General features: G+C 57.1%; 79 protein-coding genes and 6 tRNA genes. 26 read left to right on the forward strand and 59 right to left on the reverse strand.

All coding sequences use genetic code 11. The features are described 5' to 3' along the window. The coding region (locus tag WFO70_RS21160; protein ID WP_337019093.1) for a hypothetical protein at nucleotides 1-186 on the forward strand (186 nt) is incomplete at its 5' end. Here the strand turns inward: WFO70_RS21160 and hemG are convergent. Genes hemG through pepQ form a run of 4 tightly spaced genes read right to left on the reverse strand, consistent with a single transcriptional unit; the run spans nucleotide 163 to nucleotide 4,155 of the window. Continuing rightward, nucleotides 163-705 carry a menaquinone-dependent protoporphyrinogen IX dehydrogenase gene (hemG, locus tag WFO70_RS21165; RefSeq protein WP_337019095.1) on the reverse strand — a complete coding sequence of 181 codons (543 nt, stop codon included), beginning with the start codon at nucleotides 703-705 and terminating at the stop codon, nucleotides 163-165. The two genes, WFO70_RS21160 and hemG, sit on opposite strands and share 24 nt — an antisense overlap. A gap of 12 nt (nucleotides 706-717) precedes the next feature. After that, nucleotides 718-2,169: a Trk system potassium transporter TrkH gene (gene trkH, locus WFO70_RS21170; protein ID WP_337019097.1), complete on the reverse strand. Its 1,452-nt coding sequence runs from the start codon at nucleotides 2,167-2,169 to the stop codon at nucleotides 718-720. A 40-nt stretch (nucleotides 2,170-2,209) separates the two neighbouring features. After that, the gene (locus WFO70_RS21175) at nucleotides 2,210-2,824 is read right to left on the reverse strand and encodes an IMPACT family protein (protein ID WP_337019099.1); all 615 of its coding nucleotides are present in this window, start codon (nucleotides 2,822-2,824) and stop codon (nucleotides 2,210-2,212) included. Then, nucleotides 2,824-4,155 carry a Xaa-Pro dipeptidase gene (gene pepQ / locus WFO70_RS21180; RefSeq protein WP_337019216.1) on the reverse strand — a complete coding sequence of 444 codons (1,332 nt, stop codon included), beginning with the start codon at nucleotides 4,153-4,155 and terminating at the stop codon, nucleotides 2,824-2,826. The genes WFO70_RS21175 and pepQ overlap by 1 nt, the downstream gene beginning before the upstream one ends. A 187-nt stretch (nucleotides 4,156-4,342) precedes the next feature. Here pepQ and fadB point away from each other — a divergent pair, with 187 nt between their 5' ends. Next, the gene (gene fadB, locus WFO70_RS21185) at nucleotides 4,343-6,532 is read left to right on the forward strand and encodes a fatty acid oxidation complex subunit alpha FadB (RefSeq protein WP_337019218.1); all 2,190 of its coding nucleotides are present in this window, start codon (nucleotides 4,343-4,345) and stop codon (nucleotides 6,530-6,532) included. A gap of 9 nt (nucleotides 6,533-6,541) precedes the next feature. Then, nucleotides 6,542-7,705: an acetyl-CoA C-acyltransferase FadA gene (fadA, locus tag WFO70_RS21190; RefSeq protein WP_337019101.1), complete on the forward strand. Its 1,164-nt coding sequence runs from the start codon at nucleotides 6,542-6,544 to the stop codon at nucleotides 7,703-7,705. Nucleotides 7,706-7,888: 183 nt separating this feature from the next. On the opposite strand, the gene fre is transcribed toward fadA, so the two are convergent. Next, nucleotides 7,889-8,590, reverse strand: coding sequence for an NAD(P)H-flavin reductase (gene fre, locus WFO70_RS21195; RefSeq protein ID WP_262660751.1), 702 nt, complete (start codon nucleotides 8,588-8,590; stop codon nucleotides 7,889-7,891). 42 nt (nucleotides 8,591-8,632) lie between these two features. Beyond that, nucleotides 8,633-10,117, reverse strand: coding sequence for a 4-hydroxy-3-polyprenylbenzoate decarboxylase (ubiD, locus tag WFO70_RS21200; protein ID WP_337019104.1), 1,485 nt, complete (start codon nucleotides 10,115-10,117; stop codon nucleotides 8,633-8,635). 183 nt (nucleotides 10,118-10,300) lie between these two features. Here ubiD and rfaH point away from each other — a divergent pair, with 183 nt between their 5' ends. Beyond that, on the forward strand, nucleotides 10,301-10,792 hold the full coding sequence (gene rfaH, locus WFO70_RS21205; protein ID WP_333854917.1) for a transcription/translation regulatory transformer protein RfaH: 492 nt from the start codon (nucleotides 10,301-10,303) through the stop codon (nucleotides 10,790-10,792). Here rfaH and tatD read toward each other — a convergent pair. The 9 genes from tatD to udp all read right to left on the reverse strand — a co-directional run bounded on the left by tatD (nucleotide 10,789) and on the right by udp (nucleotide 18,666). Next, nucleotides 10,789-11,571 carry a 3'-5' ssDNA/RNA exonuclease TatD gene (gene tatD / locus WFO70_RS21210; RefSeq protein WP_337019107.1) on the reverse strand — a complete coding sequence of 261 codons (783 nt, stop codon included), beginning with the start codon at nucleotides 11,569-11,571 and terminating at the stop codon, nucleotides 10,789-10,791. The genes rfaH and tatD overlap by 4 nt on opposite strands. A 41-nt stretch (nucleotides 11,572-11,612) precedes the next feature. Then, nucleotides 11,613-12,374, reverse strand: a complete 762-nt coding sequence (gene tatC / locus WFO70_RS21215) for a Sec-independent protein translocase subunit TatC (protein WP_337019109.1) — start codon at nucleotides 12,372-12,374, stop codon at nucleotides 11,613-11,615. Between the two features lie 2 nt (nucleotides 12,375-12,376). Beyond that, a complete protein-coding gene (gene tatB / locus WFO70_RS21220) occupies nucleotides 12,377-12,904 on the reverse strand; it encodes a Sec-independent protein translocase protein TatB (RefSeq protein WP_337019111.1) in 528 nt (175 codons plus the stop codon). A gap of 3 nt (nucleotides 12,905-12,907) precedes the next feature. Beyond that, a complete protein-coding gene (gene tatA / locus WFO70_RS21225) occupies nucleotides 12,908-13,162 on the reverse strand; it encodes a Sec-independent protein translocase subunit TatA (RefSeq protein ID WP_032615095.1) in 255 nt (84 codons plus the stop codon). Between the two features lie 76 nt (nucleotides 13,163-13,238). Continuing rightward, nucleotides 13,239-14,879: a ubiquinone biosynthesis regulatory protein kinase UbiB gene (ubiB, locus tag WFO70_RS21230; protein ID WP_337019113.1), complete on the reverse strand. Its 1,641-nt coding sequence runs from the start codon at nucleotides 14,877-14,879 to the stop codon at nucleotides 13,239-13,241. Next, complete coding sequence (ubiJ, locus tag WFO70_RS21235) at nucleotides 14,876-15,481, reverse strand: ubiquinone biosynthesis protein UbiJ (RefSeq protein WP_337019114.1); 606 nt, start codon at nucleotides 15,479-15,481, stop codon at nucleotides 14,876-14,878. The genes ubiB and ubiJ overlap by 4 nt, the downstream gene beginning before the upstream one ends. Before the next feature lie 13 nt (nucleotides 15,482-15,494). Continuing rightward, nucleotides 15,495-16,250, reverse strand: a complete 756-nt coding sequence (ubiE, locus tag WFO70_RS21240) for a bifunctional demethylmenaquinone methyltransferase/2-methoxy-6-polyprenyl-1,4-benzoquinol methylase UbiE (RefSeq protein WP_032615102.1) — start codon at nucleotides 16,248-16,250, stop codon at nucleotides 15,495-15,497. 66 nt (nucleotides 16,251-16,316) lie between these two features. Next, nucleotides 16,317-17,765 carry a DNA recombination protein RmuC gene (rmuC, locus tag WFO70_RS21245; protein WP_337019116.1) on the reverse strand — a complete coding sequence of 483 codons (1,449 nt, stop codon included), beginning with the start codon at nucleotides 17,763-17,765 and terminating at the stop codon, nucleotides 16,317-16,319. Between the two features lie 139 nt (nucleotides 17,766-17,904). Next, nucleotides 17,905-18,666: a uridine phosphorylase gene (udp, locus tag WFO70_RS21250; protein ID WP_045417628.1), complete on the reverse strand. Its 762-nt coding sequence runs from the start codon at nucleotides 18,664-18,666 to the stop codon at nucleotides 17,905-17,907. Nucleotides 18,667-18,917: 251 nt separating this feature from the next. Here udp and WFO70_RS21255 point away from each other — a divergent pair, with 251 nt between their 5' ends. The 4 genes from WFO70_RS21255 (at nucleotide 18,918) to WFO70_RS21270 (ending at nucleotide 24,039) form a co-directional block, all read left to right on the forward strand. Then, a complete protein-coding gene (locus WFO70_RS21255; RefSeq protein ID WP_337019118.1) occupies nucleotides 18,918-19,724 on the forward strand; it encodes a dienelactone hydrolase family protein in 807 nt (268 codons plus the stop codon). Between the two features lie 180 nt (nucleotides 19,725-19,904). Continuing rightward, complete coding sequence (locus tag WFO70_RS21260; RefSeq protein ID WP_337019120.1) at nucleotides 19,905-21,716, forward strand: beta-glucoside-specific PTS transporter subunit IIABC; 1,812 nt, start codon at nucleotides 19,905-19,907, stop codon at nucleotides 21,714-21,716. After that, nucleotides 21,716-23,179, forward strand: a complete 1,464-nt coding sequence (locus tag WFO70_RS21265; RefSeq protein ID WP_337019122.1) for a glycoside hydrolase family 1 protein — start codon at nucleotides 21,716-21,718, stop codon at nucleotides 23,177-23,179. Before WFO70_RS21260 ends, WFO70_RS21265 begins: the two co-directional genes overlap by 1 nt. A gap of 23 nt (nucleotides 23,180-23,202) precedes the next feature. After that, nucleotides 23,203-24,039 (forward strand): PRD domain-containing protein, encoded by an 837-nt coding sequence (locus WFO70_RS21270; protein WP_337019124.1) that lies wholly within the window; start codon nucleotides 23,203-23,205, stop codon nucleotides 24,037-24,039. Between the two features lie 41 nt (nucleotides 24,040-24,080). Here WFO70_RS21270 and metE read toward each other — a convergent pair whose 3' ends face one another. Beyond that, nucleotides 24,081-26,342, reverse strand: coding sequence for a 5-methyltetrahydropteroyltriglutamate--homocysteine S-methyltransferase (gene metE / locus WFO70_RS21275; RefSeq protein WP_337019126.1), 2,262 nt, complete (start codon nucleotides 26,340-26,342; stop codon nucleotides 24,081-24,083). A 115-nt stretch (nucleotides 26,343-26,457) separates the two neighbouring features. On the opposite strand from metE, the gene metR reads away from it, so the two are divergent. Further along, a complete protein-coding gene (gene metR / locus WFO70_RS21280) occupies nucleotides 26,458-27,411 on the forward strand; it encodes an HTH-type transcriptional regulator MetR (RefSeq protein WP_337019128.1) in 954 nt (317 codons plus the stop codon). On the opposite strand, the gene WFO70_RS21285 is transcribed toward metR, so the two are convergent. The 3 genes from WFO70_RS21285 to pldB all read right to left on the reverse strand — a co-directional run bounded on the left by WFO70_RS21285 (nucleotide 27,299) and on the right by pldB (nucleotide 30,102). Further along, on the reverse strand, nucleotides 27,299-28,198 hold the full coding sequence (locus tag WFO70_RS21285; protein ID WP_337019130.1) for a carboxylate/amino acid/amine transporter: 900 nt from the start codon (nucleotides 28,196-28,198) through the stop codon (nucleotides 27,299-27,301). The genes metR and WFO70_RS21285 overlap by 113 nt on opposite strands. A gap of 82 nt (nucleotides 28,199-28,280) precedes the next feature. Continuing rightward, complete coding sequence (gene yigL, locus WFO70_RS21290) at nucleotides 28,281-29,081, reverse strand: sugar/pyridoxal phosphate phosphatase YigL (protein WP_337019132.1); 801 nt, start codon at nucleotides 29,079-29,081, stop codon at nucleotides 28,281-28,283. A 25-nt stretch (nucleotides 29,082-29,106) separates the two neighbouring features. Further along, nucleotides 29,107-30,102 carry a lysophospholipase L2 gene (gene pldB, locus WFO70_RS21295; protein WP_337019134.1) on the reverse strand — a complete coding sequence of 332 codons (996 nt, stop codon included), beginning with the start codon at nucleotides 30,100-30,102 and terminating at the stop codon, nucleotides 29,107-29,109. A 109-nt stretch (nucleotides 30,103-30,211) separates the two neighbouring features. On the opposite strand from pldB, the gene rhtB reads away from it, so the two are divergent. Beyond that, nucleotides 30,212-30,832, forward strand: a complete 621-nt coding sequence (gene rhtB, locus WFO70_RS21300; protein ID WP_337019136.1) for a homoserine/homoserine lactone efflux protein — start codon at nucleotides 30,212-30,214, stop codon at nucleotides 30,830-30,832. Here the strand turns inward: rhtB and rhtC are convergent. The 3 genes from rhtC to pldA all read right to left on the reverse strand — a co-directional run bounded on the left by rhtC (nucleotide 30,829) and on the right by pldA (nucleotide 34,291). Beyond that, nucleotides 30,829-31,449 (reverse strand): threonine export protein RhtC, encoded by a 621-nt coding sequence (gene rhtC, locus WFO70_RS21305; protein ID WP_337019138.1) that lies wholly within the window; start codon nucleotides 31,447-31,449, stop codon nucleotides 30,829-30,831. The two genes, rhtB and rhtC, sit on opposite strands and share 4 nt — an antisense overlap. Nucleotides 31,450-31,510: 61 nt before the next feature. Beyond that, nucleotides 31,511-33,340: an ATP-dependent DNA helicase RecQ gene (gene recQ / locus WFO70_RS21310; protein WP_337019140.1), complete on the reverse strand. Its 1,830-nt coding sequence runs from the start codon at nucleotides 33,338-33,340 to the stop codon at nucleotides 31,511-31,513. 90 nt (nucleotides 33,341-33,430) lie between these two features. Next, entirely contained in the window at nucleotides 33,431-34,291 is an 861-nt protein-coding gene (pldA, locus tag WFO70_RS21315; RefSeq protein WP_337019142.1) for a phospholipase A, read from the reverse strand. A 159-nt stretch (nucleotides 34,292-34,450) separates the two neighbouring features. Here pldA and yigI point away from each other — a divergent pair, with 159 nt between their 5' ends. Together yigI and rarD are read left to right on the forward strand one after the other, a co-directional pair. Next, nucleotides 34,451-34,918, forward strand: coding sequence for an acyl-CoA thioesterase YigI (yigI, locus tag WFO70_RS21320; RefSeq protein WP_337019144.1), 468 nt, complete (start codon nucleotides 34,451-34,453; stop codon nucleotides 34,916-34,918). 51 nt (nucleotides 34,919-34,969) lie between these two features. Then, complete coding sequence (gene rarD, locus WFO70_RS21325; RefSeq protein ID WP_337019146.1) at nucleotides 34,970-35,866, forward strand: EamA family transporter RarD; 897 nt, start codon at nucleotides 34,970-34,972, stop codon at nucleotides 35,864-35,866. A 69-nt stretch (nucleotides 35,867-35,935) separates the two neighbouring features. Here the strand turns inward: rarD and corA are convergent, their stop codons facing one another. Together corA and ysgD are read right to left on the reverse strand one after the other, a co-directional pair. Beyond that, entirely contained in the window at nucleotides 35,936-36,886 is a 951-nt protein-coding gene (gene corA, locus WFO70_RS21330) for a magnesium/cobalt transporter CorA (protein ID WP_337019147.1), read from the reverse strand. Nucleotides 36,887-37,033: 147 nt separating this feature from the next. Next, complete coding sequence (gene ysgD / locus WFO70_RS22555) at nucleotides 37,034-37,123, reverse strand: YsgD/CorL family protein (protein WP_442913411.1); 90 nt, start codon at nucleotides 37,121-37,123, stop codon at nucleotides 37,034-37,036. Between the two features lie 227 nt (nucleotides 37,124-37,350). Between ysgD and WFO70_RS21335 the strand changes: the two genes are divergently transcribed. Continuing rightward, complete coding sequence (locus WFO70_RS21335; protein WP_337019149.1) at nucleotides 37,351-37,650, forward strand: hypothetical protein; 300 nt, start codon at nucleotides 37,351-37,353, stop codon at nucleotides 37,648-37,650. A 28-nt stretch (nucleotides 37,651-37,678) separates the two neighbouring features. On the opposite strand, the gene uvrD is transcribed toward WFO70_RS21335, so the two are convergent. The 6 genes from uvrD to lptM form a co-directional block, all read right to left on the reverse strand. After that, the gene (uvrD, locus tag WFO70_RS21340) at nucleotides 37,679-39,841 is read right to left on the reverse strand and encodes a DNA helicase II (RefSeq protein WP_337019151.1); all 2,163 of its coding nucleotides are present in this window, start codon (nucleotides 39,839-39,841) and stop codon (nucleotides 37,679-37,681) included. A gap of 78 nt (nucleotides 39,842-39,919) precedes the next feature. Further along, on the reverse strand, nucleotides 39,920-40,636 hold the full coding sequence (gene yigB / locus WFO70_RS21345; RefSeq protein ID WP_337019153.1) for a 5-amino-6-(5-phospho-D-ribitylamino)uracil phosphatase YigB: 717 nt from the start codon (nucleotides 40,634-40,636) through the stop codon (nucleotides 39,920-39,922). Then, nucleotides 40,636-41,538 (reverse strand): tyrosine recombinase XerC, encoded by a 903-nt coding sequence (gene xerC, locus WFO70_RS21350; RefSeq protein ID WP_337019155.1) that lies wholly within the window; start codon nucleotides 41,536-41,538, stop codon nucleotides 40,636-40,638. Before xerC ends, yigB begins: the two co-directional genes overlap by 1 nt. Continuing rightward, a complete protein-coding gene (locus WFO70_RS21355; RefSeq protein WP_337019157.1) occupies nucleotides 41,535-42,242 on the reverse strand; it encodes a DUF484 domain-containing protein in 708 nt (235 codons plus the stop codon). The genes xerC and WFO70_RS21355 overlap by 4 nt, the downstream gene beginning before the upstream one ends. Then, nucleotides 42,239-43,063, reverse strand: a complete 825-nt coding sequence (gene dapF, locus WFO70_RS21360) for a diaminopimelate epimerase (RefSeq protein WP_337019159.1) — start codon at nucleotides 43,061-43,063, stop codon at nucleotides 42,239-42,241. Before dapF ends, WFO70_RS21355 begins: the two co-directional genes overlap by 4 nt. A 32-nt stretch (nucleotides 43,064-43,095) precedes the next feature. After that, nucleotides 43,096-43,299 carry an LPS translocon maturation chaperone LptM gene (gene lptM / locus WFO70_RS21365; protein WP_337019161.1) on the reverse strand — a complete coding sequence of 68 codons (204 nt, stop codon included), beginning with the start codon at nucleotides 43,297-43,299 and terminating at the stop codon, nucleotides 43,096-43,098. A 139-nt stretch (nucleotides 43,300-43,438) separates the two neighbouring features. Here lptM and cyaY point away from each other — a divergent pair, with 139 nt between their 5' ends. Further along, nucleotides 43,439-43,759 carry an iron donor protein CyaY gene (gene cyaY, locus WFO70_RS21370; RefSeq protein ID WP_337019163.1) on the forward strand — a complete coding sequence of 107 codons (321 nt, stop codon included), beginning with the start codon at nucleotides 43,439-43,441 and terminating at the stop codon, nucleotides 43,757-43,759. 45 nt (nucleotides 43,760-43,804) lie between these two features. On the opposite strand, the gene cyaA is transcribed toward cyaY, so the two are convergent. Further along, a complete protein-coding gene (cyaA, locus tag WFO70_RS21375) occupies nucleotides 43,805-46,348 on the reverse strand; it encodes a class I adenylate cyclase (protein ID WP_337019165.1) in 2,544 nt (847 codons plus the stop codon). 343 nt (nucleotides 46,349-46,691) lie between these two features. Here cyaA and hemC point away from each other — a divergent pair, with 343 nt between their 5' ends. The 5 genes from hemC to WFO70_RS21400 all read left to right on the forward strand — a co-directional run bounded on the left by hemC (nucleotide 46,692) and on the right by WFO70_RS21400 (nucleotide 52,131). Beyond that, on the forward strand, nucleotides 46,692-47,633 hold the full coding sequence (gene hemC / locus WFO70_RS21380) for a hydroxymethylbilane synthase (protein WP_337019166.1): 942 nt from the start codon (nucleotides 46,692-46,694) through the stop codon (nucleotides 47,631-47,633). After that, nucleotides 47,630-48,370, forward strand: a complete 741-nt coding sequence (gene hemD / locus WFO70_RS21385; protein WP_337019168.1) for a uroporphyrinogen-III synthase — start codon at nucleotides 47,630-47,632, stop codon at nucleotides 48,368-48,370. The genes hemC and hemD overlap by 4 nt, the downstream gene beginning before the upstream one ends. Nucleotides 48,371-48,391: 21 nt before the next feature. Then, on the forward strand, nucleotides 48,392-49,564 hold the full coding sequence (gene hemX, locus WFO70_RS21390) for a uroporphyrinogen-III C-methyltransferase (RefSeq protein WP_337019170.1): 1,173 nt from the start codon (nucleotides 48,392-48,394) through the stop codon (nucleotides 49,562-49,564). A gap of 2 nt (nucleotides 49,565-49,566) precedes the next feature. Continuing rightward, nucleotides 49,567-50,766, forward strand: a complete 1,200-nt coding sequence (hemY, locus tag WFO70_RS21395) for a protoheme IX biogenesis protein HemY (protein WP_337019172.1) — start codon at nucleotides 49,567-49,569, stop codon at nucleotides 50,764-50,766. 159 nt (nucleotides 50,767-50,925) lie between these two features. Then, nucleotides 50,926-52,131, forward strand: a complete 1,206-nt coding sequence (locus WFO70_RS21400) for an MFS transporter (RefSeq protein ID WP_337019174.1) — start codon at nucleotides 50,926-50,928, stop codon at nucleotides 52,129-52,131. 502 nt (nucleotides 52,132-52,633) lie between these two features. Here the strand turns inward: WFO70_RS21400 and WFO70_RS21405 are convergent. The 17 genes from WFO70_RS21405 to trxA form a co-directional block, all read right to left on the reverse strand. Further along, a tRNA-Pro gene (locus tag WFO70_RS21405) sits at nucleotides 52,634-52,710 on the reverse strand. Nucleotides 52,711-52,753: 43 nt separating this feature from the next. Continuing rightward, a tRNA-Leu gene (locus WFO70_RS21410) sits at nucleotides 52,754-52,839 on the reverse strand. A gap of 21 nt (nucleotides 52,840-52,860) precedes the next feature. Then, nucleotides 52,861-52,936, reverse strand: a tRNA-His gene (locus tag WFO70_RS21415). A gap of 72 nt (nucleotides 52,937-53,008) precedes the next feature. Beyond that, nucleotides 53,009-53,085, reverse strand: a tRNA-Arg gene (locus tag WFO70_RS21420). 105 nt (nucleotides 53,086-53,190) lie between these two features. Next, the gene (thrP, locus tag WFO70_RS21425; RefSeq protein WP_337019176.1) at nucleotides 53,191-54,573 is read right to left on the reverse strand and encodes a bifunctional threonine/serine APC transporter ThrP; all 1,383 of its coding nucleotides are present in this window, start codon (nucleotides 54,571-54,573) and stop codon (nucleotides 53,191-53,193) included. Nucleotides 54,574-54,840: 267 nt separating this feature from the next. After that, nucleotides 54,841-55,581: a lipopolysaccharide N-acetylmannosaminouronosyltransferase gene (gene wecG, locus WFO70_RS21430; protein ID WP_337019178.1), complete on the reverse strand. Its 741-nt coding sequence runs from the start codon at nucleotides 55,579-55,581 to the stop codon at nucleotides 54,841-54,843. Nucleotides 55,582-55,593: 12 nt separating this feature from the next. Further along, the gene (gene wzyE / locus WFO70_RS21435; RefSeq protein WP_337019180.1) at nucleotides 55,594-56,946 is read right to left on the reverse strand and encodes an ECA oligosaccharide polymerase; all 1,353 of its coding nucleotides are present in this window, start codon (nucleotides 56,944-56,946) and stop codon (nucleotides 55,594-55,596) included. Continuing rightward, the gene (locus WFO70_RS21440) at nucleotides 56,943-58,022 is read right to left on the reverse strand and encodes a TDP-N-acetylfucosamine:lipid II N-acetylfucosaminyltransferase (RefSeq protein WP_337019182.1); all 1,080 of its coding nucleotides are present in this window, start codon (nucleotides 58,020-58,022) and stop codon (nucleotides 56,943-56,945) included. The genes wzyE and WFO70_RS21440 overlap by 4 nt, the downstream gene beginning before the upstream one ends. Next, nucleotides 58,019-59,269, reverse strand: a complete 1,251-nt coding sequence (gene wzxE / locus WFO70_RS21445) for a lipid III flippase WzxE (protein ID WP_337019183.1) — start codon at nucleotides 59,267-59,269, stop codon at nucleotides 58,019-58,021. The genes WFO70_RS21440 and wzxE overlap by 4 nt, the downstream gene beginning before the upstream one ends. A gap of 1 nt (nucleotide 59,270) precedes the next feature. After that, nucleotides 59,271-60,401 carry a dTDP-4-amino-4,6-dideoxygalactose transaminase gene (gene rffA, locus WFO70_RS21450; RefSeq protein WP_337019185.1) on the reverse strand — a complete coding sequence of 377 codons (1,131 nt, stop codon included), beginning with the start codon at nucleotides 60,399-60,401 and terminating at the stop codon, nucleotides 59,271-59,273. Nucleotides 60,402-60,405: 4 nt separating this feature from the next. Beyond that, nucleotides 60,406-61,083, reverse strand: coding sequence for a dTDP-4-amino-4,6-dideoxy-D-galactose acyltransferase (gene rffC / locus WFO70_RS21455; protein WP_337019187.1), 678 nt, complete (start codon nucleotides 61,081-61,083; stop codon nucleotides 60,406-60,408). Then, nucleotides 61,080-62,342, reverse strand: coding sequence for a UDP-N-acetyl-D-mannosamine dehydrogenase (wecC, locus tag WFO70_RS21460; protein ID WP_337019189.1), 1,263 nt, complete (start codon nucleotides 62,340-62,342; stop codon nucleotides 61,080-61,082). The genes rffC and wecC overlap by 4 nt, the downstream gene beginning before the upstream one ends. Further along, nucleotides 62,339-63,469: a non-hydrolyzing UDP-N-acetylglucosamine 2-epimerase gene (gene wecB / locus WFO70_RS21465; RefSeq protein WP_337019191.1), complete on the reverse strand. Its 1,131-nt coding sequence runs from the start codon at nucleotides 63,467-63,469 to the stop codon at nucleotides 62,339-62,341. Before wecB ends, wecC begins: the two co-directional genes overlap by 4 nt. A gap of 57 nt (nucleotides 63,470-63,526) precedes the next feature. Then, a complete protein-coding gene (gene wzzE, locus WFO70_RS21470; protein ID WP_337019193.1) occupies nucleotides 63,527-64,573 on the reverse strand; it encodes an ECA polysaccharide chain length modulation protein in 1,047 nt (348 codons plus the stop codon). 12 nt (nucleotides 64,574-64,585) lie between these two features. Further along, complete coding sequence (gene wecA, locus WFO70_RS21475; RefSeq protein ID WP_337019194.1) at nucleotides 64,586-65,689, reverse strand: UDP-N-acetylglucosamine--undecaprenyl-phosphate N-acetylglucosaminephosphotransferase; 1,104 nt, start codon at nucleotides 65,687-65,689, stop codon at nucleotides 64,586-64,588. Between the two features lie 240 nt (nucleotides 65,690-65,929). Beyond that, nucleotides 65,930-67,189 (reverse strand): transcription termination factor Rho, encoded by a 1,260-nt coding sequence (rho, locus tag WFO70_RS21480; RefSeq protein WP_001054528.1) that lies wholly within the window; start codon nucleotides 67,187-67,189, stop codon nucleotides 65,930-65,932. A 339-nt stretch (nucleotides 67,190-67,528) separates the two neighbouring features. Beyond that, nucleotides 67,529-67,858 carry a thioredoxin TrxA gene (trxA, locus tag WFO70_RS21485; RefSeq protein WP_004386384.1) on the reverse strand — a complete coding sequence of 110 codons (330 nt, stop codon included), beginning with the start codon at nucleotides 67,856-67,858 and terminating at the stop codon, nucleotides 67,529-67,531. Between the two features lie 144 nt (nucleotides 67,859-68,002). On the opposite strand from trxA, the gene rhlB reads away from it, so the two are divergent. After that, on the forward strand, nucleotides 68,003-69,268 hold the full coding sequence (gene rhlB / locus WFO70_RS21490) for an ATP-dependent RNA helicase RhlB (protein ID WP_337019196.1): 1,266 nt from the start codon (nucleotides 68,003-68,005) through the stop codon (nucleotides 69,266-69,268). A 6-nt stretch (nucleotides 69,269-69,274) separates the two neighbouring features. Continuing rightward, nucleotides 69,275-70,759, forward strand: a complete 1,485-nt coding sequence (gene gppA / locus WFO70_RS21495) for a guanosine-5'-triphosphate,3'-diphosphate diphosphatase (protein ID WP_337019199.1) — start codon at nucleotides 69,275-69,277, stop codon at nucleotides 70,757-70,759. 44 nt (nucleotides 70,760-70,803) lie between these two features. Here gppA and rep read toward each other — a convergent pair whose 3' ends face one another. After that, nucleotides 70,804-72,825: a DNA helicase Rep gene (gene rep / locus WFO70_RS21500; RefSeq protein ID WP_337019201.1), complete on the reverse strand. Its 2,022-nt coding sequence runs from the start codon at nucleotides 72,823-72,825 to the stop codon at nucleotides 70,804-70,806. 113 nt (nucleotides 72,826-72,938) lie between these two features. On the opposite strand from rep, the gene ppiC (WFO70_RS21505) reads away from it, so the two are divergent. Continuing rightward, complete coding sequence (gene ppiC, locus WFO70_RS21505; RefSeq protein ID WP_106995953.1) at nucleotides 72,939-73,220, forward strand: peptidylprolyl isomerase PpiC; 282 nt, start codon at nucleotides 72,939-72,941, stop codon at nucleotides 73,218-73,220. Nucleotides 73,221-73,269: 49 nt separating this feature from the next. Continuing rightward, nucleotides 73,270-73,551, forward strand: a complete 282-nt coding sequence (gene ppiC, locus WFO70_RS21510; RefSeq protein WP_032615193.1) for a peptidylprolyl isomerase PpiC — start codon at nucleotides 73,270-73,272, stop codon at nucleotides 73,549-73,551. A gap of 90 nt (nucleotides 73,552-73,641) precedes the next feature. Here ppiC (WFO70_RS21510) and ilvC read toward each other — a convergent pair whose 3' ends face one another. After that, nucleotides 73,642-75,117, reverse strand: coding sequence for a ketol-acid reductoisomerase (gene ilvC, locus WFO70_RS21515; protein ID WP_337019204.1), 1,476 nt, complete (start codon nucleotides 75,115-75,117; stop codon nucleotides 73,642-73,644). 154 nt (nucleotides 75,118-75,271) lie between these two features. On the opposite strand from ilvC, the gene ilvY reads away from it, so the two are divergent. Then, on the forward strand, nucleotides 75,272-76,162 hold the full coding sequence (gene ilvY / locus WFO70_RS21520) for an HTH-type transcriptional activator IlvY (protein WP_337019206.1): 891 nt from the start codon (nucleotides 75,272-75,274) through the stop codon (nucleotides 76,160-76,162). A 38-nt stretch (nucleotides 76,163-76,200) separates the two neighbouring features. Here the strand turns inward: ilvY and ilvA are convergent, their stop codons facing one another. The 6 genes from ilvA to ilvL all read right to left on the reverse strand — a co-directional run bounded on the left by ilvA (nucleotide 76,201) and on the right by ilvL (nucleotide 82,757). Continuing rightward, nucleotides 76,201-77,745: a threonine ammonia-lyase, biosynthetic gene (gene ilvA, locus WFO70_RS21525; protein WP_337019220.1), complete on the reverse strand. Its 1,545-nt coding sequence runs from the start codon at nucleotides 77,743-77,745 to the stop codon at nucleotides 76,201-76,203. Nucleotides 77,746-77,747: 2 nt separating this feature from the next. Further along, nucleotides 77,748-79,598 carry a dihydroxy-acid dehydratase gene (ilvD, locus tag WFO70_RS21530; protein WP_337019208.1) on the reverse strand — a complete coding sequence of 617 codons (1,851 nt, stop codon included), beginning with the start codon at nucleotides 79,596-79,598 and terminating at the stop codon, nucleotides 77,748-77,750. Nucleotides 79,599-79,658: 60 nt separating this feature from the next. Further along, on the reverse strand, nucleotides 79,659-80,588 hold the full coding sequence (ilvE, locus tag WFO70_RS21535) for a branched-chain-amino-acid transaminase (protein WP_142487539.1): 930 nt from the start codon (nucleotides 80,586-80,588) through the stop codon (nucleotides 79,659-79,661). A gap of 17 nt (nucleotides 80,589-80,605) precedes the next feature. After that, on the reverse strand, nucleotides 80,606-80,875 hold the full coding sequence (gene ilvM / locus WFO70_RS21540; protein ID WP_032615208.1) for an acetolactate synthase 2 small subunit: 270 nt from the start codon (nucleotides 80,873-80,875) through the stop codon (nucleotides 80,606-80,608). Further along, nucleotides 80,872-82,518, reverse strand: a complete 1,647-nt coding sequence (gene ilvG, locus WFO70_RS21545) for an acetolactate synthase 2 catalytic subunit (protein ID WP_337019210.1) — start codon at nucleotides 82,516-82,518, stop codon at nucleotides 80,872-80,874. The genes ilvM and ilvG overlap by 4 nt, the downstream gene beginning before the upstream one ends. Nucleotides 82,519-82,658: 140 nt before the next feature. Beyond that, the gene (ilvL, locus tag WFO70_RS21550; RefSeq protein ID WP_001311244.1) at nucleotides 82,659-82,757 is read right to left on the reverse strand and encodes an ilv operon leader peptide; all 99 of its coding nucleotides are present in this window, start codon (nucleotides 82,755-82,757) and stop codon (nucleotides 82,659-82,661) included. Nucleotides 82,758-83,100: 343 nt separating this feature from the next. Here ilvL and WFO70_RS21555 point away from each other — a divergent pair, with 343 nt between their 5' ends. Next, the gene (locus WFO70_RS21555) at nucleotides 83,101-84,621 is read left to right on the forward strand and encodes a YifB family Mg chelatase-like AAA ATPase (RefSeq protein ID WP_337019212.1); all 1,521 of its coding nucleotides are present in this window, start codon (nucleotides 83,101-83,103) and stop codon (nucleotides 84,619-84,621) included. Nucleotides 84,622-84,646: 25 nt separating this feature from the next. Here the strand turns inward: WFO70_RS21555 and WFO70_RS21560 are convergent, their stop codons facing one another. Continuing rightward, complete coding sequence (locus WFO70_RS21560) at nucleotides 84,647-84,985, reverse strand: DUF413 domain-containing protein (RefSeq protein WP_142487543.1); 339 nt, start codon at nucleotides 84,983-84,985, stop codon at nucleotides 84,647-84,649. 118 nt (nucleotides 84,986-85,103) lie between these two features. On the opposite strand from WFO70_RS21560, the gene hdfR reads away from it, so the two are divergent. Beyond that, nucleotides 85,104-85,925: an HTH-type transcriptional regulator HdfR gene (hdfR, locus tag WFO70_RS21565; RefSeq protein ID WP_337019215.1), complete on the forward strand. Its 822-nt coding sequence runs from the start codon at nucleotides 85,104-85,106 to the stop codon at nucleotides 85,923-85,925. Nucleotides 85,926-86,027: 102 nt separating this feature from the next. Here hdfR and WFO70_RS21570 read toward each other — a convergent pair. Next, nucleotides 86,028-86,103 (reverse strand) — tRNA-Trp (locus WFO70_RS21570). Between the two features lie 50 nt (nucleotides 86,104-86,153). Continuing rightward, nucleotides 86,154-86,230: transfer RNA gene (locus WFO70_RS21575), tRNA-Asp, on the reverse strand. Nucleotides 86,231-86,258 lie beyond the last annotated feature (28 nt).

Consider the following 86,258-nt stretch of genomic DNA (forward strand, 5'->3'; position numbering starts at 1 on the left):
TTTCAGAGTCAAGCGATTATTTCGCGCTTTTCCCTGCTGACCCGGCGGCTTGTTTGCCGTTGTTCCGTGTCAGTGGAGGCGCATTATAGGGAGTTCTTCGGCGGTGACAAGCATAAATCTCAAAAAGTTTTTCGTTCGCTTACTTTTCAAGCTTTACGTTTATTAAAGCCGCGAATTGCGGGTTAATTGCGCGATTTCCCGGGCGAAACTGGAGACCTGGGGCCAGTCGGTGTAGACCACTTCTTTACGTGTATCCGTTTCACCGCCGGTCATCTTCATAATAAGACGAATCATAAAGCGATCGTACCAACGATAGCGCGGGTAACGCAGGGCACCGGCAAAGACGGCACAGGCCACTGGCTTCCAGGGCGAGTTCAGCAAAAACTTACGCGTGTAGCTGTTAGTCTGCGGGGTACGCTTTTCCGCTTTACGCGCCACCAGGTTCACGGAGAAGAAAGCGCCCGGCAGGCTGTTCAGCATTGCCGTGTGCTTTTTCACAAAACGATCCACCGCCGGATGGAAATGGCCGTAGCGAATCGATGCGCCGATCACTACACGGTCATACTCCTGCCATGCAATCTCTTCGGTGCGGTTCAGGTTGATGACGTCGGCATAGATGCCCTGCTCTTTTAACTCAGACGCCAGAAAAGCGGCAATCTCGCGCGTTTGCCCGTCGCGCGTTGAAAATAGAATTAATGTTTTCACAAATGGCTCCCTTTATTCGCGCCAGAATGTTGGGGTAAAGAGGACCAACAGCGTAAAGACCTCAAGACGCCCGAACAGCATGTTGGCAATCAGGATCCACTTCGCGGTCGGATTCATGCTGGCAAAGTTATCTGCGACCACGCCAAGGCCGGGTCCCAGGTTATTCAGTGTGGCGACAACAGAAGCGAACGCCGAGAAGTCATCCACGCCCGTGGCGATAATCGCCAGCATGCTGACGATAAAGACCAGCGCGTAGGCGGAGAAGAACCCCCACACCGCTTCGAGAATACGTTCCGGTAGCGCGCGGTTACCCAGCTTGATGCTGTAGACCGCATTCGGGTGCACCAGACGTTTAAGCTCGCGGTTACCCTGTTTAAACAGCAGCAGAATACGGATCACTTTCAAGCCGCCCCCCGTCGACCCGGCACAGCCGCCGATAAAGGCCGAACAGAGCAGCAGGACCGGCAGGAAGAGCGGCCAGCGCGCAATGCTGTCGGTGGTAAAACCTGCGGTCGTCGCCATCGACACCACCTGGAAGAAGGCCTGGTTCAGCGTAGTCACCGCCGAGGCATAGACATCGTGTAACCACAGCACCAGGGTGCAGATCGCCACCAGCGTCAGCTGCACGCCGATAAACATGCGGAATTCCGGATCGCGCCAGTAAACCTTCAGGTTACGGCCACTGAGTAAAGAGAAGTGCAGACCGTAGTTACAGCCGGAGATCAGAAGGAATACCGCAATGATGGTGTTGATCGTCGGGCTGTCAAAATAGCCGATGCTGGCATCATGGGTTGAGAACCCCCCGATCGCGATGGTGGCAAAGCTATGGCCGATAGCATCAAAGGCCGGCATCCCGGCAAACCACAGCGCCAGCGCACAGGCGACGGTCAGCAGTACATAGATGAGCCACAGGGTTTTAGCCGTCTCGGCGATACGCGGCCGCATCTTGTTATCTTTCAGCGGCCCCGGCATCTCGGCCCGGTAGAGCTGCATCCCCCCGACACCCAGTATCGGCAGAATAGCGACAGCTAAGACGATGATCCCCATCCCGCCAAACCACTGCAGCATCTGCCGGTAGAAAAGGATGGCATGAGGAAGCGAGTCCAGCCCCACCAGCGTGGTGGCCCCGGTAGTCGTCAGCCCGGAAAAGGATTCAAAGAACGCATCGGTGATCGTCAGGTTGGGCTGTTCAGAGAAGATGAAGGGCAATGCCCCCACGCTGCCCAGCACGGTCCAGAACAGCACCACGATAAGGAAGCCTTCGCGGGATTTCAGCTCCCCTTTCTCACGGCGGTTAGGCCACCACAGCAGGGAGCCAATCATCAGCGCGACGAAAAAGGTCTGTGTAAAGGCCCGGCCCGCACCATCCCGATAAATAAGCGCCACCAGTCCGGGGAGGATCATCGTCCCGGAGAAGAGTATGACCAGCAATCCAACGATTCGGGTTATGGCACGAAAATGCATCTCTGCCGCTTCCTTAGGTATTCAATAAGTAAGGTGGGGATTATTCTTCAATCGGCCGTAATTGCAACGAACCACGACTAAAATCAGCCAGTTTTGCTGAGAATACCGGAAGCGACGCTTGGGGTAGCGCCACACGCAATTGCACCGTCGCCTGGTAATCACTGTGCACAATCAGGCCCTGATACTGCTTCAGCAACGCTTCGATGCCGGATAACTGGGCGTAATCGCACAATAAAGTATATTCGGTAAGTGGCGTTTTGCGGATCGTTGTCAGGTGATTCAGCGCCTGCTGGACGCCGCCGCCATAGGCCTTAACCAGCCCGCCTGTTCCGAGTAATACGCCGCCGTAGTAACGCACCACGACGGCGGTGATTTCGCCAATGCCGCTGCCCATTAACTGAGAGAGCATCGGTTTGCCCGCCGTGCCCGCCGGTTCACCATCATCCGAGAACCCGAGCTTTTGTGAATCATCAGGCGGCCCGGCCACCCATGCCACACAGTGGTGGCGGGCGTCAGGATGTTCTGCCCGTACTGACTCAACAAAAGCTTTTGCCGCCTCCACGCCGTCGGTATGGGCCAACAGCGTGATGAAACGGCTCTTTTTGATCTCTTCCGTAAAGGTGACCGGCGCTGCCGGTATGAGCCAGCTTTCCATTACGCCAGCTTCAGGTCTCGCGTCATGTTTTCCGTACCGTTTTCGTGGATCACCACGTTATCTTCGATACGGATGCCACCAAACGGCTTCAGCGCCTCAATTTTCTGCCAGTTGAAGTGCTTGCTGAACTGCCCTTCGCGCCACGGCGCCAGCAGAGACTCAATAAAGTAGATGCCCGGCTCGATGGTCAACACCATGCGCGGCTGCAGGATGCGGGTGCAGCGCAGGTAAGGATATTTGGACGGTGCCGCCAGATGGGTACCGGTGTCATCCTGCATAAAGCCAGCGGTGTCGTGCACCTGCAGACCCAGCGGATGGCCGATACCGTGCGGCATAAACGGTCCGGTCAGGTCGTTTTCCACCATCGCCTCTTCGCTCATATCGCTGACGATCTGATGCTTACGCAGCAGCTTCGCAATACGCTGATGGAACTGAACGTGGTAATCCACGTAGCTCACGCCGGCCTTCATGGTAGCGATCAGAGCCAGCTGCTCTTCATTGACGTCTTTGATCAGCTGGGCGAACTCGGTATCGCTGTTGCCGGCCCAGGTGCGGGTCAGGTCAGCGGCATAGCCGTTGTACTCCGCACCGGCATCCAGCAGGAAGCTGCGCATTTCAGACGGCGCGCGGTGATCGAGTTTGGTGTAGTGCAGCACTGCCGCATGCTCATTCAGCGCCACGATGTTGCTGTACGGCACGTCGGTATCACGATGGCCGGTGGCGGTCAGGTAGGCCTGGTTAATGTCGAACTCGCTCATGCCGGACAGGAAGGCTTCGTGCGCCGCACGGTGGCCGTTGACCGCGGTTTTTTGCGCTTCGCGCATGCATGCCAGCTCATAGTCGGTCTTATAGGAGCGATAGTAGTGCAGATAGTCGATAACGCCTTTCGGGTTGATGTTATCCGCAGCGATCTCCAGACTGCGCGCACGTTCCGGTACCGGGCCAATATAGGCCATGTTGCCGCGGGCGGTTGGTAACTGGCTGCCAATGCCGTCAGCTTTCGGCAGGGCAATCACCTCAATTTCTTCCGTCCAGAAGGAGGTCGGCAGCGGTTCCACGTTGTGCCAGTAATCCACCGGCAGGTAGAACCACAGTTTTGGCTTGTTCACGCCATCCACCAGCAACCAGCAATTGGGAACCTGGGTTACCGGCACCCAGGCTTTAAATTGCGGGTTAACCTTGAAGGGATAGGCGTGATCGTCGAGAAAGACATTAAACAGCTCGCCGGAGTGGATGAGTAAGGCATCCAGCTTAAAGCGGGCCAGTACGTCGCGGGTACGTTCCTGTAACGTAACAATGTGATTTTTATACAGCGCGGCCAGTGAGTCCATCATTCTTCCTTTTGTTTTGACCTCAAGTCACCGCATCTTAGCACACCTCAGAAAAGCTGCGTGATCTCCGCCGAGCGTGATCAGACCTACAATTATTTAATGACTAATTTGCATTTCATTAACACAAAACCCACACTCCGAATCATCTGGTATGACCAGATCCAATTGCTGGATTCAGGAGACCGACATGCTCTACAAAGGCGACACCCTGTACGTAGACTGGCTGGAAGGTGGCATTGCCGAACTGGTGTTCGACGCCCCCGGCTCAGTGAATAAACTGGACACCGCAACCGTGGCCAGCCTTGGACATGCGCTGGACGTGCTTGAAAAACAAGCCGATTTAAAAGGTCTGCTGCTGCGTTCCGAAAAAGCGGCATTTATCGTCGGCGCAGACATCACCGAATTCCTCTCCCTGTTCCTGGTGCCCCAGGAGCAGCTGAGCCAGTGGCTGCATTTTGCCAACAGCGTCTTTAACCGCCTGGAAGATCTGCCGGTCCCGACGATCGCTGCGGTCAACGGCTATGCCCTCGGCGGCGGCTGCGAATGCGTGCTGGCGACTGATTACCGTCTGGCCACGCCGGATCTGCGCATTGGTCTGCCGGAAACCAAGCTGGGCATTATGCCGGGCTTTGGCGGCTCGGTCCGACTGCCGCGCCTGCTGGGTGCTGACAGCGCCCTGGAGATCATTGCGGCCGGTAAAGACGTGGGTGCCGATCAGGCGTTAAAACTCGGTCTGGTGGATGGCGTGGTCAAGCCTGAAAAACTGCAGGAAGGGGCGCTGACTATTCTGCGTCAGGCGATCAACGGCGACCTCGACTGGAAAGCGAAACGTCAGCCGAAGCTGGAGCCGCTGCACTTAAGTAAAATTGAAGCCACCATGAGTTTCACCATCGCCAAAGGCATGGTGATGCAGACGGCGGGTAAACACTATCCGGCGCCGATCACCGCGGTGAAAACCATCGAAGCTGCCGCGCGTCTGAGCCGTGACGAAGCACTGCAATTAGAAAACCAAAGTTTTGTCCCGCTGGCTCACACCAACGAAGCCCGCGCGCTGGTCGGTATTTTCCTCAACGATCAGTTCGTGAAGGGTAAAGCGAAGCAGCTCACCAAAAATGTCGAGACGCCAAAACAGGCGGCGGTACTGGGCGCAGGCATCATGGGCGGCGGCATCGCCTACCAGTCGGCGTGGAAAGGCGTGCCGGTGGTGATGAAAGACATCAACGAGAAATCGCTGAACCTGGGCATGACCGAAGCGGCCAAGCTGCTGAACAAACAGCTGGAACGCGGCAAGATTGATGGCCTGAAGCTCTCCGGCGTCATCTCCACCATCCATCCGACGCTGGAATACAGCGGGTTCGATCGCGTGGATGTGGTCGTCGAAGCGGTGGTCGAAAACCCGAAAGTGAAAAAAGCGGTGCTGGCGGAGACAGAAGACAAGGTACGCCCGGATACGGTGCTGGCCTCCAACACCTCTACTATTCCAATCAGCGAACTGGCGAGCGTCCTTAAGCGTCCGGAAAACTTCTGCGGTATGCACTTCTTTAACCCGGTGCACCGTATGCCGCTGGTTGAAGTGATCCGCGGGGAGAAAACCTCTGACGAAACCCTCGCCAAAGTGGTGGCCTGGGCCAGCAAGATGGGCAAAACCCCGATTGTGGTTAACGACTGCCCGGGCTTCTTCGTCAACCGCGTGCTGTTCCCGTACTTCGCCGGTTTCAGCCAGCTGCTGCGTGACGGGGCGGATTTCCGCAAGATCGACAAAGTGATGGAAAAACAGTTCGGCTGGCCGATGGGCCCGGCCTATCTGCTGGATGTGGTCGGGATTGATACCGCCCACCACGCCCAGGCGGTGATGGCGGCAGGTTTCCCGCAGCGGATGCAAAAAGATTACCGCGATGCTATCGATGCCCTGTTCGAATCGAACCGCTACGGTCAGAAAAACGGCCTCGGCTTCTGGCGTTATAAAGAAGACAGCAAAGGCAAGCCGAAGAAAGAGGAAGACGCCGCCGTGGATAGCCTGCTGGCAGAGGTCAGCCACGCGAAGCGCGATTTCAGCGACGAAGAGATTATCGCCCGCATGATGATCCCGATGGTCAACGAAGTGGTGCGTTGTCTTGAAGAGGGCATTATCGCCAGCCCTGCGGAAGCGGATATGGCGCTGGTCTACGGCCTGGGCTTCCCTCCGTTCCACGGCGGCGCGTTCCGCTGGCTGGATACGCTGGGCAGCGCCCGCTATCTGGATATGACGCAGCAGTATGAGCATCTCGGCGCGCTGTATCAGGCTCCGGAAGGACTGCGTACCAAAGCGCGTAATAATGAAGCGTACTATCCCCCGGTTGAGCCTGCCCGTCCGGTTGGCGCACTGAAAACGGCTTAAGGAGTCACAATGGAACAGGTTGTCATTGTCGATGCAATTCGCACCCCGATGGGCCGTTCGAAGGGCGGCGCATTTCGTAACGTGCGCGCGGAAGATCTCTCCGCGCATTTAATGCGTAGCCTGCTGGCGCGCAACCCGGCGCTGGACGCTACCGCGCTGGACGATATCTACTGGGGCTGCGTGCAGCAGACGCTGGAGCAGGGCTTTAACATCGCCCGTAACGCGGCGCTGCTGGCGGAAATCCCGCATTCGGTACCGGCAGTCACCGTCAACCGCCTGTGCGGTTCATCGATGCAGGCCCTGCACGATGCGGCACGGATGATCATGACCGGCGATGCGCAGGTGTGCATGATTGGCGGCGTGGAGCACATGGGCCATGTGCCGATGAACCACGGCGTCGATTTCCACCCAGGCATGAGCCGCACCGTGGCGAAAGCCGCGGGCATGATGGGGCTGACCGCAGAAATGCTCTCCCGCCTGCACGGCATCAGCCGCGAAATGCAGGACAGCTTTGCCGCCCGCTCCCACGCCCGTGCCTGGGCTGCGACGCAGTCCGGTGCGTTCAAAAATGAAATTCTGCCGACCGGCGGTCACGACGCCGACGGCGTGCTGAAGCAGTTCTACTTCGACGAAGTGATCCGTCCGGAAACCACCGTTGAAGCGCTCTCGACGCTGAAACCGGCCTTTGATCCGGTGACCGGTACCGTGACGGCGGGCAGCTCTTCTGCTCTGTCCGATGGTGCAGCGGCGATGCTGGTGATGAGCGAAAGTCGCGCCCGCGAGCTGGGCCTGACGCCGCGCGCCCGTATCCGCTCGATGGCGGTGGTGGGTTGCGATCCGTCCATCATGGGTTACGGCCCGGTTCCGGCCTCAAAGCTGGCGCTGAAAAAAGCCGGACTCGCCACCAGCGATATCGACCTCTTCGAGATGAACGAAGCCTTCGCCGCGCAGATCCTGCCGTGCATTAAGGATCTGGGACTGATGGATCAGATCGACGAGAAGATTAACCTCAACGGCGGTGCCATCGCGCTGGGTCACCCGCTGGGTTGTTCCGGGGCACGTATCAGCACCACGCTGATCAACCTGATGGAACGCAAAGATGCTCAGTTTGGTCTGGCGACCATGTGTATCGGCCTGGGTCAGGGGATCGCGACGGTATTTGAGAGAGTGTAATCGAAGAATATTCCCCTAAATCATTCGCGTTGCATCGCGGCGGCAACTGCGCGAATCCCCGGGAGCATAGTTAACTATGTGACCGGGGTGAGCAAAGGCAGCCAACAAAGAGGCAGCGTGAATGATGACGGGGAAAGGTTTAGTTGCCGTTTTCCCGCCTGTCAGGGGCGGGTTTTTTTCGTCTCAGATAAATGCAAATGCGTCGCCGAACAGGCGATCTTCACGGGCGTTACGTTCATTGCAGAACAGGTCCCGGGCAATTTTCGCCATCTCAAACCGGCCGGCAATATAGATATCGTGATTCACCAGCGTACCGTGATCCTGCAGTACCGCCGTTAACACCGTGCCGCTGCGACCGCGCCATCCCTCTTCCGGCTGCTCAACCACCGGCTCAACGCGCAGGTTCGGATGGGTCACGCTCAGCGCTTCCAGCTCAGACAGATCGTAAAGATGCTTCGCCTCGCGGCCACCCCAGTAGATGGTGATGTCGCGGTCCGGGTTACGCGCCAGCGCCGTCAGCAGAATGGAGCGCACGTAGGAGAAGCCGGTACCGCCCGCAATCAGGATCAGCGGACGCTCTTCGTCATCGCGCAGCCAGGCTTCGCCGTGAGGAATATCAATTTCGATCTCGTTCTCTTTCAGGATGCGATCCATCACCGCCATCGCATACAGGTTGAGCTCAGACGCCCCAATGTGCAGCTCGATAAACTCTTGCTCGTCCGGCGTCGAGGCCATTGAGAAAGGACGCTTATCCCGCTCATCCATCACCACCATTAAATACTGGCCAGCGCGGAAGGAGAACGCCGATTCAGGTACTAAACGGACGCGATATACGGTGTCGGTGATAGCGTCTACCGAAGTCACTTTACAGCTTAAGGTTGTCATTCGCTCTCTCTGTCGGGAAGTCTAAAGGGCATAACGGCGCATTCAGGCGTCTTTACCGTTATTCATTATGGCCAGTTCATCCCAGATCGCGTCAATTCGCGCAGTCACCTCAGGATCCTTTTTGATCGGACGACCCCATTCACGTTGGGTTTCGCCGGGCCATTTATTGGTGGCATCCAGTCCCATTTTTGAGCCAAGACCGGAAACCGGCGAGGCAAAATCCAGGTAATCTATCGGCGTGTTTTCAACTAACACGGTATCGCGTGCCGGATCCATACGGGTGGTAATGGCCCAGATCACGTCATTCCAGTCACGGGCGTTGACGTCATCATCGCAAACGATCACAAACTTGGTATACATAAACTGGCGCAGGAAAGACCATACGCCCATCATCACCCGTTTAGCGTGACCCGCATACTGCTTCTTAATGGTTACCACCGCCAGGCGATAGGAGCAACCTTCCGGCGGCAGATAGAAATCAACGATTTCCGGGAACTGCTTTTGCAGGATCGGCACGAAGACTTCGTTCAGCGCCACGCCAAGCACCGCGGGTTCATCCGGCGGACGGCCCGTGTAGGTGGAGTGGTAAATGGCATCTTCACGCTGGGTAATGTGCGTCACGGTAAACACCGGGAAGCTGTCAATTTCGTTGTAATAGCCGGTGTGGTCGCCATAGGGTCCTTCCGGTGCCATCTCGCCCGCCTCGATGTAGCCTTCGAGCACGATTTCGGCGCTGGCAGGCACTTCCAGATCGTTCGACACGCACTTCACCACTTCGGTTTTAGTGCCGCGTAGCAGCCCGGCAAAGGCGTATTCCGACAGGGTGTCCGGCACCGGCGTAACGGCACCGAGAATGGTGGCCGGATCGGCACCCAGCGCCACGGCGACCGGGAAGCGTTCGCCCGGATGGGCCGCGCACCACTCCTGGAAATCAAGCGCGCCGCCGCGATGCGACAGCCAGCGCATAATCAATTTATTCTTACCAATCAGCTGCTGACGATAGATCCCGAGGTTCTGGCGCTCTTTATGCGGACCGCGGGTTACGGTCAGACCCCAGGTGATCAGCGGGGCGGCGTCTTCTGGCCAGCACTGCATGATCGGGATACGCGTCAGATCGACCGCATCGCCTTCCAGGATTTTCTGCTGGCAGGGGGCGCCGCGCAGACGTTTGGTCGGCATATTCAGGACTTGCTTAAACTGCGGCAGCTTATCGAAGAGATCGCGAAACCCTTTTGGCGGCTCTGGCTCTTTTAAAAAGGCCAGCAACTTACCCACTTCACGCAACGCGCTGACATTCTCCTGCCCCATTCCCATCGCCACCCGTTTGGGTGTGCCAAACAGGTTGCACAGGACCGGCATGGTGTAGCCTTTCGGGTTTTCAAACAGGAGCGCTGGCCCACCGGCGCGAAGCGTGCGGTCGGCAATCTCTGTCATCTCCAGATAAGGATCGACAGGAAGGGTGATGCGTTTAAGTTCGCCCTGCTTTTCCAGCAGTTCCAGGAAGTCGCGTAGATCGTTGTATTTCATGCAGTTAGTCAAGCTCTCTCTTTAAGCGTTTCATTATACGGCGTAAGACTGCCTGATGCTGTATTTTTGTTAAATAAGCGTGAAGATTCACGTCTTCTTCTGCGTACGGCCAGTATAATCAGCTTAGCGATCCCGCCAGGGTTTTGATATGCTTGCCGGCATAACAAGCGGAAAAGAGTCATTATGCAGGCCTGGTATTTACTGTATTGCAAGCGTGGGCAACTTCAGCGTGCTCAGGAACATCTGGAACGCCAGGCGGTGAACTGTCTGACGCCTGTGATCACGCTGGAAAAAATGGTTCGTGGTAAACGCACCACCGTCAGTGAGCCGCTGTTCCCTAACTACCTGTTTGTTGAATTCGACCCGGAAGTGATCCACACCACCACCATCAATGCGACGCGCGGTGTCAGCCACTTTGTGCGCTTCGGCGCGCATCCGGCCACGGTGCCCTCATCCGTGATCCACCAGCTCTCGGTCTACAAACAGCCTGAAGGCATTACCGATCCCGATACCCCCTTCTCCGGCGACGATGTGGTGATCACCGAAGGGGCCTTTGAAGGGCTGGTGGCCATTTTCGCGGAGCCGGACGGTGAAGCCCGCTCCATGCTGCTGCTGAACTTGCTGAATAAAGAAGTGAAGCAGAGCGTGAAAAATACCAGCTTCCGCAAAGTTTAAAAGTCGACACCAAACAGACGACGCACGTTGTTATCCGTCTGCGCAGCCAGCCACTGCGCCTCTTCGCCGCGCCAGTGGGCGATCCGCTCCATGATATGCCCCAGATAAGCCGGTTCATTGCGTCCCGATGCCGGTTTAGGACGGAGATCGCGCGGCAGCAGATAAGGTGCGTCGGTCTCCACTAACAGACGATCGGCAGGAATGACCGGCAGCAGCTCGCGCAGCTCCAGCCCGCGCCGTTCATCGCAGACCCAGCCGGTGATCCCCAGATACAGCCCACGTTCCAGACACTCTATCGCCTCCTGCCGCGTGCCGGTAAAACAGTGCAGCACCGCACCGGGCAGCTTATCCAGCCAGGGTTCCAGCAGTGCCAGAAAGCGTTCGTGCGCGTCCCGGCAGTGCATAAACACCGGCATGCCCAGCTCCGCGGCTAACGCCAGCTGGGCGCTAAAGGCATGCTCCTGTTCGGCGGGAGTCGAGAAGTTGCGGTTAAAGTCGAGACCACACTCGCCGATAGCCACCACTTCAGGCGCGGCGGCTAAGGCCCGGAGCCTGTCGGCGCTTTCCGCGGTCCACTGGCTGCTGTCGTGCGGATGGACGCCCGCCGTTGACCAGCAGCGATCGTAGCGCTGCGCCAGCTGCTGCGCCTGTTCGCTTTCGTGCAGACTGGTGCCCGTCAGCAGTAAGCCGTTAACCCCGGCGGCGACGGCTCTGGCCACCACCTCATCGCGATCCCGGGCAAACTGCGGGCTGGTCAGGTTCAGACCGATATCAAACATACAGGCTCCCATATGACAACCGCCCTGGCGGGCGGTTGGTGTTATTCTTCTGTTCCTTCGGACTCTTCGTCGTGATCTTCACGTCGCTTACCGGTATAGAAGCGCGAGAAGAAGACACCCACCTCAAACAGGCAATACATCGGGATCGCCAGCAGGGTTTGCGAGAAGACGTCAGGCGGCGTGAGCAGCATGCCCACAACAAAGGCACCCACCAGAATATAAGGCCGCTTTTTGCGTAATTCATCCGGAGTGGTGATCCCCATCCAGCAGAGCAGCACGATGGCCACCGGCACCTCAAACGCCACGCCGAAGGCCATGAACAGCGCCATCACAAAGCTCAGATAGCTGGCAATGTCCGTCGAGACCTGGACCCCTACCGGTGCGGTATTGGCCAGGAAGCCAAACGCCAGCGGGAAGACCACGAAGTAGGCGAAGGCCATGCCGATATAAAACAGCAGCGAGCTGGAGACCAGCAGCGGGATCACCAGGCGGCGTTCATGCTTATACAGCGCAGGGGCAATAAAGGCCCAGACCTGATAGAGGATCACCGGCGCAGAGGCAATCAGCGACACCCAGAAGGTCAGCTTAATCGGCGTGAAGAAAGGGGATGCCACGTCGGTGGCGATCATCGTTGCCCCGAGCGGCATCTGCTTAATCAGCGGCGCAGAGACCACCTGATAGATGTCGTTGGCAAAATAGACCAGGCATAAAAAAATGAGGCAAACTGCAATAATGCAGTTCAGCAGGCGTTTACGCAGCTCGATAAGATGCGCAATCAGCGGTTGAGTTTCATCTACTGCCATGTTTACGCTTTATCACTCGACGAGGGGGACGCGTCAGCAGCGGGTGCAGGCTTTTTCTCTGCGGATGCTGGCGTCGGTTCTTGTTTCGGGGTCACCGGCTCGGCTGGCACCTGTTCGGGCGCAGTGGCCTGATGCTCAGCAGTGGCAGGCGTCACGCCTTCATGCTGCGCTTCGTTATCTTTGACCAGCGGGTTGCGAATGGTATTGGCTTCGTCGCTCGCTTTTTCCGGATCGTTAATGCTGTAGGAGCGCTTCATGGATTCCGCCGCTTCGCGCAGTTCGTCCATCGAGGCTTTCAGTTCCGGCGTCAGGTTTTCCATGCTCGCCTTTTCAACCTTTTTCAGGCTGTCCTGAAACTCCTGCAGCTTGAGCTCCTGGGCCAGCTCATTTTGCACCGTGGTCGCCAGCGATCGCAGCGCACGCACCCAGCCTGCCACCGTTTTCACCGCCACAGGCAGACGTTGCGGCCCCAGGACAATAAGGCCAATCACAAAGACCAGCAGCAGTTCACTAAAACCGATATCGAACACGAATTACACCTGCTCGTTATCGTGGCGTTTAGCATTTTCCTTTTTGGCATCGTCTTGTTTGTCGGCGATAGATTTAGCAGTGAAATCCGCATCCTGGCTGGATTTGTCCTGCTTCTCGTCATCATCTTTGATCGCTTTCTTGAAGCCTTTGATGGACGCGCCGAGATCGGACCCGATAGAACCGAGTTTTTTGGTCCCGAACAGCAGCACGACGATGACGGCAATGATCAACAATTGCCAGATACTGATACCACCCATACATCTTCCCCAGTTGTAGATGATTAATTAATCAGGCCGCATTATACGTTACGCGGCCCTGCTATAGCGACGCAATTCAGCGCGTTTTGCGCCATCCGGCTAGCCAGACAACCACGCCACCCGCCATCAACCAGGCAGGCATGAGCTCCCACTCAGGACGATTGATCAACAGCAGCGTGCCGCTTAACATCAGTATCGCCCCAATGCCAAACAGATACCGGGACTGCCCCTGACGCACATGATTGGTTTGCAACTCGCGGGCAATTTTATCCACGCTGTGCTGCAAGTTTTTGCTCTGACGCAAACTGTCATACACCAGTTCAGGAATTTCAGGCATTTTTTCAATCCAGAACGGCGCTTTCTCTTTCAGGGAGCGCACCAGCGCTGGCAGACCCACCTGATCCTTGATCCAGGATTCAAGGAAGGGTTTTGCCGTTTTCCATAAGTCTAACTGAGGATAGAGCTGCCGCCCCACCCCTTCAACGTAAAGTAATGTTTTCTGGAGTAAAACTAACTGGGGCTGCACTTCCATATTAAAGCGGCGGGCGGTATTGAACAGGTTCAGCAGCACATGGCCGAATGAGATCTCCGCCAGCGGCTTCTCGAAGATAGGCTCACAGACCGTACGAATGGCGAACTCAAACTCTTCAACGTTGGTATCCGGCGGAACCCAGCCGGAATCGACGTGCAGCTCGGCCACTTTGCGGTAATCGCGGTTGAAGAAGGCGATAAAGTTCTCGGCCAGATAGCGCTTATCTTCTTTGTTCAGCGAGCCGACGATACCGCAGTCGATGCCGATATACTGCGGATCTTCAGGGTGCTCGTAGCTGACGAAGATGTTGCCTGGGTGCATGTCGGCGTGGAAGAAGCTGTCGCGGAACACCTGGGTGAAGAAGACCTGTACGCCACGCTCGGCCAGCAGCTTCATGTTGGTGCCCTGCTTTTCCAGGGTCGCGACGTCCGAGACCGGGATCCCGTAAATACGCTCCATCACCATCATGTCCTGGCTGCAATAGTCGGAATAGACCTCCGGCACATACAGCATCGGGCTGTTTTCAAAGTTGCGGCGCAGCTGAATGGCGTTCGCCGATTCACGCAGCAGGTTCAGCTCATCAATCAGCGTCTTTTCATATTCGCGCACCACTTCCATCGGGCGCAGACGGCGGCCATCCGGCAGCAGACGCGGCACCCAGCGGGCCAGGCGGTAGATGAGCTTCATGTCGGCTCTGATGATCGGCAGAATGTCCGGGCGGATCACCTTAATGACCACCTCTTTGCCATTCTCTTTCAGCCGCGCGGTATGAACCTGCGCAATGGAGGCCGAAGCCAGCGGCTGAATGTCGAAGTCATCAAACCAGGTTTCAACCGGGATATCGCCCATCGCTTTTTCGATCTGCTGCTTAGCCAGCTTGCCATCGAAGGGGGCAACTTTATCCTGCAACATCGCCAGCTGATCGGCGATCATCGGCGGGAACAGATCACGACGGGTAGAGAGCATCTGGCCAAATTTGATCCAGACAGGCCCCAGCTCCTGAAGCGCCAGACGCAGCCGTTCACCCAGCAGTTTGTCCTGATGGCGATTGGGCATCCAGAATAGCGTTCGCCGCCAGAGACGCAGCGGCAGTGTGATGCGCATTCGGGGGATTAGCTCGTCGAGCCCGTAACTCAAAAAGGTGCGGATGATAAAGTAGAGGCGCCGAATTTCACCAGGCGTCATTTGCCCTCCAGTTTTTCAAGCCGTTTTGTCAGTGCATCAACCGCACGCTCAACCGCGGCAGTCTCTTCTGCAAACCATGCCGCTTCCAGCGGCCCCGGCGCCATGCGCCATTCCTCGGTTAACACTTCCGCGGCATAGCGCTGCTGGCGCTGAAAACCTTTCTTCAGCAACGAGGCGCCGCCACGCAGCACTTTACCGATCCCCTCAGCGGCAATATCGCCGGTCCAGGGAGCCAGCAGTTCTGCCGGGTCGAACTCGGCCAGATCGGCCAGCGCGACAAAGTTTTGCACTACCTGGATATCGCCTTCAACTTCCAGCTCGCCGCTGCGGATCAGGGCGGTAAGCTGCTGGCGATCGCGCAGTTTGGGCAGCGTGTTCAGATGAGTGATGACGGAGCAGTCGGCCTCGCCTTCCCATTCGCCGAGCACGTCGAGCTGACGCTCGCTGAATACCAGCACCAGCGGCGTCGAAAACTCTTTTAATACCACCCGCAGCACTTTGCCGTTCAGACGCTGACGCGCCGTTTTCAGCGCGGGAGACCGGTACAGAAAGGTATTCAGTACGTTTTCCACACCGGCTGTGATCAAGGGTTTAAACGGCATTTGCCACCTCCACTCAGAACTTATAACCGCGATGCAGCGCGACAACGCCTGCCGTCATGTTGAAGTAGTCAACATTGTCGAAGCCCGCATCCTGCATCATGGCTTTTAGGGTGTCCTGATTAGGGTGCATACGGATGGATTCGGCCAGGTAGCGGTAGCTGTCTGCGTCATTGGCCACCATTTCGCCAATACGCGGCAGAATGTGGAACGAATAGGCATCGTAGGCTTTGCTCAGCGGCTCAATAATCGGTTTGGAGAACTCCAGCACCAGCAGGCGTCCACCTGGTTTCAGCACGCGGTACATGGAGCGCAGCGCTTTCTCTTTATCGGTGACGTTACGCAGACCGAAAGAGATGGTGATGCAGTCAAAGGTGTTATCCGGGAAAGGCAGCGCTTCCGCGTTCGCCTGGACATATTCAACGTTGCCAACCACGCCAATATTGCGCAGCTTTTCACGCCCCATTTTCAGCATGGAGTCGTTGATATCAGCCAGCACAACGCGGCCCGTTTCGCCCACCAGACGCGAGAATTTCGCCGTCAGGTCGCCGGTGCCGCCGGCCAGATCCAGCACGGTTTGTCCACGACGCACGCCGCTACAGTCAATAGTGAAGCGCTTCCACAAGCGATGAATGCCGAATGACATCAGGTCATTCATTACATCGTACTTCGCCGCCACGGAATGGAATACGTGGGCCACCATGTCAGCTTTCTGCGCTTTAGCGACAGTCTGAAAGCCAAAGTGCGTTGTGTCTTGTGAATCTTCAACCATCTCAGAGCCTGCTTATCAGTCAAATGTTCGAGAAGTGTAACAGATTGGGCGCATTTGCCCTACGATTCAACCACCCCGGGAATAACGCTCCAGGGGGTCTGCCGACGCCTGCGCGCCTGCTAAGGTGTTGTTTGTATTTTGAACTGGCCCGTCACTGCGCAGCCGGTACTCCTCATCCTGCGATGTGGCCTGCTCAACCAATTCCGGATTAATCTCGCGTTTAACGTCCACGCCAAGGCTGCGGAACGATTCAGCCTGAGCCAGCAGGTTACCGCGCCCGGAGGCCAGCTTTTTCATCGCCTGGCGGTAGTTGTCCTGAGCGCGATCCAGGCTCTGCCCGACCGACGACATATCGTCGACGAACAGACGCATTTTGTCGTACAGGCGGCTGGCTCGATCGGCAATCTGCTGGGCATTGCGGCTCTGGTGCTCATAGCGCCACAGATTGGCAATGGTGCGCAGCGCCACCAGCAGCGTGGTAGGGCTGACCAGCATAATGTTGTTTTTTAGCGCCTCGGAGATCAGCTCCGGCTGGCGGTCCAGCGCCAGTAAGAAGGCCGGTTCAACCGGGATAAACATTAGCACATAGTCAAGCGAACGCAGGCCGGGCAGCTGCTGATAGTCTTTACGCCCCAGCAGGCGAATATGGTTACGCACCGAGGCGATATGCTCCTGCAGCGCCGACTCGCGGGTGTAGTCATCTTCGGCGTTAAAGTAGCGCTCATAGGCCACCAGGGTCATTTTGGCGTCGATGACCACGTCCTTCTCCTGGGGCAGACGGACAATGACGTCGGGCTGCATCCGCGCGCGGCTCTCGGTTTCAATGCTGACCTGGGTTTGATATTCGTGGCCCTCGCGCAGGCCGGAGGCTTCCAGCACGCGGGTCAAAACCACCTCCCCCCAGTTGCCCTGGGTTTTATTGTCGCCTTTCAGCGCCCGGGTGAGGTTGATGGCCTCCTGCGCCATCTGGGCATTCAGCTGCTGGAGGTTGCGGATTTCATGGGCCAGCGTGTGGCGTTCACGCGCCTCCTGACCAAAGCTGTCCTGCACCTGGCGACGAAAGCCGTCCAGCTGTTCGCGCAGGGGCGACAGCAGGCCGTTCAGGCTCTGGCGGTTTTGTTCCTCGACGCGGCGGTTACTCTGCTCAAAGATGCGGTTGGCAAGGTTTTCGAACTGCTCGCTCAGGCGCTGCTCGCTATTGATCATCTGGCGGATTTTGTCTTCCGCATGCAGCTGGGTGGACTCCAGCCGGGTGGTGACTTCACGCAGGTCGGCTTCCAGCGAGGTGTTGATATCCCGCAGATTGCGCAGCTCGTTGTTGAGCAGCTCGCATTCGTCACGCCAGTGCCCGCTCTGGGCGATGTTCTGTCGCAATGCACTGAGATCGGCCACCATCTCTTCACGTTCGGCAAGCTGATCGGCCTTCTGTTGCGCATGCTGATAGCTGGCGAGCAACCAGCCCACACCGACGCTGACCAGCGCAATAACGGCATAAAAAAGGATGGAAATATCCACGACGCCCCCTGCATCAAGGTATGACCCGCACAAAATAGAATTGTGCTGTATAAACGTCCAGTTTGAAAAGGGTTTTCTGCGAGGCGCTACGCAAAGAAAAAGGCCGAACAGGTCGGCCTTTGGCAAAGAAAAGGGGAAATTACAGCAGGCGGCGGGCCGCTTCCACCACGATTTTCACCGCGTGGCTTTCGGTCTGCTTCATGGTCTCGGCGTTCGGGATCTCTTGCTGGGTACGGTTAACAATCACACCCGCAACCATACCGGCACGCAGACCCTGGCTTGCGCACATGGTCAGCAGGGTGGCAGATTCCATTTCGTAGTTCATCACGCCCATAGACTGCCACTCTTCCATCGAACCCTTGAAACGGCTGACTACGCGACCGGAGAAGGTGTCGTAGCGCTCCTGGCCCGGGTAGAAGGTATCAGAGGAGGCGGTCACGCCAACGTGAGTGGTCGCACCGACGGATTTCGCGGCTTCCACCAGCGCGGTGGTGCACTCGAAATCGGCCACTGCCGGGAACTCCATTGGCGCAAAGTGCAGGCTCGCGCCGTCCAGACGCACGGATGCGGTAGTGACCAGGACGTCGCCAACGTTGATGTGCGGCTGGATCGCACCGGTGGTACCGATACGCAGGAAAGTACGGATGCCCAGCTGTGCCAGCTCTTCAACGGCAATAGAGGTAGACGGGCCACCGATACCGGTAGAGCACACGATCACCGCTTTGCCATCCAGCTCTGCCCGCCAGGTCGTGAATTCGCGATGGGCTGCCAGCTTAACCGGCTTATCCATCAGCGCGGCGATCTTTTCCACACGCTCAGGATCGCCAGGGACGATAGCGAGCGTAGCCCCTTGTAAATCGTTTTTAGTGAGGCCGAGATGAAAAACATCAGACTTAGACATAGAAAACTCCTCTGTGGGTCAGTTTGTCAGCAGAAGCAAAGCGGTACTTTACCGAAGGAACCGGCTTAGTTTCGTGACAGACATCACCATGAATAAAATTGATTGCAGTTAATTACCATGAAATAGTGATTAACATCACATTAACGAGTTATATCGTTATCTGTTGCACAAAAGATAGCCTGTTTCGGGCACTGTGGATTGTTAACCTGCGGACTATATTTACTTTTGCGCTAATTGGTACGGAGAATGCCATGACTGGAACATCTGGATTTGCCCCTGCTGCTGATCTGCAAGCCGCAACCGTTGTCACTACCCCCGACGAGGCGATTACCGCCGGGGAGACCTCCATTCCGACTCAGGGCGATAATATGCCCGCTTACCATGCCCGGCCCAAAAATGCGCAAGGGGCATTGCCGATCGTCATCGTGATTCAGGAAATTTTCGGCGTACATGAGCATATTCGCGATCTCTGTCGCCGCCTGGCGCTGGAAGGCTATCTGGCCGTCGCGCCTGAACTCTATTTCCGTCAGGGCGATCCGAATGATTACAGCGATATTCCCACCCTGTTCAGCAATCTGGTGAGTAAAGTACCGGATGCCCAGGTGCTGGCAGATCTTGACCACGTCGCCAACTGGGCGGCGCGCAACGGGGGCGATCCCCATCGTCTGCTGGCAACCGGCTTCTGCTGGGGCGGGCGAATCAGCTGGCTGTATGCCGCGCACAACCCGCAATTGAAAGCCGCCGTAGCGTGGTATGGCAAGCTGGTGGGCGAAAAGACGCTGAATTCACCGAAACATCCGGTGGATATTGCGACCGATTTGAACGCGCCCGTCCTCGGACTCTATGGCGCAGAAGATACCGGGATCCCGCTGGACACGGTAGAGACCATGCGCCATGCGCTACGTGCAGCGAACGCAACGGCGGAGATTGTGGTTTACCCGGGAGCCGGGCACGCCTTCAACGCCGATTATCGTCCAAGCTATCATGCGGAATCAGCCAAAGATGGCTGGCAGCGGATGCTGGCCTGGTTCCAGCAGTACGGCGCTAAAAAAGGTTAAGCGGCTCACACTTCGCTACGCAAAGTGAGGTGACTGTTTGACTTTTAAACACAATCTGGACGATATAAAAAGCACAGGCGTGTAACTACGATCCGTAGGCAAGACCTGAACCCCCTCTCCGTTTTCGAGCGGAGAGGGGGTTCAGGTCTTTTTTTTTGCTCTGGAGACAGGGGCCAGAACATGAACCACTTGCAAACAGCGCTGGAGATCATCGCCCAGGTCGGCGGTGCTGAGAATATCGAACATATCGAACACTGCTCCACCCGCTTGCGGCTGAGCCTGTACGACAATGGCAGGGTCAACGAAGCGGCGCTGGCAAAGGTCGACGGCGTGCTGGGCGTGCGCGTGAACGTGCAGTGCCAGGTGATTATTGGTCACGAGGTGGTGCAGGTCTTTGAGGCGGTGCGCTCGCTGGTGGGCTCCCCTCAGGCGGGCGGGCAACATACGCCTGCCAGAATCAGCCGTGGCGCGCAGGTTATCGATTTCGTCATCAGCGTTTTTCAGCCGCTGGTGCCTGCCATTGCCGGTGGCGGGGTTCTGAAATCGCTGCTGCTGTTGCTGGACGTGATGGGCTGGCTCAGCCGGGACAGTTCGACCTACAAGGTGCTGGATAATATCGGCTCCGCGCCGCTCTACTTCCTGCCGATCCTGGTGGCGATCACCACGGCAATGAAGCTGAAGGTGAACGTGCTGGTTGCCGTCTCGGCGGTCTCCGTGATGGTGCTACCCGCGATGACCAAACAGCTGGCCGACGGGACGGCGTTCATGTCTTTCGATCTGCGCAACGTGGCCTACGCCTCGCAGGTCTTTCCCGCCATTCTGTGCGTGCTCTTTTACGCCCAGACGGAGAAGCTGTTCAACCGCTACTCCCCCGGCGCGCTGCGTATTTTCCTCTCACCGATGCTCTCTCTGCTGGTGACGGTCCCGGTCACGCTGCTGATCCTCGGGCCGCTGGGTTACGAGCTGGGCGCCGGGCTGGCAACGGTAATTTTATGGCTCTATGGCAAACTCGGTTTTGTGGCAACGGGGCTGCTGGCCGCCGCCCTGCCCTTTATGGTGGCCGCCGGGATGCATAAACCGATGCTGCCCTACGCCGTAGCCTCCATGAGCCAGTTCGGGCGTGAGATGCTCTACCTGCCCGCGTCGCTGGCGCACAATATTGCCGAGTCCGGCGCATGTCTGGCGATTGCCCTCAAAAGCAAAGATAAGGTACTGAAATCCACCGCCTTCTCCGCCGGGATCTCCGCCCTGTTCGGCATTACCGAACCGGCGCTGTATGGCGTCACCCTGCTGAACAAAAAAGCGCTCTACAGTGTGATCCTCGGCAGCATTGTCGGCGGGGCCTTTATCGGCTGGATGGCGATTGAGGCCTTTGCCCTCGTCGGCCCGGGTCTTGCCAGCATCTCGATGTTTGTCTCCCCGGATAACCCGATGAACATCGTCTGGGCCTTTGCCGGGGCGGGATTATCCTTTGCCGTGGCCTTTATCAGCGCCCTGCTGCTGTGGCGTGATAAAGCGGCGGAAAACAGCGACGCGCTGAGCTTCACCCGCCCGGTGGAGGGACAGATTATCCCACTCGAGAAGGTTAACGATGACGTTTTCTCCCGCAAAATCATGGGCGACGGCATCGCGATTATCCCTTCCCAGGGCGTGCTGCGGGCCCCGGCGGATGGAACCATAGTCAATGTGTTTGACAGCGGCCATGCGCTGAGCCTGCTCACCGACGCGGGCGTCGAGCTGATTTTCCATATCGGCATAGACACCATCCGACTGCAGGGCGAAGGCTTCTCCCCGCGGGTGGTGGAGGGCCAGCATGTTAAAAGCGGTGACACGCTAATTGAATTTTCACTCGACACCATTACCGCCGCCGGGCTCGATCCGGTGGTGATGATGGTGGTCACTAACGGCGAACGCTTTTCGCTGACACCAGGTAATACCGACGATAAAAATCCAGACCCGCATATCATCATGACGCTTAAGGAGTCCGTGTAATGGAGAAATCCCTCCCGTTTCCGCAAGGTTTTTTATGGGGCGGCGCCATAGCCGCCAATCAGGCCGAAGGGGCATGGAATGTGGATGGCAAAGGGCCGTCCGTCGCAGACGCTATCACCTGGAAGCCCAACCTGTCCGTGAAGGATTACAGCGGCCATATGGCGCTGACGGACGAAAACATCCGCGACGCGTTTGAAGGTAAAAATGACGCGCTCTACCCGAAACGCCGCGGCATCGATTTTTATCACCATTATAAGGACGATATCGCCCTGTTTGCTGAGATGGGCTACACCGTGCTGCGGGTGTCCATCGCCTGGTCGCGTATCTTCCCGACCGGTGAGGACGCCGCGCCAAACGAGGCGGGACTGCAGTTTTATGAGGATATGTTCCGCGAGCTGCGCCGCCATAATATCGAGCCGCTGGTGACCCTCTCTCACTACGAAATGCCGCTGGCCCTGAGCGAAAAATATAACGGCTGGGTGCACCGCAACGTGGTGGACGCTTTTGTGCGCTTCAGCAATGTCTGTTTTGACCGCTACAAAGATCTGGTCCGCTACTGGCTGACGTTTAATGAGATCGACAGCATCCACCGTCACCCGTTTACCACGGCGGGCATCCGGGAAGAGAAAAGTCTGCCCGGCAAAGCGCAGCAGGACATTTATCAGGGGCTGCATCACCAGTTTGTCGCCTCGGCGCTGGTGACCCGCGACTGCCACGCCAAAATCCCGGGCAGCCAGGTCGGATGCATGCTGACCAAGCTCACCACCTATCCGCACAGCTGCCGTCCGGAAGATGTGGAAGCGACGCTGAAGAAGAATCTGGAGAACTACTTCTACGCCGATGTGCAGGTGTTTGGCGAATATCCGCCGCTGATCCTGCGCGATCTGGCGCGTCGGGACATCCAGATCGAAATGCAGGCCGAGGATCGGCACATTTTAAAAGATCATACCGTCGACTTCGTCTCCTTTAGCTACTACATGTCGATGACCGAATCGACTCAGCCGGACGTGGAGCGCATCCCGGGAAATACCGTTCTCGGCGTGAAAAACCCGTACCTGCCGACGTCCGAATGGGGCTGGCAGATCGATCCTGTCGGGCTGAAAATCTCCCTGCTGGAGCTGTACGACCGCTACCAGAAGCCGCTGTTTATCGTGGAGAACGGCCTCGGTGCGAAGGATGTGGTGGAAAACGGCGCGATCCACGACAGCTACCGCATTGACTACTTCCGCGCCCACTTCGAGCAAACTTTGGCAGCTATAAATGAAGGGGTAGATGTGATGGGATTTACCACCTGGGGATGCATCGACATTATCAGTGCGGGCACCTCGCAGATGTCCAAGCGCTACGGCTTTATCTATGTCGATCAGGACGATGAAGGCAACGGCACGCTGAAACGGCTGAAGAAAGACTCCTTCTGGTGGTACAAAAAAGTGATCGCCAGCAATGGCGCAGACATGAGCTAACCGGCCATGCCGCAGGAATAACCGTGATAACGATAAAAAAGTCGCTTAATAACAGCATGCTGCTGGTCGACAACGACCAGCGGGAGATGATTTTGTTCGGCAAGGGGATCGGCTTTGGTGCGAAACCCGGTACGAATATTGACCTTGCGCAGGTGGAAAAAGTGTTCCTGCCGCTGAGCGATCTTAAATCCCGCCATTTTTTATCCCTGACGGACACCATTCCTGCGGCGTTCTTCGACATTAGCCATGAAATTCTTATCCTCGCGCGCCGCCTGTGCGGGGATAAGCTCAATTCCGTGTTGCTTTTTACCCTTGCGGAGCATCTGCACTTTGCGGTGGAGCGCAGCCGCAGCGGGCAGAGGATCCTCAATAAGCTGAGCTGGGAAGTGAAGCGCTACTACCCCCAGGAGTACAGCGTGGGGTTGCAGGCTCGCGCCCAGGTTAATGAGAAGTTTGAGGTTGAGCTACCCGAAGAAGAGGCGGTAAACATCGCCTTTCACCTGATCAACGCCAGCAGCCAGGACAACGACAGCACCGCTCACCAGCAGGTTGAGCTGGTCAACCGCATCGCCGATATCGTGCGCTATAAGCTGGGCAGAACTATCGACACGCAGTCGGTTAACTACATGCGCTTTATCACCCATCTGCGTTATTTTGCCGAGCGGGTACTGGCCGGGAAAATCGCCCTCAGTGAGACCGAAGATTTTTATCAGGAGCTGATGCGCCACCGCCCGGACGCCATGACCGTGGCCTGGGCGATCCGCGACTACGTCCAGGATAAATATCAGCTCACCCTGCCGAAAGATGAGCTGACGTGGTTGAGCATCCATATTAGCCGGTTGATGGATGGGCAGGCATAAATTGCCCGGTGGCGGCTACGCCTTACCGGGCCTACAGGACATCATGCCTGACGCAAATTCTGCGCTGCCTTAACCATGTTCGCCAGCGCGGCGCGGGTCTCCGGCCAGCCGCGGGTTTTCAGGCCGCAGTCCGGGTTTACCCACAGGCGCTCGGCGGGGATACGCAGGGCCGCTTTTTTCAGCAGGGCTTCAATCCACTCCACACTCGGCACGTTCGGGGAGTGAATGTCGTATACGCCCGGCCCGATCTCGTTCGGGTAGTCGAACTCCTCAAACGACTCCAGCAGCTCCATATCTGAACGCGAGGTCTCGATGGTGATGACATCGGCGTCCAGCGCGGCAATTGAATCCATGATGTCGTTAAATTCGCAGTAACACATGTGGGTGTGGATCTGGGTGTCGTCCTTTGCGACCGCGGCGTTGATGCGGAAGGCTTCCACGCCCCACTGTAAATACGCATCCCAGTCGCTGCGGCGCAGCGGCAGGCCTTCGCGCAGAGCCGGTTCGTCAATCTGGATAATGCCGATCCCGGCAGCTTCGAGATCCGCCACTTCGTCACGCAATGCCAGCGCAATTTGCTTCGCGATGGTTTCACGGGTCACGTCTTCGCGCGGGAACGACCAGCAAAGAATCGTTACCGGACCGGTGAGCATCCCTTTCACCGGCTTGTCGGTCAGGGACTGGGCGTACTTCGCCCACTCGACGGTGATCGCTTCCGGGCGGCTGACGTCACCAATCACCACCGGTGGCTTCACGCAGCGGGAGCCGTAGCTTTGCACCCAGCCGTTCTGGGTAAAGACAAACCCGTCCAGGTGTTCACCAAAGTACTCCACCATGTCGTTACGCTCGGCTTCACCGTGTACCAGCACGTCGAGGCCTAAACGCTCCTGCTCCACAATCGCCTGCTTGATATGTTCGGCGATGCCGGTGCGGTAGTTGCCCGCATCCAGATTGCCCTTTTTGAAATCCAGACGCAGGCCGCGGATCTCGGTGGTCTGCGGGAAGGAACCAATGGTGGTGGTCGGCCACGCAGGCAGATTGAAGCGGGCGCGCTGGGCTTCGGCGCGCACCTCATACGGGCTCTGACGCTGGCTGTCCCGGGCGGTAATGGCGGCCAGACGTTTTTCCACCGCCGGATTATGGACGCGAGCCGAGTGACGACGGGCCTGAATCGGGGCGCTCCATTCGGCGATCGCCGCCGTGTCGCCGGTGTTCAGGGCATCGCGCAGCAGAGCCAGCTCTTCACATTTTTGCAGAGCAAAGGCAAACCAGCTTTTCACCTCCGCATCCAGCCGGGTTTCAACGCTCAAGTCGATCGGGCTGTGCAGCAGAGAGCAGGATGAGGCCACCCATAGCTCGCGAAGGCCGACGATATCTTTAATCTGTGCATATTTCTCGGTGAGATCGGCGCGCCAGACGTTACGCCCGTTCACCAGCCCGGCAGAGAGCAGCCAGCCTGACGGCAGGCGCTGGTGCAGCTCAGCCACGTCATCTTTACCGTGAACCAGATCCACGTGCAGGCCCTGAACCGGCAGCGCGGTAATGGTCTTCAGGTTCGGCGTCACGCCTTCGAAATAGGTGGTCAGCAACAGCTTCACCTGGCCCGCGAGGGCGTCATATGCCGGTTTGAAGGCATCCAGCCACGCCTGTGACAGCTCCAGCACCAGCGCCGGTTCGTCGATCTGCACCCACTCAACGCCGCGTTTTGCCAGTTCGCCCAACACCTGTTGGTACACCGGCAGGATGTCGTTAAGCAGGCTCAGGCGGTCAAACTGCTCGCCCTTCACTTTGCCCAGCCACAGGTAAGTGACCGGGCCCAGCAGAACGGGTTTGATCTTGTGCCCCATCGCCAGCGCTTCGTCCACCTCATCCAGCAGTTGGGTCCAGCTCAGTTTGAACTGCTGACCCTTTACGAACTCCGGCACCATGTAGTGGTAGTTAGTGTTGAACCATTTCGTCATTTCAGCCGCTGCCGCAGGCTCACCGGTGGGTGCACGGCCACGGCCAATGCGGAACAGGGTGTCGATATCCACCGATCCATCTTTGTTCTGATGACGAGCCGGCACGTTGCCAAGCAGCAGGCTGGTGGTCAGAACATGGTCGTACCAGGCGAAATCGCCCACCGGGAGCAGATCAATGCCTGCCTGCTTCTGCTGATCCCAGTGACGGGCGCGCAGTTCGCGACCTACCGCCAGCAGTTCGTCACGAGTGGTGTTACCCGCCCAGTAGCTCTCTTGTGCTTTTTTCAGTTCGCGACGAAGGCCGACGCGCGGGAAACCGAGGGTGTGGTTAATGATTGTCATGGTATGCCCCTTGTGAAATTCGTTATTTAGCCGTCCAGATGTTTACACATCTATAATTGGCAGGTACTGTATATTCCTCAAGCGCATAATGTTCATGGCGAAGTGAAGGACTTTCATGATCGAGATAAAACACCTGAAAACGCTCCAGGCGTTGCGAAATAGCGGTTCGCTTGCGGCGGCGGCGGCCACGCTGCACCAGACGCAATCCGCCCTTTCTCACCAGTTCAGCGATCTGGAACAACGCCTTGGCTTCCGTCTGTTCGTGCGTAAGAGCCAGCCGCTGCGCTTTACGCCGCAGGGGGAGATCCTGCTACAGCTGGCCAATCAGGTGCTGCCGCAGATCGCCAGCGCATTGCAGGCCTGCCATGAGCCGCAGCAGACCAGACTGCGTATCGCCATTGAGTGTCACAGCTGTATTCAGTGGTTGACCCCAGCGCTTGAGAATTTCCGCCAGAAGTGGCCGCAGGTGGAGATGGACTTTAAATCCGGTGTGACCTTTGATCCGCAGCCGTCCCTGGTGCAGGGCGAGCTGGACCTGGTGATGACCTCAGACATTCTGCCGCGTAGCGGTCTGCACTATTCGCCGATGTTTGATTTCGAAGTGCGGCTGGTGCTGGCACCGGATCATCCCCTGGCCGCGAAAACGCGCATCACGCCGGAAGATCTGGCAACCGAAACGCTGCTGATCTACCCGGTGCAGCGCAGTCGTCTGGATATCTGGCGTCACTTCCTGCAGCCGGCAGGCATCAGCCCGCAGCTGAAAAGCGTGGATAACACCCTGCTGTTGATTCAGATGGTGGCGGCCAGAATGGGCATCGCAGCCCTGCCGCACTGGGTGGTGGAGAGTTTTGAACGCCAGGGTCTGGTAGTGACCAAAACCCTGGGCGATGGACTGTGGAGCCGGTTGTACTCTGCCGTGCGCGATGGCGAGCAGCGTCAACCGGTTACCGAGGCCTTTATTCGCTCAGCGCGGAATCACGCTTGCGATCATCTGCCGTTTGTCCGGAGCGCGGAGCGACCCAACGGCGATGTACCCACAGTGAAGCCAGGATCACCGTTCCCCCAATAATGAAGCTCGGCCAGTGCGGTTGCTCCTGCCAGATGGCGAGGTTCACCAGCAGGCCCGCAGGGACGTGGACGTTGTTCATGATCCCCAGCGTCCCGGCGTCCACCTGCGTGGCGCCGTAGTTCCACATGAAGTAGCCCAGCCCGGATGCCACTACCCCCAGCCAGATCAGCACGCCCCATTGCAGCGTGGTGGTCGGCAGCTTCTGCGGATTACCCAGCATAAACCACGCCGCTACGGCAACGATCGCCGCCCCCATATAGAACCAGGCAAAGGCGTTGTGCTGCGGCATCGGGCGAGTTTCCATCAGGCGTTTATAGCCCACCATGCCGATCGCAAAGCTGATATTGGCGAGCTGAACGAACATCAGCCCGGTCCAGAAGTGATCGCTCACTTTGTCGTAGCGAATGATCGCCGCGCCCACCACCGCCAGCGCGGCGCTCAGCAGATAGCCCCAGCGCAAACGGCGTTTGCTCAGCAGATCGTAAATCAGCGTGATATAGAGCGGCGTCAGTACGGTAAACAGCAGGAATTCCGATACCGACAGATAGACGTAAGCCCGGAAGCTGAACAGGTACATGATGCCAAGCTGCATCGCGCCCACCAGCATATAGAGCAGAATGGTTTTCAGCGTTTGCCCGCGCGTGCGCAGGAACGGCAGGAACACCAGCGCCGCCAGCCCGACGCGCATCAGCACCGAGAAGTAGCTGTCGACGTGTCCGGCAAGGTATTCACCGATCAGGCTAAAGGAGAAGGCCCACAGGATAGTGGTGATGATGAGTAGCGCCACAATGCTTGTCTCTTTGAAAGATGGACAAGCATTGTAGCGAACTCCTCGGTTGACAACTGAACGTTAAACAACCAAATGAAGATTATTCAAGGAACAGCTTACGCAGGTATTTTGGCACCGCGTTGTCGCCGTTGGTGCCAATCACTTCCAGCTCCGGGTGCAGGTCTTTCAGGCGTTGGTGGGCGTTTTCCATGATGCAGCCTTTACCCGCCATGGAGAGCATTTCGGCATCGTTCATGCCGTCACCAAAGGCGATGCAGTCCTGCAGATTAAAGCCCAGACGTTTGGCCACTGCCTCCAGGGCATGGCCCTTGGAGACGCCGCCCGCCATCACTTCCAGACAGGTGAGCGTGGAGAAGCTGACGTTCACCCGGTCGCCCCAGCGGGCATTAATCGCCTGCTCCAGCGGCAGCAGCGCTTCGTGACTGTCGGTGGTGAAGAACACCTTGCTGATGCCTTCCGGCTCCAGCAGGCCCGGTTCATACAGGGAGTAGTTAAAGACCGCCTCTTTAAAGAAGCGCATCTCGTCCGGGCGGTGACGGTTCATAAACCATTCATCATCGCGATAGACGTTGGTGATGATATCGGGGTTGTTATGCATGATACCGAACAGATCGGTGGCGATGTCGCGATCGAGGTTGTGGGTGAAGATCAGATTCCCGTCCAGATCGTGCACCCGGGCACCGTTGGAGGTGATCATGTAGGATTTGATCTCCAGATTATCGCGGATCTGCCCCACATCAACGTGGTGGCGGCCGGTGGCGAAGACAAAATTTACGCCACGGGTAGTCAGGAGTTTTAAGGTCTCTTTCGCGTAAGGCGATAAAGTGTGGTCGGGAGAGAGCAGCGTGCCATCTAAATCAGACGCGACAACCTGGTACATAGGAAAATTTAACCTCTGGTGAATATCAGTTATGCCTGTCGAAAAAGTCGACGATGGCGTTGAGTGCGACTGAGCGCATGGCGTCCTTTTCGAAAAGGATCTCATGGTACGCGCCGTTTATGACCAGCGGTTTATCCCCTTCACAAGGGTGACCGGCTGCGGCTCGCAGTTCACAGAAGCGGTCGTGCATGCGGTTATCCACTACCCGCTCCTCTTCTGCCTGAAGGATAAGCGTGGGGGTATCGTCCTTGCTGGCGCCTGCCAGGGCTTCTTCACCTGCCAGGATACCTTCACGCACCCAATGGTAGGTAGGCCCGCCGACGCGTAAACGCGGTTCATCAGCATAAAAGCGCAAATTACGGCGATAACGCTGCCGACTGTGGGTTAACACGTTAATGGCAAACGGCAGGGCGCGCCAGCGCCCGGTGCCGATGGCATAGCCTTCGCGAATGCGCTGATGGCCCTCAGCCCAGTCGAGAATATGACGTACCATCCAGTCCGGGAAACGCATGACGATGCCAAACATCGGGGCGCTTAGGGCAATGGCATCACACTGGTGTTGCGGGTGGCGCTGTAAAAACAGCGTGGCGATTGCGCCGCCCATCGAGTGCCCCAGAATAAACCGTTTTCGCCACCGACCGGGCTGCACTTCCTGCTGCCAGAAGGTGGCAAAATCATCGACGTAATCGCTGAACTGGCTCACATGGCCGCGGTGGGTGTCGGACAACATCCGCCCGGAGCGGCCCTGCCCACGATGGTCGATAATCAGCACGTCATAACCCAGCCGGAAGAGATCGTAGGCCAGCTCGGCATACTTAACGTAACTTTCGATCCGACCAGGGCAGATGACGATTACCGAATCATGAGCTTCGGCCTGGAAACGCACAAAGCGGACAGGAACATCATCGACGCCTGTGAACCCGCCTTCCTCGCGCTGGCGCCAGAAATCGGTCAACGGCCCCATGGAGAAAGCAGCAAAAGCCTTTTCTCGCGTTTCCCAGTCCCTATTCTGCTGAAACATCGGGTTTACACCCCTGTAAGCCAAGGAATATCGTTTTTTTGTGACGGGTCGTAAAATGACGCAACATTAGCGTATTGTGGCATAAAAATAGACGATTCGGGAGCTTCAAATGACCTTCGAGTGGTGGTTCGCTTACCTGCTGACATCCATCATCCTCAGCCTTTCACCGGGATCCGGGGCCATTAACACCATGACCACCGCCATGAACCACGGCTATCGCGGCGCGGCGGCATCGATTGCCGGATTGCAGACCGGGCTGGTTATTCACATCGTACTGGTCGGCATTGGGCTGGGCACGCTCTTCTCCCGCTCGGTGCTGGCCTTTGAAGTGCTGAAGTGGGCCGGTGCGGCCTATCTTATCTGGCTGGGGATCCAGCAGTGGCGCGCTGCGGGTGCACTGGATCTGAATACGCTCGCCCAGACCCAGAGCCGGGGTCGCCTGTTTAAGCGCGCGGTCTTTGTGAACCTCACCAACCCGAAAAGCATCGTCTTTCTGGCCGCCCTGTTTCCGCAGTTTATCGTGCCGCATCAGCCCCAGATCATGCAGTACGTGGTGCTCGGGGTGACCACCATTGTGGTGGATATTATTGTGATGATTGGCTATGCGACGCTGGCAACGCGGATTGCGACATGGATTAAAGGGCCTCGTCAGATGAAGGCCCTGAATAAAGTGTTCGGTTCGCTGTTTATGCTGGTGGGTGCGCTGCTGGCGTCAGCAAGGCACGCTTAACGCGACAGGATCAGATGGATGCCGAAGCCGGCGAATAACGCGCCGGCCACGCCATCAATCCACTTGGCCAGACGCTGATAGCCACGACGCATCGACGGAAGCGCAAACAGGCTCGCCACCACCGTGAACCAGGCGAAAGTTTCCACCACGATCAGCAGGAAAATGCCCCAGCGCGCCCCGGCCCCGACCTCTTCACCGACGAACAGTGAAAATACCGAGCCGAAATAGATAATCGCTTTCGGATTGGCGAGGTTGGTCAGCAGCCCTTTAATAAAGCTACGCCCGCTGGCCGCCAGCTCCATTTTTGGCTCAGGCGCCTCGCGGTCCTCTTTCTTAAACGCCCCACGCAGCATCTGATAGCCCATCCAGCACAGATACAGACCGCCGCCGACCATAATGATGTTGTGCAGCCACGCCATTTTTTCGAGGATCAGATTCAGGCCCAGCAGCGCTACCGCAGCCCACACCATAACGCCAAGGGTAATACCCAGCACGCCCATCATCGCCTCTTTGCGGGAGCGGCTCACCGCCGTTTGGGAGACGAAGAAAAAGTCAGGGCCAGGGCTCATCAGCGCCACAATATGCACCAGCGCCACGGTCAGAAACAGGGTTAACATAATTAACTCGCGGGGGAATAGTTCAGGGAGTCATCATCCTGGCACTTTTTTGCCGGGCTGACTACTCCTCATCATCACCATCGGTATGGGAACGAATCAGCGCCATAAACTCTTTACCAAAACGCTCCAGCTTACGCGTGCCGACGCCGTTAACGCTGAGCATTTCGCTGGCGCTGAGCGGCATCTGTTCAGCCATTTCAATCAGCGTCGCATCGTTAAACACCACGTACGGCGGGATATTCTCCTCATCCGCGATGGCTTTGCGCAGCTTACGCAGCTTGGCGAAGAGTTTGCGATCGTAGTTGCCGCCGTAGGATTTCTGCATTACCCGCGGCTTCAGCGCCACCACGCGCGGCACGGCGAGCTTCAGCTCAACGTCACCACGCAGCACCGGGCGTGCCGCTTCGGTGAGCTGCAGCGCGGAGTGCTGGGCAATGTTCTGGGTCGCAAAGCCAAGGTGGATCAGCTGACGGATAACGCTGACCCAGTGCTCATGGCTCTGATCGCGACCAATGCCGTAGACCGGCAGCTTGTCATGGCCCATCTCGCGGATACGCTGATTGTTGGCCCCGCGCAGCACTTCCACCACATAACCCATACCGAAGCGCTGGTTGACGCGACCAATGGTGGAGAGCGCCTTACGGGCGTCCATCAGCCCGTCATACTGCTTCGGCGGATCGAGGCAGATATCGCAGTTACCGCACGACTCCTGGCGACCTTCGCCAAAATAGTTAAGCAGCACCAGACGGCGGCAGGTTTGCGCTTCGGCGAAGGCCCCCATCGCGTTGAGCTTGTGGCGTTCGATATCCTGCAACGGGCCCTGGGGTTTCTCTTCAAGGCAGCGACGCAGCCAGGCCATATCGGCCGGATCGTAAAACAGCATCGCCTCGGCGGGAAGGCCATCACGCCCGGCGCGACCGGTTTCCTGATAGTAGGATTCGATATTGCGCGGAATGTCGAAGTGCACCACAAAGCGCACGTTCGGTTTGTTGATGCCCATACCAAAGGCGACGGTTGCCACCACGATTTGCAGGTCGTCGCGCTGGAATTTCTCCTGCACCTCGGCACGAATGTGGTTTTCCAGCCCGGCATGATAGGCCGCGGCGCTAAAGCCCCGGCTCTGCAGACGTGCAGCGGTGTCTTCCACCTTCGCCCGGCTGTTGCAGTAGATGATGCCCGACTTGCCGCGTTGCTCCTGGACATAGCGCAGCAGCTGATCCAGCGGCTTGAATTTCTCCATCAGCATGTAGCGGATATTCGGGCGGTCGAAGCTGCTGACCTGGATCAGCGGATCGTTCAGCCCCAGCAGACGCACAATGTCCTGACGGGTAGTGTCGTCGGCGGTCGCGGTGAGCGCCATAAACGGCAGCTCGGGGAAACGCTGGCGCAGCTGGCCGAGGGCAGCATACTCCGGACGGAAATCATGGCCCCACTGGGAGATACAGTGCGCTTCATCCACCGCCAGCAGCACCGGGTTCCAGTGCGCCAGATGCTCAAGGAAGTTATCCAGCATCAGGCGTTCCGGGGCGATATACAGCAGACGCACCTGCCCGGTGCGGCACCCGGCCATCACCTCCTGCTGCTGCTCGCGGGTTTGGGTGGAGTTGATACAGGCCGCCGCCACGCCGTTCGCCAGCAGCTGGTCGACCTGATCTTTCATCAGCGAGATCAGCGGGGAGACCACCACCGTCAGGCCATTCATCACCAGCGCGGGAACCTGATAGCACAGCGATTTCCCGCCGCCGGTGGGCATGACCACCAGACAGTCACGCCCCGTAAGGGCGGTGTTAATGATGGTTTCCTGGCCCGGGCGGAACTGCTGGTAGCCAAAGGTTTCATGCAAAACCTGTTTAGCCAGCAACTCCTGATTTACGACTTCCGCCTGCACCACATCAACCCCATTTGCTGAAATAAAAACAGGCGCTATTTTCAGCGCCTGCGAGAGAAACTTCAACGTTTAAGACAAAAACATTCGAGGAGGCTAGAAAAGATCGTTCAGCATCACGCCCACGCCGACGCGGGTCTGGTTGAAGTTGTAGTCGATCAGCGATTCGCCGTAGCCGCTGTAGACCTGGGTATAGAGACGAACATGTTTGGTCAACGGATAGCTGACGCCCATCTCCGCGCCGCCATAGCCGGTGTTCCAGTTGTACTGCCCCTTCACACTCAGCACCGCTTCGCCCAGCTGATAGCCCACCCGCAGCTGGTAGTAACCCATGTATTTAGTGATATCCGGGTTATCGTCGGTGTTGCCGACCACGTACCAGGGTTTCACCTCCACCAGCCAGTTGCCGTTCTGCGCCATCAGGCGGCTATAGAGGCGGTTCCAGCTGCGTGACGTCGGGTCGGAGCGACCGTTAGATTGATGGTTATAGCCAAACTCCACGTCCCGCAGCGTCCAGCCCGCCAGCGAGTAATCGGTGGCAAAGCCGAGGAACAGCTGCGGCTCATAGTTGGTCTCGCGGAAGGGTGAAGATTCATCGCTGTTCGACAGCTGCCACCACGACTTCTGCGTGTAAGAGCCACCCAGAATCGAATTCGGCCCCAGAATACCGCGCCATAACGGGAAGGCGAGGCTCAGCTGGAACTTCACCTCATCCTTTTGCGAATCGTCGGCCCAGTCATAGGTACGGATCGCCTCTTTATTGAGGTCGCTGGTGACGGTGTAAATGAGGTAGTTGCTGTCATAGGGATAGAGCGTAAAAGGATTATCGTGCTCTTCTAAAAGGTTAGCGATAATGCTGCCGCGCACGGCAGGCACCTCCTGTGTTGCCGCGTCCTGCGCAAATGCCACAGAGGGCAGCGTAACCGCCGCCAGGAACCCGGCCTGATATATCCGCATCGCTGATGCTCTCCTGCGAAATTGTTTTGATGAATAGTTATGGTTTATTCATTTTACAGAATTAATGATTAACTGCTTATATCCGGGCTCCGAAAGTAGAAATTCACATTAATGAGGCATAAAATCAACAGCCTTTTAACACTAAGGATGTGACGCGCTATGTCTGCCACGCTTACTGCCGACGAAGCCCTGAAGCTTGTCGGTGAGATCTTCGTCTACCATATGCCGTTCAACCGTGCGCTGGGGCTCGAGCTGGAGCGTTACGAGAAAGATTTTGCCCAGCTGAGTTTTAACAACCAGCCGATGATGGTGGGTAACTGGGCACAAAGTATTCTCCACGGCGGGGTGATCGCCTCTGCCCTCGACGTTGCCGCCGGTCTGGTCTGCGTCGGCAGCACCCTGACCCGCCACGACACCATCAACGAAGACGAGCTGCGCCAGCGCCTGTCGCGGATGGGCACCATCGATCTGCGCGTCGATTATCTGCGCCCCGGTCGCGGGAACCGCTTTACCGCCAGCAGCAGCCTGCTGCGGGCCGGTAATAAGGTTGCGGTCGCGCGCGTTGAGCTGCACAACGAAGATCAGGTTTACATCGCCAGCGCAACCGCCACTTATATGGTGGGTTGAGAAGGTAAAATCGGGTAAAATTGCGTTACTTTTTTGTAACGGATTTTCCTGATGGATGCTAAACAGACGCGGCAGGGCGTTTTACTTGCGCTCGCCGCTTATTTTATTTGGGGTATCGCGCCCGCGTACTTCAAGCTGATTCACTACGTTCCCGCCGACGAAATTCTTACCCACCGCGTGATCTGGTCGTTTTTCTTTATGGTGGCGCTGATGAGCGTAAGCCGTCAGTGGTCAGGGGTAAAAACGCTCCTGCAAACGCCGAAGAAGATATTCCTGCTGGCGCTGTCGGCCGTGTTGATTGGCGGCAACTGGCTGCTGTTTATCTGGGCGGTGAACAACCAGCATATGCTGGAGGCGAGCCTGGGCTACTTCATTAACCCGCTGGTAAATATCGTGCTGGGGATGCTGTTCCTCGGCGAACGCTTCCGCCGGATGCAGTGGCTGGCGGTGTTCCTCGCCCTTTGCGGCGTTCTGGTTCAGCTGTGGACCTTCGGCTCGCTGCCGGTGATCGCCCTGGGGCTGGCGTTCAGCTTCGCCTTCTATGGCCTGGTGCGTAAGAAAATCGCCGTGGAAGCACAAACCGGGATGCTGTTTGAAACCCTGTGGCTGCTGCCCGTGGCCGCGATTTACCTGTTCGGCATTGCCGACAGCAGCACCAGCCATATGGACAGTAACCCCTGGACGCTGAACGTGATGCTGATGGCGGCCGGTGTGGTCACCACTATCCCTCTGCTGTGCTTTACCGGTGCGGCGACGCGCCTGCGCCTGTCGACGCTGGGCTTCTTCCAGTACATCGGCCCGACGCTGATGTTCCTGCTGGCGGTGCTGTTTTACGGCGAAGTGCCGGGCGCGGATAAGATGGTGACCTTCGCCTTTATCTGGGTGGCGCTGGCGGTGTTTGTAGCGGATGCGATTTATACCCAGCGCAGGACGCGCAAGGGGTTGTGATGTTGCCCTCTCCCACAGGAGAGGGAATGTGATCGTAGGGCGGGTAGCGCAGCGCCACCCGCCAGATTTTTACAGCCAGTTCCTGCGCTTGAAATAGAGATAGGGCGCGAGACCGGCGAGCACCATAAAGACAATCGCTCCCGGATAACCAAAGCTCCATTTCAGCTCCGGCATAAACTCAAAGTTCATCCCGTAGCTTGAAGCCACCAGCGTAGGCGGCAGGAACACCACCGAGACCACCGAGAAGATCTTGATGATGCGGTTCTGCTCGATGTTGATAAAGCCCATCGCCGCCTGCATCAGGAAGTTGACCTTCTGGAACAGGGATTCGTTGTGCGGCAGCAGGGATTCGATATCGCGCAGGATCTCCCGCGCCTGCTCAAGCTGACCGCCCGGCAGACGCGCCTTGCGTACCAGGAAGTTCAGCGCGCGCTGGGTATCCATCAGACACAGACGCACCTTCCAGCCGATATCTTCCAGCTCTGCCAGGGTCGAGAGCGCTTCGTCGTACTCATCGCCCTGATGGCCTTCCATGATCACCCGGCTCAGCTCTTCCAGATCGCTGTAGATGTTTTCAATCTCGTCCGCCAGCTGTTCAATTTTGGTTTCAAACAGGTCGAGCAGCAGCTCATAGGCATTGCCGTCCACCATCGACTGGCTACGGGCACGCATACGGTACAGGCGGAAGGCGGGCAGTTCACGCTCACGCAGGGTAAACAGGCGACCATCGCGGATGGTGAAAGCGACGGTGGAGTTACCGGCGTGATCTTCCGCATCTTCGAAGAAGAAAAAGGAGTGAATGTGCAGACCGTCTTCGTCTTCGAAGAAACGGGCCGACGCCTCGATGTCTTCCAGTTCCGGGCGGGTGGCCAGGCTTTGTCCGAGTTCCGATTGTACGCGCAGACGTTCGTCGTCGTCCGGTTCGACCAGATCCACCCATACGGCATCAATGAGGGGCTGTGACTCTTCGGCTTCAAGCCGAATCAGTCGGTTTTTTTCCAGTTGAAATGCGCTCAGCATGACCGGGACTCCAATGCAAAAAATATCGGACAGTTCGGTGGGCACACAGAAACAAATTGGGTTTCAGACCATTAAACAGCCTGACTCAGCGCGACGGGAATAACTGCCGCTGACAACCACTAAGGGCATCAGCGTGAGGAGATAGCCTTAGGAGTGGTTCCTGGATGACAGGGAATTGAGCCAGTATCTACTGGGTGTGTCCAAGGCGAATGTCCTCAAGCGTAATCGTGCGCGCATGTTACGCCAGCAGTAACTGTGGCGTCAACCCATGTTCATCGTGTTGAAAACCGAACTAAAGCAGCTACAGCATAGATGATGAATTCGCTTATTGGATTCAGATTAGCGACCCATTTCCCCGTTAATCTTTATAAATTCTGATTTATTCCGCTCACTCTGTATGGTTTTTGCGTTATTTATTACCATCTTTTAGGACATTTCTGTCAACTCAAAGGAAGGAATTGAAAATGAGGAAGATTTTTCTGACGTCCGCACTCTGTTTTACCCTGGCGGGATGCGCAACCGGCGCGCCTGATATGATGATCCTGCAGCAGGCCACGTCCAACGAATTAGGCCTGGCCTCAACCGATGAAGTGACCATTTCGAATGTGGTAAAAGGTAAGCCAAGCGCGCTTGGCGGTAGCACCGTAACGTACGACGCTGTCACTGCGAAAGGGCGTCAATTTACGTGCAACACCATGATGATGCCCAATCTCAATCCGCTGGAAAAGCCGACCTACACCAGCTTTAAGTGCCAGCCGAAATAATCTGTTTGCGCCGTTACGGCGCAAACCTTCACACCGTCTCCAGCCTCGCGTAAGCAGCCACCAGCCATTTGATCCCCTGCCCCTGGAACGCCACCTGCAGGCGACTGTGTTCTCCGCTGCCTTCCAGGTTCACAATAGTGCCTTCGCCGAATTTGGCGTGACGCACACGCTGGCCGAGTTTGAATCCGCTGTCGTTTTCCGAGATCGGCGCACCCAGGCGCTGATGGCTCACCGGACGGCTGATGCTGGCCCGCAAACGCACCTCTTCCACGCACTCTTCCGGCAGTTCGCCAATAAAACGCGACGGCCGGTGGTAAACCTCTTTCCCGTACAGACGGCGGGTTTCCGCATAGGTCAGGGTGAGTTTCTGCATCGCGCGGGTCACGCCGACGTAGGCCAGACGACGCTCCTCTTCCAGACGGCCACCCTCATCCAGCGACATCTGGCTCGGGAACATCCCCTCCTCCATGCCGACGATAAACACCTGCGGGAACTCCAGCCCTTTGGCCGAGTGCAGGGTCATCAGCTGGACGGCGTCCTGCCAGGTGTCAGCCTGCCCTTCGCCCGCCTCCAGCGCGGCATGGGACAGGAATGCCTGCAGCGGCATCAGGTCTTCGTCTTCGTCGTTGTAGCTGAACTGGCGCGTTGCCGTCACCAGCTCCTCTAAGTTCTCGATACGGGTCTGGCCCTTCTCGCCCTTCTCCTGCTCGTACATCATGCGCAGGCCGGAGTCTTTGATGACCCGATCAGTCTGCACGTGCAGCGGCATGTCGGCGGTTTCCTGCGCCAGGGCTTCGATCAGCTCCAGGAAACGCTGTAAGGCGCTGGCCGCACGACCGGCGAGGGCTTTTTCCTGCAGCAGCTCGCGGCACGCCTGCCACAAGGTCAGCTGGCGATCCCGGGAGGTCTGGCGCACCACGTCGAGGGTGCGATCGCCGATGCCGCGCGTAGGCGTATTCACCACGCGCTCAAAGGCCGCGTCGTCGTTACGGTTGGCAATCAGGCGCAGATAGGAGAGCGCGTCTTTGATTTCCTGGCGTTCGAAGAAGCGCATCCCGCCATAGATGCGGTACGGCATACTGGCCTGCAGCAGCGCCTCTTCCAGCACGCGCGACTGGGCGTTGCTGCGGTAGAGAATGGCGCACTTCTCCAGCGCGCCGCCGTTGTCCTGCCAGGTTTTGATCCGGTTGACCACGAAGCGGGCTTCGTCCAGCTCGTTAAAGGCGCAGTAGAGCGAGATCGGCTCACCGTCGATGCCCTCGGTCCACAGCTTTTTACCCAGACGCCCGTTGTTGTTTTCAATCAGGGCGTTGGCCGCGCTCAGAATGTTGTTGGTGGAGCGGTAGTTCTGCTCAAGGCGGATGGTCTCGGCACCCGGGAAGTCCTTCAGGAAACGCTGGATGTTTTCTACCTGGGCGCCGCGCCAGCCGTAGATCGACTGATCGTCATCGCCGACAATCATCACCTTGCTGGAGTCGCCCGCCAGCAGGCGGATCCACGCGTACTGAATGTTGTTGGTATCCTGGAATTCGTCCACGAGGATGTTGGTAAAGCGTTCGCGGTAGTGCTGCAGGATATGCGGCTTGTTAAGCCACAGCTCATGGGCACGCAGCAGCAGCTCGGCGAAATCCACCAGCCCGGCGCGATCGCAGGCCTCCTGATAGGCCTGATAGACCTTCTGCCAGGTCTGCTCAATCGGGTTGCCAAAGCTCTGGATATGGTGCGGGCGCAGCCCTTCGTCTTTCTGGCTGTTGATGTACCACATGGCCTGACGCGGCGGCCACTGCTTCTCGTCGAGGTTCATGGCCTTGATCAGGCGCTTCAGCAGACGCAGCTGGTCTTCGCTGTCGAGGATCTGGAAATCTTGTGGCAGCCCGGCATCCAGATGGTGCGCACGCAGCAGGCGGTGCGCCAGCCCGTGAAAGGTGCCAACCCACATGCCGCCCTGGCTGGTGCCCATCAGCTGGGCGATACGGTGGCGCATCTCGGCCGCCGCTTTGTTGGTGAAGGTCACCGCCATAATCGAGTACGGCGAGCAGTTCTCCACGCTTTGCAGCCAGGCGATGCGGTGTACCAGCACGCGTGTCTTACCACTGCCCGCCCCTGCCAGCACCAGCATATTGGTGCGCGTCGCGGCAACCGCGTCACGCTGTTTGTCATTAAGGCTGTCGAGCAGGTAAGAAACGTCCATTGGGCACCGCCACAAAGAGGTCATCCGGCGGCCATTAGCCGCCGGATACACTGTTAATTTATACAGAACTACTGGTGATTATATCAGCGTGGTGAGGGATGCCAACCGTGAAATTTCGATGTGCGGCAGCAGGCGGCTGTCGGCGGTCTGCATCAGATCGGCCTTTTCCGGCTTGATCCAGCAGGCCTGCATCCCGCAGCGGATCGCGCCAGCGACGTCGGTGGTCAGGTCATCGCCCACGTGCAGGATCTCACCCAGCGGCAGGTCGAGCTTCTCCGCCGCCAGATGGTACATATCGTTGAACGGCTTGGAGCGCCCGTGCGGGCCTGCGCGCAGCACAAACTCGAAGTAGTCGCCCAGGCCAAACAGCTCCGGCTGGGCATTGCCGTTGGTGATGGCCACCAGCGGCCACTTTTCACCCAGTTTCGCCAGCGTGTCGTGGGTCTCCTGGGGTACGTCGATGCGGCTGCGCCATTGGGCGAAGTGCGCCATCGAGGCTTCTGCGCCAAGGGCGGCTTCGGCAGCGGTCAGGCCGGCATTAAGCATCGCCTGCTCAACGGCACGGCGACGCCACTCGGTGACGTCATGATAGATTTCCGGCTCGGTTTGCCGTAACGCCTGGCGCAGGCGGTGAAACTCTTTATTCTCCAGCGTCTTTAACGCCGGATGGTAGTTTTGCACAAACGCCAGCGCTTCCTGCTCGGTTCGCAGGATCACTTCGCGGTTGTCATAAAGGGTGTCATCAAGGTCGAACGTCAGTGCTGAGATGTGGCCTAATGGACGATAAAAACGCATTATTTCCCCCGTTTGGCGCGTGGATGCGCCGCGTCGTACACCGAGGCAAGGTGTTGAAAATCAAGATGGGTATAGATCTGGGTGGTGGACAAATTGGCGTGGCCCAGCAGCTCCTGCACGCCGCGCAGATCGCCGCTGGACTCCAGCATGTGCGTGGCGAAGGAGTGGCGCAGTTTATGCGGATGAACATGGCTGTTCAGCCCCTGCTTGATCCCCCATTCGGCAAAACGTTTTTGCACGTTACGCGCCGAGATCCGCTTCCCGAGCTTCGAGAGGAACAGCGCATCCTCTTCAGTGCCGAACAGGCCGCGCAGATCGAGCCAGTGTTCAATCCACGCCACGGCGTTGCGGCCAATGGGCAGGCGGCGCTCTTTGCTGCCTTTGCCCATCACCCATACTTCGCCGGTGTCGAGATCGAGGTGTTTGATATCGAGGTTCACCAGCTCGGAAAGACGCAGTCCCGCCCCATACATCACCTCCAGCATCGCCCGATCCCGTACCGCCAGCGGATCGTTGAGATCGATATCCAGCAGGCGGTTAACGTCATCGACATCGATATTTTTGGGCAGGTAGCGCGGCGCTTTCGGCGCGGCGATCCCTTTCGCCGGGTTGGCGTTGAGTTCGCCCTGGCTAACCAGCCAGTCAAAGAAGCTGCGCAGCGCGGAAAGACGCAGCGCGAGGCTGGCAGGACCCAGCCCTTTCCGGCGGCTGCGCACGGCAAAGGTTCGCACCGTGGCGGCATCACATTGCTGCCAGCTCGTCAGGCCGATCTCTCCGGCAAGCTGCATGATGGCATCAAGCTGACGCTGGTAGTTGAGCAGGGTGATCGGGCTGAGCTGGCGCTCAACGCCCAGATAGCGCAGAAAACGCGTGACGGCAGGTGCCAGCAGAGCATCCGTCATACGCGTTCAATCCAGCGTTCCAGCAGCTCGGGCAGCATCTGCGCGATCTCCTGGATCAGCTGCGTTCCTTGTCCCTGCTGATAGTGTTGCGGATCGCGGCTGGTGAACAGTATCACCCCGAGATCGCCGTCGCGTCCCATCAGCGACATTGCCACTGAACCTATGGCTTTGGCCTCCGGCAGAACCACCAGCAGCTCCGGGCCATGCAGCGGCCCAAGATAGTGGTTCTCGCATCCCATGCGCTGAATGCGCAGTGGCTCAAACGCCTGCCGCGATAGCGCCAGATGGGTAAAGCTGGAGGGCGCGCCAATGCGCCAGCGGTCCGGGAACAGGCGCAGGGTTGCCCCGGCCAGACCCAGCTCCCGCGCCCAGCGATGCAGACGCAGCAGAAATTCGTCCAGGCTGCTGGCCGAGGCCAGCCGCGACTGCAGGTGCAGCAGACGATAGAACAGACCTTCATTACTGGTGGCCTGCTCCATCAGCAGCGAGATGTTCTCTTCCAGATGGTTGATATGGTTACGCGCGCGCGCCATATGCCATTCGACCAGCGAGACCGTTCCGCGGATCGGATGCGGCACGCGCATCGCTTCAACCACGCGGGCATTGCGAATGAAAAACTCAGGATGGCGCAGCAGATAATCAACAACCGCCCGGTCGTCCATCTCCGTCAGCGTTTCCTGCAGTTCTTCTCCTGGTTGTTTCATAGATGGATAAACCCGTCGTAGACTTGTGTCGCCGGGCCCGTCATATACAGAGGCTGACCCGGGCCTTTCCAGGCGATATCAAGACGGCCGCCTGGTAAATCCACGCGAACCTCTTCCGCCAGTAAACCCTGTGCAATTCCCACCGCGACGGCTGCGCAGGCACCGCTGCCGCACGCCTGTGTTTCACCTGCTCCGCGTTCATAGACGCGCAGACGGATGTGATCGCGAGTGATGACCTGCATAAATCCAATATTGGCGCGCTCAGGGAAACGTTCATGACTTTCCAGCACCGGACCGAGCGTCTCAACGGGCGCGGTCGCGACGTCATCAACCTGAATCACGCAGTGCGGGTTCCCCATAGAGACCACGCCGCACAAGACTGTCTGTTCCGCGACGCGCATGATATAGGTCTTTTCCGCTTTGTTAGCGCGAAACGGCACCTGCGACGGCTCGAAGTTCGGCTCGCCCATGTTGACCCGCACCAGCTCGTCGTCGGTGACGCTCAGCACCATCCGCCCATTGGCGGTGCTGACGCGAATATCGCGCTTGTTGGTCAGCCCCTTCAGACGAACAAAGCGGGCAAAGCAGCGCGCGCCGTTGCCACACTGGGAGACTTCGCTGCCATCGGCATTAAAGATGCGGTAGTGAAAATCGAGATCCGGATCGTAAGGCGGCTCAACCACCAGCAGCTGATCAAAGCCGACCCCGAGGTGCCGATCGGCCAGACGGCGGATCAGCTCCGGAGAAAAGAAGACATTCTGCGTTACCGCGTCGACGACCATAAAATCATTGCCAAGGCCATGCATTTTAGAGAACTGCATTATTTACTCCATTGCGCGGTTCGCAACGCGCGTCAGTAATTCACCTGGCTTGGGCCGCCATTATCGCCGCGGTCGTTACGATCTGGCAGGGTGGTTTGCACCGGGCTTTGCACTTTTTTGGTTGGTGGCGGCGCGGTTTTATCTGCCGGTGGGAAATAGAGCGGCCCTTTCAGACCACAGCCACTCAGGCTGAACAGTGCGAGGAGAACGGCAAGCGTTCCAAAAACGTTTTTCATTATCAGGTTGCCTGTAAGTTCATGCTTTCTGTTTTCTATCATCGCAGGAGAAGGCACAAAAGCAAGAGTTTGCCGCTAACCTGCAACCGGAATTATTTAGCGTTATACTGCCGCCATCACGAAAAACAGGAACAGAACCATGAATGACAGTGAATTCCATCGCCTCGCCGATAACCTGTGGCAAACCATCGAAGAGCGCCTTGACGACTGGGATGGCGACAGCGACATCGATTGTGAAATCAACGGCGGTGTGCTGACCATCAGCTTTGAAAACGGCAGCAAGATCATTATTAACCGCCAGGAACCGCTTCACCAGGTGTGGCTGGCCACCAAACAGGGCGGCTACCATTTCGACCTCAAGGGCGATGAGTGGATTTGCGATCGCAGCGGTGAAAGGTTCTGGGATCTGCTGGAACAGGCCGCGACCGCCCAGGCGGGTGAAGAGGTGAAATTCAGTTGAGGTTTATTGCCCGGTGACGCTTGCGCTTACCGGGCCTACAACGGCTCAGGAGAAATACTGCTGCAACAGCGGGGTACTGGCGTCCTGGTTAGCCGGTGCGGCGGCAATCACCTGGGTGCGGAACGGGATCACCTGCGCACGGCCATCGACCTTCACAATCTGGTAGAACTGCGGCAGGTTGAAGTTGATAAAACTGGAACCATAAGTGAAGCGGTCGTGTGAGGACGAGTAGAAGCGGCTGACGTCGCGCACCAGCTCCTCTTTGCTGCCTTCACAGTGGTGATACACCTCGGCGCGGTTGGTTTCATCAAGGATATAGATATTGAAACCGGCATCGTCCCCCGACTCTTCAAAGAAGAACTGAATAATCCCTTCGCTGGCAAAACCATCCACCACCTGCGGCAGTTTGACGTGGTTGGTTTCCACCTGCACCGAGAGACCGTGCAGTTTGTTGTGTGAGATGGCACCGTAGAACTCAATGGCGTTTTCCAGCTTCTGCACCGACACGTTCAGACGCTCAAAGAACAGGCCCCAGGTCTGCCCGGAGACGCGCAGCGCTTTGAAGCGCCCGGTTTCCTGACGGGTGCTGGAGAGGCGCAGATCGATACACTCGGAGACCAGCTGCTGCACGCGGGTACGGATCAGGCCACGCAGATGCTGGCTGTAGCAGAAGACCTCGACGCTGTCCGGCGGAGCAGCATCCTGGTGCATCTTGCCGAGAATAGTTTTCAGCGCTTCGATCATCGCCTGTTCGCCGTTGAAGTGCAGAGTACGCACTTCGTTCCACGAGTTGCGGTAGAGCAGATCGACGCTGCCCACCAGGCAGTTTTGCTGCTCGCCAAAGCTGAACACATCCAGCTTACGGAAATCGAAATGCACCACCTGATTGCGGAACGCCGCCGTCGGGTCATATTCCAGGTTAACGATAATCGCCAGATGGCGAATTTCACACGGGCTGTAGAGCGCTTTCGGCGTAGGAGCCGGCAGACGCAGCGGGAAGTGGTGCGAGACATCCGCCACCATCTCCTGCAGTTTGGCGAGATCGACGATCTCGTTGCCCTTAATAAACAGACGGGTACGTGACGTGAGCAGTCCGTTAAACCAGGCCCAGGCCACCAGCTTGTTCAGATAGCGGTTATATTCCAGCGGCTGATGGCTGATGATCGAGTCCATGCTCGGCGCACGGTTGTACAGATACCACCCGGTGCGGTTGGCGCGACCCGGCGGCACATAGATAAAGGTCAGGTTCGGTTCAGACAGGTCCGGCGAAATCTGTGGGTTTACCAGGGTCACTTTACCCGGCAGCGCTTCAAACGCGGCGTACAGCTTACGGGTCAGCACCCCGATATCCTGCGGGCTGGCGGAAACGCTGAGGTTGTTACGACGGGCAAAGCGGATCAGGTTACGGTAGCTCTGCATCATGGCATCGAGCAGCTCGTTGTGCGCTTCACGCACCTGATCGATCTTCCAGTTGGCGCGATTATCGAGCATCGACAGACGCTCTTCGTCCCATCCCCACTCTTTGACTAACTGACTGAGCACTTCACGACGCCAGCCGACGCATGCGCGTTCGCGGCTGAGCTTCTCACAGACTTTGAGATAGAAACATCGACGGACCAGGTCGAGACGGGTCGGATCGTCGATGGCTTTCAGGTATTCGGTGACGCGCTCGAGCATCATGCAGTAGGCATCAAGACCGAAAGAGACGATCTCGCCATCATGCAGACGCTGTTTAATGTCTTTCGCCAGCAGACGCGGCGTTGGGTATTCCCACGAGTAGGCTTCAAGCAGCAGGGTTTTGAGCACCGCTTTGTACGGGGAATCAATACTTTTATACAGCTGCCACAGGCTTGCGCCGAAATACTCTTCGGCGGAGAGGGAGCTCAAGCCACCCAGATCCAGCCACTCGTTTGGCGTCAGGACCCCCTGGGCGTAGAGCTTCATGACGTAATCGTCGTAATGCTCTTCTTCATCGCACGGCACCATACTCCAGAGAATACGCTTCCCGGCCAGGCGCACGGCGGTACGGTAAAACTCATCCAGCAATAAGATGTGCTGCGTCGAGCCGCAGTCTTCACCACCCAGACTGCCGCTTTCATTATGGCGGAAACGGTTTTCATCAATCAGGAAGAAACTCACTTCCACGCCGAGCGAGGCGGCCCAGCTCTCCAGCAGGCTGCATTTACGCTGCAGCAGCTGACGCTCGTCGTTATCGAGCCACGACTGATGGCAGACCCAGATATCCAGGTCCGAAGAACAGCTTTGCCCAACCGAAGAGGTACTGCCCATGGTGTAGACGCCGGTGATCGGCAGTTCGCCTTTCGGGGATACCTGCGGCGGCATGCCACGGTAGAGCTCCAGCTCTTTCAGGTAGTGTTCTTGGGTTTCATCAGGCGTGTAAAGGCAGATGCCCTTGGGAACGTTACCGTCGAGGTAACCCGGCATCAGTGGGTGGTGATAGTGCAACAATGTCGGCAGAAGACTGTAAACCTGCTGGAATGCAGGGCCCATCGCCGCAAGCGCGCGATCGACACGCAGTTGGTTGATGGCATCCAGTCTCTGTTTCAGAGTCTCAATATAGAGGTACAAGACGTATCGCCTGATGTTCAGAAGGCATTAATCCTCACCAGGACCGAGGATTACGCGTTCACAGTATTTCGAAAGTAACCGTCGCCCTTTTTCGCCCTTATCTTTCTGGTCTCGGAGACGAAAAAATGGTCTAAAACGTGATCAATTTAACACCTTGCCGTTTGACCGTAAAGAAAGATGCGCTACATACAAGTGTAGCACCGTTCTGTACGTGTAAATTCCTGAATACGGCAGCAGGCAACCTCTATCCCTGCCCTGTCCTGACCCCTCAACGTCCGTAAACCTGACACTCCCAGGACAACAATGTTAGGATGGTCAGTAGATGATTAAGACGGTAACAAGCATGTTAGACAATGTTTTAAGAATTGCCACACGCCAAAGCCCTCTCGCGCTCTGGCAGGCACATTACGTTAAGCAGCGCCTCGAAGCCTGCCATGAAGGCTTGCGTGTTGAGCTGGTACCGATGGTAACGCGTGGCGATGTCATTCTTGATACACCGCTGGCGAAAGTGGGCGGCAAAGGCCTGTTCGTGAAAGAGCTGGAGCTGGCACTGCTTGAGGATCGCGCCGATATCGCGGTCCACTCCATGAAGGACGTCCCGGTTGATTTCCCCGAGGGGCTGGGCCTGGTCACCATTTGCGAGCGCGAAGATCCGCGTGACGCCTTTGTTTCAAACCGCTACGACTCGCTGGATGACCTGCCGCAGGGCAGTATCGTTGGCACGTCAAGTTTACGCCGCCAGTGTCAGCTGGCCGAGTCCCGCCCGGATCTGGTTATCCGCTCCCTGCGCGGTAACGTCGGTACCCGTCTCGGCAAGCTCGATAACGGCGAGTACGACGCCATCATTCTGGCGGTAGCCGGTCTGAAACGCCTGGGCCTGGAGTCGCGCATTAAGGTGGCGTTGCCACCGGAGCAGTCGCTGCCGGCCGTCGGTCAGGGCGCGGTGGGCATTGAGTGCCGACTCAACGATAGCCGCACCCATGCGCTGCTGGCACCGCTCAATCACGACGAGACGGTCATTCGCGTCAAGGCGGAGCGCGCCATGAACACCCGCCTTGAAGGGGGATGTCAGGTACCGATTGGCAGCTATGCTGAATTAATTGCTGGCGAACTGTGGCTGCGTGCGCTGGTTGGCGCGCCGGACGGTTCGCAGATGGTGCGCGGCGAACGCCGTGGTAACCCTCAGGATGCAGAACAGCTGGGTATTTCGCTGGCAGAAGAGCTGCTCGACAACGGTGCCCGTGAAATTCTCGCGGAAGTCTATAATGGAGAACCCCCGGCATGAGTATTCTCGTCACCCGCCCTTCTCCCGCTGGAGATGAGTTAGTGAGCCGTCTGCGCACACTCGGGCAGGTGGCGTGGAGCTTTCCGCTGATTGAGTTCTCCCCGGGCCGGGAACTTCCCCTGCTCGCTGGCCATCTTGCTGCGTTGCAGGCCGATGACATGCTGTTCGCTCTGTCACAACACGCCGTGGAGTTTGCCCACGCCCGGCTGCAACAGGACGGCCAGCGCTGGCCGGATGCACCGCACTATTTCGCCATCGGCAGAACCACCGCCCTGGCGCTGCATACCGAAAGCGGCAAAGACATTCGCTATCCGCTGGATCGGGAAACCAGCGAAGTGTTGCTACAATTACCTGAATTACAAACTGTTGCGGGCAAGCGCATTCTGATTTTGCGCGGCAACGGTGGGCGAGAGCTGCTGGGCAATACGCTGCGTGAGCGCGGAGCAGAAGTGACATTTTGTGAATGTTATCAACGTTGTAATAAACATTATGACGGTGCAGAAGAGGCGATGCGCTGGCAGTCTCGCGGCGTTACCACTCTGGTAGTGACCAGCGGCGAAATGCTACAACAGCTCTGGTCGCTGATCCCGCAATGGTATCGTGATAACTGGTTACTCCGCTGTCGGCTTCTGGTCGTCAGTGAGCGTCTGGCGAACCTCGCCCGGGAACTGGGCTGGCAAGATATTCGGATCGCTGATAACGCCGACAACGATGCGCTGCTGCGCGCATTACAATAACTCTCATAATGGGAAGCCATAATGACGGAACAAGAAAAATCCTCCGCCGTGGTTGAAGAGACCAGGGAGACTGTGGACACCACGCCACAGCCAGAAACGACAGAGAAAAAGCATGGCAGCAATAAAACCAGTCTGGCGTTAAGCGCGATTGCCATCGCCATCGCGCTGGCTGCAGGTATCGGCCTGTACGGTCTGGTGAAGAAACAAGCCACCAATCAGACCGCCACCAGCGACGCGCTGGTGACTCAGGTCACCGCCCTGCAACAGGCCCAGCAGGCGCAGAAAACCGAGCTGGAAGGGGTGATCAAACAGCAGGCGGCCCAGCTGGCCGACGCGAACCGTCAGCAGGCCGAGCTGGCGAAACAGCTGGATGAAATGCAGCAAAAAGTGGCGGCCATTTCCGGCACCGACGCCAAAACCTGGCTGCTGGCGCAGGCAGATTTCCTGGTCAAACTGGCCGGACGTAAGCTGTGGAGCGATCAGGATGTCACCACTGCCGCCGCGCTGCTGAAAAGCGCCGACGCCAGCCTGGGCGATATGAACGACCCGAGCCTCATCACTGCCCGTCGTGCCCTCACCGAAGATATCGCCAGCCTGGCGACCGTCTCGCAGGTGGATTACGACGGCATCATTCTGAAAGTGAATCAGCTGTCGAACCAGATCGATAACCTGCGTCTGGCAGACAATAACGACGACGACTCCCCGATGGACTCCGACAGCAGCGAACTCTCCAGCTCACTGAGCGAGTGGCGCATCAACCTGCAGAAAAGCTGGCAGAACTTTATGGACAGCTTTATTACCGTGCGCCGCCGCGATGAAACCACCGTGCCGCTGTTAGCCCCCAATCAGGACGTCTACCTGCGCGAAAACCTGCGCTCACGCCTGCTGGTGGCCGCGCAGGCGGTTCCTCGCCATCAGGAAGAGACCTATAAGCAGGCGCTGGACAACGTCTCGACCTGGGTGCGTGCTTACTACGATACCGACGATGCCACCACCACGGCCTTCCTCGACGATGTGGACAAGCTGAGCCAACAGAACATCACCATGAACGTCCCGGATAAGCTGGCGAGCCAGCCGATTCTGGAGAAGCTGATGCAGACGCGCGTGCGCAACCTGCTGGCACAGCCGGGCGTGGCCGCAGAGCAGGCTCCCGCTGCTGCTCCGGCCCCTGACAGCGCGCCGCAAGGAGAGTAATCATGTTGAAAGTCCTGTTACTCTTCGCACTGCTGCTCGCCGGGATCGTGCTGGGTCCTATGCTGGCGGGTCATCAGGGTTACGTGCTGATCCAGACCGATAACTACAATATTGAAACCAGCGTCACCGGGTTGGTGATCATTCTGATCCTGGTGATGGTGGCGTTTCTGGCGATCGAATGGATCCTGCGCCGCATCTTCCGTACCGGGGCCCATACCCGCAGCTGGTTTGTTGGCCGCAAGCGCCGCCGTGCCCGCAAGCAGACCGAACAGGCGTTGCTGAAGCTGGCGGAAGGCGACTATCAGCAGGTTGAGAAGCTGATGTCGAAGAACGCCGATCACGCGGAACAACCGGTGGTGAACTATCTGCTGGCCGCCGAAGCCGCCCAGCAGCGCGGCGATGAAGTGCGCGCCAATCAGCATCTGGAGCGCGCTTCCGAGCTGGCCGAAAACGATCCGATCCCGGTGGAGATCACCCGGGTGCGTCTGCAGCTGGCACGGAACGAAAACCATGCCGCCCGTCACGGCGTCGATCGCCTGCTGGAGATCGCCCCGCGTCATCCGGAGGTGCTGCGTCTGGCAGAGCAGGCCTATATCCGCACCGGTGCCTGGGGCTCGCTGCTGGACATCATCCCGTCGATGGCAAAAGCTGACGTGGGTGACGATGAGCAGCGCGATAACCTGCAACGTCAGGCGTGGATTGGTCTCATGGACCAGGCGCGTGCCGATCAGGGCAGCGATGGTCTGAAAGAGTGGTGGAAGAATCAGAGCCGCAAAACGCGCCAGCAGGTACCCCTGCAGGTGGCGATGGCGGAGCACCTGATTGAGTGTGACGATCATGATACCGCCCAGAGCATCATTCTTGATGGCCTGAAGCGTCAGTATGACGATCGTCTGGTGATGGTGATCCCGCGTCTGAAAACCAATAACCCGGAGCAGATCGAGAAAATGCTTCGCCAGCAGATCAAAACCGTGGGCGATCGGCCGCTGCTGTGGAGCACCCTCGGTCAGTCGCTGGCCAGACATGGTGAATGGAAAGAGGCCAGCCTCGCCTTCCGCGCCGCGTTAAAACAGCGTCCGGATGCGTTTGACTACGCCTGGCTGGCGGACACCCTGGACAAGCTGCATCTGCCAGAGGAAGCCGCCGCAATGCGTCGCGATGGTCTGCTGCTGACGTTGCAGAACAATCCCCCGCAGCAATAATTGCAAAGGAGGCCTGACGGCCTCCTTTTTTATTTGCTACATTCTTTGCATCATCTTCATGAGACCGCCTCCGCCAATGTAACGACCTCCTTTCATTAAACATTTTTCCTGCACACGCCCTGGCGGTGTGGACTATCTCGTTTTTGAAAGGATCGTTTCATGAACACGCTTTTATACGCGCTTTTTTGCGCGCTCCGCAGCCATCGCTGGCTGCGTCTGCTGGCCTGCGCTTTTCTGTTTACCTCTGTAGGGAATGGCTTAACCCAGGTGATGGTCTTTGGCCTGCTGCTGGACTGGCAGGCCCCCGCCTCTTTGCTGACCCTGGCATATCTGTTTGCCACGCTGCCGGGGTTTCTGGGCAGCCTCGTCGGGGAGAAGCTCTGTATGCGCTTTTCGCCCATCCGCCTGCTGATCCTGACCGAGTGGCTGGGTCTGCTCGCCCTGCTGTTTCCCCTGCTGGGCATTCAGTATCACAGCATGGTGGCCCTGCTGGCGGTGCAGTCCACCGAGGCCTTTCTGGCGGGCATGAGCTGGCCCGCACTGACCCTGCTCTTCCGACGGGGATTATCCGAAGCCGAGCTGCCCGCGGCCACATGCCTGGAGACGATGATTTTTGCTTCGCAGGTGCTGCTGGGTACCGGGCTGGGTATGGTGCTGTTCCATCATCTGCCTGCCCTGGCCCTGCTGGGGATCGACGCGCTCACTTTTGTCGGCTCTTTGCTGATGCTGCTCCTCGCCGGCAGCGCGTTGCCTTCCCTGGCGCCTGAGCAGGCAGCGGACACTGAAAAACCGGTGCCGGTGCGCTGGCAGGCGCTGGCCCCGTTGCAAAAACGCAGCCTGTTACTGCTCCCCGCCCTCGCCGCCGTGGGATCGCCTGCCATGGCGCTGCTGCCTGCGCTGGCGCAGCAGATCGAACCGGATAATGCCGCCGGACTGGCCCTGCCCTTGCTCTTTGCCCGTAGCATGGGGCAGCTGTGCGGCCCGCTGCTGCTGAACAGAGAGAGTCTGCCTCGCTACGCCGGGCACAACCGCCTTCTGCTGACCTGTCTCGGACTCTTTTTATTTGCCTATGGGACGATCCCGCTGCTATCGGGGACCCAGGCGCTGGGGGTGGTATTTATCGCCCATCTGGCTTCGAATGTCGTTTTTGCGGTGGGCACGTTTAGCCTGTTGAGCAGCTTTCAGACCGGCCAGGTCTCCTCTGCCAGCGGCAAGGCATGGCGATGGCAAACCGCCAGTGCGTCGCTCTTTACCTGCCTGACGGCAATGGTGGCTGACGTGCTGGGGCCGTTACAGGCGCTGTATGGCGTTTCCGGCTGCGCCTTGCTGATGGTGGTGGGGATCCTGACGCGCTACTGCAGATAAGGCATAAAAAAACGCCTGCTAAAAAGCAGGCGTTAAACAGGTCTGTTCGACAACTTGTGGTGCTTCACTCAACGTTATGCCCATGGTGTTTGATGAGGCCGAAGCGACATCTGTCTGTGGACGATAAGCACCGTAAATGGCTCTGCATCATTCCGGTGTTTATGAGGCACTAAGGCGAACATAAGAGATGGAATGAGCATCTACACGTATATTATTGCACGCAACATGCCAGGTTTGCACAGAGAAGTTGTCTGATATCCAACTTTTTAAGATAAAAGGAAATTATGTCATTCAGGCAGGTATCAGGCGGCAAAATGCCTCTGAATGGCGGGCAAAGTGTCTCCGGAAAACGACACCAGGGCACAGAAAGGAATATATTGTTATTTTTCAGTAAATTAGATGTCACTTATTCACGACAGGCCTGAATATCGCTGTCGGCAATCAGCAACAAAGGGAAGTAATGACAGAAAACAAAAAACCCCGCCGAAGCGGGGTTCAAAATTGGTCGGCGAGAGAGGATTCGAACCTCCGACCCACTGGTCCCAAACCAGTTGCGCTACCAAGCTGCGCTACTCGCCGTTGTACTGCTTTTTGAATTTTTAGTTCAATTCATTAAAAGTCGTGGTGCGAGGGGGGGGACTCGAACCCCCACATCCTAAGGACACTAACACCTGAAGCTAGCGCGTCTACCAATTCCGCCACCTTCGCAATTCACAACTCTTTAAATAATGGGGTGGCTAATGGGATTCGAACCCACGACAACTGGAATCACAATCCAGGGCTCTACCAACTGAGCTATAGCCACCACTACTTGATTCTTTACTTCCACGCGGTTCTGCCTACTTAACAGACCACCGCAGCTCCAGCACCGGGTAAATGGTGCGCCCGACAGGATTCGAACCTGAGACCTCTGCCTCCGGAGGGCAGCGCTCTATCCAGCTGAGCTACGGGCGCTTAGCGCCGTTGCGGGGCTGGATATTACGGAGGTCTCGGTCTGCTGTCTAGTGCTTTTTTAAAATAAATGCGCGTTTGATTACAGTTTGCGCACTTTGCCGCATATTACTGCGTTTTTGTCCTTTCGACATGTCGTCCAAGGCCAAAAAGCTTATATCCGACACTCACGGCAGCGATAAATATCATCCCGACATACAGTGACATGCGGGTATCTTCATTGAAGTACATGCCGATCAGCACGCAGATCAGGAAGGCCATGGTGAGATAGTTCGCCCACGGGAACAGAATGGAGCGGAATGGATGGCTGGCGATCGCTTTTTTATGTGCCTGACGGAAACGCAGCTGGCTAATCAGGATCACAAACCACGGCACCATCCCCGGCAGAACGCTGGCGCTGTACACGTAGACAAAGACACGCTGCGGGTTCGGGATGATGTAGTTCAGGCATGACCCCACCAGCAGAATAACAATCGAGATAGCAACCCCTGCCACCGGCACCCCTGCCCGGGAAACTTTGCCCACCGCCGCCGGAAGCTGGCGGTTTTTCGCCAGGGCATAGAGCATACGCCCGCAGCTGTACATGCCGCTGTTACAGCCGGACAGCGCTGCCGTCAGCACCACAAAGTTGATAATACCTGCCGCCGCGGTAATACCGATTTTGGCAAAGGTCAGCACGAACGGGCTGCCGTTACTGCCAATCTCATTCCACGGGAAGATGGTGACGATGACGAAAATCGCCCCCACGTAGAAGATCAGGATACGCCACAGCACTTTACCCACCGCGCTGCGCAGGGTCACCTGTGGGTTTTTGGCTTCACCGGCAGTAATACCGATAAGCTCAACGCCCTGGTAGGAGGCCACCACGATACAAAGCGCGGTCAGGAAGCCCTTCCAGCCCCCGGCAAAGAAGCCGCCGTGCTCGGTCAGATTGCTAAAGCCAATCGCCTGCCCGCCGTTGCCAAAGCCGAAGAAGATCACCCCTACGCCAATAACAATCATCACGATGATGGTGGTGACTTTGATCATCGCAAACCAGAACTCAATCTCACCGTACAGACGCACGGCCGCGAGGTTAGCCAGCGCCACCAGCCCCACGGCGATCAGCGCGGGTATCCACTGCGCCATCTCCGGGAACCAGAACTGCACGTAGACCCCGATGGCGGTGATCTCTGATATTCCGACCGCCATCCACATAAACCAGTAGGACCACGCGGTGAGGTAGCCAAAGAACGGGCTCATGTAGCGGTGAGCGTAGACGGCGAACGAACCGGCAACCGGCTCAAGGAACAGCATTTCGCCCATCGAACGCATGATAAAGAAGACGAACAGCCCGGCGATGATATACGCCAGCAGGACCGACGGCCCGGCCCATTTCAGGGTGCTGGCGGAGCCCATAAACAGGCCGACGCCAATCGTCCCACCCAGGGCGATAAGTTCTATATGACGAGCTTCCAGCCCACGCTGTAGCTCCGGTTTTTTCTCTGCCATAAATCCTCGGTTGTGCTTGCGACTCTCCCGGCCTGAGCCGGTTATTGTTATAGGTACAGATGTGCTATCGCAGGCTGTGCGACATGGACCCTTTATGTTAAGGGTTGATGCAAAAACAGCCTGGTACGGTAATGCGGGGAGGAATGGTTTCTTAAATTTTGTGAAATGGCAAATAATGCGTTAAAAAAATGAATGTATTGCACAGAAAAGCAGCAGGTTTGCAGGCAGGTTGCAGCGCGAACAGCAGATCGCGCTGCAAATAACAGATTAAAGCCGACCGGAGTAGTGCCAGCCGAGATAACGCAGCAGACGCAGCTGGCGGGTGATGCGGCTCGGCTGGGATAACAGGCGATACAGCCACTCCAGCCCCAGGTTCTGCCAGACCTTTGGCGCACGCTTCACATGGCCGGTGAAGACGTCATAGGTGCCGCCCACGCCCATATAGAGCGCGTCGGGGTAGACCTGACGGCAGTCGCGCATCAGGATCTCCTGACGCGGGGAACCCATCGCCACGGTGACAATCTTCGCCCCGCTGTCACGGATGCGGGCAAAGAGTGCCTGCTGCTGATCGGCACTGAAGTAACCGTCCTGGCTACCGACGATATTCACCTGCCATTGGGCACGCAGCTTCTGCTCAGTTTGCGCCAGAATCTCCGGTTTACCGCCGATGAGGAACACCGGCGTGCCGTCTGCGCTCGCCCGGGCCATCAGCGCTTCCCAGAGGTCGGCACCCGCCACACGGGAGATGTTCGCATCCGGGTATTTCTTACGCACCGAGCGCACCACGCTTATCCCATCAGCGTATTTAAATTCTGCCGCCTCAATCAGATCCCGCACCTGGGCGTTATCCTCAATGGTAAGCATTTTTTCTGCATTGATGGCCACCAGCGTACCGGTTCTTACTCCGTTCCCGGCGCAGAGGTAGTCCAGCGCATGTTGCATATCACGCCAGCCGATCAGCTTCAGGCCACGCAGGTCATACTGCGGCGCAGAGATATTGTCAGTCATTATTATCCTTACTCAGACTCGCGAAAGCGTCCTGCCGCTGGCCGGCTCGCGCTTATGCACCAGCCCGGCGCTGTCGAACAACCAGTACAGCAGCTTCGCCATCAGCAGACAGGCGCCAAAAACCATCATGAAAAAGACCACCCGCGAGACGAACGAATCCAGTCCCTCTCGCGCCAGCACGATCATATTGAAAATGGCACCGAAACAGAAACTATGCAAAATCGCTGCCTTATAGCGATTGGTCTCCTGATTGCCCAGCGTATAGAGCCAGTCGAACCATTTGATAATCAGCCCTACGGCGATCGCCCCCGGCAGGATAAACCAGCCGCCGCCCATCACCACCAGCGAGCCGATCAGCGTCGGTGAAATCGCCAGCCCGGAGTGGTTGTTTAACACTTCCCAGGTAAAGTAGTTGGCGGTGTTCAGGACCACGCCCGGCCTGTCCGGCCACAGCCAGGTGGGGATAAAGACATAAAAATCGCGCACGATGGGCGCCAGCCCCTGGAAGTCGATTTTGTCGTAGTTCTGCAACAGCAGGGCCAGGTTCTCCCACGGCGAGAAGGTATCGCGGGTGAGGTACAGGAAGGTGTAAAACGCCTCATCGCCGCTGACGTCCATGCCATAGCGTTTCAGCGCCAGCCAGAACATGCCGACAATCCCCATCACGCCTGCGGCAGCCAGCATCCACAGCGAGATCCAGCCGCGAATGATGCCAATAAACAGGAAGATGGCGAAGGCGATGATGATGTTGGCGCGCGTGCCGCCGACAATCATGTAGGTCAGCAGGCCAAACGCCACGGTGCTGACGAGGAAAAACAGCCACGCCCGGGCGTCCTGGCGCAGAAAATAGACCACCAGCATCGCCGGAATGAAGAAGTAGAAGAAGCGCTTGAGTGCCACCCCGGAGACTTCGCTGGAGAAAATCTGGCTGTAGGAGTGCAGCTTAAACAGCAAAAAGCCGTTGTGCATGAAGAAGATACCGACGGTAATCAGCGCGATCCCCATCAGCATCACCCAAGTCAGGTGGGTCTCGACCCGGTTCATGGTAAACAGTGGTCGTCGCGCAGCGCCAGAACTGGCGGGCTTCAGCCGCGTCTTATAGGCGACGTAGTAGACCCCGTAGAAGCAGGTGGCCGACAGCAGCGCCTGCATCAGTATCTCCGGCGGTACGACGGCCACGTCGAAGCGGAACACCAGTACGCTGGTCAGCGGGAAGCCAAAGTAGAAGGTCAGCAGAAACAGCAGCGAGAAAAAGACGTTGAAGTTAAAACGCACCCGCCGGAACTCGAACCAGGTCAGGGTGGCGATAAACAGCGAGCTCAGGAGCCAGATGATCAACAGGCCGCTAAATTGCAACTGGCTCATGCTTTCTCCCCTGAGGCGATCCGCAGCGCCTGATGCCACGGCGTGAGGTAGTTCGGGCTGAAGAAGTCGATGGCATTTTTATCCACCTGCGTCAGCTGCCGCTGCGCTTCACGTACGACCTCTTCGTTCAGGTCATCCGTGGTGAACAGCACCGGAATGTGCTGCTCCGCCATGTCCTGCCAGAACGGGTTGTCGCGGTTGAGCACGCAGGGCACGCCCGCCTGAATCAACAGACACAGCGTACCAATCCCCTGCTGGCGCGCGAAGATGAAGTAGCCAAGATCGCACTGGCGCAGCAAAGCGAGGTAGTCGTCAAAGGCCAGCTTATCGCTGAGGATCTGCAGATTCTCCGGGCTGAACAGCGCCAGCCCGCTCTGGCGGACTTCCTCGATGTACGCCGCATTATTAGCAGGATAGCCCATGGGCACGATCACGTTGACCGTATCGCCAAACTGCTGATGCACCGCCTTGAGGGCCGCAATATGTTCGTTACTGCGATCCCCGGAATTACCCACCAGAATCGTCAGCTTGCCCTCGCGCTTCACGTCGCTGGCTAACCCGTTCAGAGCGGGATCCATGCGGGTCGGGAAATAGAGCAGCTCGCCGCGGACGTTCGGATGACGTTGGGCGAAATAGTTCAGATCGCCGCGGGTAGCAAAGATACAGCCCACCCGCCCCTGCGCCATGCGGCGCAGGGGATAGAAGAGACGGAATTTCCAGCCCTGGGAGACTTCATACAGATCCGCCCCCCAGATATGCCAGTTAAACTGCGCGGGCCTGATGCCCCCGCTCAGTAGCGCCAGCCACAGGCCGGTATTGAACTGCCCGTGGAAAAAGAAACGCTGCTGACGATTGGCTTTGGCTCTGGCAATCACCGCTTTGGCAAGCGACGCTTTGTCCGGCCAGAAGGTCAGCTGTAGTGCCGGGCAGGAGGCGCTCAGGCCGGTATCTTTCCCCACCACCATAAATTCGCGCGCGAGCGCGCTGCCGGGTGCCAGCTCATCGTTAAAGAACCGCAGTACAGTCTGGTTATGATGTGGGATATCCGATCCCAGGACGTGAATCAGTGCAGTCATGCGCGTTTATGCCAAAGTAAAAAGACGCCGCAACAGGCAGCAAAATAGACAATGTAGGTGGCCATATAGGCCTGGGCTGCACCCAGCGCGCCGTGCGTGGGGATCAGCCAGTGCGAGAACGCCGTCAGCAAGGTGAACTGGCTGATTTCCGCCAGAATATAGAGCCGCAACGAGGCTTTGGCGATCACCAGATAGCCAAAGACGTAAGCGCCTACTTTCAGCACATCGCCCACCAGCTGCCAGGCAAACAGATCGCGCATCGCGATAAATTTGTCGGAGAACAGCAGCCAGATGGCGACGTCGCGCAGCAGCCAGACGGTAAAACTGGCGACAGCCACCGCCGGTAAGACGAAGCGCAGAGAACGGAGTATTTCGCGGGTGATCTCCTGACGCCCGGTCAGACGCGACAGGGTTGGCAGCAGGTAGACGCTAAAGGAGGCGGTAATAAACTGCAGGTAGGCATCCGAGATGCTGCTGACCCCTTGCCAGATCCCCACCTCATCCCAGCTGTAGTGCGCCGCCAGCAGGTTTCGCATCATCACATAGGCCACCGGCAGAGTGACAGAAGTGATAAGCGCCATCAGGGTAAATTTGCCCAGCTGTCCCGCGAGGAGGCTATCCCATTTCGGCCTGAGATAGTGCAGCGGGATCGTGCCTCTGCGCATTAGCATAATTGCCGCCGGGATCACTACCAGCGCGGGGACCAGTGCCAGGCCCAGCAGCGCGCCTTCATACCCGCCGAGGCGATAGCAGGCGTAATAGGCAATCACCCCAATCACGCTGCCGACGATCAGCGCCAGCGCATTGCCGGCAGCATCGCGGAAGCCCTTCATCAGTGCCAGCAGCAGGTTAGCCCAGGCGATACCCATCTGCACCAGCGCCACCAGCCGCACCAGGCCCTGATAGCCCGTGTGGCCAAACAGCCCCTGGCTGATGGGCGCGGCCGCCAGTAAAAAAATCACCGCCAGCAGGGTGGAAAAACCCAGCACCATCGCGGAGGAGGTCCCGACTACCGTGCGTAATTGCGCCTTATCATCATGATATTGCGCCACGTACTTGGTTACGCCGTTGAAGATACCCGCCCCGGCCAGAACGCCCAGGACGGTCACCAGCTGGCGGAAGTTACCCGCCTGCCCGACGCCCGCCGGACCAAATGAGACCGCCAGCAGTTTAACGACCAGCAGTCCCGCGCCGATCTTGACGAGTGTGGACGCGGCGGTCCACACCGATGCTTTTGCCAGAGACATATCAGCCGAAATAACTCAGCAGGGTATTAATGACCGTGCGCTGGTTGACTGCAGCGAGGTTGTAGAACAGCGGCAAGCGGAGTAACCGCTCACTTTCTTTGGTGGTGAAGCGATCTTCACCCACGAACTGACCAAAGGCTTCCCCTGCCGGGCTGGAGTGCAGCGGGATGTAGTGGAACACCGCCAGGATCTCCGCCTCTTTCAGGTACGCGATCAGCTCGCTGCGATCGTCATTATCCCGCAGCTTGATGTAGAACATGTGCGCGTTATGCACGCAGTCTGCCGGGATGGTCGGCAGTTCGATACGACCTTTGCGCGCCAGCGGGGCCAGCGCATCGTAATAGGTCTGCCACAGCGCCAGGCGCTGCTGGTTGATGCGGTCAGCCGCCTCCAGCTGGGCCCACAGGTACGCGGCCTGGAGATCCGCCATCAGGTAGCTGGAGCCGATATCGCGCCAGGTGTATTTGTCCACCTGCCCGCGGAAGAACTGGCTGCGGTTGGTGCCTTTCTCGCGGATGATCTCCGCCCGCTCCACCAGGGCGCGATCGTTAATCAGGGTCGCGCCGCCTTCACCGCCTGCGGTGTAGTTTTTGGTTTCGTGGAAGCTAAAGCAGCCAATATGACCGATAGTGCCCAGCGCGCGGCCTTTGTAGGTGGACATCACCCCCTGCGCGGCATCTTCCACCACATACAGGTTGTGCTTTTTAGCGAGCGCCATGATGGTGTCCATCTCGCACGCCACACCGGCATAGTGTACCGGCACGATGGCGCGGGTCTTGTCGGTGATCGCCGCTTCAATCAGCGTCTCGTCGATGTTCATGGTATCCGGGCGGATATCCACAAAGACGATTTTTGCCCCGCGCAGCACGAAAGCGTTGGCGGTCGATACGAAGGTATAGCTCGGCATAATCACTTCATCGCCAGGACCGATGTCCAGCAGCAGGGCTGCCATCTCCAGCGAGGCGGTGCAGGACGGGGTCAGCAGGACTTTAGCACTCTGAAAACGCTGCTCCATCCACTGCTGGCAACGGCGCGTATAGCCGCCATCGCCACAGAGTTTGCCGCTGCCCATTGCAGACTGCATGTAATCGAGTTCGGTGCCCACCACGGGAGGCGCATTAAATGGGATCATCTTGTCACCTGTATAGCCAGTAAGCGGTCGTTTCGATGTTGCCGCCGCTTGCGATATAACGTTTAAGCGCGGCGGTGTTGCCCATCTGGGTCGCCACCCGCAAAGTAGAAAGCTGTTGCTGCTGAGCCCAGGCCAGCGCCGCCTGCATTAACTGCTCGCCCATACCGCGCCCGGCCAGCAGGCCGACGCGCGCCTCGGTGTCATTCAGTTTACGCAGGGAGACAAAGCCCTGGATGGTGCCACCCGGCGCGCGGAACACCAGGCAGAGATGGTCGAAAGTGCCTTTTACCGCATTTTCAATCCACTGAGCGTAGAAGCGACCGCTGTCGTCCGGGGCGTACCACGGCGCGCGAAAGCGGCTCAGGGCAAAGGCCTGCGCGGCCAGCTGGCGCAGCGCCGGGATATCTTTCCCGGTGGCGATCTCCGCCCCCGGGCTGGCGTGCTGCGTCACCCCGATCGCGAGATCGGCTTCGCCTTCAACCAGCCTGAACCCCTGCTGCTGGAGCGCATCCAGCCAGTCAGTGCGGGTGGCCGGAATTTTGGCCTGCACCCGCTGCCAGGCGGCGAAATCTTCAGCCGCCAGCAGTGGGCCGTCATCAGACAGGCGCACAATGGCCGTGGGCAGGGCAAAGAACTGACTTTCCCACTCCAGCGGCTGTAACGCGCCACGCAGCTGATTCAACGCCAGACACCTTTGGTATCAACGATAAATTCCTGGCGCACGGCATCGCCCGGGATCGCTTTGAACTCATTATGATCTACCAGCAGTACCAGCACATCGGCGGTTGCCAGCGCATCCTCCACGCGTGTCAGAGTGCAGTGACCGGCCAGTTTTTTCGGCAGCTCATGGATATTGGGTTCAACCACCTGCGTTTTACCGCTGTGCCAGTCGGCAATCATCTCAGCAATTTCCATCGCCGGGCTTTCACGCAGATCGTCAATGTTCGGTTTAAAGGCGAGACCGAAACAGGCGATGGTCACCTCGTTTGCCCGCTTGCCGCTCTGCGTCAGGTAGTCCGCCACCGTGGCTTTAACCTGATTCAGTACCCAGTGCGGTTTACTGTCGTTTACTTCACGGGCCGTACGGATCAGACGCGCCTGCTGCGGGTTCTGCGCCACGATAAACCACGGGTCGACCGCGATACAGTGGCCGCCTACGCCCGGGCCGGGTTGCAGGATATTGACGCGCGGGTGGCGGTTCGCCAGACGAATCAGTTCCCAGACGTTAATCCCCTGATCGGCGCAAATCAGCGACAGTTCATTAGCAAAGGCAATATTGACGTCGCGGAAGCTGTTTTCCGTCAACTTGCACATCTCGGCGGTACGGGAGTTGGTTACAACGCACTCGCCTTCCAGGAAGATGTTATACAGCTCGCTGGCGCGGGCGGAACAGACCGGCGTCATGCCGCCAATCACGCGATCGTTTTTAATCAGTTCAACCATCACCTGCCCCGGCAGCACGCGCTCCGGGCAGTAGGCGACGTTGATATCAGCCTGCTCGCCCGCCTGCTGCGGGAAGGTCAGATCCGGGCGCGCCTCGGCCAGCCACTGGGCCATCTGCTCGGTGGCCCCCACCGGGGAGGTCGACTCGAGGATCACCAGGTCGCCTTTTTTCAGCACCGGGGCGATGGATTTCGCGGCCGCTTCGACATACACCATATCCGGCTCATGCTCGCCTTTGAATGGCGTTGGCACGGCAATCAGGTAGGCATCGGCGGCCACCGGCGTGGTGCTGGCCTTCAGATATCCTCCCTCAACGGCTGTCTTCACTACCTTGTCGAGATCCGGCTCGACAATGTGAATTTCACCTTTGTTGATGGTCGCAACCGCATGCTGGTTGATGTCCACACCCACAACCTGTTTTTGACGGGAGGCAAATGCCGCCGCCGTTGGTAGCCCAATGTAGCCAAGCCCAATGACAGAAATGGTCGTAAAACTCATAGCGATACCCGATTGTGTTTAAGTGCATGCAAAATACGGTCACAGGCCTGTCCGTCACCATACGGATTATGGGCCCGGCTCATGGCCTGATACTCTTTTTCGTCGTGCAGCAGGCGCGTCACCTCTTCCACGATCAGTCGTGAATCGGTGCCCACCAGCCGCACCGTTCCGGCTTTGACCGCTTCCGGGCGCTCGGTGGTTTCACGCATCACCAGCACCGGTTTGCCCAGTGAAGGCGCCTCTTCCTGAATACCGCCAGAGTCGGTCAGGATCAGCCAGGCATGGTTCATCAGCCAGACGAAAGGCAGATAGTCCTGCGGCTCAATAAGGATAATGTTTTTGACGTGCCCCAGAATGCGGTTGACCGGCTCACTGACGTTGGGATTGAGGTGCACCGGATAGACAATCTGCACATCTTCATTAAGTGCTGCGATTTCTGCCAGCGCATGACAGATTTGCTCGAAGCCCTGACCAAAGCTTTCCCGACGGTGTCCGGTGACCAGAATCATCTTTTTGCCATTCGCCAGGAACGGATACCGCTCGGCCAGCTCTCCGCGCAGGGTGTCGCTCGCCAGCACCCGGTCACGCACCCAGATCAGAGCGTCGATCACCGTGTTGCCGGTGACAAAGATATGCTGGTCCTTGACGTTCTCGCGCAGCAGGTTCTGACGGGAGTTCTCCGTCGGCGCGAAGTGATACATCGCCAGATGTCCGGTCAGGGTGCGGTTCGCCTCTTCAGGCCAGGGAGAGGAGAGATCGCCGGTACGCAATCCGGCTTCCACATGCCCCACCGGGATACGCTGGTAAAACGCCGCCAGGCTGGTGGCGATAGTGGTTGTCGTATCGCCGTGCACCAGCACGACATCAGGCTTAAACGACTCCAGAATGGGTTTTAACCCTTCCAGAATACGGCAGGTAATTTCGGTTAATCCTTGTCCCGGCTTCATAATATTGAGGTCGTAATCGGGAACAATAGAAAAGAGGTTAAGGACCTGATCCAGCATCTCCCGATGCTGCGCGGTAACGCAAACTTTCGCCTCAAAATAAGGGTCGCTTGCAAGCGCATGAACCAGAGGCGCCATCTTGATGGCTTCCGGCCTCGTACCAAAGACAGTGAGTACTTTCACATCGATTCTCTTCGATTAAGCGATGAAGGCCATCAGCCTTCATCGTAGATGGCGTTCTTAAATTTTGCGACGACGGGTTAAGGCCACGCCAGCGCCAATTAAAGCACCCACAATCCCCCACATAATCATCAGGAATGCACGACGTGGACTATCGCGTTTTACAGGTTCTTCAGGTGTTCGCAAATAACGATAGGTCTGAAAACGTGGGTCCAGTGTCGGACCTACGTTGAGGGTTGTGAGCATGGCGCGGTTTTGGTCGTAGTCGAGGTCAACATCCGGGCCTACGGCCTGCAGATTTTCCAGGCGCGCCTGCAGCATCGGGCGGCCCAGCAGGAACATTTCAGAATCTGGCAGTTCGTCGGCCGGTACGTCGGTTTCGCTGCGGGAGATGTTGCTCTTCTCCGCAATCTTCAGCGCCTGTTCAATGTTATGAACCCGGCGAGTAAAGATCGCTTTCGCCACCTCTTCCTGACGTTTGACCTGCGCTTTCATCTGCACGGTACGCGCCGCCCAGGCCCCTTTCAGCTCATCATTCAGATGGCTGGCCGCTCGCTGGCTGGCGAAAGCAACGTACTGACGCAGCAGGTTGTTGGCATCCGGCGCGGTTTCTGCAATCAGCTTGACGCTGTCGTTGATGTTGCGCAGCGGGTCGCCCGCCATGAACTGAATATTGTTGATCAGCTCATCCAGCAGGGCAGCATCCGCCTTGCTGTTGCCCACCATCCGCTGTTTGAAATAGTCAGTCTGGTTCCAGAAATCACGACGCGTATCCCAGGAGGCGAGCTGCATGATGAACTCTTTGTAAGACTCGTCCATGACCGAGGGTTGCTCAGCAGAGGTTGGATTCGCTTTTACATCCAGGTTACGCAGAAACTGTTGCTGAGAGTAGAAGCCCCCGAGCATGTTCACCGTCGGACGATCGGTAATCGCCGTCGCGCTCCACTCCTGTCTGGCGAAAAAGGTATAGGCCAGAGCGATAAGTGCAAAGCCCAGCGCCATACCTGCAATCCAAAACTTGCCCGCCCACAACACGCGGAACAAGCCACGAACATCCAGCTCATTCTCAGTTACCACTGATTTTGCTCCCGCCAACGGTTGAGTCATTACAGTCCCGATTTACTTGGTTAAAGGTGGATTATTGCCGTTATTTCGACGCATCCGGCGTTTCACACGTTTAATAAATCGCGCCACTTTCCATGCGCGCTTAATGCAATAACCGTACAGGAAGAAAGCTAGCAAGAATAATACCAACATTACCCATTCAGGGATGAAATGGGCATATTCTGCGGCAACGCCGATACCGGCCAGCAGCGCAGCGGCCAGAGTAATTAAGACAAATGCCTGACGGGAGGTGAAACCGGCGCGCATAATGAGGTGGTGAATATGTTGACGGTCTGGTGAGAACGGGCTCATTCCTTTACGCAAACGGCGGTACATGATCGCCACCATATCCATCAGCGGAATGGCAATAATCCACAGGGCTGTCACCGGGCTAATCGGGTGAGTATTACCTTGAGTGGTTTCCAGCAGGATCCAGATAACGGTAAAACCAATCAGCGTACTCCCTGCATCGCCCATAAAGACTTTGTAGCGACGGCCCAGCACGCCGAGGTTGAGGAGGATATAAGGCAGAATGGCGGCAATCATCGCAAAGCACCACATCGACAGGCTGTATTGGCCGTCGAACCACAGGATGATGCCGATTGCGGCGAACGAGACGCTGGAAAGACCACCCAGCAGGCCGTCGATGCCGTCCACCATGTTAAAGGCGTTAATCGCCGCCCATACGGCAAACAGCGTCAGGAAGTAGCCGAACGGCCCCAGCACCATCTCCCAGGTCCCGAAGATGTAGCCCAGGCTGCTAAGATAGAGTTTCCCGACCACCATCATGATGACGCCGATGGCTGCCTGAACCGCCGCGCGGAATTTCACGCTGATATCGAATCTGTCGTCCAGCGCCCCGACCAGCACCAGCACACCGGCACAGGAAAGATAGAGCGCCGCATGCGGGATATAGTAATCCGCAATACTGAAGGTGAAGCAGATACCCGCATAAACAGAAATTCCGCCAACCAGCGGAATCAAGCCTTGATGGCGTTTACGATAATTGGGCTTATCCACCAAACCGACTCTTTTCGCCGCCTTGCGGGCGAGAAATAAAAAGCAGGTGGTGAAAAGAAAAATACTGATTAGCTCAGTCACCGCGGTGAGTAGATTCACTATGGATACTCTCAACAAATGTTAATCCCGGAAGTATAACCTTGAAGGCTCGGCTCCAGAAGGAAAAAGCAGGCCTCACCCAAGTCCCTTTGCTTATTTTTCATACAATTACTTTTCTACTTTGACGAACATTCCGATTTTCGCCATCTGCAGAATAATTCTACAGCGCACTTTAACAGCGTATAAGTCAGAAAAGAAAAACGCCACGTAAAAACGTGGCGTTTCGGCGCTTTATTTACTTTACGAGCGCTTCATCATATCGAAGAAATCGTCGTTAGTTTTGGTCATCGCCAGTTTGTTAATGAGGAACTCCATTGCGTCGATTTCACCCATTGGATGGATAATTTTGCGCAGGATCCACATTTTCTGCAGCTCTTCCTGAGTGGTGAGCAGCTCTTCCTTACGGGTACCGGAACGGTTGTAGTCGATAGCCGGGAAGACGCGTTTTTCAGCGATTTTACGCGAGAGGTGCAGTTCCATGTTGCCTGTACCTTTAAACTCTTCGTAAATAACTTCATCCATCTTCGAACCGGTGTCGATCAGCGCGGTGGCGATGATGGTCAGGCTACCGCCCTCTTCCACGTTACGCGCAGCACCGAAGAAACGCTTCGGACGGTGCAGGGCGTTGGCATCCACACCACCGGTCAGTACTTTACCGGAAGCCGGCACCACGGTGTTGTAGGCACGCGCCAGACGGGTGATGGAGTCGAGCAGAATGATAACGTCTTTTTTATGCTCAACCAGACGCTTCGCCTTCTCGATAACCATTTCCGCAACCTGAACGTGACGGGATGCTGGTTCGTCGAAGGTCGAGGCGACAACTTCACCTTTAACCAGACGCTGCATCTCGGTCACTTCTTCCGGACGCTCGTCAATCAACAGCACCATCAGCACGCAGTCTGGGTGGTTGTAAGCGATGCTCTGAGCGATGTTCTGCAGCAGCATGGTTTTACCCGCTTTTGGCGGTGCCACAATCAGACCACGCTGGCCACGACCAATCGGAGACGCCAGATCCAGAACGCGAGCGGTTAAATCTTCGGTAGACCCGTTACCACGCTCCATACGCAGGCGAGAGTTCGCGTGCAGCGGCGTTAAGTTTTCAAACAGGATCTTATTGCGCGAGTTTTCTGGTTTGTCGTAGTTAACTTCGTTAACTTTCAACAGCGCAAAGTAGCGTTCACCCTCTTTAGGAGGACGAATCTTACCTGAAATGGTGTCACCAGTGCGGAGGTTGAAACGGCGGATTTGGCTGGGGGAAACGTAGATATCATCAGGACCGGCGAGGTAGGAGCTGTCTGCAGAACGGAGGAAACCAAATCCGTCCTGCAATATCTCCAGCACACCGTCGCCAAAGATATCTTCGCCACTCTTTGCGTGCTGCTTCAGGATGGCAAAAATGATGTCCTGCTTGCGCATACGAGCCTGGTTTTCCAGTCCCATATTTTCGCCGAGAGTGATCAGCTCAGAAACCGGCGTATTCTTTAATTCGGTAAGATTCATAATGGTGTGGGTTCTTAAACTCGGGGTGATACTCGAACTTAATTTGTGAATGGTATGGCAGGGTCATCCATGCCTGTTTAGCGGCCATCAACTCATGTCTGTTCGCTGTCTGGTCACAGGGAAAGCACAGAACTGAAACGACAAGACGGATTGAGTGACAAGCCCGGAATCTATCCACTTCACGCACTGTTTAAAAGGAAACAACGGGAAGTATCGGGTAAAACAAGATTCAAACAACAAGGTATGTTTAAAACGAAGTCATAGGTAACTTAGCACGACTCAAGCCGGGCGTCCAGAGATCCAAACAATTTAGAAACCCTGGACGCACAGACGAGAACCTTACGCCAGGTTGGCGTCCAGGAACTCTTTCAGTTGACCTTTGGACAGTGCGCCCACTTTGGTCGCTGCAACTTCACCGTTTTTGAACAGCAGCAGGGTTGGGATACCACGGATGCCATACTTAGGCGCGGTGCCTGGGTTCTGGTCAATGTTCAGTTTCGCTACGGTCAGTTTGCCCTGATATTCGTCAGCGATCTCATCCAGAATCGGGGCGATCATTTTGCAAGGACCACACCATTCAGCCCAGAAATCGACGAGGGTCAGCCCGTCAGCTTTAAGTACGTCCGTGTCAAAACTGTCGTCAGTCAGGTGAATAATTTTATCGCTCATATATAACTCCACAGGAATAAGCCTGGTGCGTTGATCTCGCTTCCATCAACGACCTGTTGATGTAGCATTAACCAACTAAAGGTTGACTTTATTTCACCGGATACGCTTTCGTAAAGCAATAGATAGCTGATATTCTACCACACTATGAGCAAAACACATTTAACAGAACAGAAGTTTTCCGACTTCGCCCTGCACCCAAAAGTGATCGAAGCCCTTGAAAATAAAGGGTTTCATAACTGCACGCCCATTCAGGCTCTCGCCCTCCCGCTAACGCTGGCAGGTCGCGATGTTGCAGGGCAGGCGCAAACCGGTACCGGCAAAACGATGGCGTTTTTAACGTCAACGTTCCATTATTTACTTTCTCATCCGGCAATTGCTGACCGCAAAGTTAACCAGCCGCGCGCGCTGATCATGGCCCCGACGCGAGAACTGGCGGTACAGATCCACGCTGACGCAGAACCGCTGGCGCAAACCACCGGCCTGAAGCTCGGCCTGGCTTACGGCGGTGACGGTTACGACAAACAGCTGAAAGTGCTGGAAAGCGGCGTTGATATTCTGATCGGCACCACGGGTCGCCTGATCGATTACGCCAAACAGAACCACATTAACCTCGGCGCGATCCAGGTTGTGGTGCTGGATGAAGCCGATCGTATGTACGATCTGGGCTTTATTAAAGATATCCGCTGGCTGTTCCGTCGTATGCCTGCTGCTAACCAGCGTCTGAACATGCTGTTCTCGGCTACGCTGTCTTACCGCGTCCGTGAGCTGGCGTTCGAACAGATGAACAACGCCGAATACGTTGAAGTGGAACCGGAACAGAAAACCGGCCACCGTATTAAAGAAGAGCTCTTCTACCCGTCGAACGAAGAAAAAATGCGTTTACTGCAAACGCTGATCGAAGAAGAGTGGCCAGATCGCGCCATCGTTTTCGCCAACACCAAACACCGCTGTGAAGATATCTGGGGCCATCTGGCTGCGGATGGACACCGTGTGGGTCTGTTGACCGGCGACGTGGCACAGAAAAAACGTCTGCGCATTCTTGAAGATTTCACCCGTGGCGACCTGGATATTCTGGTGGCAACGGACGTTGCCGCGCGTGGTCTGCATATTCCGGCGGTGACGCATGTCTTCAACTACGACCTGCCGGATGATTGCGAAGATTACGTTCACCGTATCGGCCGTACCGGTCGTGCAGGTGCCAGCGGTCACTCTATCAGCCTCGCCTGCGAAGAGTATGCGCTGAACCTGCCGGCGATCGAGGCCTATATCGGGCACTCAATTCCGCAGAGTAAATACAACCCGGAAGCGCTGCTAAGCGAACTGCCGCCTGCGAAGCGCCTGACCCGCGCCCGTTCCGGCAATGGCCCGCGCCGTAACAGCGCACCGCGTAATCGTCGTCGTTCAGGCTAAAACACTATGCTCCGGTCCACCTCGCTCTATGCAGCTATTGATTTAGGTTCGAATAGTTTTCATATGCTGGTTGTACGCGAGGTGGCGGGAAGTATACAGACGCTGACGCGTATTAAGCGCAAGGTCCGTCTCGCGGCGGGCCTGAGTGCGGATAATCATCTCTCCCCTGAAGCCATGGAGCGCGGCTGGCAATGCCTGCGGCTCTTTGCTGAACGCCTGCAGGATATTCCCCCCCAGCAAATCCGTGTTGTCGCCACCGCAACCCTGCGTCTGGCGGTGAATGCCGGGGAGTTTATTGCCACCGCGCAGGAAATACTCGGCTGCCCGGTGCAGGTGATCAGCGGTGAAGAAGAAGCCCGCCTGATTTATCAGGGCGTGGCGCACACCACGGGCGGCGATGAGCGTCGTCTGGTGGTGGATATTGGCGGCGCAAGCACCGAACTGGTCACCGGGATCGGTGCGCAGGCAACCTCCCTTAACAGCCTGTCGATGGGCTGTGTCACCTGGCTTGAACGCTACTTTACCGATCGCAATCTGGCGCAAGAGAACTTCGATGATGCGGAAAAAGCCGCCCGCGAAGTACTGCGTCCGGTGGCGGATGAGCTGCGCTATCACGGCTGGAAGGTCTGCGTTGGCGCGTCCGGCACCGTCCAGGCGCTGCAGGAAATTATGATGGCGCAGGGGATGGATGAGCGCATTACGCTGGCAAAACTGCAGCAGTTAAAGCAGCGCGCAATCCTTTGTGGTCGTCTGGAAGAGCTGGAAATTGAAGGGCTGACTCTGGAGCGCGCGCTGGTGTTCCCCAGCGGTCTGGCGATCCTGATTGCCATTTTCACCGAACTGAATATTCAGTGCATGACCCTTGCGGGCGGTGCGTTGCGGGAAGGTCTGGTCTACGGCATGCTGCATCTGGCGGTCGATCAGGACATTCGTAACCATACGCTGCGCAATATTCAGCGTCGCTTTATGGTGGATATCGACCAGGCGCATCGGGTCGCGAATCTGGCGGTCAGTTTCCTCGATCAGGTCGAAAACGAGTGGCACCTTGAGCCTGTCAGCCGCGAACTGTTGATTAGCGCCTGCCAGCTGCATGAGATCGGCCTGAGCGTCGATTTCAAACAGGCACCGCTGCATGCCGCCTACCTGGTACGCAATCTCGATCTGCCCGGCTATACCCCGGCGCAGAAGAAGCTGTTGGCCACGCTGCTGTTAAACCAGACCAACCCCGTCGATCTCTCGTCGCTCCACCAGCAAAATGCGGTGCCGCCGCGCGTGGCGGAACATCTCTGCCGCCTGCTGCGTCTGGCGATCCTTTTTGCCAGCCGTCGGCGTGACGATTTACTGCCGGCCATGACCCTGACGGCGGAAGGTGAGAAGCTGACGCTGAACCTGCCGGAAAACTGGCTGGATAACCATCCGCTGGGTGCCGAAATGCTGGTGCAGGAGTGTCAGTGGCAGAGCTATGTACACTGGATCCTGGAAGCACACTAATCCCGATCAAACGCCCGGCGCGTCACGCTTGCCGGGCCTTCAAACTAGCGGTTTTTAGCCTTCTCCATCATCGCGCGAATGTTGGCGATACTGGCCTGGCCTTTGTGCATCCGCTCTTCGGCGGTAATCACCTTGCGCTCCTGCTCCCACAGCACATCGTCCTGAGGTAATTCCAGCAGGAAGCGGCTCGGCTCCGGACGCACCAGCTCCCCGTACTGACGGCGCTCTTTACACAGCGTAAAGGTCAGCTCTTTCTGCGCCCGCGTAATGCCCACGTAGGCCAGACGACGCTCTTCATCGACGTTATCTTCATCGATACTGCTCTGGTGCGGCAGGATGCCCTCTTCCATGCCCACCAGATAGACATAGGGGAACTCCAGCCCTTTCGAGGCGTGCAGGGTCATCAGCTGCACCTGATCCGCCTCTTCTTCGCTTTCGCCGCGCTCCATCATATCGCGCAGGGTAAAACGGGTGACAACCTGGGTCAGGGTCATCGGCTCGTCGATGTCGGAACCTTCAAGCATCTCCGTCATCCAGGTGAAAAGCGTATTGACGTTCTTCATCCGCATTTCTGCCGCTTTCGGGCTGGCGGAGGTTTCAAACAGCCAGGATTCATAGTCGATGCCGCGGATCAGATCGCGCACCGCCGCGATCGGCTCCCGCTCGCTTAACTGCTGGATCTCGCGCAGCCAGTAGGTAAAGCGGGTCAGCGATTCATAGCCACGTCCGGTTAAGGTCTGACTCAGGCCCATATCGAAGCTGGCGTTCAGCAGGCTCTTATTGCGCGTCATCGCCCACTCGCCCAGCTTTTGCAGCGTTGCCGGGCCAATCTCACGCTTCGGCGTATTCACGATGCGCAGGAAAGCGCTGTCATCATCCGGGTTAGTCAGCACGCGCAGGTAGGCGAGCAGATCCTTGATTTCCGGGCGCGAGAAGAACGACGTCCCGCCGGAAATTTTGTACGGAATGCGGTTCTGCATCAGCATCTTTTCAAAGACGCGCGACTGGTGATTCCCGCGATAGAGGATGGCGTAATCTTTGTAATTGGTCTTATTCACGAAGTGATGGGCAATCAGCTCCCCCGCCACGCGTTCGGCTTCGTGATCTTCATTATTGGCGCTCAGCACCTTCAGTTCCGTGCCATAGCCCAGCTCGGAGAAGAGGCGCTTTTCGAAAACGTGCGGGTTATTGGCGATCAGAATGTTCGCTGCCTTCAGGATCCGGCCGGAGGAGCGGTAGTTCTGCTCCAGCTTGATCACCTGCAGCGCCGGGAAGTCTTTACTCAGCAGGACCAGGTTTTGCGGACGGGCCCCGCGCCAGGAGTAGATCGACTGATCGTCGTCACCCACCACGGTAAAACGCGCCCGCTGCCCTACCAGCAGTTTCACCAGCTCGTACTGGCTGGTGTTGGTGTCCTGATATTCATCCACCAGCAGGTAGCGGATCTTGTTCTGCCAGCGCTCGCGCACCTCTTCATTGCGCTGCAGCAGCAAGGTGGGCAGCAGGATCAGGTCATCGAAATCGAGTACGTTGCAGGCTTTGAGATGATCGTTGTACAGGCTGTAGCAGTGGGCGAAGATCCGATCCCGCTCCCCTTTGGCGCTCGCAGCAGCCTGGGCAGGGTCCATCAGATCGTTTTTCCAGTTGGAGATCGTCGAGATCAACTGCTGTAGCACCGTTTTGTCGTCTTCGATCAGCCCTTCGGTTAGCTCTTTCAGCAGGGCCACCTGATCGGTATCGTCGAACAGGGAGAAGTTCGACTTCATCCCCAACGCCGCATATTCGCGCTTAATAATATCCAGCCCCAGGGTATGGAAGGTGGAGATCATCAGGCCGCGCGCCTCTTTACGCCCTAACGTCTGCCCGACACGCTCTTTCATCTCGCGCGCCGCTTTGTTGGTAAAGGTCACCGCCGCGATATGGCGTGCCTGATAGCCGCAGCCGCGGATCAGGTGGGCGATCTTGTTGGTGATCACGCGGGTTTTACCGGAACCCGCCCCTGCCAGCACCAGGCATGGTCCAGTAACGAATTCGACCGCTTGTTGTTGTCCAGGGTTTAAACGCATGGGAATATTGCTCAATCTTCGAACGGGGTGGGGATTGTAGCAGAAAGCCGGGCGCAGATTTACCGGCTAATGATAAAGTGAAGAAAACGCGATAACCCCCCGAGAACAGACCCATGAAAAAGACCGCAGCGGCCCTGCACATTCTGGTAAAAGAAGAGAAACTGGCCCAGGAGATCCTCGCCAAACTGGAACGCGGTATCAGCTTCGATCATCTGGCGAAGCGCTACTCGAAATGCCCTTCCGGGCGTAATGGCGGCGATTTAGGTGAGTTTAAGCAGGGTGCCATGGTGGGGCCCTTCGATCAGGCGGTCTTCAGCTGCCCGTTGCTGAAGCCTTACGGTCCGGTGAAAACCAAATTTGGCTACCATATCATTAAGGTGCTGTACCGTAGCTAACGCGTGGTATATTGCGCCCCGATTTTACTCAACCCTTCAAGGCACGATCATGGCGAAAACAGCGGCAGCAATGCACATTCTGGTAAAAGAAGAGAAACTGGCTCTGGAGCTTCTGGAGCAGATCAAGAACGGCGGCGACTTCGAGAAGCTGGCGAAGAAGCACTCTACCTGCCCATCAGGTAAAAAAGGCGGCCACTTAGGTGAATTCCGTCAGGGCCAGATGGTTCCAGCGTTCGATAAAGTGGTCTTCTCCTGCCCGGTGCTGGAGCCAACTGGCCCGCTGCACACCCAGTTCGGTTACCACATCATTAAGGTGCTGTACCGCAACTAATAAAAAGCCCGGTAGCGCTGACGCTTACCGGGCCTACGATTTTGCGATTTTGTAGTTCGGGTAAGGCGTAGCCGCCACCCGACAATTTACTTAACCCGCTACGGCAATACGCTTCATATCGGTCATGTAGCCACGCAGCTTCTGGCCTACTTTCTCGATCTCGTGGCCGCGAATCGCTTCGTTCACGTCACGCAGCTGAGCATTATCTACCGCGCCTTCGGTAATCGCTTTACCCAGGTCGCCGGTCTGCAGGGTGGTCATGAACTCTTTCAGCAGCGGTACGCAGGCGTAAGAGAACAGGTAGTTACCGTACTCGGCGGTATCAGAAATTACCACGTTCATTTCATACAGACGCTTACGGGCGATGGTGTTCGCGATCAGCGGCAGCTCGTGCAGTGATTCGTAGTACGCAGACTCTTCGATGATGCCGGAATCCACCATGGTTTCGAAGGCCAGCTCAACGCCCGCTTTCACCATCGCAATCATCAGAACGCCTTTATCGAAGTACTCCTGCTCGCTGATTTTGCCATCGTACTGCGCGGCGGTTTCGAACGCGGTTTTACCGGTCTCTTCACGCCAGGTCAGCAGGTTTTTATCGTCGTTCGCCCAGTCCGCCATCATGCCGGAAGAGAACTCGCCGGAGATGATGTCGTCCATGTGTTTCTGGAACAGCGGCGCCATGATGGTTTTCAGCTGCTCGGACAGCGCAAAGGCACGCAGTTTCGCCGGGTTGGACAGACGGTCCATCATCAAAGTGATACCGCCCTGCTTCAGCGCTTCGGTGATGGTTTCCCAGCCGAACTGGATCAGTTTCTCTGCGTATGCCGGGTCGGTGCCTTCTTCCACCAGCTTGTCGAAGCACAGCAGAGAACCGGCCTGCAGCATACCGCACAGGATAGTCTGCTCGCCCATCAGGTCAGATTTCACTTCCGCAACGAAGGAGGACTCCAGAACGCCCGCACGGTGGCCGCCGGTGGCTGCTGCCCATGCCTTGGCAATCGCCATGCCTTCGCCTTTCGGATCGTTTTCCGGGTGAACCGCGATCAGGGTCGGTACACCGAAGCCACGTTTGTACTCTTCACGCACTTCGGTACCTGGGCATTTCGGGGCTACCATCACCACGGTGATGTCTTTACGGATCTGCTCGCCCACTTCAACGATGTTGAAGCCGTGAGAGTAACCCAGCGCTGCGCCGTCTTTCATCAGCGGCTGTACGGAACGCACAACGTCAGAGTGCTGTTTGTCCGGCGTCAGGTTAACCACCAGGTCCGCCTGCGGGATCAGCTCTTCGTAGGTACCGACTTTAAAGCCGTTTTCGGTCGCTTTACGCCAGGAAGCACGCTTCTCAGCAATGGCTTCTTTACGCAGAGCGTAGGAGATATCCAGACCGGAGTCACGCATGTTCAGGCCCTGGTTCAGACCCTGTGCGCCACAGCCGACGATGACCACTTTTTTACCCTGAAGATAGCTTGCGCCATCGGCAAATTCGTCGCGCGCCATAAAGCGGCATTTGCCCAGCTGAGCCAGCTGCTGGCGCAGATTCAGTGTGTTGAAGTAGTTAGCCATGGTGATACCTCGTGATATTGTGTTGTCGTGCTTATTGTTCGGTTCGCTTATGCGAGAATGAACTTACTATATGACAGGAAATTTATTGCGGAAATTGATATATTCACAACGTCACGTTGCAATTTTTGCAATATAAAACCCTGGAGTGGAATCGGTGGATTTACGCGATCTGAAATTGTTCCTGCATCTGGCGGAAAGCCGTCATTTTGGCCGCAGCGCCCGGGCGATGCACGTCAGCCCCTCCACGCTCTCGCGCCAGATCCAGCGCCTTGAAGAGGACCTCGGCCAGCCGCTGTTTGTGCGTGATAACCGCACCGTGACGCTCACCGAAGCCGGAGAAGAGTTGCGGACCTTTGCCCAGCAAACTCTGCTGCAGTACCAGCAGCTGCGCCACACCATCGATCAGCAGGGGCCGTCGCTCTCCGGGGAACTCCATATCTTCTGCTCGGTCACCGCCGCCTATAGCCACCTGCCGCCCATCCTCGATCGCTTTCGCGCGGAACATCCTTCGGTAGAGATCAAACTCACTACCGGCGATGCGGCCGACGCAATGGAAAAGGTGGTGACGGGCGAAGCGGATCTGGCGATTGCCGGGAAGCCGGAAACCCTGCCGGGGGCAGTGGCGTTTTCGATGCTGGAAAATCTGGCGGTGGTGCTGATCGCCCCGGCGCTGCCCTGCCCGGTGCGTAACCAGGTGTCGGTGGAAAAACCGGACTGGTCAACGGTGCCGTTTATCATGGCCGACCAGGGACCGGTACGCCGCCGCATTGAGCTGTGGTTCCGCCGCCAGAAGATCAGCAATCCGTCGATTTACGCCACGGTCAGCGGCCATGAGGCGATGGTGTCGATGGTGGCGCTGGGCTGCGGCGTGGCGCTGCTGCCGGAAGTGGTGCTGGAGAACAGCCCGGAGCCGGTGCGTAATCGCGTGATGATTCTCGATCGCAGCGACGAGAAAACGCCGTTTGAACTTGGCGTCTGCGCACAAAAAAAGCGGCTACATGAGCCGCTTATTGATGCGTTCTGGAAGATATTGCCGAACCATTAAAGCCGGGTGGCACTGCGCTAACCCGGCCTACGATTCGCTTAACCTGCCAGGAAGAACCGGAACGCCGGGTTATGGGTCTCATCGTGACAGTCGTAACCCAGCTCGTTGAGTCGCGTTTCGAAATCCGGTTCGTGCTCGCCCAGCTCAAACGCCGCCAGCACGCGACCGTAGTCGGTACCATGGCTGCGGTAGTGGAACAGGGAGATGTTCCAGTGCGTGCCGAGAGTATGCAGGAACTTCAGCAGCGCACCCGGTGATTCCGGGAACTCGAAGCTGAACAGACGTTCCTGTAACGGCTTCGACGGACGTCCACCCACCATATAGCGTACGTGCAGCTTCGCCATCTCATCGTCGGAGAGATCGACCACGCTGTAGCTACCGTTGTGCAGCAGGTTGAGGATCTCTTTACGCTCCTCCAGGCCACGGCTCAGACGCACGCCGACAAAAATGCAGGCATCTTTGGCATCGGCAAAACGGTAGTTAAACTCTGTCACCGAACGCCCGCCCAGCAGCTGGCAGAACTTGAGGAAGCTGCCCTTCTCTTCCGGGATGGTCACCGCCAGCAGGGCTTCACGCTGCTCCCCCAGCTCGCAGCGCTCAGACACGTAGCGCAGGCCGTGGAAGTTGACGTTAGCCCCAGAAAGCACATGGGCCAGACGTTCGCCGCGAATGTTGTGCTGGGCGATGTATTTTTTCATCCCCGCCAGCGCCAGCGCGCCGGACGGTTCCGCCACCGCACGTACATCCTCGAACAGATCTTTCATCGCTGCGCAGATAGCATCGCTGTCGACGGTAATGATGTCATCGAGATACTCCTGGCAGAGACGGAAGGTCTCATCCCCGATGCGTTTCACCGCCACGCCCTCAGCAAACAGCCCGACACGCGGCAGATCCACCGGATGCCCGGCATCCAGCGCCGCTTTCAGGCAGGCAGAGTCTTCCGCTTCCACGGCAATGACTTTGATCTGCGGCATCAGCTGCTTGATCAGCACCGCTACGCCTGCTGCCAGGCCGCCACCGCCAACCGGCACGAAAATGCGGTCGAGATGGGCGTCCTGCTGCAGTAACTCCAGCGCCAGCGTGCCCTGACCGGCAATCACCATCGGGTGATCGAACGGCGGCACCCAGGTGAAACCCTGCTGCTGCGCCAGCTCGATGGCTTTGGCTTTCGCTTCGTCAAAATTGGCACCGTGGAGCAGCACTTCGCCGCCAAATCCCCGCACCGCATCGACTTTGATATCTGCCGTAGCAACCGGCATCACGATCAGGGCTTTCAACCCCAGTCGCGCAGCAGAAAACGCCACGCCCTGAGCATGGTTACCCGCGGACGCCGTGATCACACCACGCGCTTTTTGCTCGTCGGTCAGCCCGGCCATCATCGCGTAGGCACCGCGCAGCTTGAAGCTGTGCACCGGCTGACGGTCTTCGCGCTTCACCAGAATGACGTTATCCAGCCGTGACGACAGCTTGTCCATTTTTTGCAGCGGCGTTACCTGCACCGCTTCATAGACCGGCGCACGCAGCACCGCCCGGAGATACTCTGCCCCCTCAGGGGCAGACGATAAGGGTTGGGATTCGGCCATCATTAGCCCCCAAGCTTGGATTTATCGCGCACAGCGCCTTTATCCGCACTGGTGGCAAGGGTGGCATAGGCACGCAGGGCGAAGGAGACTTCGCGCTGACGATCTTTTGGCGTCCAGGCTTTGTCGCCGCGGGCTTCCTGCGCTTCACGACGGGCCGCAATCTCCTGGTCGCTCAGCTTCAGCTGAATACCGCGATTCGGAATGTCGATTTCAATCAGATCGCCATCTTCAATGATCGCGATATTGCCGCCGCTGGCTGCTTCCGGCGAAACGTGGCCGATAGAGAGACCGGAAGTCCCGCCGGAGAAACGCCCGTCGGTGATCAGCGCGCAGGCTTTACCGAGGCCCATGGATTTCAGGAAGGTGGTCGGGTAGAGCATCTCCTGCATCCCCGGCCCGCCTTTCGGTCCTTCGTAGCGGATCACGACCACATCACCAGCAACCACTTTGCCGCCGAGGATCGCTTCTACCGCATCGTCCTGGCTTTCGTACACTTTCGCCGGGCCGGTAAATTTCAGGATGCTGTCGTCCACACCTGCGGTTTTAACGATACAGCCGTTTTCCGCGAAGTTGCCGTACAGAACCGCCAGTCCGCCGTCTTTGCTGTAGGCATTTTCCAGCGAGCGAATGCAACCTTCCGCGCGATCGTCATCCAGGCTATCCCAGCGGCAGTCCTGCGAGAATGCCTGCGTGGTGCGAATACCGGCCGGGCCGGCGCGGAACATTTTTTTCACTGATTCATCTTTGGTCAGCATCACGTCGTACTGATCCAGGGCCTGCGGCAGCGTCAGACCCAGCACGTTTTTCACTTCCCGGTTCATCAGCCCGGCGCGATCCAGCTCGCCGAGGATCCCCAGCACGCCACCGGCGCGGTGAACATCTTCCATATGGTATTTCTGCGTGCTCGGCGCAACCTTACACAGCTGCGGCACCTTGCGGGACAGCTTGTCGATATCACTCATGGTGAAATCGATCTCCGCTTCCTGCGCGGCGGCCAGCAGGTGCAGAACGGTGTTGGTGGAACCGCCCATGGCGATATCCAGGGTCATGGCGTTTTCAAACGCTGCTTTGCTGGCGATATTGCGCGGCAGTGCGCTGGCATCGTCCTGCTCGTAGTAACGTTTGGTCAGTTCAACGATGCGTTTACCGGCGTTGATAAACAGCTCTTTACGATCGGCGTGGGTCGCCAGCAGCGAGCCGTTGCCCGGCTGAGACAGCCCCAGCGCTTCGGTCAGGCAGTTCATGGAGTTCGCGGTGAACATCCCGGAGCAGGAGCCGCAGGTCGGACACGCGGAGCGTTCCACCTGATCGCTCTGCTCGTCGGAGACTTTCGGATCGGCGCCCTGAATCATCGCATCGACCAGATCGAGCTTGATGATCTTATCGGAAAGCTTGGTTTTACCCGCTTCCATCGGGCCACCGGAGACGAAGATCACCGGAATGTTCAGGCGCAGGGAGGCCATCAGCATCCCCGGGGTGATTTTGTCGCAGTTGGAGATGCAGACCATCGCATCGGCACAGTGGGCGTTAACCATGTACTCCACCGAGTCGGCAATCAGCTCGCGCGACGGCAGTGAATAAAGCATGCCCCCGTGCCCCATTGCGATCCCGTCATCAACGGCGATAGTGTTGAACTCTTTTGCCACGCCGCCGGAGGCTTCAATCTGCTCGGCAACCAGCTTCCCGAGATCGCGCAGGTGCACGTGGCCCGGAACAAACTGGGTAAAAGAGTTGACCACGGCGATGATCGGTTTCCCGAAGTCGGCGTCGGTCATTCCGGTGGCGCGCCACAGCGCGCGGGCACCCGCCATGTTGCGGCCGTGAGTGGTGGTGGCGGAACGGTACTTAGGCATGCGTTATTTACTCCCGTCTATCTGGTAAATGGGACGGTGCGTGCCGTCCCATATTTATGCTTATTGATTAACCTGATCCAACCAACCCCATTTATCTTCGGTTTCACCGGTAAAGAGGCCAAAGAATGCTTCCTGGATACGTTTGGTCACCGGACCACGGCGGCCTTCGCCCACCTGGATGCCGTCAACGCTGCGTACCGGCGTAATTTCTGCTGCGGTACCGGACATAAAGACTTCATCGGCCAGGTACAGGGATTCGCGGGACAGTACCTGCTCGCGCACTTCGATACCCAGATCCTGCGCCAGCTTGATGATGGCGTCACGGGTGATGCCCGGCAGGGCTGAAGAGGTAAATGGCGGGGTGAACAGAATGCCATCTTTCACTTCGAACAGGTTCTCGCCTGCGCCTTCCGAGATGTAGCCATTCACATCCAGGGCGATACCTTCCTGATAGCCATGGCGACGCGCTTCGCTGCCAACCAGCAGGGAGGAGAGGTAATTACCGCCCGCTTTGGCTGCGGTCGGGATAGTGTTTGGTGCTACACGGTTCCAGGAGGAAACCATCGCGTCGATCCCCTGCTCCAGCGCTTCTGCGCCGAGATAGGCTCCCCACGGGAACGCGGCGATGATCACATCGGTGGTGTAACCGGCTGGCGGGTTAACGCCCATGCCAACATCGCCCACGAATACCAGAGGACGGATATAGGCGCTGGTCAGGTTGTTTTTGCGCAGTACAGCGCGGCAAGCTTCCATCAGCTCGTCAACGCTCTGGGACACCGGGAAACGATAAATTTTGGCTGAATCACGCAGACGCTGCATGTGTTCGCGATGGCGGAACACCACCGGGCCTTTGTGTGAGTCGTAGCAACGGATGCCTTCAAAAACAGACGTACCGTAGTGAAGCGCGTGGGACATCACGTGGACTTTAGCGTCCTCCCAGCGAATCATCTCACCATTGGACCAAATGAAATCAGCTTTTTTCGTCGTCATTTTTCTTCCTATTGCGCTCAGGCGCGAATTTGTTGTGTTTGTGATGTAGCGGCACGCTGCTGGATATCGACCCGGGCGACGTCGACCAGTTTGCTCAACTGGCTAAACAGTAATTCGACGGGCCGCTGACTGGCAACGGTCAATTCTATATTTATGTTTTGCGCATCGGTGGCGGTTTCCATGTTCATGGAACAGATCTGGAACCCACGATGGCGCACCACGCGCAATACACGTTCTAATGTTTCCGGATTGAAGCGAGCCTGCACGGCGACCTGATGTTGCATCATGATAATTTCTCCAGCATTTGTGAGTTACTGGCGCCGGGCGGCACCAACGGCCAGACATTCTCAAGTTCGTCGATTGAGACATGAAGCAGGTAAGGCCCCTTGCTTGACAGCATTTCATCAAGTGCCGCTTCAACCTGGTCTTTACGGGTGATGTGCTGACCAGGGATGCCGAAGGCGCTGGCCAGAACAAGGAAATCGGGGTTATCGGTCAGGGTGGTTTCGCTGTAACGCTCCTGGAAGAAGAGCTGCTGCCACTGGCGCACCATGCCTAAACGTTGGTTATCCAGCAGCACGATTTTCACCGGCAACTGCTTACGCTTGATGGTGCCCAGCTCCTGGACATTCATCATGAAGGAGCCGTCACCGGAGATGCAGATTACCGTATCGTCCGGGCGCGCCACCTGGGCACCCACCGCAGCTGGCAAGCCGAAGCCCATGGTGCCTAAACCGCTTGAGGTGATGAAGTTTTCCGGACGCGTGTAGGTCATGTGCTGGGCTGACCACATCTGATGCTGCCCCACGTCGGTGGTCACTACGCTGTCCGTCGGTTTGCGATCTGACAGCTGTTTCAGCAGCAACGGAGCATAGATGGCGTCACCCGGATGGTCATAGCGCCAGGCGTGTTCACGGCGCATCTCCGCCGCGTGTTGACGCCACGCATCGATGGCTAAAGGTTGCTGTAACGCAGGCAGCAACGCATTAAGATCGCCCTGCAAGGCCACGTGCGCCTGACGGAGCTTATTCATCTCTGCCGGGTCGATATCCATATGAATGACGTTGGCATTCGGTGCGAAGGTATTCAACTTGCCGGTTACGCGGTCATCGAAACGCGCGCCCACGGCGATCAGCAGGTCGCACTCCTGCACGGCGAGGTTAGCGGCTTTGGTGCCGTGCATCCCCAGCATGCCGAGATAGTACGGGTAGTCGGCATCCACCGCGCCCAGCCCTTTCAACGTGCAGGCTGCTGGCATCTGGGTGGTAGCGATAAATTCACGCAGGGCCGGAACCGCCTGAGCCATCCCGACACCGCCGCCCACATACAGGATCGGCTTTTGCGCGTGGGCCAGCATCTGACTGGCTTCACTGACTTCGGCAAACGGGAATGCATCCTCATTCTCCACGGTGGAGAAGTGCGGCTCCAGATCGCCCAGAGCAATCTGAATATCTTTTGGGATATCAACCAGAACCGGGCCAGGACGGCCTGAGTTTGCCACCTCGAAAGCTTCCGCCATGACGCGCGGCAGCTCTTCCAGGGATTGCACGAGGAAGCTGTGTTTCGTACAAGCCAGTGACAAACCGAGAACGTCCACTTCCTGGAACGCATCGGTTCCGATGAAAGGAGAAGCGACCTGGCCAGTGATGGCCACAACGGGTACGGAATCGAGCAGCGCGTCAGCCAGGCCGGTGATGAGGTTAGTTGCGCCCGGTCCGGAAGTCGCCATGCAGACGCCGGTTTTCCCGGTTGCACGCGCATAGCCAATGGCCGCCATCGCCGCGCCCTGCTCGTGTCGGCACAACAGATGTTCCACGCCGCCGTCATACAACGCATCGTAAATCGGCATAATTGCGCCGCCCGGGTAACCGAAGATGGTATCGACTCCCTGCGCTCGCAACGCATGTACTACCCACTGTGCGCCATTCATAGTTACTTCCCCGTCGTAAATCGGGAGAAACAGAATTTTATGCTACTACTCATCATCTGTTCCTCGCTTATGTTTTTAAGGTCATAAAAAAACCCCCGGACCTTTCGGTGCGGGGGTCTTAGTTCGTTAAGGCTTGATTATTAAGCCTTTCCTCGTCCAAGTGCAGCCCCGCACGGTGGGATAATAATCACCACCACGCTAATCACGACCAGGCTAATCACTCGTAGAAGGGCTGTCATTTTCTGTTCTTTTTGCATCTTGTTCGAAGGAATACCTAAAGAGTTATCACAGATATCGAGACGAACACAACATTTTTTTATAATTCACTTTCTTATTACGCTAATAGTTTAGATAAAAATCATTGTTTTTTATGACAAAAATAGAAAATGAATTATTTTCATTTTTTTGCTACTCCGCAAAGGCTGAGAAGTAAGGCTTATGACGCTTTGCGAGCAGCCTTCCATAGCAATGAAAAGATTACAATTTCGGAGAAATATTGAGGAACAGGCCGCGTAAAAACGCAATTTGTCGATAAAAAATGGAACCGCATGGTGACATAGTGGCGCTTCAAGGAGGCTCGTTATGTCACTGTCGGTTGTTTACACCCGCGCTGCCTTAGGCGTTAAAGCGCCGCTTATTACCGTTGAAGTTCATCTCAGTAATGGTCTGCCAGGCTTAACGTTGGTCGGCCTGCCGGAAACTACCGTCAAGGAAGCGAGAGACCGGGTACGCAGCGCAATCATTAATAGCGGTTATACCTTTCCGGCTAAAAAAATCACCATTAATCTGGCACCTGCCGATTTACCCAAAGAAGGTGGGCGATATGATTTACCTATCGCCATTGCGCTTCTCGCCGCCTCTGAGCAGCTCTCCCCTTCCAGACTAAACGCATATGAGCTTGTAGGTGAACTGGCGCTTACAGGCGCATTAAGAGGGGTTCCTGGCGCGATATCCGGTGCCCTGGCGGCCATTCAGGCTGGCCGGGAGATTATTGTCGCCAACGATAACGCTGCCGAAGTCAGCCTTATCGAACAAAAAGGCTGTTTAGTAGCAGAGCACCTGCAGGAAGTCTGCGCCTTTCTTGAGGGCCGCCACGAGCTGGCTGCGCCCGTGCAGGCGCCGTTTGTGGTTGAAAATAACCATCAGGACATCAGCGATATCATCGGGCAGGAGCAGGGGAAACGGGCGCTGGAGATCACCGCGGCAGGCGCGCATAACCTTCTTCTGATTGGTCCACCCGGCACCGGTAAAACTATGCTCGCGAGCCGGCTTAATGGCTTACTGCCGCCGCTCAGCAACCATGAGGCCCTGGAGAGCGCGGCAATCGTCAGTCTGGTCAATGCCACATCGATGTATAAACAGTGGCGTCAGCGTCCCTTTCGCGCCCCGCACCATAGCGCCTCGCTCGTGGCCATGGTGGGCGGAGGCGCTATCCCCGCGCCGGGAGAGATCTCGCTGGCGCACAATGGCATTCTCTTTCTGGACGAGTTACCCGAGTTTGAACGCCGCGTGCTGGATGCCTTACGCGAACCTATCGAATCGGGGCAGATTAATATCTCCCGTACCCGCGCCAAAATCAGCTATCCGGCTCGCTTCCAGCTTATCGCCGCCATGAATCCCAGCCCAACGGGACACTACCAGGGTAACCATAACCGTTGTTCACCTGAACAGACGCTACGCTATCTGGGCCGCTTATCGGGCCCGTTCCTCGATCGCTTCGATTTATCGCTCGAGATCCCGCTCCCACCGCCAGGGTTGCTAAGCCAGGCGCACAGAGCAGGAGAAACCAGCCTTACGGTGCGAAACAGAGTGCTCGCCGCACAGGAGCGGCAGCGGGTGCGGCAGAACAAACTCAATGCCCATCTGGATAATGCGGAGATCCGCAGATTTTGCCCACTTCAGGAAGAGGATGCCCTGTGGCTGGAAGAGACCCTTACCCGATTCGGCCTGTCGGTGCGGGCATGGCAACGACTGCTAAAGGTAGCCCGCACGATTGCCGATCTGGAAGAGAGTGAAAAGATTGGACGCAGGCACCTGCAGGAAGCCCTGAGTTATCGTGCTATCGATCGTCTGCTGTTGCACCTGCAAAAGATGCTGGAATGAAAAAAGGGGCCGCAGCCCCTTCTTCTTAATCGTCTGATTCGGTGTAGTCTTCCGCACCTTCCATCTGTGGTTTACCACCAGACAGGGTATGGAAACGCTTTGGACGTTTGATACGTGCCATATACTTGATCCAGACGCGCTCCGCTTCCGTTACCGGCTCACGCTCGCCACGGCAGACGGCAACAAACGATTTTTCGTCTTCAGTGGAGGGTTCGCGTTTTCCCAAATCCAGTTCATTGAAAGCATAACCGTGGCGCTCAAGCAGTTGTGCTTCTTTGATGGTGAAATCACCATGGCGAGAAAATCCGCGTGGATAATTTTTATTGTCGAAAAAACGATTAGTCGTCGTAAAGCTTTCCGCCATCCTACACGCTCCTATATCTTTGGCCGAGCTATTTATGGCGCGGAGTATTAGTTACGCTTGACAGAGCGTCCAACAAAACATTTAAATCATAACGACAAATTATTTTGCGGAGAAAACCGTGGATACGGAATTGCTAAAAACTTTCCTCGAAGTGAGCAGAACTCGCCACTTCGGGCGCGCCGCAGAAGCGCTTTATCTGACGCAGTCGGCGGTAAGCTTTCGTATTCGTCAGCTTGAAAATCAGCTTGGGGTGAACCTCTTCACCCGCCATCGCAACAACATTCGCTTAACGCCAGCAGGTGAAAAGCTTCTGCCCTACGCAGAAACCCTGATGAATACCTGGCAGGCCGCGCGCAAAGAGGTTGCCCATACCTCAAAGCACAACGAGTTTTCCATCGGTGCCAGCGCCTCTTTATGGGAATGCATGCTCAGCCCCTGGCTGAGCCGGTTGTATGGATCTCACGGACAGCTGCAGTTTGAGGCCCGCATTGCGCAGCGGCAGTCGCTGGTGAAGCAGTTACATGAACGCCAGCTGGATCTACTGATCACCACCGAAGCCCCGAAAATGGATGAATTCAGCAGCCAGGTCCTCGGACAGTTCACCCTTGCGCTTTATGCTGCTGAGCCTTCGGCGATGAAAAGCGACCTGAACTATCTGCGACTCGAATGGGGGCCCGATTTTCAGCCGCATGAGGCCGGTTTGATTGCCATTGACGATGTGCCGGTCCTGACAACCAGTTCTGCGGAGATAGCCTGCCAGCAGCTTGCATCGCTAAAAGGTTGCACCTGGTTGCCACAGCGCTGGGCCAGCCGGAAAGCCGACCTGTACACGGTGACGGATTCAGCTCTGATCCAGAGGCCACTGTATGCCATCTGGCTGCAGAACAGCGACAAGCAAGGGCAAATCAAAGATCTGCTTAAAATCAATGTGATGGATTAAGGGATATGTTGCAGGGACGCAGCGCTAAGATACAACAGAGAGAGGGTTTTGCTTTCTGACAGGCAAAAAAAAATCCTTTGCCGAAGCAAAGGATCCTTTATATGGCAGGGGCGGAGAGACTCGAACTCGCGACACCCGGTTTTGGAGACCGGTGCTCTACCAACTGAGCTACGCCCCTAAATTTCTTACTACTAAGCCTGCTAATGTAGCAGGCTTAGTTTAAATAGGTGGCGGAACGGACGGGACTCGAACCCGCGACCCCCTGCGTGACAGGCAGGTATTCTAACCGACTGAACTACCGCTCCACCGAATACTTCTGTAACCACCGGTTTA

This window comes from Leclercia sp. AS011 (assembly GCF_037152535.1).
Lineage (GTDB): Bacteria > Pseudomonadota > Gammaproteobacteria > Enterobacterales > Enterobacteriaceae > Enterobacter.

What these genes read in the sequence shown, in the direction of transcription:
- trkH (WP_337019097.1), bottom strand. Translation starts at nt 2,169, where the DNA reads ATGCATTTTCGTGCCATAACCCGAATCGTTGGATTGCTGGTCATACTC.
- WFO70_RS21175 (WP_337019099.1), bottom strand. Translation starts at nt 2,824, where the DNA reads ATGGAAAGCTGGCTCATACCGGCAGCGCCGGTCACCTTTACGGAAGAG.
- pepQ (WP_337019216.1), bottom strand. Translation starts at nt 4,155, where the DNA reads ATGGACTCACTGGCCGCGCTGTATAAAAATCACATTGTTACGTTACAG.
- fadB (WP_337019218.1), top strand. Translation starts at nt 4,343, where the DNA reads ATGCTCTACAAAGGCGACACCCTGTACGTAGACTGGCTGGAAGGTGGC.
- fadA (WP_337019101.1), top strand. Translation starts at nt 6,542, where the DNA reads ATGGAACAGGTTGTCATTGTCGATGCAATTCGCACCCCGATGGGCCGT.
- fre (WP_262660751.1), bottom strand. Translation starts at nt 8,590, where the DNA reads ATGACAACCTTAAGCTGTAAAGTGACTTCGGTAGACGCTATCACCGAC.
- ubiD (WP_337019104.1), bottom strand. Translation starts at nt 10,117, where the DNA reads ATGAAATACAACGATCTACGCGACTTCCTGGAACTGCTGGAAAAGCAG.
- rfaH (WP_333854917.1), top strand. Translation starts at nt 10,301, where the DNA reads ATGCAGGCCTGGTATTTACTGTATTGCAAGCGTGGGCAACTTCAGCGT.
- tatD (WP_337019107.1), bottom strand. Translation starts at nt 11,571, where the DNA reads ATGTTTGATATCGGTCTGAACCTGACCAGCCCGCAGTTTGCCCGGGAT.
- tatC (WP_337019109.1), bottom strand. Translation starts at nt 12,374, where the DNA reads ATGGCAGTAGATGAAACTCAACCGCTGATTGCGCATCTTATCGAGCTG.
- tatA (WP_032615095.1), bottom strand. Translation starts at nt 13,162, where the DNA reads ATGGGTGGTATCAGTATCTGGCAATTGTTGATCATTGCCGTCATCGTC.
- ubiB (WP_337019113.1), bottom strand. Translation starts at nt 14,879, where the DNA reads ATGACGCCTGGTGAAATTCGGCGCCTCTACTTTATCATCCGCACCTTT.
- ubiJ (WP_337019114.1), bottom strand. Translation starts at nt 15,481, where the DNA reads ATGCCGTTTAAACCCTTGATCACAGCCGGTGTGGAAAACGTACTGAAT.
- ubiE (WP_032615102.1), bottom strand. Translation starts at nt 16,250, where the DNA reads ATGGTTGAAGATTCACAAGACACAACGCACTTTGGCTTTCAGACTGTC.
- udp (WP_045417628.1), bottom strand. Translation starts at nt 18,666, where the DNA reads ATGTCTAAGTCTGATGTTTTTCATCTCGGCCTCACTAAAAACGATTTA.
- WFO70_RS21255 (WP_337019118.1), top strand. Translation starts at nt 18,918, where the DNA reads ATGACTGGAACATCTGGATTTGCCCCTGCTGCTGATCTGCAAGCCGCA.
- WFO70_RS21260 (WP_337019120.1), top strand. Translation starts at nt 19,905, where the DNA reads ATGAACCACTTGCAAACAGCGCTGGAGATCATCGCCCAGGTCGGCGGT.
- WFO70_RS21265 (WP_337019122.1), top strand. Translation starts at nt 21,716, where the DNA reads ATGGAGAAATCCCTCCCGTTTCCGCAAGGTTTTTTATGGGGCGGCGCC.
- metE (WP_337019126.1), bottom strand. Translation starts at nt 26,342, where the DNA reads ATGACAATCATTAACCACACCCTCGGTTTCCCGCGCGTCGGCCTTCGT.
- metR (WP_337019128.1), top strand. Translation starts at nt 26,458, where the DNA reads ATGATCGAGATAAAACACCTGAAAACGCTCCAGGCGTTGCGAAATAGC.
- yigL (WP_337019132.1), bottom strand. Translation starts at nt 29,081, where the DNA reads ATGTACCAGGTTGTCGCGTCTGATTTAGATGGCACGCTGCTCTCTCCC.
- pldB (WP_337019134.1), bottom strand. Translation starts at nt 30,102, where the DNA reads ATGTTTCAGCAGAATAGGGACTGGGAAACGCGAGAAAAGGCTTTTGCT.
- rhtB (WP_337019136.1), top strand. Translation starts at nt 30,212, where the DNA reads ATGACCTTCGAGTGGTGGTTCGCTTACCTGCTGACATCCATCATCCTC.
- rhtC (WP_337019138.1), bottom strand. Translation starts at nt 31,449, where the DNA reads ATGTTAACCCTGTTTCTGACCGTGGCGCTGGTGCATATTGTGGCGCTG.
- pldA (WP_337019142.1), bottom strand. Translation starts at nt 34,291, where the DNA reads ATGCGGATATATCAGGCCGGGTTCCTGGCGGCGGTTACGCTGCCCTCT.
- yigI (WP_337019144.1), top strand. Translation starts at nt 34,451, where the DNA reads ATGTCTGCCACGCTTACTGCCGACGAAGCCCTGAAGCTTGTCGGTGAG.
- rarD (WP_337019146.1), top strand. Translation starts at nt 34,970, where the DNA reads ATGGATGCTAAACAGACGCGGCAGGGCGTTTTACTTGCGCTCGCCGCT.
- corA (WP_337019147.1), bottom strand. Translation starts at nt 36,886, where the DNA reads ATGCTGAGCGCATTTCAACTGGAAAAAAACCGACTGATTCGGCTTGAA.
- ysgD (WP_442913411.1), bottom strand. Translation starts at nt 37,123, where the DNA reads ATGCGCGCACGATTACGCTTGAGGACATTCGCCTTGGACACACCCAGT.
- WFO70_RS21335 (WP_337019149.1), top strand. Translation starts at nt 37,351, where the DNA reads ATGAGGAAGATTTTTCTGACGTCCGCACTCTGTTTTACCCTGGCGGGA.
- uvrD (WP_337019151.1), bottom strand. Translation starts at nt 39,841, where the DNA reads ATGGACGTTTCTTACCTGCTCGACAGCCTTAATGACAAACAGCGTGAC.
- yigB (WP_337019153.1), bottom strand. Translation starts at nt 40,636, where the DNA reads ATGCGTTTTTATCGTCCATTAGGCCACATCTCAGCACTGACGTTCGAC.
- xerC (WP_337019155.1), bottom strand. Translation starts at nt 41,538, where the DNA reads ATGACGGATGCTCTGCTGGCACCTGCCGTCACGCGTTTTCTGCGCTAT.
- WFO70_RS21355 (WP_337019157.1), bottom strand. Translation starts at nt 42,242, where the DNA reads ATGAAACAACCAGGAGAAGAACTGCAGGAAACGCTGACGGAGATGGAC.
- dapF (WP_337019159.1), bottom strand. Translation starts at nt 43,063, where the DNA reads ATGCAGTTCTCTAAAATGCATGGCCTTGGCAATGATTTTATGGTCGTC.
- lptM (WP_337019161.1), bottom strand. Translation starts at nt 43,299, where the DNA reads ATGAAAAACGTTTTTGGAACGCTTGCCGTTCTCCTCGCACTGTTCAGC.
- cyaY (WP_337019163.1), top strand. Translation starts at nt 43,439, where the DNA reads ATGAATGACAGTGAATTCCATCGCCTCGCCGATAACCTGTGGCAAACC.
- hemC (WP_337019166.1), top strand. Translation starts at nt 46,692, where the DNA reads ATGTTAGACAATGTTTTAAGAATTGCCACACGCCAAAGCCCTCTCGCG.
- hemD (WP_337019168.1), top strand. Translation starts at nt 47,630, where the DNA reads ATGAGTATTCTCGTCACCCGCCCTTCTCCCGCTGGAGATGAGTTAGTG.
- hemX (WP_337019170.1), top strand. Translation starts at nt 48,392, where the DNA reads ATGACGGAACAAGAAAAATCCTCCGCCGTGGTTGAAGAGACCAGGGAG.
- hemY (WP_337019172.1), top strand. Translation starts at nt 49,567, where the DNA reads ATGTTGAAAGTCCTGTTACTCTTCGCACTGCTGCTCGCCGGGATCGTG.
- WFO70_RS21400 (WP_337019174.1), top strand. Translation starts at nt 50,926, where the DNA reads ATGAACACGCTTTTATACGCGCTTTTTTGCGCGCTCCGCAGCCATCGC.
- thrP (WP_337019176.1), bottom strand. Translation starts at nt 54,573, where the DNA reads ATGGCAGAGAAAAAACCGGAGCTACAGCGTGGGCTGGAAGCTCGTCAT.
- wecG (WP_337019178.1), bottom strand. Translation starts at nt 55,581, where the DNA reads ATGACTGACAATATCTCTGCGCCGCAGTATGACCTGCGTGGCCTGAAG.
- wzyE (WP_337019180.1), bottom strand. Translation starts at nt 56,946, where the DNA reads ATGAGCCAGTTGCAATTTAGCGGCCTGTTGATCATCTGGCTCCTGAGC.
- WFO70_RS21440 (WP_337019182.1), bottom strand. Translation starts at nt 58,022, where the DNA reads ATGACTGCACTGATTCACGTCCTGGGATCGGATATCCCACATCATAAC.
- wzxE (WP_337019183.1), bottom strand. Translation starts at nt 59,269, where the DNA reads ATGTCTCTGGCAAAAGCATCGGTGTGGACCGCCGCGTCCACACTCGTC.
- rffA (WP_337019185.1), bottom strand. Translation starts at nt 60,401, where the DNA reads ATGATCCCATTTAATGCGCCTCCCGTGGTGGGCACCGAACTCGATTAC.
- wecC (WP_337019189.1), bottom strand. Translation starts at nt 62,342, where the DNA reads ATGAGTTTTACGACCATTTCTGTCATTGGGCTTGGCTACATTGGGCTA.
- wzzE (WP_337019193.1), bottom strand. Translation starts at nt 64,573, where the DNA reads ATGACTCAACCGTTGGCGGGAGCAAAATCAGTGGTAACTGAGAATGAG.
- rho (WP_001054528.1), bottom strand. Translation starts at nt 67,189, where the DNA reads ATGAATCTTACCGAATTAAAGAATACGCCGGTTTCTGAGCTGATCACT.
- trxA (WP_004386384.1), bottom strand. Translation starts at nt 67,858, where the DNA reads ATGAGCGATAAAATTATTCACCTGACTGACGACAGTTTTGACACGGAC.
- rhlB (WP_337019196.1), top strand. Translation starts at nt 68,003, where the DNA reads ATGAGCAAAACACATTTAACAGAACAGAAGTTTTCCGACTTCGCCCTG.
- gppA (WP_337019199.1), top strand. Translation starts at nt 69,275, where the DNA reads ATGCTCCGGTCCACCTCGCTCTATGCAGCTATTGATTTAGGTTCGAAT.
- rep (WP_337019201.1), bottom strand. Translation starts at nt 72,825, where the DNA reads ATGCGTTTAAACCCTGGACAACAACAAGCGGTCGAATTCGTTACTGGA.
- ppiC (WP_106995953.1), top strand. Translation starts at nt 72,939, where the DNA reads ATGAAAAAGACCGCAGCGGCCCTGCACATTCTGGTAAAAGAAGAGAAA.
- ppiC (WP_032615193.1), top strand. Translation starts at nt 73,270, where the DNA reads ATGGCGAAAACAGCGGCAGCAATGCACATTCTGGTAAAAGAAGAGAAA.
- ilvC (WP_337019204.1), bottom strand. Translation starts at nt 75,117, where the DNA reads ATGGCTAACTACTTCAACACACTGAATCTGCGCCAGCAGCTGGCTCAG.
- ilvA (WP_337019220.1), bottom strand. Translation starts at nt 77,745, where the DNA reads ATGGCCGAATCCCAACCCTTATCGTCTGCCCCTGAGGGGGCAGAGTAT.
- ilvD (WP_337019208.1), bottom strand. Translation starts at nt 79,598, where the DNA reads ATGCCTAAGTACCGTTCCGCCACCACCACTCACGGCCGCAACATGGCG.
- ilvE (WP_142487539.1), bottom strand. Translation starts at nt 80,588, where the DNA reads ATGACGACGAAAAAAGCTGATTTCATTTGGTCCAATGGTGAGATGATT.
- ilvM (WP_032615208.1), bottom strand. Translation starts at nt 80,875, where the DNA reads ATGATGCAACATCAGGTCGCCGTGCAGGCTCGCTTCAATCCGGAAACA.
- ilvG (WP_337019210.1), bottom strand. Translation starts at nt 82,518, where the DNA reads ATGAATGGCGCACAGTGGGTAGTACATGCGTTGCGAGCGCAGGGAGTC.
- ilvL (WP_001311244.1), bottom strand. Translation starts at nt 82,757, where the DNA reads ATGACAGCCCTTCTACGAGTGATTAGCCTGGTCGTGATTAGCGTGGTG.
- WFO70_RS21555 (WP_337019212.1), top strand. Translation starts at nt 83,101, where the DNA reads ATGTCACTGTCGGTTGTTTACACCCGCGCTGCCTTAGGCGTTAAAGCG.
- WFO70_RS21560 (WP_142487543.1), bottom strand. Translation starts at nt 84,985, where the DNA reads ATGGCGGAAAGCTTTACGACGACTAATCGTTTTTTCGACAATAAAAAT.